Origin of the sequence: Motilimonas sp. E26, assembly GCF_021278025.1 — a bacterium.
Classification (GTDB): domain Bacteria; phylum Pseudomonadota; class Gammaproteobacteria; order Enterobacterales; family CBDFNC01; genus Motilimonas.
In genome coordinates, this window is record NZ_JAIBHJ010000002.1 from 190,714 (window position 1) to 306,056 (window position 115,343).

At 44.2% G+C, this 115,343-nt stretch carries 111 protein-coding genes (2 of these 111 only partly in view); 33 read left to right on the top strand and 78 right to left on the bottom strand.

Annotated features, from left to right (window positions below; genetic code table 11):
- From K1M91_RS02190 to zapE, 6 genes are all read right to left on the bottom strand, one after another.
- A protein-coding gene (locus K1M91_RS02190) for a cytochrome c1 (protein ID WP_232799918.1) crosses the window boundary here: on the bottom strand, positions 1-490 show its 5' portion. Its footprint begins 248 nt before the window's first position; 490 of the gene's 738 nt are visible here — the first part of the coding sequence; its start codon is at positions 488-490; its stop codon lies beyond the left edge, outside the window.
- Positions 490-1,767, bottom strand: coding sequence for a cytochrome bc complex cytochrome b subunit (locus K1M91_RS02195; RefSeq protein WP_232799919.1), 1,278 nt, complete (start codon positions 1,765-1,767; stop codon positions 490-492). The genes K1M91_RS02190 and K1M91_RS02195 overlap by 1 nt, the downstream gene beginning before the upstream one ends.
- Positions 1,767-2,357 carry a ubiquinol-cytochrome c reductase iron-sulfur subunit gene (gene petA, locus K1M91_RS02200; protein ID WP_232799920.1) on the bottom strand — a complete coding sequence of 197 codons (591 nt, stop codon included), beginning with the start codon at positions 2,355-2,357 and terminating at the stop codon, positions 1,767-1,769. The genes K1M91_RS02195 and petA overlap by 1 nt, the downstream gene beginning before the upstream one ends.
- 302 nt (positions 2,358-2,659) lie before the next feature.
- On the bottom strand, positions 2,660-3,049 hold the full coding sequence (gene rpsI / locus K1M91_RS02205; RefSeq protein WP_232799921.1) for a 30S ribosomal protein S9: 390 nt from the start codon (positions 3,047-3,049) through the stop codon (positions 2,660-2,662).
- Between the two features lie 16 nt (positions 3,050-3,065).
- Entirely contained in the window at positions 3,066-3,494 is a 429-nt protein-coding gene (gene rplM, locus K1M91_RS02210; RefSeq protein WP_232799922.1) for a 50S ribosomal protein L13, read from the bottom strand.
- Positions 3,495-3,702: 208 nt separating this feature from the next.
- On the bottom strand, positions 3,703-4,809 hold the full coding sequence (gene zapE, locus K1M91_RS02215; RefSeq protein ID WP_232799923.1) for a cell division protein ZapE: 1,107 nt from the start codon (positions 4,807-4,809) through the stop codon (positions 3,703-3,705).
- Between the two features lie 195 nt (positions 4,810-5,004).
- On the opposite strand from zapE, the gene K1M91_RS02220 reads away from it, so the two are divergent.
- The 3 genes from K1M91_RS02220 (at position 5,005) to degS (ending at position 8,300) form a co-directional block, all read left to right on the top strand.
- Complete coding sequence (locus K1M91_RS02220) at positions 5,005-5,571, top strand: DUF1043 family protein (protein ID WP_232799924.1); 567 nt, start codon at positions 5,005-5,007, stop codon at positions 5,569-5,571.
- A 120-nt stretch (positions 5,572-5,691) separates the two neighbouring features.
- Entirely contained in the window at positions 5,692-7,053 is a 1,362-nt protein-coding gene (locus K1M91_RS02225; protein WP_232799925.1) for a Do family serine endopeptidase, read from the top strand.
- Between the two features lie 167 nt (positions 7,054-7,220).
- A complete protein-coding gene (gene degS / locus K1M91_RS02230) occupies positions 7,221-8,300 on the top strand; it encodes an outer membrane-stress sensor serine endopeptidase DegS (RefSeq protein WP_232799926.1) in 1,080 nt (359 codons plus the stop codon).
- A 78-nt stretch (positions 8,301-8,378) separates the two neighbouring features.
- Here degS and murA read toward each other — a convergent pair whose 3' ends face one another.
- The 7 genes from murA to K1M91_RS02265 form a co-directional block, all read right to left on the bottom strand.
- Complete coding sequence (gene murA, locus K1M91_RS02235; RefSeq protein WP_232799927.1) at positions 8,379-9,632, bottom strand: UDP-N-acetylglucosamine 1-carboxyvinyltransferase; 1,254 nt, start codon at positions 9,630-9,632, stop codon at positions 8,379-8,381.
- Between the two features lie 12 nt (positions 9,633-9,644).
- The gene (locus K1M91_RS02240) at positions 9,645-9,902 is read right to left on the bottom strand and encodes a BolA family protein (RefSeq protein WP_232799928.1); all 258 of its coding nucleotides are present in this window, start codon (positions 9,900-9,902) and stop codon (positions 9,645-9,647) included.
- Positions 9,903-10,075: 173 nt separating this feature from the next.
- Positions 10,076-10,336: a hypothetical protein gene (locus K1M91_RS02245; protein WP_232799929.1), complete on the bottom strand. Its 261-nt coding sequence runs from the start codon at positions 10,334-10,336 to the stop codon at positions 10,076-10,078.
- Positions 10,337-10,957, bottom strand: a complete 621-nt coding sequence (locus K1M91_RS02250; RefSeq protein ID WP_232799930.1) for an ABC transporter substrate-binding protein — start codon at positions 10,955-10,957, stop codon at positions 10,337-10,339.
- 3 nt (positions 10,958-10,960) lie between these two features.
- Positions 10,961-11,437 (bottom strand): outer membrane lipid asymmetry maintenance protein MlaD, encoded by a 477-nt coding sequence (mlaD, locus tag K1M91_RS02255; protein ID WP_232799931.1) that lies wholly within the window; start codon positions 11,435-11,437, stop codon positions 10,961-10,963.
- Between the two features lie 15 nt (positions 11,438-11,452).
- Entirely contained in the window at positions 11,453-12,226 is a 774-nt protein-coding gene (gene mlaE / locus K1M91_RS02260) for a lipid asymmetry maintenance ABC transporter permease subunit MlaE (RefSeq protein WP_232799932.1), read from the bottom strand.
- Positions 12,223-13,017, bottom strand: a complete 795-nt coding sequence (locus tag K1M91_RS02265) for an ATP-binding cassette domain-containing protein (protein ID WP_232799933.1) — start codon at positions 13,015-13,017, stop codon at positions 12,223-12,225. The genes mlaE and K1M91_RS02265 overlap by 4 nt, the downstream gene beginning before the upstream one ends.
- A 125-nt stretch (positions 13,018-13,142) precedes the next feature.
- On the opposite strand from K1M91_RS02265, the gene K1M91_RS02270 reads away from it, so the two are divergent.
- Genes K1M91_RS02270 through mgtE form a run of 11 tightly spaced genes read left to right on the top strand, consistent with a single transcriptional unit; the run spans position 13,143 to position 21,325 of the window.
- Positions 13,143-14,120: a calcium/sodium antiporter gene (locus K1M91_RS02270; RefSeq protein WP_232799934.1), complete on the top strand. Its 978-nt coding sequence runs from the start codon at positions 13,143-13,145 to the stop codon at positions 14,118-14,120.
- Between the two features lie 32 nt (positions 14,121-14,152).
- Positions 14,153-14,701 (top strand): 3-deoxy-manno-octulosonate-8-phosphatase KdsC, encoded by a 549-nt coding sequence (gene kdsC, locus K1M91_RS02275; RefSeq protein WP_232799935.1) that lies wholly within the window; start codon positions 14,153-14,155, stop codon positions 14,699-14,701.
- Positions 14,698-15,252, top strand: coding sequence for an LPS export ABC transporter periplasmic protein LptC (gene lptC, locus K1M91_RS02280; protein WP_232799936.1), 555 nt, complete (start codon positions 14,698-14,700; stop codon positions 15,250-15,252). The genes kdsC and lptC overlap by 4 nt, the downstream gene beginning before the upstream one ends.
- Positions 15,239-15,784, top strand: coding sequence for a lipopolysaccharide transport periplasmic protein LptA (gene lptA / locus K1M91_RS02285; protein WP_232799937.1), 546 nt, complete (start codon positions 15,239-15,241; stop codon positions 15,782-15,784). Before lptC ends, lptA begins: the two co-directional genes overlap by 14 nt.
- Positions 15,784-16,509 (top strand): LPS export ABC transporter ATP-binding protein, encoded by a 726-nt coding sequence (gene lptB / locus K1M91_RS02290; RefSeq protein ID WP_232799938.1) that lies wholly within the window; start codon positions 15,784-15,786, stop codon positions 16,507-16,509. The genes lptA and lptB overlap by 1 nt, the downstream gene beginning before the upstream one ends.
- A 51-nt stretch (positions 16,510-16,560) precedes the next feature.
- Positions 16,561-18,012, top strand: coding sequence for an RNA polymerase factor sigma-54 (locus tag K1M91_RS02295; protein ID WP_232799939.1), 1,452 nt, complete (start codon positions 16,561-16,563; stop codon positions 18,010-18,012).
- A 20-nt stretch (positions 18,013-18,032) separates the two neighbouring features.
- A complete protein-coding gene (hpf, locus tag K1M91_RS02300) occupies positions 18,033-18,320 on the top strand; it encodes a ribosome hibernation promoting factor (RefSeq protein WP_232799940.1) in 288 nt (95 codons plus the stop codon).
- An 8-nt stretch (positions 18,321-18,328) separates the two neighbouring features.
- Positions 18,329-18,775 (top strand): PTS IIA-like nitrogen regulatory protein PtsN, encoded by a 447-nt coding sequence (gene ptsN, locus K1M91_RS02305; protein ID WP_232799941.1) that lies wholly within the window; start codon positions 18,329-18,331, stop codon positions 18,773-18,775.
- 10 nt (positions 18,776-18,785) lie between these two features.
- Positions 18,786-19,631 (top strand): RNase adapter RapZ, encoded by an 846-nt coding sequence (gene rapZ, locus K1M91_RS02310; RefSeq protein WP_232799942.1) that lies wholly within the window; start codon positions 18,786-18,788, stop codon positions 19,629-19,631.
- Positions 19,632-19,907 (top strand): HPr family phosphocarrier protein, encoded by a 276-nt coding sequence (locus tag K1M91_RS02315; protein WP_232799943.1) that lies wholly within the window; start codon positions 19,632-19,634, stop codon positions 19,905-19,907.
- 56 nt (positions 19,908-19,963) lie between these two features.
- Positions 19,964-21,325, top strand: a complete 1,362-nt coding sequence (gene mgtE, locus K1M91_RS02320; protein WP_232799944.1) for a magnesium transporter — start codon at positions 19,964-19,966, stop codon at positions 21,323-21,325.
- A 128-nt stretch (positions 21,326-21,453) separates the two neighbouring features.
- Here the strand turns inward: mgtE and pmbA are convergent, their stop codons facing one another.
- A complete protein-coding gene (gene pmbA, locus K1M91_RS02325; RefSeq protein WP_232799945.1) occupies positions 21,454-22,797 on the bottom strand; it encodes a metalloprotease PmbA in 1,344 nt (447 codons plus the stop codon).
- 108 nt (positions 22,798-22,905) lie between these two features.
- Here pmbA and yjgA point away from each other — a divergent pair, with 108 nt between their 5' ends.
- Positions 22,906-23,415, top strand: coding sequence for a ribosome biogenesis factor YjgA (gene yjgA, locus K1M91_RS02330; RefSeq protein ID WP_232799946.1), 510 nt, complete (start codon positions 22,906-22,908; stop codon positions 23,413-23,415).
- Between the two features lie 135 nt (positions 23,416-23,550).
- On the opposite strand, the gene tldD is transcribed toward yjgA, so the two are convergent.
- The 26 genes from tldD to K1M91_RS02460 all read right to left on the bottom strand — a co-directional run bounded on the left by tldD (position 23,551) and on the right by K1M91_RS02460 (position 55,492).
- Entirely contained in the window at positions 23,551-24,996 is a 1,446-nt protein-coding gene (tldD, locus tag K1M91_RS02335; RefSeq protein WP_232799947.1) for a metalloprotease TldD, read from the bottom strand.
- A 2-nt stretch (positions 24,997-24,998) separates the two neighbouring features.
- Complete coding sequence (locus K1M91_RS02340; protein ID WP_232799948.1) at positions 24,999-25,832, bottom strand: carbon-nitrogen hydrolase family protein; 834 nt, start codon at positions 25,830-25,832, stop codon at positions 24,999-25,001.
- Positions 25,783-29,703, bottom strand: coding sequence for a YhdP family protein (locus K1M91_RS02345; RefSeq protein WP_232799949.1), 3,921 nt, complete (start codon positions 29,701-29,703; stop codon positions 25,783-25,785). The genes K1M91_RS02340 and K1M91_RS02345 overlap by 50 nt, the downstream gene beginning before the upstream one ends.
- An 8-nt stretch (positions 29,704-29,711) precedes the next feature.
- Positions 29,712-31,181: a ribonuclease G gene (gene rng, locus K1M91_RS02350; protein WP_232799950.1), complete on the bottom strand. Its 1,470-nt coding sequence runs from the start codon at positions 31,179-31,181 to the stop codon at positions 29,712-29,714.
- 244 nt (positions 31,182-31,425) lie between these two features.
- Complete coding sequence (locus tag K1M91_RS02355; RefSeq protein ID WP_232799951.1) at positions 31,426-31,989, bottom strand: Maf family protein; 564 nt, start codon at positions 31,987-31,989, stop codon at positions 31,426-31,428.
- Positions 31,989-32,471, bottom strand: coding sequence for a rod shape-determining protein MreD (gene mreD / locus K1M91_RS02360; protein WP_232799952.1), 483 nt, complete (start codon positions 32,469-32,471; stop codon positions 31,989-31,991). The genes K1M91_RS02355 and mreD overlap by 1 nt, the downstream gene beginning before the upstream one ends.
- The gene (mreC, locus tag K1M91_RS02365) at positions 32,464-33,369 is read right to left on the bottom strand and encodes a rod shape-determining protein MreC (protein WP_232799953.1); all 906 of its coding nucleotides are present in this window, start codon (positions 33,367-33,369) and stop codon (positions 32,464-32,466) included. The genes mreD and mreC overlap by 8 nt, the downstream gene beginning before the upstream one ends.
- Positions 33,370-33,620: 251 nt before the next feature.
- Complete coding sequence (locus K1M91_RS02370) at positions 33,621-34,667, bottom strand: rod shape-determining protein (RefSeq protein ID WP_232799954.1); 1,047 nt, start codon at positions 34,665-34,667, stop codon at positions 33,621-33,623.
- 214 nt (positions 34,668-34,881) lie between these two features.
- Positions 34,882-39,534, bottom strand: coding sequence for an H-type lectin domain-containing protein (locus K1M91_RS02375; protein ID WP_232799955.1), 4,653 nt, complete (start codon positions 39,532-39,534; stop codon positions 34,882-34,884).
- Complete coding sequence (locus K1M91_RS02380) at positions 39,535-39,987, bottom strand: PilX N-terminal domain-containing pilus assembly protein (RefSeq protein WP_232799956.1); 453 nt, start codon at positions 39,985-39,987, stop codon at positions 39,535-39,537.
- On the bottom strand, positions 39,959-40,795 hold the full coding sequence (locus K1M91_RS02385; RefSeq protein WP_232799957.1) for a type II secretion system protein: 837 nt from the start codon (positions 40,793-40,795) through the stop codon (positions 39,959-39,961). The genes K1M91_RS02380 and K1M91_RS02385 overlap by 29 nt, the downstream gene beginning before the upstream one ends.
- Entirely contained in the window at positions 40,795-41,442 is a 648-nt protein-coding gene (locus tag K1M91_RS02390) for a prepilin-type N-terminal cleavage/methylation domain-containing protein (protein ID WP_232799958.1), read from the bottom strand. The genes K1M91_RS02385 and K1M91_RS02390 overlap by 1 nt, the downstream gene beginning before the upstream one ends.
- Positions 41,432-41,983: a prepilin-type N-terminal cleavage/methylation domain-containing protein gene (locus tag K1M91_RS21325; RefSeq protein WP_282561064.1), complete on the bottom strand. Its 552-nt coding sequence runs from the start codon at positions 41,981-41,983 to the stop codon at positions 41,432-41,434. The genes K1M91_RS02390 and K1M91_RS21325 overlap by 11 nt, the downstream gene beginning before the upstream one ends.
- Positions 41,984-41,994: 11 nt before the next feature.
- Entirely contained in the window at positions 41,995-42,471 is a 477-nt protein-coding gene (locus tag K1M91_RS21330) for a prepilin-type N-terminal cleavage/methylation domain-containing protein (protein ID WP_282561065.1), read from the bottom strand.
- A 28-nt stretch (positions 42,472-42,499) separates the two neighbouring features.
- Positions 42,500-43,117, bottom strand: a complete 618-nt coding sequence (locus K1M91_RS02405; RefSeq protein ID WP_232799959.1) for a prepilin-type N-terminal cleavage/methylation domain-containing protein — start codon at positions 43,115-43,117, stop codon at positions 42,500-42,502.
- A 50-nt stretch (positions 43,118-43,167) separates the two neighbouring features.
- Positions 43,168-43,659 carry a hypothetical protein gene (locus K1M91_RS02410; protein WP_232799960.1) on the bottom strand — a complete coding sequence of 164 codons (492 nt, stop codon included), beginning with the start codon at positions 43,657-43,659 and terminating at the stop codon, positions 43,168-43,170.
- Positions 43,660-43,724: 65 nt separating this feature from the next.
- Positions 43,725-44,942: a type II secretion system F family protein gene (locus K1M91_RS02415; protein WP_232799961.1), complete on the bottom strand. Its 1,218-nt coding sequence runs from the start codon at positions 44,940-44,942 to the stop codon at positions 43,725-43,727.
- A gap of 19 nt (positions 44,943-44,961) precedes the next feature.
- Complete coding sequence (locus tag K1M91_RS02420) at positions 44,962-46,692, bottom strand: GspE/PulE family protein (protein WP_232799962.1); 1,731 nt, start codon at positions 46,690-46,692, stop codon at positions 44,962-44,964.
- A gap of 34 nt (positions 46,693-46,726) precedes the next feature.
- Complete coding sequence (locus K1M91_RS02425) at positions 46,727-48,259, bottom strand: tetratricopeptide repeat protein (RefSeq protein ID WP_232799963.1); 1,533 nt, start codon at positions 48,257-48,259, stop codon at positions 46,727-46,729.
- Positions 48,256-49,161: an AAA family ATPase gene (locus K1M91_RS02430; RefSeq protein ID WP_232799964.1), complete on the bottom strand. Its 906-nt coding sequence runs from the start codon at positions 49,159-49,161 to the stop codon at positions 48,256-48,258. The genes K1M91_RS02425 and K1M91_RS02430 overlap by 4 nt, the downstream gene beginning before the upstream one ends.
- Before the next feature lies 1 nt (position 49,162).
- Entirely contained in the window at positions 49,163-50,848 is a 1,686-nt protein-coding gene (gene mshL / locus K1M91_RS02435; protein ID WP_232799965.1) for a pilus (MSHA type) biogenesis protein MshL, read from the bottom strand.
- Between the two features lie 30 nt (positions 50,849-50,878).
- Positions 50,879-51,199: an MSHA biogenesis protein MshK gene (locus K1M91_RS02440; RefSeq protein ID WP_232799966.1), complete on the bottom strand. Its 321-nt coding sequence runs from the start codon at positions 51,197-51,199 to the stop codon at positions 50,879-50,881.
- Complete coding sequence (locus K1M91_RS02445; RefSeq protein WP_232799967.1) at positions 51,192-51,851, bottom strand: MSHA biogenesis protein MshJ; 660 nt, start codon at positions 51,849-51,851, stop codon at positions 51,192-51,194. Before K1M91_RS02445 ends, K1M91_RS02440 begins: the two co-directional genes overlap by 8 nt.
- On the bottom strand, positions 51,848-52,450 hold the full coding sequence (locus tag K1M91_RS02450) for a PilN domain-containing protein (protein WP_232799968.1): 603 nt from the start codon (positions 52,448-52,450) through the stop codon (positions 51,848-51,850). The genes K1M91_RS02445 and K1M91_RS02450 overlap by 4 nt, the downstream gene beginning before the upstream one ends.
- Positions 52,447-53,352, bottom strand: coding sequence for a hypothetical protein (locus K1M91_RS02455; protein WP_232799969.1), 906 nt, complete (start codon positions 53,350-53,352; stop codon positions 52,447-52,449). Before K1M91_RS02455 ends, K1M91_RS02450 begins: the two co-directional genes overlap by 4 nt.
- A gap of 232 nt (positions 53,353-53,584) precedes the next feature.
- Positions 53,585-55,492 (bottom strand): EAL domain-containing protein, encoded by a 1,908-nt coding sequence (locus K1M91_RS02460; protein ID WP_232799970.1) that lies wholly within the window; start codon positions 55,490-55,492, stop codon positions 53,585-53,587.
- A gap of 857 nt (positions 55,493-56,349) precedes the next feature.
- Between K1M91_RS02460 and K1M91_RS02465 the strand changes: the two genes are divergently transcribed.
- Both K1M91_RS02465 and K1M91_RS02470 read left to right on the top strand, forming a co-directional pair.
- Positions 56,350-56,538, top strand: a complete 189-nt coding sequence (locus tag K1M91_RS02465; RefSeq protein ID WP_232799971.1) for a hypothetical protein — start codon at positions 56,350-56,352, stop codon at positions 56,536-56,538.
- 67 nt (positions 56,539-56,605) lie between these two features.
- Positions 56,606-56,923 carry a hypothetical protein gene (locus tag K1M91_RS02470; protein ID WP_232799972.1) on the top strand — a complete coding sequence of 106 codons (318 nt, stop codon included), beginning with the start codon at positions 56,606-56,608 and terminating at the stop codon, positions 56,921-56,923.
- Here the strand turns inward: K1M91_RS02470 and K1M91_RS02475 are convergent.
- The 4 genes from K1M91_RS02475 to K1M91_RS02490 all read right to left on the bottom strand — a co-directional run bounded on the left by K1M91_RS02475 (position 56,915) and on the right by K1M91_RS02490 (position 61,493).
- Positions 56,915-58,987: a S9 family peptidase gene (locus K1M91_RS02475; protein ID WP_348983257.1), complete on the bottom strand. Its 2,073-nt coding sequence runs from the start codon at positions 58,985-58,987 to the stop codon at positions 56,915-56,917. The genes K1M91_RS02470 and K1M91_RS02475 overlap by 9 nt on opposite strands.
- An 88-nt stretch (positions 58,988-59,075) precedes the next feature.
- Positions 59,076-59,390, bottom strand: a complete 315-nt coding sequence (locus K1M91_RS02480; RefSeq protein ID WP_232799973.1) for a YdbL family protein — start codon at positions 59,388-59,390, stop codon at positions 59,076-59,078.
- A gap of 10 nt (positions 59,391-59,400) precedes the next feature.
- Entirely contained in the window at positions 59,401-59,586 is a 186-nt protein-coding gene (locus tag K1M91_RS02485; RefSeq protein WP_232799974.1) for a YnbE family lipoprotein, read from the bottom strand.
- Positions 59,583-61,493, bottom strand: a complete 1,911-nt coding sequence (locus tag K1M91_RS02490) for a YdbH domain-containing protein (RefSeq protein WP_232799975.1) — start codon at positions 61,491-61,493, stop codon at positions 59,583-59,585. Before K1M91_RS02490 ends, K1M91_RS02485 begins: the two co-directional genes overlap by 4 nt.
- Before the next feature lie 168 nt (positions 61,494-61,661).
- On the opposite strand from K1M91_RS02490, the gene K1M91_RS02495 reads away from it, so the two are divergent.
- From K1M91_RS02495 to K1M91_RS02510, 4 genes are all read left to right on the top strand, one after another.
- Positions 61,662-62,255: a hypothetical protein gene (locus K1M91_RS02495; RefSeq protein WP_232799976.1), complete on the top strand. Its 594-nt coding sequence runs from the start codon at positions 61,662-61,664 to the stop codon at positions 62,253-62,255.
- An 11-nt stretch (positions 62,256-62,266) separates the two neighbouring features.
- Positions 62,267-63,355 carry a rhomboid family intramembrane serine protease gene (locus K1M91_RS02500; RefSeq protein ID WP_232799977.1) on the top strand — a complete coding sequence of 363 codons (1,089 nt, stop codon included), beginning with the start codon at positions 62,267-62,269 and terminating at the stop codon, positions 63,353-63,355.
- Between the two features lie 165 nt (positions 63,356-63,520).
- Entirely contained in the window at positions 63,521-65,356 is a 1,836-nt protein-coding gene (locus K1M91_RS02505) for a methyl-accepting chemotaxis protein (protein ID WP_232799978.1), read from the top strand.
- A gap of 106 nt (positions 65,357-65,462) precedes the next feature.
- A complete protein-coding gene (locus tag K1M91_RS02510) occupies positions 65,463-67,298 on the top strand; it encodes a methyl-accepting chemotaxis protein (protein ID WP_232799979.1) in 1,836 nt (611 codons plus the stop codon).
- A 4-nt stretch (positions 67,299-67,302) separates the two neighbouring features.
- On the opposite strand, the gene K1M91_RS02515 is transcribed toward K1M91_RS02510, so the two are convergent.
- The 6 genes from K1M91_RS02515 to K1M91_RS02540 all read right to left on the bottom strand — a co-directional run bounded on the left by K1M91_RS02515 (position 67,303) and on the right by K1M91_RS02540 (position 73,846).
- Positions 67,303-68,265, bottom strand: coding sequence for a KpsF/GutQ family sugar-phosphate isomerase (locus tag K1M91_RS02515; protein ID WP_232799980.1), 963 nt, complete (start codon positions 68,263-68,265; stop codon positions 67,303-67,305).
- A 75-nt stretch (positions 68,266-68,340) separates the two neighbouring features.
- The gene (locus tag K1M91_RS02520) at positions 68,341-70,320 is read right to left on the bottom strand and encodes a DUF3488 and transglutaminase-like domain-containing protein (RefSeq protein WP_232799981.1); all 1,980 of its coding nucleotides are present in this window, start codon (positions 70,318-70,320) and stop codon (positions 68,341-68,343) included.
- A complete protein-coding gene (locus K1M91_RS02525; protein WP_232799982.1) occupies positions 70,320-71,285 on the bottom strand; it encodes a DUF58 domain-containing protein in 966 nt (321 codons plus the stop codon). Before K1M91_RS02525 ends, K1M91_RS02520 begins: the two co-directional genes overlap by 1 nt.
- Before the next feature lie 10 nt (positions 71,286-71,295).
- Entirely contained in the window at positions 71,296-72,201 is a 906-nt protein-coding gene (locus K1M91_RS02530) for a MoxR family ATPase (RefSeq protein ID WP_232799983.1), read from the bottom strand.
- Between the two features lie 89 nt (positions 72,202-72,290).
- Positions 72,291-72,914: a homoserine/homoserine lactone efflux protein gene (gene rhtB, locus K1M91_RS02535; RefSeq protein WP_232799984.1), complete on the bottom strand. Its 624-nt coding sequence runs from the start codon at positions 72,912-72,914 to the stop codon at positions 72,291-72,293.
- 47 nt (positions 72,915-72,961) lie between these two features.
- Complete coding sequence (locus K1M91_RS02540) at positions 72,962-73,846, bottom strand: DMT family transporter (protein WP_232799985.1); 885 nt, start codon at positions 73,844-73,846, stop codon at positions 72,962-72,964.
- A 93-nt stretch (positions 73,847-73,939) separates the two neighbouring features.
- Here K1M91_RS02540 and K1M91_RS02545 point away from each other — a divergent pair, with 93 nt between their 5' ends.
- From K1M91_RS02545 to K1M91_RS02555, 3 genes are all read left to right on the top strand, one after another.
- Positions 73,940-74,944, top strand: a complete 1,005-nt coding sequence (locus K1M91_RS02545) for an alpha/beta fold hydrolase (RefSeq protein WP_232799986.1) — start codon at positions 73,940-73,942, stop codon at positions 74,942-74,944.
- Between the two features lie 193 nt (positions 74,945-75,137).
- On the top strand, positions 75,138-76,670 hold the full coding sequence (locus K1M91_RS02550) for a hypothetical protein (RefSeq protein ID WP_232799987.1): 1,533 nt from the start codon (positions 75,138-75,140) through the stop codon (positions 76,668-76,670).
- A 113-nt stretch (positions 76,671-76,783) separates the two neighbouring features.
- Positions 76,784-77,473: a flagellin gene (locus tag K1M91_RS02555; RefSeq protein ID WP_232799988.1), complete on the top strand. Its 690-nt coding sequence runs from the start codon at positions 76,784-76,786 to the stop codon at positions 77,471-77,473.
- A 100-nt stretch (positions 77,474-77,573) separates the two neighbouring features.
- On the opposite strand, the gene K1M91_RS02560 is transcribed toward K1M91_RS02555, so the two are convergent.
- From K1M91_RS02560 to K1M91_RS02570, 3 genes are all read right to left on the bottom strand, one after another.
- The gene (locus tag K1M91_RS02560) at positions 77,574-77,810 is read right to left on the bottom strand and encodes a (2Fe-2S)-binding protein (protein ID WP_232799989.1); all 237 of its coding nucleotides are present in this window, start codon (positions 77,808-77,810) and stop codon (positions 77,574-77,576) included.
- A 318-nt stretch (positions 77,811-78,128) separates the two neighbouring features.
- The gene (locus tag K1M91_RS02565) at positions 78,129-79,043 is read right to left on the bottom strand and encodes a response regulator (RefSeq protein WP_232799990.1); all 915 of its coding nucleotides are present in this window, start codon (positions 79,041-79,043) and stop codon (positions 78,129-78,131) included.
- The gene (locus K1M91_RS02570; protein WP_232799991.1) at positions 79,040-79,516 is read right to left on the bottom strand and encodes a chemotaxis protein CheX; all 477 of its coding nucleotides are present in this window, start codon (positions 79,514-79,516) and stop codon (positions 79,040-79,042) included. The genes K1M91_RS02565 and K1M91_RS02570 overlap by 4 nt, the downstream gene beginning before the upstream one ends.
- Positions 79,517-79,601: 85 nt before the next feature.
- On the opposite strand from K1M91_RS02570, the gene K1M91_RS02575 reads away from it, so the two are divergent.
- Positions 79,602-80,501 (top strand): hypothetical protein, encoded by a 900-nt coding sequence (locus K1M91_RS02575; protein WP_232799992.1) that lies wholly within the window; start codon positions 79,602-79,604, stop codon positions 80,499-80,501.
- A 104-nt stretch (positions 80,502-80,605) separates the two neighbouring features.
- Here K1M91_RS02575 and K1M91_RS02580 read toward each other — a convergent pair whose 3' ends face one another.
- The 6 genes from K1M91_RS02580 to K1M91_RS02605 all read right to left on the bottom strand — a co-directional run bounded on the left by K1M91_RS02580 (position 80,606) and on the right by K1M91_RS02605 (position 85,362).
- On the bottom strand, positions 80,606-81,163 hold the full coding sequence (locus K1M91_RS02580; protein WP_232799993.1) for a DUF1439 domain-containing protein: 558 nt from the start codon (positions 81,161-81,163) through the stop codon (positions 80,606-80,608).
- Positions 81,164-81,169: 6 nt separating this feature from the next.
- Positions 81,170-81,742: a sugar O-acetyltransferase gene (locus K1M91_RS02585; protein WP_232799994.1), complete on the bottom strand. Its 573-nt coding sequence runs from the start codon at positions 81,740-81,742 to the stop codon at positions 81,170-81,172.
- A gap of 46 nt (positions 81,743-81,788) precedes the next feature.
- Positions 81,789-83,249: an HDOD domain-containing protein gene (locus tag K1M91_RS02590; protein ID WP_232799995.1), complete on the bottom strand. Its 1,461-nt coding sequence runs from the start codon at positions 83,247-83,249 to the stop codon at positions 81,789-81,791.
- A gap of 193 nt (positions 83,250-83,442) precedes the next feature.
- Positions 83,443-84,480: an NADP-dependent oxidoreductase gene (locus K1M91_RS02595; protein WP_232799996.1), complete on the bottom strand. Its 1,038-nt coding sequence runs from the start codon at positions 84,478-84,480 to the stop codon at positions 83,443-83,445.
- A gap of 108 nt (positions 84,481-84,588) precedes the next feature.
- Entirely contained in the window at positions 84,589-84,948 is a 360-nt protein-coding gene (locus K1M91_RS02600) for a VOC family protein (RefSeq protein WP_232800044.1), read from the bottom strand.
- A gap of 63 nt (positions 84,949-85,011) precedes the next feature.
- The gene (locus tag K1M91_RS02605; RefSeq protein ID WP_232799997.1) at positions 85,012-85,362 is read right to left on the bottom strand and encodes a DUF4870 domain-containing protein; all 351 of its coding nucleotides are present in this window, start codon (positions 85,360-85,362) and stop codon (positions 85,012-85,014) included.
- A 214-nt stretch (positions 85,363-85,576) separates the two neighbouring features.
- Between K1M91_RS02605 and K1M91_RS02610 the strand changes: the two genes are divergently transcribed.
- From K1M91_RS02610 to K1M91_RS02620, 3 genes are all read left to right on the top strand, one after another.
- The gene (locus tag K1M91_RS02610; RefSeq protein ID WP_232799998.1) at positions 85,577-85,990 is read left to right on the top strand and encodes a CBS domain-containing protein; all 414 of its coding nucleotides are present in this window, start codon (positions 85,577-85,579) and stop codon (positions 85,988-85,990) included.
- A 174-nt stretch (positions 85,991-86,164) separates the two neighbouring features.
- Positions 86,165-87,109, top strand: coding sequence for a 6-phosphofructokinase II (gene pfkB / locus K1M91_RS02615; RefSeq protein WP_232799999.1), 945 nt, complete (start codon positions 86,165-86,167; stop codon positions 87,107-87,109).
- 102 nt (positions 87,110-87,211) lie between these two features.
- Positions 87,212-88,132 carry a manganese-dependent inorganic pyrophosphatase gene (locus K1M91_RS02620; RefSeq protein WP_232800000.1) on the top strand — a complete coding sequence of 307 codons (921 nt, stop codon included), beginning with the start codon at positions 87,212-87,214 and terminating at the stop codon, positions 88,130-88,132.
- Positions 88,133-88,362: 230 nt separating this feature from the next.
- Here the strand turns inward: K1M91_RS02620 and K1M91_RS02625 are convergent, their stop codons facing one another.
- Positions 88,363-89,013 (bottom strand): NINE protein, encoded by a 651-nt coding sequence (locus tag K1M91_RS02625; protein WP_232800001.1) that lies wholly within the window; start codon positions 89,011-89,013, stop codon positions 88,363-88,365.
- 271 nt (positions 89,014-89,284) lie between these two features.
- Entirely contained in the window at positions 89,285-90,961 is a 1,677-nt protein-coding gene (locus K1M91_RS02630) for a SulP family inorganic anion transporter (RefSeq protein ID WP_232800045.1), read from the bottom strand.
- A 221-nt stretch (positions 90,962-91,182) separates the two neighbouring features.
- Between K1M91_RS02630 and K1M91_RS02635 the strand changes: the two genes are divergently transcribed.
- Together K1M91_RS02635 and K1M91_RS02640 are read left to right on the top strand one after the other, a co-directional pair.
- The gene (locus K1M91_RS02635) at positions 91,183-93,942 is read left to right on the top strand and encodes a M16 family metallopeptidase (protein WP_232800002.1); all 2,760 of its coding nucleotides are present in this window, start codon (positions 91,183-91,185) and stop codon (positions 93,940-93,942) included.
- A 180-nt stretch (positions 93,943-94,122) separates the two neighbouring features.
- Positions 94,123-94,782 (top strand): START domain-containing protein, encoded by a 660-nt coding sequence (locus tag K1M91_RS02640; protein ID WP_232800003.1) that lies wholly within the window; start codon positions 94,123-94,125, stop codon positions 94,780-94,782.
- Positions 94,783-94,904: 122 nt separating this feature from the next.
- On the opposite strand, the gene K1M91_RS02645 is transcribed toward K1M91_RS02640, so the two are convergent.
- Positions 94,905-95,915 carry a hypothetical protein gene (locus tag K1M91_RS02645; protein ID WP_232800004.1) on the bottom strand — a complete coding sequence of 337 codons (1,011 nt, stop codon included), beginning with the start codon at positions 95,913-95,915 and terminating at the stop codon, positions 94,905-94,907.
- 406 nt (positions 95,916-96,321) lie between these two features.
- Here K1M91_RS02645 and K1M91_RS02650 point away from each other — a divergent pair, with 406 nt between their 5' ends.
- Positions 96,322-97,092: an ABC transporter substrate-binding protein gene (locus K1M91_RS02650; RefSeq protein ID WP_232800005.1), complete on the top strand. Its 771-nt coding sequence runs from the start codon at positions 96,322-96,324 to the stop codon at positions 97,090-97,092.
- Positions 97,093-97,202: 110 nt separating this feature from the next.
- Here the strand turns inward: K1M91_RS02650 and K1M91_RS02655 are convergent, their stop codons facing one another.
- The 9 genes from K1M91_RS02655 to fdxA form a co-directional block, all read right to left on the bottom strand.
- A complete protein-coding gene (locus tag K1M91_RS02655; protein ID WP_232800006.1) occupies positions 97,203-98,111 on the bottom strand; it encodes a hypothetical protein in 909 nt (302 codons plus the stop codon).
- A gap of 52 nt (positions 98,112-98,163) precedes the next feature.
- Positions 98,164-98,703 carry a hypothetical protein gene (locus K1M91_RS02660; protein ID WP_232800007.1) on the bottom strand — a complete coding sequence of 180 codons (540 nt, stop codon included), beginning with the start codon at positions 98,701-98,703 and terminating at the stop codon, positions 98,164-98,166.
- Positions 98,664-99,515: a hypothetical protein gene (locus tag K1M91_RS02665; protein WP_232800008.1), complete on the bottom strand. Its 852-nt coding sequence runs from the start codon at positions 99,513-99,515 to the stop codon at positions 98,664-98,666. Before K1M91_RS02665 ends, K1M91_RS02660 begins: the two co-directional genes overlap by 40 nt.
- 226 nt (positions 99,516-99,741) lie before the next feature.
- The gene (locus tag K1M91_RS02670) at positions 99,742-101,157 is read right to left on the bottom strand and encodes a hypothetical protein (RefSeq protein WP_232800009.1); all 1,416 of its coding nucleotides are present in this window, start codon (positions 101,155-101,157) and stop codon (positions 99,742-99,744) included.
- A 266-nt stretch (positions 101,158-101,423) separates the two neighbouring features.
- Positions 101,424-102,911, bottom strand: a complete 1,488-nt coding sequence (locus K1M91_RS02675) for a hypothetical protein (protein WP_232800010.1) — start codon at positions 102,909-102,911, stop codon at positions 101,424-101,426.
- Positions 102,908-104,002, bottom strand: a complete 1,095-nt coding sequence (locus K1M91_RS02680; protein WP_232800011.1) for a hypothetical protein — start codon at positions 104,000-104,002, stop codon at positions 102,908-102,910. Before K1M91_RS02680 ends, K1M91_RS02675 begins: the two co-directional genes overlap by 4 nt.
- Positions 103,992-104,204 (bottom strand): hypothetical protein, encoded by a 213-nt coding sequence (locus K1M91_RS02685; RefSeq protein ID WP_232800012.1) that lies wholly within the window; start codon positions 104,202-104,204, stop codon positions 103,992-103,994. The genes K1M91_RS02680 and K1M91_RS02685 overlap by 11 nt, the downstream gene beginning before the upstream one ends.
- Before the next feature lie 3 nt (positions 104,205-104,207).
- Positions 104,208-104,780 carry a DUF4124 domain-containing protein gene (locus K1M91_RS02690; protein ID WP_232800013.1) on the bottom strand — a complete coding sequence of 191 codons (573 nt, stop codon included), beginning with the start codon at positions 104,778-104,780 and terminating at the stop codon, positions 104,208-104,210.
- Positions 104,781-105,032: 252 nt separating this feature from the next.
- Positions 105,033-105,356: a ferredoxin FdxA gene (gene fdxA / locus K1M91_RS02695; RefSeq protein ID WP_232800014.1), complete on the bottom strand. Its 324-nt coding sequence runs from the start codon at positions 105,354-105,356 to the stop codon at positions 105,033-105,035.
- A 184-nt stretch (positions 105,357-105,540) separates the two neighbouring features.
- Between fdxA and K1M91_RS02700 the strand changes: the two genes are divergently transcribed.
- A complete protein-coding gene (locus tag K1M91_RS02700) occupies positions 105,541-107,148 on the top strand; it encodes an NAD(P)/FAD-dependent oxidoreductase (protein WP_232800015.1) in 1,608 nt (535 codons plus the stop codon).
- Positions 107,149-107,306: 158 nt separating this feature from the next.
- On the top strand, positions 107,307-107,729 hold the full coding sequence (locus K1M91_RS02705) for a hypothetical protein (RefSeq protein ID WP_232800016.1): 423 nt from the start codon (positions 107,307-107,309) through the stop codon (positions 107,727-107,729).
- Positions 107,730-107,796: 67 nt separating this feature from the next.
- On the opposite strand, the gene K1M91_RS02710 is transcribed toward K1M91_RS02705, so the two are convergent.
- The 7 genes from K1M91_RS02710 to K1M91_RS02740 form a co-directional block, all read right to left on the bottom strand.
- Positions 107,797-108,309 carry a GDYXXLXY domain-containing protein gene (locus K1M91_RS02710; protein WP_232800017.1) on the bottom strand — a complete coding sequence of 171 codons (513 nt, stop codon included), beginning with the start codon at positions 108,307-108,309 and terminating at the stop codon, positions 107,797-107,799.
- Entirely contained in the window at positions 108,306-109,403 is a 1,098-nt protein-coding gene (locus K1M91_RS02715; protein ID WP_232800018.1) for a DUF4401 domain-containing protein, read from the bottom strand. The genes K1M91_RS02710 and K1M91_RS02715 overlap by 4 nt, the downstream gene beginning before the upstream one ends.
- Positions 109,400-110,425 carry a DUF2157 domain-containing protein gene (locus K1M91_RS02720; RefSeq protein WP_232800019.1) on the bottom strand — a complete coding sequence of 342 codons (1,026 nt, stop codon included), beginning with the start codon at positions 110,423-110,425 and terminating at the stop codon, positions 109,400-109,402. The genes K1M91_RS02715 and K1M91_RS02720 overlap by 4 nt, the downstream gene beginning before the upstream one ends.
- A 142-nt stretch (positions 110,426-110,567) precedes the next feature.
- Positions 110,568-110,960, bottom strand: a complete 393-nt coding sequence (locus K1M91_RS02725; RefSeq protein WP_232800020.1) for a type II toxin-antitoxin system death-on-curing family toxin — start codon at positions 110,958-110,960, stop codon at positions 110,568-110,570.
- Positions 110,960-111,130: an acetyltransferase gene (locus tag K1M91_RS02730; protein WP_232800021.1), complete on the bottom strand. Its 171-nt coding sequence runs from the start codon at positions 111,128-111,130 to the stop codon at positions 110,960-110,962. Before K1M91_RS02730 ends, K1M91_RS02725 begins: the two co-directional genes overlap by 1 nt.
- 159 nt (positions 111,131-111,289) lie before the next feature.
- Positions 111,290-114,694, bottom strand: coding sequence for an ImpA family metalloprotease (locus K1M91_RS02735; protein ID WP_232800022.1), 3,405 nt, complete (start codon positions 114,692-114,694; stop codon positions 111,290-111,292).
- Between the two features lie 167 nt (positions 114,695-114,861).
- Positions 114,862-115,343, bottom strand: the 3' portion of a protein-coding gene (locus tag K1M91_RS02740) for a DNA-binding domain-containing protein (protein ID WP_232800023.1). Its footprint extends 304 nt past the window's final position; the window shows 482 of its 786 coding nt (coding positions 305-786); its start codon lies off the right edge, out of view — the gene reads right to left on this strand; it ends in the stop codon at positions 114,862-114,864.

Below are 115,343 nucleotides of genomic sequence, written 5' to 3' on the forward strand. Positions count from 1 at the left end.
CGAAAACTGCATTCGGCACACCTTGTAATTCTTCTAGCACATGGGGCATCCCCACATCTGGAAAAACCGTGTTATTCACGCCAAATGGACGGCTTGGATCAGCATAAAACGAACGTAAGTAAGTATACAACCAATCAGCACCGCGCACACGAGCCACTAAGGTTAAATCCGGTGGCGCAGCACCAAACCATTTAGCGGCTTCTTTTTTATGCATTGAGTTAGTCATTAGGTCACCAATTTTTTGATCGGTAAACACTAAGTTATCTAACATCAGGTCATTAGGGATATCTAAGTCATTCGCAACTCGCTCATAACGTTGATAACCCATGGTATGACAACCTAGACAGTAGTTGATGAACAACTTAGCACCGTTTTGCAGCGATGCTTTATTGGTTAAATCATAATTTGCCTTATCCAAAGGGATACTTGGACCTGCAGCAAACACTAAGCTAGGCAGCAGGGCAAATAAAGTAATCAGTAACTTTTTCATTATTTAGTGATCCTCTCTGGCACTGGCTTACATTTCTCGTTTTTACTGTAAATAAACAGCAAGGCAAAGAAGGCGAAATAACCAAATGAACATATTTGAGAGATCACTGTGTATAACGGTGTTGCTGGCAATGCACCAAGAATACCTAATACGATGAAACAAATAATAAACTGTGTAATATTCAGCTTATGTAGCGTACTACGGTAGCGAATAGAGCGAACCTTACAACGGTCGAACCAAGGTAAGAAACACAGAATAAGTACCGAACTACCAAATACAATAACACCTATTAATTTGTCTGGGATCGCACGCAAAATCGCATAAAACGGTGTGTAGTACCAAACTGGCGCAATGTGTTCAGGCGTTTTCAGGCCATTTGCTGGCTCAAAGTTAGGTGGCTCAAGGAAATAACCGCCGCCTTCTGGCCAGTAAAATATAACCGCAGCAAACAAGAACAAGAACACCGCTACGCCCACTACATCTTTCACCACAAAATAAGGAAAGAAAGGTGCCGCATCTACAATGTCTTTTTTATCAGAGAATTGCTTATGGTATTTAAATGGACTTAATTCACTTTCAGGAACTGAGCCCTTCTTCTTCTTGATCTCGATACCTTCAGGGTTATTCGAGCCCACTTCATGCAGTGCCACAATATGCAAGAACACCAATACCACGAGTACTAGCGGTAAAGCGACCACATGCAAAGCGAAGAAACGCGTTAGGGTTGCCCCAGATATAACAAAGTCACCACGGATCCACTGTGTTAGGTCATCACCAATAATTGGAATGGCACCGAATAGCGAGATAATTACCTGAGCTCCCCAGAATGACATTTGGCCCCATGGCAGTAAGTAGCCCATGAATGCTTCGGCCATCAACACTAGGAAGATAAGCATACCGAAAACCCAAATTAGCTCGCGCGGCTTTTGGTAAGAACCATAAATCAAGCCGCGGAACATATGCAGGTAAACAACGATAAAGAAGAATGACGCGCCCGTTGAGTGCATGTAACGCAGCAACCAGCCGTATTCCACATCACGCATAATATATTCAATAGAAGCAAACGCACCTTCAGCAGAAGGATTGTAGTTCATTGTCAACCAGATACCTGTAAGAATCTGATTAACCAGCACTAGCATGGCTAAAGAGCCAAAGAAGTACCAGAAATTAAAATTAATTGGCGTTGGATATTGGGCTAAATGTTTATTCCAAGTGTCTGTCATGGGGATGCGTGCATCTACCCAATCAATCACACCTGTCACTAGTCCTTTAATCATTATGCATCTCCCTCTGATACGCCCACAAGCACGGTATTATCATCTTTGAAATGATAAGGAGGTATCACTAAGTTCAACGGCGCAGGTACGTTTTGGAACACTCTTCCCGCCATATCAAACTTAGAGCCGTGACATGGACAGAAAAAACCGCTCTTAACGCCTTCAACCAACTCTCCAAAACCATCTGGTAAATAAGTTGGCGAACACCCTAAGTGGGTACAAATACCTACAGCAACAAATATTTCAGGTCTGATTGAACGTGCGGGGTTAGCCGCATAATCAGGCTGTTGAGGCTCCTCAGAATTAGGATCTCGTAATTTGTCATCATGAGCTGCAAGATCTTTCATTGCAGCATCAGTACGGGACACAACCCATACCGGTTTACCTTGCCATTCAACACGAATTAATTGGCCAGGCTCTATTTTACTTACATCCACTTCCACCGGGGCACCAGCTGCTTTAGCCTTAGCACTCGGGTTCCATGATTTGATAAATGGCACGGCGACTCCCGCAGCTCCTACAGCTCCGACAACAGCTGTTGTCGCAGTAAGAAACATACGTCGGCCAGTATTCACAGGCGCATTGCTCATCCAAAAACTCTCCCTACGGACTCCGCGATTATTATTATTTCCCTTGCGGTAAATCAATTCTAGCGTTTAAGCAGATTTCTGCATTACGGGGTCGGTACAATTGTCACAGAAAAATCGTGTGAATTCTAAAGAAATAGGCGCAATTTGACAAGCTGATAATGTCTTTAACATTTTTTCAGCATCCAATTCTGAGAGTTGCCACGTTTGTTTACAACTTAACGAAATAGCAATCAGAAAGTTCAATTAGCCTAAAACAAAAAAACCCGACATAAGCCGGGTTTTGCATACTCGATAAACGAAAATTAACGTTTTGAGAATTGTGGACGCTTACGCGCTTTGTGTAGACCCACTTTCTTACGTTCAACTTTACGTGCATCACGAGTTACGAAGCCAGCTGCACGCAATTCAGCGCGTAGTGTCTCGTCGTATTCCATAAGTGCACGAGTGATACCGTGACGGATTGCACCCGCTTGACCAGTAGTACCACCACCTTTAACTGTAACTTTGATATCAAACTTATCAGTTAGTTGAACTAGCTCAAGAGGTTGATTAACAACCATGCGAGACGTTTCACGACCGAAGAACTCTTCAAGAGTACGATCGTTGATAGTTAGGTTACCGCTACCCGCTTTTAGGAAAACGCGAGCAGTAGAGCTTTTGCGACGACCAGTGCCGTAGTATTGATTTGCCATTTGCCTGAATTCCGTATTAGATGTCTAAAACTTGTGGTTGTTGAGCCGAATGTTGATGCTCAGAACCCGCGTAAACTTTCAATTTACGGAACATTGCACGGCCTAGAGGGCCTTTTGGCAACATACCTTTAACAGCTGATTGAATAACACGCTCTGGCGCTTTTTCGATTAGCTTTTCGAAAGAGATAGATTTCAAACCACCTGGGTAACCAGTGTGAGAGTGATAAATCTTACCTGCAGCTTTATTACCAGTTACGGCAATTTTCTCACAGTTTACAACGATGATGTAATCACCAGTGTCAACGTGTGGAGTGTATTCTGCTTTATGCTTACCGCGTAAACGAGAAGCGATTTCAGTAGCTAAACGACCTAAAGTTTTACCTTCAGCATCTACCACATACCAGTCGCGTTGAACGCTCTCTGGTTTTGCAACAAAAGTTTTCATTAAACTCTTACCCAAAAATTAAAAAATGTTACGAAATGACTACTTAATTCAAAGTAGCGATTAAATACCACCTTCGTACCCCTTCGAATACGAACACTTGGTGCCAACAAATCCACCAAAGTTGGTGATTGTAACTGGGGGTCGCAAGATTATACGGAAAAGCTTTTTAGAAATCATCCTTTTTTGCTGCTATTTTACCCACAGATAATTAAGCCAGATGTTCACGAGCCAAATATTCTGTACTTTGCATTTCTTGTAAGCGAGAAAGGCAACGTTGAAACTCAAAACTCAAGCGACCACCTTGGTAAAGTTTATCCATGGCCACTTCCGCGGAAATGATCAAAGTGACATGACGCTCATAAAATTCATCGACCATGGCTATAAAGCGCCGCGCGGCATCATCACTGTCTCCGCCCATTACGGTCACATTAGCCAACAGTATAGTGTGGTAAATTTTAGACAGCTCAATATAGTCAACTTGACTGCGTGCACTGACGCATAAAGCCGAAAACTCAATAAACAACACGCTATCGGCCTCTGCCCTTACCGGAATCTGACGATTAAGAATTTCAATATAGTGTTCATATTGCCTTGGTTCGAAAGAGAGCTGCTGGAAATAGCGATTGAGGTTTTCTTCCGCCAGTTGATCAAGAGGGAAGTGATAAATTTCAGCTTGCTCTAAGGTTCGCATACGGTAATCAATGCCGCTATCAACGTTGACGATTTCACAGTTTTCATTAATCAGTTTAATCGCAGGTAAAAAACGAGCGCGCTGCAAGCCGTTACGATACAGATCATCAGGAATAATATTTGAAGTGGCCACTAACACCACGCCACGTTCAAACAAAGCTTCGAACAAGGTGCCTAACAACATAGCATCAGTGATATCAGAAACAAAAAACTCGTCAAAGCAAATCACTCTTGCTTCAGCAGATAACTTATCAGCAATAATAAGCAAAGGATCTTCTTGGTTTTTTAACAAACCTAGCTCTTGATGCACTCGGTGCATAAAGCGGTGAAAATGCACTCGCATTTTTTGCGAAAACGGCAAGCAATCAAAAAATGTATCGACCAAATAAGTTTTTCCGCGGCCAACTCCCCCCCAAAAATACAACCCCTTAATGGTTTCAACAGGCTCAGGGGGCTGAAACTTTTGCTTAATCTTATCTAACCAGCTTGTTGATTTTACACTTGGCGCAGGCTTAACTAAATCTTGATAAAGGCGCTCAAGAGCAAACACGGCTTGCTCTTGCGCCGCATCATAGAAAAAATCATCTTGTTTTAGGTCGCTTTGGTACTTGAGTAATGGCGTCACAGGCTTTATTAATATCCATACAGGTTTATCAGGTATAAACTTGCACTTTGCATCCTAATGGGTTGCAAGCACTATATAACAATATTGCAACAGTTTAGGTTGCTTTGTATATACCCAAGTCATGCTAAAATCCCATGCCGTGCGTTTTGTGGTATATCAATGGTGTACCCTTATTTTCAGTGAGTTGGAGTAGATATGACAGAAATTACATTAATCAGTACTTTTATTTTTGCCCTTATTATTGGCTTTATGATTGGCCGTCGCTTCCCGAGTAATAAACAAGCCGCCCAATTTGAGAAACAGGTTACTTCACAGCAACAAAAAATGAATGACTACCAACATCAGTTGGATAAATGCCAAGCGCAAATAAAACAACAAACAAACGATCAAAGCAAATATCAGCAACAAGTATCGACCCACTTTGCGAAAACAGCCGATTTAATGGATAGCATCGCAAATCAATATCAAACCTTGTATCAGTACATGGCACAGCAATCAGAACAACTGTTACCTGAAGCAGAAGCCAACCGTAACATTTCAATTTTTAGACGTAACAAACGCGTCGATGACACAACTTCAACCGACTCCCAAGAGCTTGAGACAAAAGCCACTGAACTAAACACACAGCAAGATGACGCATCTACTCAACATTCAGATAACGCTGATATCAAAAATCCCCTCGCGGTGAACCTTGAAAACCCCCAAACCGACCCTAGTCTAGTTGAGAAAGTAACACCGAAGTCGCCTGAAAAAGTGTCGTAGAAGTGCCTTACAGTGAAGCAATGTCAACTTGGGTAAAGTACTGTAAAGAGCTGAACAGATTGTTAATTTTAGACTCTATTAAAGGTATAAATTGAGTAACTTTGACTCTAGGAGAGCAAGATGAAAAAACCGATTTCTATTTTTACTGCTGTTGCCCTTTCAACTGCCTTAGCCTTAGGTAGTTTACCAGCACAAGCCGCTCACCCAGTGGCGATACAAGGGCAAGAATTGCCCAGCCTGGCACCATTACTTGAAGAAGTCAGCCCTGCGGTGGTTAATATTTCTGTTGCTGGTACCAAAGTTTCGCGGCAAAACATCCCTGAGCCTTTCCGTCATTTTTTCGGACCTGACGCCTTAGCTGAAGGAGCTAAACAACCGTTTAGGGGGTTAGGATCTGGCGTTATTATCGATGCCAAAAAAGGATACGTGATCACTAACTATCATGTGATCCACCAAGCTGATGAAATTAAGGTTACGTTAAACAACGGCAAAGAGTACACCGCAAAGAAAATTGGTGAAGATCAGCAAACCGATATTGCATTGTTACAAATTGATGCCAAAAACCTGACCGCCATTAAGCTGGCCAACTCAGATGAACTGCGCGTGGGTGACTTTACCATAGCTATTGGTAACCCTTTTGGCTTAGGTCAAACCGTCACCTCTGGCATCGTTAGCGCACTGGGTCGCAGTGGCTTAAATATCGAAAACTATGAGAACTTCATCCAAACCGACGCTGCAATTAATAGCGGTAACTCCGGCGGTGCACTGCTCAACCTACGCGGTGAGTTAATTGGTATTAATACCGCCATCTTAGGCCCTAATGGCGGTAACATCGGCATCGGTTTTGCCATCCCAGTGAACATGGTGAAAAACCTGTCGGCACAAATTTTAGAGTTTGGTGAGGTTCGCCGAGGCCTATTAGGCATTACAGGTGGCGAGCTGACCCCCGAGCTTGCCGAAGCCTTTGGTTATGACACCCAACACGGTGCTTTTGTTAACCAAGTCATGGCCGATTCAGCTGCCGAGGAGGCAGGGCTACAAGCCGGTGACATCATCATTAAACTTAACCAACAAAAAATACGTTCATTTAATGAGCTTCGCGCAAAAGTAGCCACCTTGGGTGCAGGTAAAGAAATCAACCTTACCGTTGTTCGTGACGGCAAAGAAAAAGATTTCAAAGTCATACTGCAAGAAGCTAAAGAATCCAATATCGCCGCTAATTCATTACATCCGGCCCTTGAAGGTGCCACGTTAAGCAGCACCGCACCCGGCGAGAAAGTACAAGGGGTATTAATCAGTAAGATAGTGCCTAACTCTCCTGCCGCGTTAGCAGGTTTAGAAGAAGGAGATATCATTTTGGGTATTAACCGCTTACGCACTAAAGATATGGCAGACTTACGTAAAATAATTGAAGATAAACCTTCGGTTCTCGCCCTCAATATCAAACGTGGCAACGCCTCTTTGTACCGCGTGATCCGTTAATTCATTGAAGTGAGGAGGTAAGCTCTTAATATAAAACGCGGCAATTTCCTTTCGTTATCGCGAAATCCGCTAAATATAGCTACCTCTGTCAAACGCCCGCAACGCGGGCGTTTTTTTTTGCTACATTTTTGTTATTCTGCTCCTTTATCTTAATGTAAATATTTAACATGCCTTCTGCTCTCAGCTATTTAATAAAATCTATCAGTATTGGTGTTCTCATTGCCGTATTTTTACTGATTTTCTTCCCTCCCCTGCGCAATAATCACGAACTGCCATTTGCGGAACAAATTGAAACTTACAGCAGCCAAGTCGAAAGCTACAGTAGTGCAGTGCGAAGAGCGGCACCTGCTGTCGTTAACATCTATTCTCAGGATTATCAGCGCTCCAATATAAATAGTCAGCCAGAACTTAGACCGACCGGCCTTGGCTCCGGTATTATCATGAGTGACAAAGGCTATATTTTAACCAATATGCACGTGGTCGAAAAAGCAGATCAGGTACTCGTCGCTTTGCAAGATGGCCGCCTACTTACCGCTCAGATGATCGGTAGTGACGCCGTTACTGATTTAGCCGTATTACAAATAAAAGCAGAAAACCTCCCTGTGATCCCACAAAACTCCGCCTATTTACCTAAAGTGGGCGATGTCGTTCTCGCCATCGGTAATCCATACAACATAGGTCAAACGGTAACTCAAGGGATTATAAGCGCCACTGGCCGAACAGGCATAAGCTCCACAGGACGGCAAGACTTTTTACAGACCGATGCCGCCATCAATAGAGGCAACTCGGGCGGAGCCCTAATTAATAGTCGTGGTGAGATGGTAGGTATTAACACATCAGCATTTCATGTCACGCAAAGCTTAGACAGTTATGGTATTAGCTTTGCCGTGCCTTATTTATTAGCCGAAAGGATCATGGCTAACTTAATCCGTGATGGTCGAGTAATACGAGGCTCAATTGGTGTCGTCGGTGGGCCAGTAAACCCTGTTATGGCACGATTATGGGGAATTGAGGCACAAAAAGGCATAATGATCACGAGTGTGATGGATGGTGGTCCGGCAAGTTTAGCAGGGGTAAAACCCTCTGACGTAATGCTAGCTATTAATCAAATACCAGTCACCGGTGTTACAGACGTATTAGACCGCGTAGCAGAAGTGCGTCCAGGCGAAGAAATACAAGTTAAGCTTTTAAGAGAGGGGAAAGAGATTAAGCTAACCATCGAAGTGGCTGATTACGACGAGCTCTAATAACCTGAGTTGAACGTTAACATGAAACATTAAAACGGCCACAATAAAGCGGCCATTTTAATGTTTCAAGAGCAATAATTAAACAATACGCTCCATCGTTGCACCTAGAGGAATGAGTTTATTTTCAATGCACTCATAACCACGATCAATGTGATAAATACGATCAACTATGGTATCCCCCTTGGCTACTAAACCAGCAATCACTAAACTAGCAGAAGCACGTAAATCCGTTGCCATCACTTGAGCGCCAGATAATTGCTTCGTGTAAGCGCAAATTGCCGTATTACCTTCAAGTTCGACGTCTGCGCCCATGCGTTGTAATTCAGGCACATGCATAAAACGGTTTTCAAAAATAGTTTCCGTTACACGTCCAGCACCTTCAGCCACGACGTTAAGCACAGTAAACTGCGCTTGCATGTCAGTAGGAAAACCAGGGTAAGGCACTGTTTTAACATTCACTGACTTCAGTGTCCTGCCACGCATATCACATGAAATCCAGTCATCGCCAGACTCCACTAAGGCACCCGCTTCTTCTAACTTAGCCAATACTGCTTCAAGTAAACGTGGGCTAGTCTTATGACAAGTGATCTTGCCACCTGTTACTGCTGCAGCAACAAGAAAAGTACCGGTTTCAATACGGTCCGGCTGCACTTCATATTGGCCACCCGTTAAGGCTTCAACACCTTCAATAGTAATGGTATCGGTACCCGCACCTGACACTTTACCACCCAGAGCGTTAATAAAGTTGGCAAGGTCAACAACTTCAGGCTCACGCGCAGCGTTATCGATTACCGTGGTTCCATCCGCGAGAGCCGCAGCCATCATAAGGTTCTCAGTACCCGTTACGCTAACCATGTCCATGACAATATGCGCACCTTTCAAGCGACCATCAACGCGTGCTTTGATATAACCATCTTCAACAACAATATTGGCACCCATTAGCTCTAAGCCGTGAATGTGTAGATTCACCGGACGCGCACCAATAGCACAACCTCCCGGCAAAGATACATCGGCCTTGCCGTACTTAGCAACGAGCGGGCCTAGCGCAAGAATTGACGCTCGCATAGTTTTAACCAGATCATATGGCGCTTTTTGATGATGCACGCCACCCGCGTTGATCACCACGTTTTCGTTTTGCTCTGCCGTTGCCCCTAACTCACGTAACAAAGCCAATGTGGTTTTAATATCACGTAGCTTAGGCACGTTTGAAATCACCACTTCATGGTTTGATAATAAGGTGGCAAATAAAATTGGTAACGCAGCGTTTTTAGCGCCAGAGATGGTCACATCACCGTTTAAGGTGCAACCACCTTTGATTAAAAACTTATCCATTCATACCTCGATTCAGGACGGCTGATTAAATATTTTTTCTTTTTGCCATTGCTGCGGCGTAAAAGCTTTAATGCTTAAAGCATGGATCGTGTTGGCAGCAATTTCTTCCATCAAGGGAGCATAGATGGCTTGCTGTTTTTTTACGCGACTCATGTCTGCAAACATGTCAGAAACAGCGATCACTTGAAAGTGACTGCCTTCACCTTTGACATAACATGCCTCTAGTGGCAATGCGGCTAATAACTTCGCCTCTATTTCTTTTGGATCCATAGTAAAATCCTACTTTTATTCAGAAAAAATACGTGAAACTTTGGCTCGCTGACGGGAGATATCAGTCTGACAGGCCATAAAAGTCAGCTGTTTTATCACCAATTGCGTCTAAGTTAAACCGCTAAGGCGTGATTATTCTGGTTTTTGTTAACAATCACGCTTTTATCGATAGCTTACGCTGGCTCAAATAAGGGGGTTAATCCATATAAATCAGCAAGCTTACGTAAGCTTGAAGGTAAATTGATAAATTCACAGCCTAGGGGAGCATAAAACGTGACTAACCAAGCTAAGCCCGCTGAGTCAAAGTCACAGACACCTGATAAATCAATCTTTTCAAAATCGGCTGTGACACTAGGGGCAAGCCCAGCCACTTGTTCAGTGACTAAGGCGCCTGTAATAGAAAGGGTTTGCTGGTTTAATGTAAAATCTAACATTTACTTGTTTTCATTATTTTTAGCAATAAGTTGTGCGGTCACACTGTCGATGCCATCTTTACGAATTAAGCTGCCTAACTCAGACTGCTTGGTTGATAACAAGCTTACACCTTCCGCAACGACATCAAACACCCGCCATGATTGAGTCTTCTTATCTAAACGCAGCTTAAATGACACATTGATGTCTGGAGAGCCCGCTTGCACAAAGCGCACTGGCACGGTGACAATTTTTTTACCAGCAAAGCTTTCTCGCTTATCAAACTGTAACACTTGCTGATCATATTTAAACAACACGGTTGAGTAAGTTTTCACCATGTGTTCTTTAAATGCCGCGACAAAATTTTCTCTTTGTGCTGGCGTGGTATTTTTTAGCTCCGGCCCAACGACCTTATATGCCGAGTACTTTGAATCAACATAAAATAGTAACTCTTCACGAACAATATCCTCAGCATGGGCGGGATCTTTTTCCATTAAAGCTTTTTCATTTTTAACCCGATCAAATGCTTTACCCGCTACCTCTTCAATGAGTTGATAAGGGTCTTGGTATTCTTTCAGAGTGGCAGCAACCGCCATATTGCTAGAAAGCAGTAAACATAATGGCAACAAAAAGCGCAATAGCATGTTTTATTCCTTACTGTTGTCTTGAATTGAAAATAAAAATTGTCCGATTAAATCTTCGAGCACCAGTGCAGATTTGGTGTCATCAATAAAATCACCTTCACCGAGTAACTCTATGTCATCATCCATAAAACCAGGACGCAAGCCAATAAATTGCTCTCCCAACAACCCTGCCGTCAAAATCGCAAGGGAGCTCGTCTCTGGATAAAATCCATATTGCTGGTCCATTCTTAATGTCACAACAGGCGTATAACTTTTGGCATCAAGGGAGATAGCCTCAACACGCCCAACCACAACCCCGCCTAACTTAACTGGTGAGCGAACCTTTAAGCCACCAATATTGTCAAACTTCGCCTTCAAGGTATAAGAGCCTTGGTCTTGAGTAAAGGAAAAACCAGCCACTTGTACCACGAGTAAAACCAAAGCAAAGCAGCCCGCTAAGACAAAACTGCCAACCGCTAAATGTAATTTTTTTTCTGTCATTTTTGTTCCCTAACCTTAACCATACATCAAGATGGTTAATATAAAATCCAGCGCCAACACCAATAAAGATGCATTAACCACGGTTCGCGTTGTCGCCTCACTGATGCCTGCTGACGAAGGCTTAGCATAGTAGCCGTTGTATAAAGCCACCCATACAATTACAAAAGCAAATACGGTACTTTTAATAAAGCCGTAAAAAATATCTTGATGAACATCAACACTGGCTTGCATTACCGACCAAAAGCCACCGCTATCGATGCCTTTCCAATCAACGCCGACAAAACTACCGCCCCAAATGGCAATCAAAGAAAACATAAAAGCCAGTACGGGCATTGATAACACTCCGGCCCAAAAACGTGGCGCAATAATGCGTTTAAACGGGTCCACCGCCATCATTTCCATACTCGATATTTGCTCAGTGGCCTTCATTAGGCCAACCTCGGCGGTTAATGCCGAGCCCGCTCGGCCAGCAAACAATAATGCCGTCACTACAGGGCCGAGCTCGCGCAGTAAAGATAATGCGACCATAGTACCGAGGCTTTGTTCTGCCCCATAACTCACCAGCACATTATAGCCTTGCAGGCCTAACACCATACCGATAAACAACCCTGCCACCAGAATAATAGGTAACGAAAGTACGCCCAAGTTGTGAACTTGCCGACCGACTAAACGTAAAAATTTCCAATTTGGTTTGCTAAATAATGCACTCATCAGCATTAAACCGGCGACCCCAAGCTGGGTAACAAAGTTGACACTTCGCTCCCCTATTCGTTGAATTTGATTAATCACTGCGTGGCTAAATCCTTTAAAAAATCGCTAGCGGGATAATGGAAGGGCACCGGCCCATTAGGCAATCCATTAATAAATTGAACCAGCCTCGGGTCTTGATTAGACTTAATTTCATCAGCTGTTCCTTGGGCAATAATAGTTTTATCGGCTAGCACATAAACATAATCGGCAATCTCCAGTACTTCTGTCACGTCGTGACTGACCACAATAGAAGTTAGCCCTAAGCTTTGGTTTAAATCACGGATCAGTTTTAACAACACGCCCATAGAAATCGGGTCTTGCCCTGCAAACGGCTCATCATACATCATTAGCTCAGGATCAAGCGCTGTTGCCCTTGCTAACGCAACTCGCCGCCCCATACCACCAGAGAGTTCCGTGGCCATTAACTGCTCTGCACCACGTAAACCAACTGATTCCAACTTCATTCTAACTAACGTTTGTAACACAGGCTCTGTCAGCTGTGTGTGTTCACGAAGCGGAAATGCCACATTCTCAAACACCGTTAACTCAGGGAACAAGGCGCCACTTTGAAATAATAACCCCATTTTACGCCGCATTTGATATAGCTGAGCGCGCTTAGCACGACAGACACTTTCACCGGAAAATAAAATATCCCCCGAAGATGGCGTTAATTGCCCACCGATTAATTTTAGCAACGTGGTTTTACCTATACCACTGGGACCTAAAATGGCCGTAATTTTACCTTGTGCGATATCCAAATTGAGGTTATCGAACAATATCCGCTGCTCTCGAGCAAAACTCATATCACGGATCTGAACTAGCTGTCCCATTATATATTTCACCTTAAAATACAGCTCACTATTTTATGCTTAATAATAAACATACTCAAACGCTTCACATTTGAGACCAGAAACGGGAAAATACCTTTTTCGGATCACACTTTTAGAAAGGAACTATGGAAGCGAATATCCTTTGGCTTAATGTCTTAATACTCGTTGTTAGCCTAGCAGCATTAGTATGGAGCGCCGACAAATTTGTCTTTGGTGCCGCCGCCATCGCACGAAACTTAGGCATATCTCCTCTTATCATAGGCTTAACCATAGTCGCAATGGGATCATCTGCGCCAGAAATGATGGTGGCTGCGAGTGCTAGTTTAAATGGCGCTCCTAACACAGCCATTGGCAATGCCATTGGCTCCAACATTACCAATATTACCTTAGTATTAGGCTTAACCGCACTATTGCGGCCAATGCTAGTCGCATCTTCCACCATGCGTCGTGAGTTGCCTATGGTCATGGTGACTAGCCTATTGGCGGCGTGGTTATTATGGGATCTAGAGTTAACGCGCGGTGAAGGAACGGTGTTAATTATTGGCTTTTTTGCGACGATTGGCGGCTTAACTTGGATGGCGTTAAAAAATCCAAACACCAATGATCCACTTGTTGAAGAGCTAGAAGATGAGATTCCCTCTGATATACCGTTTTGGAAAGCGGCATTTTGGTTGGTGTTTGGCTTAGGCTTATTAATATACAGCTCTAATGAACTCGTGGGTTCAGCGGTCGTTATCGCGAAACATTTTGGCATATCAGATTTGGTCATCGGCTTAACTATTATTGCCATTGGTACCAGCTTGCCAGAGCTAGCCGCTTGTATTGCCAGCGTATTGAAGAAAGAAGGCGATCTTGCATTAGGAAACATTGTCGGTTCAAATATTTTTAATATCTTAGCTGTGTTAGCTATCCCAGGTATTTTAGCACCAGGAACCATAGACGCTAGCGCAGCGGGGCGTGATATGTATTACATGTTAGGCGTCACCGTTTTATTATTAATAGTGGCAGGTAACGGTAAAATAAAAGAAATTACCCGCGTTGAAGGCGGATTATTATTAGCCTGCTTTATCGCGTACCAAGTTTTATTGTTTTACACTATGTAATTTTATTCAAACTTATGTAATTAGGGCTTTTTATGCTAAACACCCCATATGGCACCATTACCGCACAGCAACATCAGCAGCTGGTTCATACTAAGCTGCTTATTTGCGATATTGATGGGGTGTTCTCTGATGGCCGAATTTACATGGGCAACAACGGCGAGGAGCTCAAAGCATTTCACACCCGAGATGGCTTCGGTATCAAGGCCGTGCTTCATGCTGGTATAGAAGTAGCGGTGATCACCGGACGAAAGTCCACCATTGTTAACAACCGAATGAACGCTCTGGGCGTTTCTCATATTTTTCAAGGCCAAGATAATAAGCTTATTGCTTTCCAGCAATTACTCACGCAGTTAAACCTTAATCCGGATGAAGTCGCTTATATCGGTGATGACGTGATTGATTTACCCGTGATGAACCAGGTTGGCTTAGCAGTAGCCGTAGCGGATGCACACCCAATAGTGCAGCAACAAGCTGACTATGTTACAACAATAAAAGGCGGCTTTGGTGCTGTGCGCGAGCTTTGCGATCTACTATTGCACGCTCGTGGAGAGTTGGCTCATGCACAAGGTACCAGTGTATGAAAAAGCTCAACATCTGGTTATCCGTACTATTTATGGTTTCTCTTGGCGCTTGGCAGTTTTTTAAACACACTGAAGCGCCTATTGCTGAGCGCGATCCTTCTGAAGCTTACTTTATCGCTAATGAAGTCAAAGGAGCTGTCTTTACCCAAGCAGGAAAAATTGACTACCGGCTTTTTGCCACCCAAATGCATTATTACCAACAAGACTTAAAGACTGTATTTGCGAAACCTGTTTTATTACTTTTTCGCAATGAAGATCAAACTCAGTGGCAAATTACCGGAGACGACGGCATTCTGTTCGACCAGCACACCTTTGAACTAAATAACAACGTTACCATCACTAATTTGACCCATGACCAACACATAAATCTGATCACCACCGACAAGCTCACCCTAGATTTAATAAAGAATGAAATCCATTCAGATGACTTAGTCACCCTATATGGAGAGCAAATGCAACAAACAGGCACGGGATTATTTGGTCAACTATCAGGTAAAACCATCAGTTTATTAAACCAAGTAACGGCGACTTATTTAAATGAAAAACCTTAAATTATTACTAGCATCACTGGTATTACTAAGTGCTCCTACTTACGCGCTTAAGTCTGACTCAGAGCAAGAAATTGTTATCCGAGCCAATTCCAATACAGCCGACCTAGACAGTAACACCACCACTTTTTTAGGTAACGTCGTGGTGACACAAGGAACAATTAAGCTCACCGCCAATAAATTGGTTGGCATCCGCCATAAGCCCGGCGAAGAAGAAATGATTGCGACTGGCAATCCAGCGACTTTTTATCAAATGATGGATGATGGTAAACCAGTAGAAGCAAAGGCAAAAAAAATTCGTTACCTCAAAAAAAATAACCAGATAATCTTGAGCCAAAATGCCTCTTTGAAGCAGTTAGACAGTAACTACACCGCTGAAACTATCACCTACAACATTGAGACACGCCAGATTGAAGGTAAAAAAGGCGAGACTCAAACCCGAACCGTATTTTTACCCGCTCAAGTCGATAGCAAGAAAAACTCAAAGTCATCAGATAAATCAATAGATAAATCAACAGATAAAGCGGCGCAATAATGGCATTACTCCAAGCAAAAGACTTAGCGAAAAGTTATAAGAATCGTCGTGTAGTGAATGGCGTTAGTTTACAAGTGAACACGGGGCAAATTGTTGGTTTACTCGGCCCCAATGGTGCAGGTAAAACGACAACATTTTACATGGTAGTCGGTTTAGTAAAGCGCGATGAAGGCCAGATATTTATTGATGATGAAGAAATTTCTAGCCAACCAATGCACGTGCGCGCGCAGAAGGGAATTGGCTACTTGCCACAAGAAGCTTCTATTTTTCGTCGCCTTACGGTCGCGCAAAATATCATGGCAATCCTAGAAGTTCGAGATGAGCTATCCACGGAACAAAAACAAGATAGACTGAACGAGTTACTTGAAGAATTTCATATTACCCATATAAAAAATAGTAAAGGGATGTCCCTTTCTGGCGGCGAAAGACGCCGCGTTGAAATCGCCAGAGCACTCGCAGCAGATCCTCAATTCATCTTACTTGATGAGCCATTTGCTGGGGTTGATCCTATCTCTGTAATAGATATAAAAAAAATCATAGAACACTTACGAGACAGAGGCTTAGGCGTATTAATCACTGACCATAATGTGAGGGAAACACTAGATGTATGTGAATATTCCTATATAGTGAGTCATGGAGAAATGATTGCCGCTGGCAAGCCAGAAGACATTTTACAAAACGAACAAGTAAAACGAGTCTACCTAGGCGATCAATTCAAGCTATAGTTTTTATAGGTAACAACCGTTATCTAAAGATTTATATCTAACAGGAATTTAATGAAGCCAACCCTACAGTTGCGTTTAGGTCAGCAGTTAACCATGACCCCTCAGCTACAACAAGCTATTCGCTTGTTGCAGCTTTCTACATTAGATTTACAGCAAGAAATTCAAGAAGCCCTTGAGTCAAATCCGCTGTTAGAAGTAGAAGAAAACGACCACGGTAACGAAGAGCAAAGCTACGATAACGACACATCTAGCCAACTCGAAACGTCGGAGGCCATGGCGCAGAATGACATTCCTGATGATCTTCCCACAGACTCAACATGGGATGACACCTTTACCACGGGCACAGGTTCAAGCACTTCAGGTGTCGGCTCAGGTGGCGATGATGCCGATTTTATTTATCAAGGTGAAACCTCAGCTAACCTACATGATCACCTCATCTGGCAAATGGAGTTAACCCCCTTTAGTGAAACTGATCGCGCTATCGCCTTTGCCATTATCGATGCCATTGACGAATCTGGTTATTTGACTGTCTCTAGCGAAGATATATTAGATAGTGTCTCCTCTGACTTTCTTGATGTTGAGCTCGACGAAGTTGAAGCCGTACTTAAACGATTGCAGCATTTTGATCCTCTCGGCGTTGGTGCTCGTTCCGCGCAAGAATGCATGTTAATCCAGCTGAATCAAATCGAAAAAGGCACTCTCTGGTTAGAAGAAGCCATAATGGTGATCAACGAGCATATGGATTTACTCGCTAACCGTGACTTTCGTACTCTAAGCCGTAAAACTAAGCTAAAAGAAGACGATCTACGCGAAGTCATGCGCCTGATCCATACCTTAGAGCCAAGACCAGGCAATGCGATTGTTGAAATGGACGCTCAATATATAGTTCCAGATGTCTCTGTACAGAAAAAATCCGGTCGCTGGATCGTCGAACTAAACCCAGATTGCATGCCCAAAATTCGCGTTAATGATCAATACGCTTCTTTTGCCAAACAAACTAAAAACACCGATGACAGTCAGTTTATTCGTTCACATTTACAAGAAGCCAAATGGTTTATTAAAAGCTTAGAAAGCCGTAATGACACCTTATTAAAAGTGGCCAACTGTATCGTACAGCATCAAGTTGCTTTTTTTGAATACGGCGATGAAGCAATGAAACCCATGGTATTAAACGATGTCGCGGAAGCCGTGGAAATGCACGAGTCCACTATTTCGCGTGTCACCACGCAAAAGTTCATGCACACGCCGCGTGGCATCTTTGAGTTGAAGTATTTCTTCTCTAGCCATGTTGCAACAGAAAGTGGTGGCGAATGTTCATCCACCGCCATTAGGGCCTTAATTAAAAAATTAGTGGCAGCAGAAACCCCTGCTAAGCCCCTAAGTGACAGTAAAATTACTCAACTGCTTGCTGACCAAGGCATAAAGGTTGCGCGAAGAACCATCGCTAAATATCGCGAGTCTTTGAACATCCCGCCTTCCAACCAACGTAAGAGCCTACTTTAGGCTGCAACAGGAGAATGTTTATGCAAATTAATCTATCTGGCCACCATATCGACATCACCGATTCAATGCGCAGTTACGTTGAAACTAAGTTCTCTAAATTAGAGCGTCATTTTGATAGCATTAACTCAGCACAAGTGATATTAAACGTCGAAAAGTTGAATCAAATAGCTGAAGCCAAGTTACACCTGTCAGGCGGAGAAGTATTTGCTAACTCCCAAGACACAGATATGTATGCCGCGATTGATTCGTTAGTTGACAAACTTGATCGCCAAGTGATCAAACACAAGGAAAAGCTGAAACAGTCTTAAATTTAAATATGGATATAAAAGAATTATTAGCCCCAGACTGCACCTTGAGTGCAGTCTCTTGTTCAAGCAAGAAAAAAGCACTGGAAATCATCAGTGAGTTAGCAGGACAAAAACTCAATATTGACCCTAAAGTAGTGTTTGAAAACCTACTAACACGTGAGCGCCTTGGCACCACAGGTGTTGGAGCAGGTATTGCGATCCCCCACGCTCGTATCAGTGATGATTACCCTGTTACCGGCGTTTTCATCCAATGTGAGACCGCGATAGACTTTAGTGCCATCGACAATCAACCCGTTGATTTATTGTTCGCCGTTCTCGTCCCAGAAAGCCAGTGTAGCCAACATTTAAAAACCTTGTCACTTATCGCTGGTAAACTTTCTGATAAACAAATTTGTCGCCAACTTCGCGCGGCTAAAACAGATGCGGAGTTATTCGAACTCATTTGCGTGTCATAACGGGAGCAATATGAAACTCACCATCGTCAGTGGCCGCTCCGGATCAGGCAAAACCGTTGCCTTAAGAGTATTGGAAGACCTAGGCTATTACTGCGTCGATAACCTGCCATTACCCTTACTACCCGATTTAATTACTAGTCTTAAAGATAATTACGATGCCGTGGCGGTTAGCATCGATGTGCGCAACCTGCCCCTTGACCAAAATGAATTACACCACGTCATTAAGGATCTCAAAGCATCGGTTGATCTCACCACCTTATTTCTTGATGCCAGTAGCAGTATTTTGGTACGTCGCTACAGTGAAACCAGGCGTTTACATCCACTAGCAAAAATGCAGCTATCGCTATCTCAAGCGATAGATCAAGAAACCACCTTGCTCGAGCCTATCTCTGAGTCGGCCGATTTACGTATTGATACCAGTGATATGTCAATCCATGAGCTGAGTGAGTTGGTAAAACAACGAGTACTCGGCCAAAAAAGTCATGAATTGGTATTAGTCATTGAATCATTTGGTTTTAAAAATGGCTTACCAAAAGATGCAGACTATGTGTTTGATGCGCGCTTTCTACCTAATCCTCATTGGATCCCCGAGCTTAAACCACAAACCGGACTCGATGCCGAAGTTCAACACTACTTAACAGAGCAGCCATTAGTGATGAAGTTTATCTGGCAAATAGAGAATTTGATTGGCACTTGGCTGCCTCATCTTGAACGCAATAACCGCAGCTATGTCACTATCGCTATCGGTTGCACGGGCGGCCAACACAGATCGGTATTTATCGCCGAGAAAATCGCCGAATTTTTTCGCCACGAACAACAAGTGCAAGTTCGTCATCGCACCTTGGAAAAACGCTAAATGTTACAGCTAGAGCAACATATCACCATAAAGAACAAATTGGGCTTACATGCACGAGCGGCTGTAAAACTGGCAGAGTTAGCGCTAAAATTTGACGCGACAGTTACCTTAGTCCACGGCGATAAATCCGCCTCTGCAGCCAGTGTGATGGGCTTACTCATGCTAGAAACCTGTCAAGGCCAACAAATCGTCATTCAAGCCGAAGGGGCCGATGCCAAATGCGCATTAGAAGCAGTAAGACAACTGATAGAAGATAAATTTGAAGAAGAAGAATAATAAATAAAATTAATTAGTTATCGCCTATTGATAACGGCAAACAAGGGGAAAAGCGGATGCTAGATAATCTAGTCAACTTGAGCACACATGAGCGCCTAGTCGAAGTTAACAAAGCGTTAAGCAGTGGTATGTTTGTTCATGTTCGCCGCATGTTACAGCAACTCCCCCCTGAAGATATTGCCTTACTACTTGAATCCTGCCCCCACGCTGAGCGTAAAAATATTTGGCAACTCACCGACTCAGAGCAGCAAGGTGAGATCCTAGAAGAGCTAAACGAAGATGCTCGAGACAGTATCCTCGCCCTAATGGATACGGAAAACCTGGTTGCCGCAACCGAAGGCATGGACACCGACGATCTTGCCTACGTTCTTAGTGGTCTAAATGACTCGGCCTATCAAGACGTACTATCGCAAATGGATGCGCAAGACCGACATCGTCTAGAACAAGCCTTAGGCTATCCTGAAGATACAGCAGGTAGCGTGATGAACACCGACACCATCACACTCAGACCTGATGTCACTATCGATGTGGTGTTACGCTATTTACGTTTGAAAGGTGAGCTACCAGAGGCCACCGATGCCCTCTATGTGGTCAATAAACACGATAAGCTCATTGGTGAAGTTGCATTAGCCACCTTGCTCACGGTGGATCCCGCATCCACCGTAATGGACGTGATGGATAACAGTCGTAAAAGCATCCCCGTTGCCATGGCAGAAATCGAAGTGGCCAAAATATTTGAACGCCGAGATTTAATCAGTGCGCCCGTGGTCGATCAAGATGATCGCCTACTTGGACGTATCACTATCGATGACGTGGTCGATATTATCCGTGAAGACGCCGACCACAAAATGATGGGGATGGCGGGGATGGATGATGATGAGGATACCTTTGCGCCTATTTTAAAAAGTACCAAGCGCCGCACCATTTGGTTAACCGTTAATTTAGGCGCGGCATTACTGGCCTCGTCTGTGTCTAATATGTTTGAAGCCACCTTATCTGAAATCGCCACCCTAGCCGTGTTAATGACCATCGTCCCCAGCATGGGCGGTATCGCCGGCAATCAAACCTTGGCACTGGTTATTCGCGGCATGGCGGTTGGCCACATCGGTGACTCGAACGCCCGCACTTTGATTATGAAAGAAGCCGCCATCGGTTTATTAAATGGCTTAATTTGGGCGCTACTTGTGGCTGTGGCGGTAGTTATTTGGAAAGGCGATGTGAATATTGGTTACGTGATCGCAGGAGCCATGTTCATCAACTTATCGGTAGCAGGCTTGGCCGGCGTTTGTATTCCACTGATCATGAACAAACTTAAAATAGACCCTGCCCTTGCGGGCGGTATGGCGCTCACTACGGTAACCGATGTCGTCGGACTGTTTTCATTTTTAGGCATGGCGACGATCTTTTTACGAGCCTAGAATTCAACCTCTCCTGTAAATAAAAAGGCCGTCACGAGTAACGCCACGGCCTTTTAATCTCAACCCAGTATAAATCTGAGGATGTTGTTCAGTTTTATTTACGCTTCATTCAAGGCGAGCGATAACAATTAACTGCCCGCGATCTTCATATTATCAATCAACACCGAGCCTGTTTGTAGGCTGCTGCGCGTATCGATATCACTGCCAACGGCCTGAATCCCCATAAACATGTCTTTCAAGTTACCTGCAATAGTGATTTCATGAACCGGGAAAGCCAGTTCACCGTTTTCAACCCAAAAGCCCGCTGCGCCACGAGAGTAATCACCCGATACAGCGTTAACCCCTTGCCCCATTAGCTCAGTCACATACAAACCCGTGCCTAACTGGCGCAACATGTCTTTAAAGTCACCTTGGTTACTTTGTACAAACCAGTTATGAATACCACCGGCATGGCCAGTCGTCGTCATGCCAAGTTTACGAGCGGAATAACTGGTTAGCAGGTAAGTATTTAAATCGCCATCAGAGATAATCTCACGATCTTGAGTTTTTACCCCTTCAGCATCAAACGGTGAGCTAGCAAGGCCTGATTTAATATGAGGACGCTCGCTGATATTAAACCAACTTGGAAATACCTGCGTGCCTAAGCTATCTAATAAAAACGACGATTGGCGATAAAGGCTACCACCACTAATGGCATTAACTAAATGGCCAAACAAGCTTACAGCACTATCGGCAGAAAATAGCACCGGACAGTTACAGGTGTCGATTTTCCGTGCTCCTAAGCGCGCCACTGTACGTTCAACGGCTTCTTGTGCGACCCGTTCTGGACGCCACATATCAGCAATATTACGGGTCATGGTGTAACTATAATCTCGTTGCATTTCATCGCCTTGTTGCGCGATTAACATACAACTTAAACTATGACGGCTAGACAAATAGCTTTGTACGTAGTCATGACTATTACCATAGACTTTAATGCCTAAATGGCTGCTAAAACTGGCGCCATCAGAATTAACAATGCGGCTATCTGCCGCCAGCGCGAATTCTTCACACTGCTTAGCAAGGGCTAAGCCTGATTCGGGATCGAGTGAAGCAGGATGAAACAAGTCTAAATCTTGCGGTTGACGTTCAAGTAAATCGGCATCAGCCAACCCTGAAAAGGGGTCTTGGCTGGTATGTTTAGCAATGTCAATTGCCGCCTCAACGGCACGCGCTATTGATTCCTTGCTGATATCTGAAGTGGATGAATTACCTTTACGACCATCGACATAAACACTAATGCCCAGTGCGCCATCATGGTTAAATTCAATGTTTTCCACTTCTGCCATTCGGGTATTGACCGATATTCCCGTTTGACGACTAACTGCGACCTCTGCTTGGTCTGCCCCGAGTTTTTTTGCCATCAAGACCGCGTCAGCAACTGCTTGTTCTAACTGGTCTTGTTCTTGTGCAATCAGACTTGTTGGCTCCATGTTATTTCTTCTACTCCGATACATTTCTGCCAAGCATATCATGACATGAGGAGCTTGCGACAATTTGCTGGTAAGATAGTCATATCAAACCTACAAGAATGAACCAATATGCATCCAGAAGACGAAAACGACATCATCAGTAAAACGCAACTTAAGCAAGAAAGTGAAGCACTGCAAAAGCTCGGGGCCCGCTTGGTTAGCTTGAGCCCGAGTCAACTCAAAAACATTCCATTGTCTGATAATCTATCTGACGCTATCAAGCTGGCACATAAAATCAGTAATAAACACGAAGCATTGCGCCGCCAATTACAATACATTGGTAAGTTAATGCGCTCAGAAGATCCGGAGCCTATCGAAGCAGCGCTAGACGTATTAACCAATAAACACCAAGCTGCAACTCACGCTTTTCATCAACTTGAATTGCTGCGCGATGAATTAATCAGTGAAGGTGATGAGGCTATCTCGCGTTTAATGGAGCAGCAACCTAGCTTTGAGCGTCAAAAGTTACGCCAGCTAGTGCGCCAAGCCAACAAAGAAGCGGCGGGTAATAAACCACCAAAATCCTCACGTGAATTATTTAAATACTTGCGTGAAATTATGGTCGATAAGCAGGGCTAAATCGTTTAATGGCAACATAGACACTGGTTAAATGGTTTAAAGAAAGCGCTACACAACAAAAAGCAGTAATGCTTTTTGTTGTGTTACTTTAATTTTCTCAGTTAGTAACTACCTAATTAAAAATAGCTTTCTCTGCTAGTTAGTGCCACCAATGGTTAATTCATCTAATTTCAATGACGGCTGCCCAACCCCCACAGGCACACTTTGGCCATCTTTGCCGCACACGCCAACACCGGGATCTAACGCTAAGTTATTCCCTACCATCGACACTTTCGACATCGCTTCTGGGCCATTACCAATCAAGGTTGCCCCTTTGATCGGTGTAGTCACTTTACCATTCTCGATTAAGTAAGCTTCAGATGCGGTGAATACAAACTTACCTGAGGTGATATCTACCTGACCACCACCAAAATTAGGCGCGTAAATACCTTTTTTCACACTGGCAATCAATTCATCGTGCTCATACTTGCCTGGCAGCATATAAGTATTAGTCATGCGTGGCATTGGTAGGTGCGCATAAGACTCACGGCGACCATTGCCGGTTGGCGCAACCCCCATTAAGCGCGCATTGAGCTTGTCTTGCATATAACCTTTTAAAATACCGTTTTCGATTAATACTGTGTATTGCCCCTCGGTACCTTCATCGTCAACACTTAACGAGCCTCGACGATTAGCAAGGGTAGCATCATCAACGATAGTACAATGTTCAGAAGCAACCTTTTCACCAATGCGACCAGAGAAAGCCGATGCACCTTTACGGTTAAAGTCACCTTCTAATCCATGGCCAACGGCCTCATGAAGTAACACGCCGGGCCAACCTGAGCCCAATACCACAGGCATCGCGCCGGCGGGAGCATCAACCGCTTCTAAATTGACCAAGGCTTGACGTACCGCTTCTTTAGCATAACCAAACGCGCGCGCTTGGCCTTCAACTTGCTCGGTAAAGTACACCATGCTGTAGCGACCGCCGCCGCCAGCACTGCCGCGCTCACGGCGGCCATTTTTTTCGGCTAATACTGAGCAATTAAAACGGATTAAAGGTCGTACATCCGAGGCAAAAGTACCATCGCTAGCCGCCACTAACATTTCTTCATACACCGCAGCCATACTCACAATCACTTGCGTGACGGCAGGATCTAAACTACGTGCATAAGCATCTACCGATTTCAGCAAGTTGATTTTGGCTTCTTTTTCAAGACAAGCAAGGGGATCTAATTCTGGATAAATAATCTTGCCGTGAGTGGGGGTTAAAATTTTAACTTTACCCGATTGGCCCGCGCCGGCAATGCCTCGTGCGGCATTAGCTGCTTGTTGCAAAGCGGCAAAACTCAGTTGATCTGAATAAGCGAAACCGGTTTTTTCACCACTAACAGCACGCACGCCCACGCCCTTTTCAATGTTAAAACTACCTTCTTTGACAATACCGTCTTCAAGCACCCAACTTTCATGGCGACTTGATTGAAAGAACAAATCAGCGTAATCCAAATCGTGCTGATACATACTCGCCAATACTGCTTCTAATTTGTCGCTATTTAATTCGGTTGGCCCTAACAAATGCTGGCAAACGGTTTCAAAGCTCATTCTTAATCCTTTTCGTTGAGTCTTTGCCCAACTATACGTTGATGTTCCATAACAGGCATACGACGGCGAATATCATCCAGTTTAGTCAGGTCAACAGCGGCGCTTAGCACCCCTTCACCTAGCTCTAATTGATCAACTATTTCACCCCAGGGGTCAATAATACAGGAATGACCCCAAGTTTGTCGCTCCTTGCTATGATCGCCACCTTGGTTGGCAGCAACAATATAACACTGAGTTTCTATCGCCCGAGCCTGTAACAGAGGCAACCAATGCGCTTTACCCGTAACATAAGTGAACGCCGCTGGGACAAATATCACTTGTGCTCCCGCCTGCCTTAGCTGCTGAAACAAAGCTGGAAAACGTAAATCGTAACAGATAGTCAGGCCAAGGGTTAGGCCGTTTTCATTAAGGTAAGCCAGCTTGTTACCAGGTTTGAAAGTAGCAGATTCTTGATAACTGCCTTTGCCATCAGCCACTTGAGCATCAAACAAATGCAATTTATGGTAATGCTTAATGAGCAGCCCTTGCGGCGAAAAAACTAAACTTGAGGTGTAAACTCGATCCGCTTCCTCACTCTCTATCGGAAAGCTGCCGCAAACTAAATAAATATTAAAACGCTGAGCAAGCTTTGCTAAAGCACCTTGTAACGGCCCATCGCCTAACTTTTCTCTGGCAGCTAAATAGTCTTGTTTAACACCGAAAATAATCGCATTTTCGGGGAGTAACACCCATTGTTTCGGTTTAGGCGCTAATTGATATAAGAGTTGTTCAATCCGAGCGAGGTTATCAGCGGATTTGCTGCAGCTTATCAACTGAATCAGTGATACGTTGTTCATAAGACTCCTTAATTTCTTTCGGTAACTCTACCACCCCTTTTTCACGACCAATCTCGCTAATTTCAGGATTAGAAATGTCTCCTTTAAGGCTAAAATTGACCTCTGCGATAACATCGACCACAGGTTCAAAAATTTTCGATAGCAGCAATACATACAATCCTGTTACCGGCGTTAATGTGAAAGCCGCGAGCACCGGTAAGCTTGAGGTTACGTCAGGGTAAAATGACATCCGATAATCCATTTGCCAACGATTAAGATCAAGCTGACCTTTTCCTTGTAATCGCCCAGCCGCAGCATCTAAGGTAAAATCATCACTGTTCACTAAGCCATTGGTGATATTTGCGGTGGTTTTAATCGAGTCAAAATATAAACCATCAACAAATACGTCACGAAAATCCAAGTTCAACTTTCGACGAATGGAATCTAGGCTCAACAAGCTAAATAGCCGTGCACCTTTGTCACTCACATCAGCAATATAGCCCGTGTTAGTTGCAAGCTTAACCTTGCCATTTAAGCTCTCAGTATTAAACATATTTGGACTGCCTAGCCAACTCAACTCAAAGTCAGCTACGCCAGAAGTCTCTTTCATTGGGCTATCATAGCCCTGCGTTTGTGCAAAGCGAGCAATATTCTGACTCTGTATGGCAATATTTAATTGCGTTTTCTGCTGGGATTCCCCCGACCAGTCGCCAGTCATGTGTACATCTGAATGACCATATAACAAGCTCAAGTTATCGAGCTTAATGCCCTTGCTATGACGGGTAAACTGCCCTTGCACCTGACCTAAGTTAATATTGCCTATTTGACACTTTTGGCAACTCAGTTGCGTGTTTTTCAGGTGTTGCCAAGACCAAGGTGATGGCGGATCATTTTTTCCCGCGCTAGGCACCACCAAATCAGGTAAATAAAGACGCTGTAAATCTACCAAAAGTAAATTGGGCGTATCGACTATTTTGCCCTTGCCTTTATCGGATGCCAGAGTTAACGACCACTGCTGTTGATCACGACGCGCACTTAGCGACAAACCATGTATAGCTTGTTGCCAAAACTGCATCTCATTGATGTTCACTTTAATAAAATCAGGTATCCAATCGCTCTGCGATGTGCCCGATTGAGGCCAATTTTGTTGCTGTGCCCAAGCTAACCAAGGATCTAAATCAAGTTGATTCAATGCCACACTCACAGCTTTAGCACGCTCAGGCATTTGGCTCGGTAGCGTTTGGCCTAGGTGTAACCACCAGCGACTTTCTGTTGCATTTTTTGCATTCACCGAGGCGCGGATAAAGAGCTTACTATCTAACTCAGCGTCTAACTCTGTACCTTTCTCACTACCTGCTAGGTTAATCGACAAAGGCCAGCCTCGGAGGCTGTTTTTATTCATTGGTGCAGGTAATCCAATCCCTAAACCTAGGGTGTCCGAAGACAACTGTAAATCGTAGCGATAACCACCTTGCGTAAAGCTTTGATAATTGAGGTTAGCTTGCCAGCTCAACTTGCCACTTAAATCCAGTTGCTGTAACGCAGGCCATTGCTTATCCAGCTTATTAGCAGGCCAGTCGGCAAGTACATTAACCTTTGCGAGATAAGTATCGGCTTGCTCTTCACCGCTAAAACGCACTGTTACTGGTTGCTGTTGCCAATTTGCCTTAAAAGAGCCGTTATTCAAGTTCCCTTGATCAAATTCAAATTGTCCGGTCACTTGGCTAAGTGACAAAACGGTTTCGGCGTCGGCACTTAATGGAATATTTACCTTATTGTCATTTAATGCTATCGCGCCAGCTACCTTAGCGGGGTCTCCATTAAGAGGGATTTCAAGCTTGAGTTCGCCAGTAATCGGCCCTGCAACAACTACTTTCTTTAATGCAGCGCCCACTGAATCAGCTAAGGGAGACGCTTGTAGGTATTCACTAATATCACGACTAAACCCTTGTACTTTTGCGTTAATGGTTAAATTGGCATCCGGTGCAAAGCGCGTTATGGCACCAGTGATCTGATTAGAGCGCGCCTTCATTAACGTTGCATCAGAGCTTTCAAGAAATAGGCCCGCGTTTTGAAAGAGTAAATTAATCTTCATTTCACTTAAGGGTGGCCAGCCAGGGTAAAAGTGAAACTCCGTATTGGTTAATGGCACCCAGGCTTGAAACACTCCTTCACCTTTCTCATAAGGATATTGATCGAGCCGACCATGCCAAAGTATTTTAGCGGTTTCTACCTCACCAGCAGCAATCGTGGGTTGTAAATAGTCATACACATTTTCCCCCATCAGTTGGATCGGAAAGTATTTATCAGCCTCACTGGCTCGCTTGAGATTGGCCTCACTGTATAAAGATAAATAGGGTGAGCCGCCATCAGACCAGTCCAGCTTGAACCGTCCCTGCCAAGCTAGGTCTTGGTTACTGAATAGCGCACTATCACTGCTTAATATTGGGCCGTTAACACCATACGTCCAACGCAACGGCACGCTTATGCGGCCAACTTGGATTGGTGCTTGAAATTGCTGCGCAAAATCGAGTTGGGTATCGGCCAGTGACAATGAAAGACGGCCACCTAACTCTGACCCCAACAGTTGCACTGTCGCGTCTTGTAAGCTGGGCAAGCCAGCATTCGCTTTTAGGTTAATATCAGAAATAAGACTATGGGCGAGATACTGATTGGATTTCATTTGGTATAAGACTTGAGAGCTTGTCGCTTTCGCCATCGGCTGAGCATTAACCCACCAATTATCCCGAGTGGATATAGAATCAGCAAATAGCGAGCCCAAGGTTAAAAACGGGGCAAACTCAATCTCACCTAATGACCCAACTAAAAAGTCATCATGTTGATAAAGCTGAAAATTGAACCTGGAATTAAGTAAACTTGATGTATCTTTTAGCGGCGTAGCGCTTATTTCGCTTTCGGTAGCGTTGTCGCGCGGCGCAGCCATGGATGAGACACTAAACTCACTGCCGTCTATTTGCCAGCCAGCTGCTGTTGGCCACCATTTGATGACACCAGAGTTAACCGTTAGCTGGTGCGCTTGTTGCTGACTTTGCCACAATAATTGCGAAGGTTGGATATGTAATTGAGCGCTGTTTATGCCTTTAAATGAAAAATCAGCCCAGCCTTTAAAGTTAACATTAGCAGCAAGCAACTCACTATGCTCTGCCACCCTACCCGCTAACAGCGGCACTAAATTCAGCTGTTCGCCTTCCACAAACAGCTGCCCCAACCAATCACTAAACAAAGGAGACGACGTCTCTTTTATGTCGAGAATAAAATTAAACGAACTATTTTCTCCAGCCTCACCTATTCGCCCTTTTCCCACTCCTTGATGGCGCTCCCCGAGATTAAGCCAACTCAGCTGCGCGATGTTAAAAACGGTGCTGGGGGAAAGCTCAGAGTGTAAGACGACTTGGCTATCCAAAATAACAAAGTCTTGAATTTTCTCTAACAGAACAGATTGCCAAACTTGGCTATTTAAAGGGGCAGGTGAAGAGTCAGTTGCACCTAGGCGATCAAGGTATAAGTTTAGTTTTACGCCAGAAAGAGCAATTCTGCTAAAAACCCATTGCTTTTGTTGCACACTTTTCAGCAAATCCACTCGAATGCGAGTTTGTGCGATAGTGACATCAAAAGGCTCATCAGATGTCGGTAACCAAGTGGTATCCAGCACCACTAAAGCGGGGCCATAATTGTCCCAAGTGGCATCAAGGCTATCGAGTTGGATATTAAGTTGGTGCTCAGTCAGAAGCCAAGCACTCAAATCGTCTTTGTAGCTGTTGAGCATGGGCAACATGGCCCGAAATAAACTGATGGCAATGGTAAAGAGCACAAGAACAATGGCAAACCCCAGCCAAAAGCGGCGCAACCAACGTAAGCTAAACTGCCTCACTCCTGCACCTACATCATCACTACGTCAAACTGCTCTTGAGCATAAAGTAGCTCAGGACGAACTTTAACCTGCTTGCCAATAAAGACCTCTAGCTCTGCTAAGCTATGAGACTCATCACCGAGTAAACTTTCGGCAACCGCACTTGAGGCATACACCAAAAACCGATCTGAATCATAAGCCCGATTAACCCGCATGATCTCGCGTAAAATTTCATAGCTAACGGTTTCTACTGTTTTCACCCTGCCTCGGCCGTTACATTCAGGGCACTCTGAACACAAAATATGCTCTAAGCTCTCACGTGTGCGTTTACGCGTCATTTCAACTAAACCAAGCTGAGAGAAGCCACTAATATTGGTTTTAGCGCGATCTTTTGCTAGCGCTTGCTCTAAGCTATGTAATACACGACGCTGATGCTCTTCTGACTGCATGTCGATAAAATCAATAATGATAATACCGCCTAAATTACGCAACCTAAGCTGACGGGCGATGGCCTGAGTCGCTTCGGTATTGGTATTAAAAATAGTTTCTTCTAGGTTTCGATGGCCAACAAAAGCACCAGTATTAATATCTATGGTGGTCATCGCCTCTGTTTGATCAATAATCAAATAGCCACCAGATTTAAGCTCGACTTTGCGATCGAGGGCGCGTTGCGTTTCATTTTCAACATCGAAAATATCAAAGATTGGCCGATCGCCGGGATAGTACTCTAGTCGCGTGGTGAGTTCTGGGACAAATTCACGGGTGAATAAGGTTAACTCATCAAAGGTTTGTTTTGAATCGATGCGAATACGCTCGATTGCCGTGCCGACAAAATCGCGTAATACACGAAATGCCAAGCCTAAATCTTCATATAAAATGCTGCAGGCTTTATGACTGCTTTTACGGCTTAAAATTTTACGCCACAAACGTTGTAAAAACTCGGCATCTTGTCTTAACTCTTCTGCGCCCGCCCCCTCAGCGGCGGTGCGGATGATAAAACCGCCGAGTTCGTTAACATGACTGGATGTAAGCTCTTTTAAGCGCTCACGCTCCGTTTCACTTTCAATGCGCTGTGACACACCAACATGCGCACTGCCGGGCATAAATACTAAATAACGAGAAGGAAGAGTGATATCTGTGGTTAACCTAGCGCCTTTAGTGCCAAGGGGATCTTTTACCACTTGCACCATAATGTCTTGGCCTTGACGCACTAACTCAGCAATATTGCCAGCTTGGAAGTGTTCCTTTTCTACCTTAGCGACACACTCAGTATGAGGGACTATATCAGAAGCATGTAAAAAAGCCGCTTTATCTAAGCCAATATCGACAAAAGCAGCCTGCATACCGGGCAAGACGCGACTCACTTTGCCTTTATAGATATTACCAACGATGCCTAACTTAGCTTGGCGCTCAATATGCATTTCTTGCAAGATGCCACTTTCAACAATGGCGACGCGGGTTTCACTTGGGGTCACATTGATTAATAATTCAACATTCATAAGGCATTCCATGGTCTGGTCATCACAGTCAATGTCACCCCAGCTCGGTTAAAAAAATTAAAATCGGCTCAAAATCTAATACCAATCAAGGTCAATATTCTATTCATCATACTGGTTGCCAGCCTGTTTATATTGTCATCAACATGGCGATTACTGGCACAATCGCAACCATCGCAATTAAAACCTAGCGGGCGATATTTTGCCTGCATAACAAGCTAAATTGTCATTTTTAGATTGGTTTAAGCTATTGAATAAACTGTTTAATTAAAGCCTTTGTTTGGTGCAAAGGCAAGCCAACAACGGCACTGTAACTGCCATTAATGGCCACCACAAATTGGCCACCTAGCCCTTGAATGCCATAAGCACCGGCTTTGTCTTGGGGCTCTCCAGAATGCCAATATTGCTGCATATCTGATTCCGATAAGTGCGCAAATTCTACTTCAGTTATCACGCAAACAACTTGTTCAAGATCACCGTGAACTAAAGCAACAGCTGTCATAACCTGATGTTTTTGACCAGACAACTGACGCCAGATTCGACATGCATCATTAAAATCGAGGGGTTTTTCTAGTACATTTCCCCCCATCACGACTATGGTATCTGAGCCTAATACGGGCTTATCACCGGCCGTTAATGCCTCGCCAGCGCGAGCCTTAGCCAATGCTAAGCGTCTAACATACTGCTCAGGATCTTCACTGCCTAAGCGCTGCTCAGGAATGTTAGGCAATACTAATTCATAGCTCACTCCAAGTTGAGTCAACAACTCGGCGCGACGTGGCGATGCCGAAGCAAGATAAACCTGTGCCATTAACTCACCCCAAAGTGGCGTCGTGTACGCCGTAAAATCAAAAATACCCAAGGCCAAATTAACATGGTTGAAATAATCGACCAAAAGTATTGTGGTACCAGAATAATGTCTGATACTAAATGCTCTGCCCAAAAGATCAACAACTTACAACTCACCGTCAATACGCCAATCACCACAGCTTGTTGCCAAACAGAAAAGTTACGGATCAATTGATAATTCATGGCGCAAACATAAGTGATCACCGCCAAGCCTAATGCGCGCACGCCCAAGGTTGAACCTAATAAAATATCTAAGATAAGCCCCGCCACCCAAGCAGTGCCAACATTAACCCGATGGGGTAATGCCAGTACCCAATACAGAATAACCAAGGTTAACCAATCCGGTCTAAACGCATCAAGCTGGGCTGGTAGTGGTAAAATCGCTAGCATCATGGCAACAATGATTGATAAATAAATCATGCCGCGGCTGTTTGCTCTATCCATTGGTAGCCTCCGATTTAGCTGGCGCATTATCTGGCTCAGGCGATACAGCGGGTTCAGGGGTTACAACTGGATCTGGCGACTCACTGGGCCACAGCAGCAGCAAATAGCGAATTCGGTCAAGGGATACGACTGGTTTGGCATCCACACGCGCATAAGGCATGCCTTCATCGTACTCAAAGCGGTCAATCACAGCGATAGGGTAACCTTCAGGAAAACGCCCACCTAAGCCTGACGTCACCAACATGTCGCCTTCCTTAATATCAGTACTATGTGGGATAAATGGAATATCTAAACGTTCTAAGTCACCGGTGCCGTTGGCTAAAGCGCGAATATCATTACGCTGGAAGCGAACCGGAATACCGTGACTGTTATCGGTAATCAGCAGTACTCGACTAGTGGTACTGCCCACCCGTAATACTTGACCAACCACCCCTTGATCATTAACCACAGGCTGGCCTTCAAACACGCCGTTTAACGAACCTTTATCGATCACCACTTGATGGGTAAAAGGGTCTGAATCCACTTCCATGATTTCAGCCACCATTTTGCGCGCATCTTGACGCACGGGAGAGCCTAATAATTGACGCAAGCGATTGTTTTCTTCTTTCAAGTTTTCCATCTGCAGCAAATCACTGCGGATCAAAAACACTTGCTGCTCTAATTCTTGGTTTTTTGCTTGCAGTTGCTCACGACTGATCACCTTTCCAGCCACAGTATCAAATAGCTGACTTGGCGCGTTGGCCATGTACTGCAGTGGACTAACCAAAGAATTGAGAAAAACTCGATAGGGGGAGAATAGATCTAATTTACTGTCCAGAAAGATCAACGAAACGGATGCTACTACCGCGAGTAGCAACCTAAGTTGTAGAGATGGCCCTCGGCCAAACATAGGTTTCATGAATTATCGCTAAAAAACAAGGTCGCTCCAAAATACACGAAGAGATCGCGACACGAAAAAAAAGGGTAAATCATCATCGCAGCATTGAAGACAAAAAAGATAGCCGCGCACTAATGCATTACCTAACTTGTTTTGATTTAAGGCGTTCCAATCACCTGCACCATTTTGTCAAACTAAGTTGACACATTAACGAGGAACGTCCTGTTCCTCGGATTTACAGCAATGTTAATGGTGAATCACAGCTTTATAGTTTATTCGTAATTGAATAAATCGCCACCGTGCATATCAATCATTTCAAGAGCTTTACCACCACCACGCGCCACACAAGTTAGCGGATCGTCTGCTACCACTACAGGAATACCGGTTTCTTCCATTAATAAACGGTCAAGATCTTGTAGCAAAGCACCACCGCCAGTTAGCACCATACCACGTTCAGAAATATCCGACGCTAATTCAGGCGGAGATTGCTCTAAAGCCACCATGACAGCACTAACAATACCCGTCAATGGCTCTTGCAGTGCCTCTAAAATCTCATTACTGTTCAGAGTGAAACTTCTTGGCACCCCTTCCGCTAAATTACGGCCGCGCACTTCGATTTCTTTAACTTCATCGCCCGGATAAGCACTGCCGATCGAGTGTTTAATACGCTCTGCCGTTGCTTCACCAATTAAGCTGCCATAGTTACGACGGACGTAGTTAATGATAGCGTCATCAAATTTGTCACCACCAATACGCACAGATGAAGAATAAACCACGCCGTTTAACGAGATAATGGCCACTTCTGTGGTACCACCACCAATATCAACAACCATCGAGCCTGTTGCTTCAGAAACCGGTAACCCCGCACCAATCGCAGCCGCCATTGGCTCATCGATTAAGTACACTTCGCGCGCACCCGCCCCTTGAGCTGATTCACGAATAGCACGGCGCTCTACTTGCGTTGAACCACAAGGTACACATACCAGTACACGAGGGCTAGGGCGCAGAAAGTTATTATTATGAACTTGCTTGATGAAGTGTTGCAGCATTTTTTCGGTCACATAAAAGTCGGCAATAACCCCGTCTTTCATCGGACGAATCGCTTTAATATTACCCGGCGTACGACCTAACATTTGCTTGGCATCACTACCCACAGCAGCAACACTCTTAGGACCACTGCCATTTCTTTCTTGACGAATAGCAACAACGGAAGGCTCGTTCAGTACGATGCCCTGATCTTTGACATAAATTAATGTATTAGCCGTTCCCAAATCGATAGACAAATCGTTGGAGAAAAGGCCTCTAAGTTTCTTAAACATGGAGATCCTGCAAAAAAATGGCGGAATTGCGCTAACTTTACCAACCCATTAATTATTCAGCAAGCGCCGTATCGTCTATCTTTGGTGATAGTGTGAGTAATTACCCATTAAGTTGATTTTGAATTAATAAAACCCCTATTAAGGCCGTGTAAAAGATAGAAAATATGACTTTTTAATGCTTTTTGTTAATTATTCTTCATAAAGCTTCAAAAGGTTAATTATTCACTTCTAAGCGATAAATAATGCGATCGTTCCCACGATACAAACCAAAGGTCACTTCACCCCTTGCACAATCATTAGATCGCGCAGAGGTAACACCACTGATCATCTCGTCAGAACAGCTATTGCTATTCCCAATGCCACAGCTATTGGTTATTTCACCTGAGCCACTCCAATCGAATCTCAGCCAGCACAAAGAATTGCCAGACGCAGGGTTAAGATCTATGGCATAAGAGAATTGTCCACGCGCCAACGGCGCGCCAAATAACATATTCATCTCGCCATTGACTCCTTGGGCATTTAGCATCTTTATTGCGCTGCTTTTGCTAGCGATGGGGATCGGTGTTTCATTGCCGCCCTGATTTAATGAACCATCATCATTACTATCAACCGCCCAATTGAACTCAGCCACCGGAATGGAAGCGGCTGGCTGATAAGTTAACGCAGTACAACTGTCTAGGGTATTAGGCTCAAATTGACTACCGTTGTACCGTTCAAGCACCAAAGGCACCCGTAAATCTGCCAATTCACTGCCATGGCGCGACTGGGCCGCAAGACGGCCATAATAAATACTACCTAAATTGCCTAATTCGCACACGCCTGCTGCGCCGCCATTATTGCAAAGGGTATTAGCATCTTGTTGCAGCTGCTCACCGTCTTTACCCATCACCGCCAACTGCAACGCCGCTTGCGAAAAAGGCGCTTCGCTAACAAACGGCCCGTCAACGCCATGAGGATTCAGCTTAGCCAAGCCAATCGGCTCAGCGGATAGTCTGAACTGACCGGACAGCCACTCAAACGGATGTGAGTTGATCATTAAACGTGAGCTTGAATCAGCTTGAACCAGCATACCTGCGTTATTGGCAACCGACCAATCCCAGTTTTGATTGGTATCGCTCGCAGTCGGATAACCTTTAGCCGTGTCATAATTACTGACCACATTCGGGCTTACACCTTGGTTATAAGCACTTAAAGTGAGGCTAAGGGCGATGGCTTGTTGATCAAGGTAGCTAAACCCACCAGCTTGGCAAGCCGGCAGCGCCAACATGCTATCCGCCAGTAAAAAAGCAGGATAAAAGCGCCCAATTTGCTGTGTTGCAGCTGTAATTGGGGTAGCTAATTGCGCTAAAGAATCGTTTAAATATACTTTTGCATCTACCTGCAATGACAAGTTCCCCACCTCACTCCATGCCAAGTGCTGAATATGCGCCGAGCCTCGCTCTGCAGGCTGCATAGAATAACGCTCAGTACTGATATTACGCCCACTGAGTGTCACCTCGCCAAGCAATGGCGAGGTCGGGGAAATGACGTCATGAGAGAGTTGTAAGTCATGATAAAAACTGCGTGCAATCGGCTGAGTAGCACAATGATTATTTGGATCATCACTGCAATCAATTAACGCATCCACTTTCAGTTCAAAAGTGTCATAACTACGTTGCGTGGTAAAATCGATTCCGTCTGGTGGCAAAGCCGCGCGAATAAAGCCATCATCCGTTGCTACACCATTGGCCACGCTGGTTTCACCGCTACCATCACGTAAATAACCAATGACCGAGTCAGTTTTAACCCTAAGCTGCCTTGGGCTAAAGGTGAACAGCTGACCGCCTTGAATAATTTCATCATCAACACCAATGGTCGGCGCGCCCAATCCCACATCATCTCGTGCCGACAGTAATATTCGCCCAGCATCAGGATAATTGACCGTAATAGGTGCACTCACTCCTGAGCTAAAATTAATGGTTTGTTCAACCGCAGTTTGCGCATCTTTGGCGATAGCTTGTTGGTTAATTTCAACACTGGTGCCAGCCACTTGGGCAGGCGCATCGTAACTAGACCAAAGCTTAACCTGCTGGTCGCCAGTGTACTCTGCAATTACCCCACAACTGCCAGTATTAGGGTCTTTCCCCACGGCAGTTAAGGTCACTTGAAAAGGTTTATTACTGTAATGATATTGGCCCGCACCGGGCCCAGAGCTGTCAACAGCATCAATTTGATAGCCATAAGGCCTAAAGTCAACATTAGCACTGGCTAGGGTGCCATTACTGATATTCTCAGCAGTGACTGTAATGCTGCCACCTTGTTGATGGAAAAGACTTAATTCCACCTCGCCACTATCCCCCGTGACAAACTGATAACTGGCTAAGCCGTTATCTAAGGTAGGATTGGGTAACAAAGTCCCCGCCCCACTGACCAACTGCCAGCGGCCTAAACCACTGCTGGTGCTTAACTGCACCCCCCCCGTATACAAAGTATCTAAACGGCCATCTTTTAACGCGCGAATTTTTATACTATGCGCTTCACAAGTTAACCCGTCCACCTCGGTAATCATTTCTAAGGTCTCATTCTCAACTGGCGTCGTATTAGTGATCGCAAAGTAGGAAAATGTTTCTTGATAGTGAATGCGCTCAACATCGCGATATTGATCCTCATCCACGACTATAGCAAACTGATTGCGGCTAATATCACAGCGTCTTGCCCAGCCCCCATCACCGTTATTACGAGTACGCTTGTTCGCCACAAACAACGGAGGGGTAATATAATCTTGCTTTAAATCGTTAAAGTTACGACATTGCTGCGTTAAGTTAATACCTCCAGAGCCGGAATTATGGTTAACACCAAAACCAAATTCATAGCGGATCTCCTCGCCGCCTTGCATAAAACTGCCCATCCCAGTACCTGCCAGCCAATGAATATCTTCTAACTGTAAATTCGCGATGTTATTACCACCGGGAACACATGTGCTCGCCCCGCCAGGGTTATAAACTTCTGACACCTCAAGGGCAACCTCAAATGACGATAATTGATTTGAACTCGGCACTTGTCCTGTGGCAGTTAGCCAACAATTATTATTAAAACTATGGCGCTGCAATAACACCGATGGGTTTTCAGTAAAACCAGCACTGCTTAAATCTAAGACATGCCAATTGCCCCCGCGCTGGCCACGCTGTGAAGCATTAGTGGACACAGTGCCAGCGTAGATTTTATTGCCGTCAGGCAAGGTTGTTACACCAGGCAACACTGCAACAAAATCGACTTTTTCCATTGGCCGTATCACACCACCATAATTATTCGGTGGTGCAATTTGTGTGACGGTGAACCCTGTTGCGGTCACATTCGTCACTTGCACTGAAGAGGGTCCATCAGCATCAGGGTCGCTCGGGTCTAAATTTGGCATCGCAAAAACCAACGGCACAGCACTAAACGGGGTATCAAAAGTCACCGCTCCCAGCGCCACTTGCCCATACTGAATTTCTTGCTGAACTGCTGGTGGCGCATTGCGACACATACCATTAAAGTCGGTGTTAGCAATCGCATCAGGGCGATAGTTCACCGTGCCGTTATTACTTATTTGGCCAGCAGCGGCAATGGCACCGTTAACTACCGCGCCCGGTGCAATACTGATGGTCCCTTCCGCAAATATAAAACCATTTACCGTGGTACCGGCACCAATCTCAACGTTAGCCTTAGTCGCTATTAATAGATTTTCTGTCAAGTTGCTATTGTTTAAAACGATGGTGCCATTGGAGGCAAAAGTGGAGAAATTACTATTAAACAACATCCGCGTAGTCGCACTGTTATTCGCTAGTTGATAACTATCGTTTACAAATTGAACAAAGCCATCAATGTAGAAATAATCTCGAGCGGCCAACGTTTCATCAGCAGCCCCCGTTAAGCGCTGAAATTGACCGTCTGAACCATTATTTGGAGGTATATATAACAGATCTGAACTGGTGGCATTAACGGCGCCATTAAACACATCTTCACATAAAGGTAAGGTGGAAATTCGGCTAGTAAAATCGATGACAATGTCATCCCAAGAAATATCAAATCCATTAAGCGCATTGATACGCAACACATATTGGCCGGAAGCAAAATCTAAACTACTTAATACTGGATTGGTTGCCACCACATCACCATTACCAGAGATATAACCAATTTGGTGAGAAGTGCCATTTGGCTCAATCAACAGCAGTTCTGCTTGCGTATTATCAGGGTTACGTAAATTGTATAAGGTGATACTGGTGAAGTTAGACACTGTGGTTAATGCAAAGCTAACATCCAATGGATTAGCTGAGCCAGCATTAGGAAATAAGGAGTTACCGGTATAGCCATCGTTATTATTGGTCGAGCCAATATGCTGACGCTGAATTAACGCAACGTCATCTGACAACGCCCCGACAAGCTCAATATTGCGGTAAGACAGCTCATCCCAATCGTTACAATTCCTACTGAATTCGCTACCTTGCCCCTGCAAGCATTGGCCCCAAGCAAACAGCTGATAATCTCCCGGCGCTAAAGTTAAGCCAGAAATATTAAATGTGTGATGGCCTAAGTTAGCGATACCTCGATACAGCTGGTTACCCGATGCATCCCATATCACCAATACCGCCGGGTCAATGGTTGCACTGGCATTTAATAACTTCACTTGGGAAATAGGCGAGGCAGCAGTTATTTTAAAGTGAATGGGATTATTGGCCTGATAAGTAGGCGAAATACCGCCATTGCTCTGGGACACCGCCACATTTGGAGCGATGGCACCGTTGCCATCACCAACTGTCACGCCGCCATAAAGGGTAGTATCGGCCCAAACCTGAGACTGCATCAGCAAAAAAGAAAAATAAACCAAGTACCTGAGCCACCACCGCATCTAAATCTCCTTCGCTTGCGCTTGGATTTTACGTCGAGTGACAAACTCACCGGCATCACATTCGGCCACGCTGTCAATTTGATATAGCTTACGCGAGCTATCTGCTAATGTTTGGCACTCATAAGTCACTACACAACCATGAAAAGCAGTTTGGCTGGATAAATCCAGTGAAGTAATAACGGGAGGATCATCAGGATCCGCACAAAAGCTGCCCACCCCGCCGCCTAACGGAAATAAACGAATAAACGCTTGCTCTATCCCAGCGTTAGCCGCTAAATAGGCACGGGTGCCATACACTTCATAGCCAATACCTTGTTGTGAATCTTGCAACATGCGGGTTAAGGCGGCGGCTAATAACGACATCACCACAATAATAAACACCGCGATCACTATCGCGCTGCCTTGCTGGCGTGATGCTTGCGCACTAAGGTACATTTTGGATATGAATAGCATGATGAAACACCAAAGACTCTGCGCCATTGTCGCGGCTAAAATTCAAAAACAACTTAACCACACTATTACGGCTTAAGGTGGCCTCGGTAACAGCAAACGGCGGCTGATAATCCGCAGCAGTAGCCGGTAATAACCTTATGCCCTGCGCCATTAAACTGGAGTTGATGATTTGCTCGGGCGGCGTTTCACTGGCCCAGCGCATTTCTTCACGCTGTAAATCACCATTACTGAGCACACAATAACGCACTGGACGCGACACAATATAAATGCGCTGTGAAGGTGACGGTAAAGGCCAAAGTGAGGCCGCAGCAAGTGCTAACTCATCTACATCACTGCCCGATACAGCGCGAGCATAACCCGTCATGGGCAATACCGTGCTTGAGCTTGCGCTGTAGATATCATCACTACTTAAGGCATAAACAGCAGCCTTGTGCTCAGCACTAAAAGAATATTGGTCAAATGCAAACACCTTGGCCACCGCCGCTGGCGCATCAGGGCTGACAGGCAGCTCAAGATAACTGCTGCTGGCCACGACCGGAACAAAACGTAAGCAGTTGCCATTGTTGCTAATTTGCTGACTGTTAGGTAAAGAGCCTCGGATCTCTCGGTTTAATCGCTCCATAGCAAATCGAGCGCTATTAAGGATTTTCTCTCGCTCTGCGACATCGCGATACAGCTCAGTGCCAAAGCCAAGGTAATTAGTGACCGCAATACCCAAGGCGGCAAGAATGATCATAACAATCACCAACTCAACCAAGGTAAAACCACGCTGAGTGCCATAAAGGGCTCGTTGCCATTGACTCCTCATTAGTAATTCCCCCGATAAGCACTAAATAACTGTTCGTTGCCACTGGGGGTCAAAATGGTTAAATCAATCCGCTTTGCTGTATCGGGCCCCCCACCAAAGCTGGGAGCGAGCACTACGTCGATTTTCAGCTGGAAGTTTTGGTATACGCCATTGAGTGGCTGACCTAAAGTATCGCCAAAACTGACAGCATCTACATAAGGGGTAATGTAATCATCCACGTCATTAAAGGTGTTTTCACCGCCGCCCCGCACTTCACCAGTTTCAGGCCCTAAACTTGTTGAACATAATACGATTTGTGCATTTGGATCTGCGTCCCACGCCACCCAACCTTGATTCGCTTGATCAAACCAGCTGCTGCCACTGACATTGGCATCACCTTGCCACCAAATTTCACCGCAACGATATAAGCCACCGTTATGATCTGAATACTGGTCATACGAGCGCGACACGATTTCATTTAAAATACTTTGCCCTAACTCCGCCGCGCGCATTTGATGCAAGGGATCGATACTGTCTCTCGATTGCGTTACCAATAGAGTAGTAATAATTGTGAAAGCCACCGCCATCACCACAATGCCAACCACCAGCTCGACCAAGGTAAAGCCCAGTTGAGTGATTGATCGAATTAATGCTGGCTTAGGGCACATGAATATATCCCTGCTGTTCAATGCGAATGCTTAAGTGATTACCTGAGTTAATGCTGATATCACAAGGAAAACTATTGCCACAACCCACCTGCTCAATGCCGTGATAATCGAATAGGTAATTGGCTGGGCTAATAGTCACCGTGCTAGAAAAGCCCACCAAATCGTAAGGATCGCCTTGATGCTCAGGCGCACTAGCATCACATGAAATACTTGCAGCAGGGGCTGTACAACTCGCACCGCTACGTGCCGTTTCGAGGGAATAAATACAGCGCTCCGCAGCAGACACTTGCACCACGGTCCAGTAACAGGCATTAACCGCCGCGTTAAGACTGGGATCGGCATTCATATTTTGTAATTGGGAAATACGTAAACGAGAGACAAGTTGGTCGCGCACGGTATAATCTTCAAAACTGCCAGAGGACAGCAGTTTAGGTAAAGCAAAGGCCGCCAAAGCGCCAATTAAAATAATCACTATCACCAGCTCTACCAAAGTAAAGCCAGTGGTTTTAGAGGTTAAAATAAATCGCCCTTGGCTGGCCATGGCATGGCTAATTAGCAGCCTGAGCCATTAACAGTAATAGTTGGACGCTGACCTTCAGTATCTGTCTGCTCATAAGTCACTTGGCAATCAGTTGAAACTCCACCGCTGGCAAAAATCCCAATAGATGCAGGAGTACCACTAGGTGAAGTAAAAGCCCAATCCCCTTCACTTAATTCAATCACTTTTTTCAAGTTAGCTTCATCTGCAACTGGGTAACCAAAAATTGCTTGAACTGTATCAGTTGTACTAATGGCAACTGATACTGCTGCTGATGACTTTTCTAGCCCTGCAATCGCTGCTTTGCTATAGGTTAATGTTGCACCACCTTCTAGCGCTGCTTTCACACCACTTAGCGCAGAACGCTTAGCATCCGACTGCAAATCAATAAACTTAGGTGCAGCGGTTGCTGCCAAAATACCTAATACAATAATCACAATCACTAATTCAATCAGTGTAAAACCAGACTGCTTGGTTAAGTTCTTTTTCATAGTAACCCCTTATTTCAAAAATATGTTCTTAATTAATGTTGGCCGCTACCTGACCCGTTGCCGGTTTATAGGTAAAGTTCTTAAATTTTCCGGTATCCGAGCCGGGATCCGTATATAGGCCATCCGAGCCTTTATCCAAGCTATTTACTAAATAGAATAAACAGCTGGTATCCGTACCACCATTGGTTGTAGTGACATAGAATTTGTAAAAATCACCTTGCCCGCTAACATCGCTAAAGCTACTGGCGATACGTGGCGGGTTTTGTAAAATAGAATTCCAAATCGATTCACATTTAGCAGGTGTGAGTGAAGCAGGTGTCACATCTTCATTTTGATTGGTCATCGGATAACCTGGTGAAACCGTACCTGCGGTAACTTCGGCATTGGTCGGCGTGGTTAAATAGAGCTTAGTACCATCATAAATAACGACATTCTTCGCAGCTTCTTTCGAACGACCGATGGCTTCCCACTGGGCACGCGTTAAAGACACGCCTGTAGCAAACCCACCAGCAACCCCTTCAACACTGGCGTTTTTCGCTTCTTCAGTCACATCTAAAAAACGCGGTAAAGCAGTAACGGCTAAAATACCTAGCACAACCACCACAATCACCAACTCAATAAGGGAAAAACCCGAATGTTTAGTCATTTAAACCCCAAAGTTAGAAATAAAAACATTTTAGAACAAAAATAACGTTATTACAGTGTTTTATCTATTAACCTTTGCTTAATCAACCCTGTTTTAGCCCAATACTCAAAACCACTTTGCTCTGGTAAATAATACAAGCAGCCACTATCACGGCCATTAATATCACCTAATACTTTTACCTGTATCGGCTCGTTATTAATCAGCATATCTGTATCTAATAGCCCTTGCCATAATAATGCACAGTTTAAGCCATTTTTGTTAGCTGCGATTGATTCTGGCCAACCATGGGAGTTAACAAATACCGTTTTACTTCGCCAATTCAGTTGTTTGGGTTTACCCTCTCGGAGCCATTGCAAGTGAACTTCTGCACTCGTTTGCGCAAACAAATTAGCACTAAGGGCAAAACTGGTTTCATTAATAGCGCTTTGCTGTTGTTGAGAAAAGTATATAAAACAACTAACTAATAGCAGCATGATAGCAATCATCAACTCTTTAAAACCAAAGCCTCGTAATAATTGCTCTAAAACCTCTTTATTCTTCATGCCTCGCCCCTTAAAGGTTAACGATCCTATTAACCAAGCCCAAATATTAAGCAACTCGACAGATCTTACCCTCCTTTAAATGCGCGCATCATGTCCCACATAGGAGTAAAGATACCGAGAGCTAGAATTAAAACCATACCCGCAACTATCGCAATTAATATTGGCTCAATTTTGGCGGTTAGGCTTTTTAAGTCATAATCCACTTCACGCTCATAAAACTCTGCAGCTTCTTGTAACAGCTCATCCACTTGGCCTGTTTCTTCACCAACAGCAATCATTTGCAGCACCAATGGCGTAAACAACCCACTGGCGTTTGAGGTGCGCAGCAGACTTTCACCGCGCTCAATACCTGCCCGCATGCCCAGCACCTGCTGTTCCATATAAGCATTATCGGTTGCCTTCGCCACATAACTGAGCGCGGAATTTAGGGGGACGCCAGCTGTCAGCATCATCGAGAAGCTACGTGCGTAACGTGCCAATAGGGTTCGGTTAATAATGTCGCCAACAATCGGCAAACGTAGCTTATAGCGGTCCCACACTAAGCGTCCTTTAGTAGTGTTATACCAAGCTTTAATGGCAAAATACGTGGCGATAATCGCCATTAGCATATAAGGCCAATAGTTAACGAAAAATGCCGATGTCCCCATTAAGACTCGCGTAGACCAAGGCAACTCCACACCAAATTTACCGAACATACCGGCAAAAGTCGGGATCACAAATATATTCAAAATAACCATGGCTGCAGCCAGTGCCATCAGCACAAAACTGGGATAACGCATTGCCGCTTTAACGCGTTTTTGCGTTTCTTGTTCCAATTCCATGTATTGCGATAATTGTAAAAAAGCCTTATCTAATTGGCCTGTGTTCTCGCCCACATTGACAATAGAGAGAAACAACGAGTTAAACACCTTGGGATGGGCTTGCATGGCCACCGACATCGGCCGACCATTACGCATTTGTTCAGACACATCCTGCAACGTGCGCCGCAACAGTTTACTGTGGGTAGAGTCCGCCAAACCATTAATAGCACGAATAATTGGAATGCCAGCCTTGGTTAGCGAGTACATTTGCCGGGTAAAAATCACCATTTGATCCATCGGGATCGAACGCTCTAGCCATAAGCTTAAATCAAAGTCTGACTCTGCTTTTGCCGCCTTTATGGTTAGCGGCATCACACCACGGCGCAATAAAATATCAGCAGCGGTGGTTTCATCGTTGGCTTCAAGTCGCCCAGTGATCGGGCTGCCTTGGGCATCACGTCCTTTATATTCAAAAGTGGCCATGGCTATTTACCCATTTTCATCATTCACCGTCCTGCCAGAGATCCACTTGCTCCACTAAACGCAGCACCTCATCTAACGACGTAATACCTTGAATAGCATAATCTAATGCCGAAAAAGCCAAGGGACGATAATGCGCACTTTGTTTAGCGGCTTGAGAAAACGCTTCCGGATCATCACGCCTTAATGCTTCCATCATCGGCTCATCTAGTTCGAGCATTTCGAACACCCCTAAACGCCCTTTGTAACCCGTGTAGTTACAGTTCTGGCAACCTGTTCCTTGGTATAACTGCACTTCTGCTAGCGACTGCTGGGAAAGGTTTTCTAACCAAACCCGCTCACGGGTTTCTGTGTCATGAGGCTTTTTACAGTTGAGGCACAATTTTCTAATCAATCGCTGCGCGACAATGGCGCGCAGAGAGCTTGCCACCAAATAGCCCGGTGCTCCCATATCAATTAAACGTAGCGCACTGGTAATGGCATCATTGGTATGTAAAGTAGATAACACTAAGTGACCAGTTAATGCGCCCCGCAACCCTATTTCCACCGTTTCATGGTCGCGCATCTCCCCCACCAACAGAATGTCAGGATCTTGTCGTAAGGTAGTGCGCAACACGTTGGAAAAGTCTAAACCAATCTTAGAGTTAACTTGAACTTGGTTGATCCGTGGTAAACGATATTCCACTGGATCTTCGACCGTGATGATCTTTTTACCCGGCTCATTAAGCTCAGACAAAGCGCCATATAAAGTCGTCGTTTTACCGCTCCCCGTTGGCCCGGTAACTAAAATCATGCCATGAGGACGTTGTAATTGACGACGAAACCGAGGCAATAATTCAGCCGGCATCCCGGTTTCCTCGAGGGATAAGATACCTGCACTTTGGTCCAGTAAACGCATCACCACCGATTCACCAAACTGCACTGGCATGGTGGATACCCGCACATCGATGCTGTGGCCGCGAATCGACATATTAAAGCGACCATCTTGCGGTAAACGCTTTTCGGAGATATCCATGCCCGCCATCAGTTTTAGCCGCAGCACTAACGCACTAACAATACTGACTTCATTTAATACGCTTTCTTGTAGCACGCCGTCTACCCGCTGACGAATACGCAGCAACTTTTCTTCAGGCTCAATATGCACATCCGACGCGCCAACTTGTACCGCATCTTCAAACAAAGACTGCAGCAGTTTAACCACGGTGGCTTCAGAGCCATCTCCGTCTAACCCTGACAAACCAATATCGAGTTCAAGCTTATCTTCGCCATGCTCTTCTTGCAGTTTTTCGGCAAAGGAGGCGATCTCTTTGGTGCGGCGATATAAACGGTCGAATGACTCTATTAATTGCGATTCACGAGCAACAGCTAGCTTGACATCACGGTTAGCAAGTAAGCCCATAATCGTGTCTAGGGCGCGTAAATCTGCTGGGTCAGACATCGCTACCGTGACACTTTTACCATCATCATGTACCACTAAAGCACGTAAACGGCGCGCATGCACTTCAGGTAATAAAGCCACCACCTGACTGTCGATTCGCAGTTGGTTTATATCAATCAGCGGAATCCCCAGTTGGCGCGATAAAAACTCCAACATATCGTCTTCGCTGATAGAGCCGAGGCTTTGTAAGGTTGCGCCTAATTTACGGCCACTTTTACGTTGCTCAGCTAAAGCTTGCATCAGTTGCTCTTCGGTAATGATGCCATCTTCAACTAATAAATCACCTAAACGCTTTTTTAACTTGGGTTGTGCCATATTTGATGCAACTCCTTGACTCGACTATGCCCGATTACTGTAAAAACTCGATACGAGTTCGCACATAATCCATGGAGGCCAAAGATAGCCCACCGATTAACTCTGCCTGCTGATAACTGCGCAAGGCGTCTGTAGAATAGCCTAGTTTTTCCTGACTGATACCCAAACCAAGCCACCATTTAGCTTGTTTTGGCTGCTGCTTTGCTAAAGCAAGATACGCCGTCAACGCTTTTTCATCTTGATTTAATTGCTGCGCTAATGCCGCCTTGGTGGCATAAAAATCTTGATTACTTTTCACATCCGGCTTAATTCCATCTAATGCCTGAAAAGCTTGCTGGCGCTGTTGTGACGCTAAATAGATTCGTGCTTGCATCAGGCGAAAGTCTGCATTATTTGGCGATATTTTCACGCCCTGATTAAGCAATGCCATGGCTTTTTCACTATTACCACGGCCATAGATAATAGACACAAGATCTTTGCGCACCTGTTGATTTGCAGGGGCGATAGCCAGCGCTTTTTCCAGCCTGACTTGCGCTCCAGCCAAATCACCTTTACTTTTTGCAGTGCTTGCTTGTTTTCGGTACAGCGAAATTAATTCTTCATCGCTGAGCTGAGATTGAGTGATAGTTAATGAGCTAGGTCCCGCCGGAGTAGGTTTGACCACTTCTTTAGCAATCGACCTCTCCATAGGCTCCGCAGCCGCCTTATCCGGTTGCGGTTTCACCACTGGTGCGACATTGATAATTTCTATCGCTTGGTTTTCTGTTGCTTTCGCAGCGAGCTCATTATTATTCGATGGGACAAGCGCTGGCGATACGACTGGCTGTTGCTCCTTAGTCACTGCAAGTTCACTGGAAGGTGTAGTTTGCCCAGCAAGCATTGGCTTTGCGGCAGAAGAAGGAGCTGGTGTTATAAAAACTGTTTCTACCGGAAAGGTTTCCACCTGACTTGCCTCGGTTTGAGCAGTCTCGGACCCATTAGATATAACTTGAACTTTCTCTTCTAACGAATCAACAAGCGCTTGTTGCTGCTCACTTTGTACCGCTATGGCCGGCTTATTCTTACCACTAGGCTCTGCACTCACCAAAGCATCTTCAGAGAGCGCTAATTCAGATAAAAATACCACTTGGGTATCGAGCACCTTGATTCTGGCATCATTACTTTTGACCGAAATGGCTTGGACAAGCGGTTTTGTTTCACTGTTTTCAACCGAGGCAAGTTTTTCAACATCTGCGCGGGACTCATTACCCACTCTTTGATCGTCGTTTTTTGCTGTCGCAGCCACTGTTGGTTGCAGAGGTTGCGAAACGGGCGATGCGACAACTGCTACTTCATGCTGAACTAACGCCGCCTCAGTAGCCTGAGAAGTTACACGAGGCGAGGAAAACCAGGCAAACGCGGCGGTAATGGTAAGACCAAATAACACCACAAGCCCCAGCCCTTTTAGTGTGCTGTGACGACTAAACCAAGGGGCTGACGTTAACACTGGACTCACGTTATTATGCTCAGAATGCTCGCCACTCTGACGCTTGGCCAAGTCCCGTTTCATTTGGTTTATCACGCTCATACCGCGCCCCTCAACCAACTAAAAATCACATAACATTCAAAGAGCACTAGAGGGATCAAGAAATACAGCCACTTTGGCCAAACGGGATACTGACTGACATTATCCGTGTCTGCGATGGCACTTTGTACGCTAGCTATCGAGATCAAGGGATCACCTTTACCATAACTAACAATCAAGGCTTTATGACATAATATATTGAGCAGACGGGGAATACCGCGACTAGCCCGCCAGATTAACTTAACCGTTTTAGCATTAAAAAGCGGCTCACCTTGATAACCAGACATCTTCAAACGGTGTTGAATATACAATTTAGCTTCAGCGAAGGTTAATGGCCGCAGCTGATAACTGAATACCACGCGCTGTTGTAACTGTCTTAACTTACTTTGCCTAAGACGCATATCCAGCTCAGGCTGACCAAACAGCACGACTTGAATAAGCTTATCTTTTTCCGTTTCTATATTGGTAAATAAACGAATCGCTTCTAGCGTTTCATCAGGCAGGGCTTGAGCTTCATCAATAAACACCACCAACTTTTTCCCCTGCTCATTCAATCTCATTAAACTACGCTCAATGGCTTGAGTTAAGCTTGCTTGATTAACTTCGCTGTCTATTTTGATTTTTAAGCATGTGGCAATGGCGTGACGGATTTCATGAGCACTGACATAAGGGTTTGGCAAAAACAAACCGACATACTGTGGTGCTAGCTGATTCATCATCTTACGACATAATAAGGTTTTACCTGTGCCAACTTCACCTATTACCTTGATGATGCCTTCACCACCATCTAATGCCGCGACAAGAACCTCTAACGCCTCGGCGTGCGGCGTCAGCTCATAAAAATAATGAGTATCAGGGGTTAGCGTAAAAGGCAGCGCTGCTAAGCCGTAATGCTCCAAATACATATTATTCTACTGGGTACCATTTCTCTAACAAGGTAGAAGAGCGCTCTAACTCTTGCTGCCAAGTGCCATCCACCACAACCGTTGGCTTCAGTAAGATCACCAGCTCGGTTTTAAACGTTTGTTTGCTGCGATTAGTAAATAACTCTCCAACCCAAGGAATATCACCTAATAGTGGTGTTTTTGAAACCAAATCTTTGGTTAAGGTTTTCATTAAACCGCCAATCACGATGACGTCATTTGATTGCGCTTTAACGATGGTATCCGATTCTCGCACTTCGCTTTTTGCCACAGGAATAACTAAGCCATCCTCTGAACCAATGGTGGCATCACCAGCACTGGTGGAACGAAAGCTAATTTTCTTTTGTTGCTCTTCAATATCGATAATCGATGGATGCACATGCAATAACACCCCACCTTGTTCGTCAATTTGTGGCGTGACGTCCAATGAGATCCCAGAAAAAAACGGGGTTAACTCAACATTTGGTGTCGAGGTAGTCGCATTACCTGTCACTGTCGTGGTTGAAACATCCGTAACAAAGTACTCATCATTACCGACTTTAATAACGGCTTTTTGATTATTAATCGCGGTGATTCGTGGTTTAGACAACACATTCACATCGCCTTGGGTATCAAGCAAAGATACCACTGCACTAAAATCCCCGTTGCTAATAGTAAGAGCTCCGCCACCGCCAATGGTATTTCGAATCACGTTTTCAGCCACCTTAGAAACACTATCAAAGGCGAGATCCGTCGTGTTAGCATTGTTGGCAAAATCCCAAGTGATACCTTGTTGATAATTATCATCAAGCACAACTTCAATAATTTGCGTTTCTAAAATCACTTGACGATGCAAACGGCTTTCCGCTTTTTTAATAAAGTCCCCCACCATTTTAAGCTCATCAGGGTAAGCTCTTACGGTGACTAAGCCAGCCATCGGGTTTGTTACCACTTTTCGCCCTTCGCCACTACCAATTAAGCCAACTAAAGCCTCTTCCAAAGATTGCCAATAAGTGGTGTTCGTTCGAGTAATAATTTGTGTGCCATTGGTATTACCACTATTAGAACCACTTGAACTATTGGAGCCACCTAAGCTATCCGTTGAGCTGCTACCTGAGTCAAAATTATTTGAATCGTTATTACTGTTTTGATCCGCTAAGTGCCCAGTCGCAACAGTTGTCTTTGTCGCGCCGTCTCGATCCATCAGCAAATAGTTCATGGAAAAGGTTTCAACCCGCATCCCCGATGGGTAGATATGGTAAATGCGCCCTTTGCGCTGAATATCATAGCCGTACATATCTTTTGTTACCGATAGCACTTCATCCAAGGTCACATCTTTTAGATTCAAAGAGATATAACCTTCCACACCGGGGTGGATTGCCATACTAAAGGGGGTATCCTGCACTAATGAGCCAAAAAACTGGTTAGCTTCCACGTTATTAGCCGCCACCTGAAAGCGTTTTTCATACACCCGCTGTTGGCTAGCATTAAGGTCGGTTTCCGGAAGTAGCTCATTTAATACCGTATCGGGGATCGCTATCGGTTGCGGCGCTTTAGCTGCCACTTGTTGTTGCTGATTATTGTCAATGGATTGGTTAATGGCTTCCTTTTGATCTTTCGCGTCTAAAGTTGCGGTTGTTTTACAACCGGCTAAGGCCAATATACAGATCATTAATACGGCATTTTTCATTCTTCTTTCCCTGCAATAGCGCATCGTTTGCTATTTGATAAAGTCAGCATTGAACAGTGATAACTTGATGGTTTTACCATTACGCTTTAATAAGACGTGACTGGCTTGAATACTCAAGACCCGGTAGCCTGATACCATTTCACCAACCCGATAAGCCTGATTGTTAATGACCGCAGACTGATGATCTTGTTGATATAAAATACTTTGTAATTGAGGTAACACTTGCTCTGTTTGCAATGACGGCGCGACGACCAACTCCCCTTGCTTGGGCGCCGTTGGATCGACTAAATCTTCACCCCAAGCAAAACCTGACAAGCTAGCGATAAAGAACAAATATTTACCATTAACCACGTATAAAATCCTTATTGGTACTTAAGGTATAAATTTTCAATACAACTTGTGCATTGGGGTGCTGCTCCACTTGGTAATGAATGGATTGCCAATAGAACTTATCCGGCAACTGCTCCAATGCCGCTAAAAAATCTTTAATCGCAAAAAAGCTACCATTGAAAGTTAAGGTTAAGCCATGGCGAAACAAATTGATTTCTTGATTAAATTCACCATCCATAGGCAACAGAGGAACAGGGGCGATGGATTCAGCTCTCTCTAACGTTAACTTTTGGCTGTTACTTAATAATTGCTCTAACAACTGCGCCATTTTTTGCGCAGAAATAAGATCTAATGTGCCCGCTGCGAGCTGCTTATCCAATTCCGCCACTGCTTGCTTTAATATCTGCAGTTCTTTTTTTGCTGGGCCATCAGGATCTCGCGCTAACAAGATGTTGGCAATGTCAACTTCACCACGTAGCAGATCTATTTGTTGCTGATTTTGCTGATGCAGTTTTTCATTAGACAAACTAGATTGATAAATAGGAGCTAGCCAATAGGTGTAACAAGGGAAAACTAAAATAATAATCCCTGCGCTAAACATCATCAGCCGCTCGCGCATCGACAAGCTAATGACTTTCTCTTTTACTTGCGTCCATTGCGCCCCTAAACTCATGGTGACACCTCAGATTTTTTCGCCGCAGCAACTAACTCAAAAACCATCTCTTGTTGCTCATTGCGAACAACTTTTAACTCAGCGAATTCTTGCCCAGCTAAGGTTTGTGTACCCTTAAAACGACCAATCCAACGCGGCACCGCACTATTGCTGTAACTGATCCCCCCTAAGCTTATTTGTCCGTCTGCCACTTTAATTTCAGTAACACGAATATCGGGATCGTTAACTCGCGCCAAATCAGTTAACACACCTGCAAAACCAGCATTTTTAAAGGTTTCATTGCGCCCCACTGCGGCCAATAATTTTTGCTTAACACTGAGCTCAGCTTGCTGCTGTTGTAATAATTTTTGCAGTCTAGGTGATGACTTATGCTGCGCTAGCTTAGCTTGTAAAGCACTTAACTGAGTTTGCTGCAGGGTGAGATCCGCAGTGCTTTGCCGTGCTAGCGCTTGCATCTCTTGTAGACGATAGTTTAGCCATGTAGAGCTCAATAAGATAAGGAGTAAAATAAGCGCCCAGACTGACACCATTTGCGGCAAGGATAACCATACTCGTTGTGGTACAAATTCTTGTGTATAAAGATTAATCCTGGTCTTCATTCCGCCACCTCAACTGAGGTTAAATTCAGCTTTTCGACAAAAGGCAACGCCGCCATCGCAGGTAGCGCATCGCTTTGTTCAGGCGTATCAGGCATCTGTATCGCTATTACTTTTCGGCCTAAGGCTTCACCAATTTGTTCAGCAATTTCATTGGCATGGGGACTAGGCAAGGATAGTTTAATACGACTGACATCAGCTATTTTTAACTGCGCCACGACATAATCCAGCGAACGCTGTATTTCAAGACCTAAACCTTCCAGTAAAAAGGTATCCATCTGTTTGGTTTGTTGACAGAGGGACTGGAATCCCCGCAAATGCCGAGAAAAATATAACGCATTATCACGCACCACAGAAACCAGTACATCGTCGGCGCTATGTTGATAGATTAGCATTTGTGTTTCTGCTTTCGAGGTTAACAGATTCGCCAACGCCAACTCTACAATACCGATATGCTCTAAAGTCAGCCCCGCCATTGCAACGCTTTTTACTACTCGCTTGATCACCGACTTCTGGCTATAAATCACATTTAAGCGTTCAGCCATCATCGGCACTGAGGGCACTTGATAGTAGTCCAACACTAACTCATGGACAGGCTCAGATACTAATTCTTTTATGGCAAAGGGCAGTGACTGGTTTAATTCGTCATCAGCGACATTAGGGCGTTCTATTTGCAGTTGTTGATAGAAATGCTGAGATAGCACTGCATAAACTCGGCCTTTTTTGAGCTGATGTTTCGAGACTATTTCAGACAATGCTTGAGGCCAAAGCTCAGAAGAAGTGACAGGCTGGGTATGAAGCTGCTGCAAGCCTGACTTATTCATCACTACCACGGCGACCATATCAGGTCGAAAATATATCCCGATAGAATGACTTGTTTTAGTTTGCCACAGCTTTGTAAACATTTATAACTAACTACCTGTAATAAAGGTTATCTATATGCTAGATGAAAGCCCAATTAATGAAATTAAAAAGTCATTGATATACTTAAAAAATGTGATATCAATTCCATTCAGGCTAATCCTTTAACCTAGGGATAATTATCTTGTGACACACAAGGTGGCGTATTTAATGGCAACTGGTCTTATCTAAACAGCTAAAAACGATGGCCTACCAAAAGATACTGAACTGTCTATACTAAATCACTTGCTTAGGTGGTGCAAAATAGTAACCCTGCCCAGCATTAACGCCAATACGTTTTAAAAAATCCCATTCTGCAGCATTTTCCACTCCAACAGCAATCACTTCAACCTGACTGTCAGCGCAACCACCAATAAGACTCCTGATGGCGACCTGATTCATCGGACGAATATGGATATCTCGCACTAAACTTGGGTGTAACTTGAGAATATCTATGTCACAGTCCTTGATGTATTGCATGCTGATTACATCCTGCCCTGCATGATCGACCGCCAGTCGGCAACCCAGCCCTTTTAATGCACGTAGAGACGGCATTAAACGCGCTTGGTGCTTGGCAATATCCTCTTCGGGCAATTCGATGATTAGCTTATTTAAAAGCTGCTTCGGCAGTTGCATTAATTCATAACGTAACCACTGCTGAAAACTTGCTTCCGCCACAGTATTAGCACATAAGTTCAAACTCAAAGGTGAGCTAAGTTCACCACGCTGGCGCAATAAACCTAAGGTTTTTTCAGTCATCGCTCGGTCTATCTCGATGGTCATGCCAACTTTAGCCGCCATGGGTAAAAACTCACCCGCATTGACAATTTTACCTTTTTCATCACGCAACCTAGCCATCACTTCATGGCCTGATTCTCGACCATCCACAGCGCTATAAATAGGTTGTAAAAACAATAACATGCTGCGATTATCTAAAGTGTTTCGCAAAATAGAGCGCCAGCGAATACTGCCTTTAGCCATATCGGGAGCCGCTTGCGAGGGTTCAAACATATACCAACCACTGGCACCTTCTAACCGCGCCGCTCGAACGGCTTTATCAACGTCGTCCATCACTAAGGTTGATTTATTACCAATGAAATAGTTACTCACCCCTACATAATAAAAATCATTTGCTTCAATGATGCTGGGCAAATGAACTTTATTAAGCATTTTACAGAGCTGATTGGCAATATCTTGTGTTTCTTTCAAAGAGACCTGGGGAAACAATAAGGCAAATTGCGCCCCCGCATAACGGGCATAAAATGCACCATTAAAGCGTAAGCCAAATGTCTTTATCACGCCGGCCACTTCTATTAAGATATCATCACCTTGCAGCGCGCCTATGGTGTGGTTAATTTCCCCCAAGCCCGCTAACTCAACCAACATCACCGCCCCTGCCGCGAAACTATCATCACGCAGCGCGGCATCTAAACGGTTTTCAAACGCTAAACGATTGGCTAAGCCCGTTTTATCATCAACAAAAGCATTGGCACGAATATAAGTATCAAAGCGACTGCGCTCTTGCTTGGCATCATTTAGCTGCACTAATAAACTATCAATCACTTTAGCAGCACTACTTGGCCACTCTTCTAAATCTCGATGCGCATTTTTTTTGACTTGACCGAGAGCAATGAGACGCGCTCTTTTTTCCAATTTTTCTGCGCCAGAAAACTGCTGTTTAAGCCAACGAATACATACGATTATAGCGATAAATACAGTAATAAAAGCGATTAACAAACCTAAATAAGATTTATAGCCATAATCTAATAAACGAAATGGCTGCTGCACCCAAATGGCAACATAGAAGCGTGGATGCGCTTGCAGGTAATACTTATAAAACACGAATTCATCTTGCGACAACTTACTCACACTTTTAAATCGATAAACAATACCATCATCATTAGCGACCTCGACCTTAGAAATACCGTGGGCACGGAGTAGATTAGGTAACCAAGAGGCAAATTCAGGACTACCTTGACGCGATGCCAGCTGCTTGTCTATCACTTCGATCACTGCACCAATTTGGATTTCTTGCTGCTTATAAACCAGTTGCCGGAAACTAAAGGCTCCTCCAACTACAACACTGGCAGCTGAAGCGATAATGCACAAACAAATAAAGATGATATATCGATTGGTAAACTTCATACATCCCTGAATATCGCGCCCATCAAAGCGCGTTAATTAGCTATTTTTCCCACAGCTAATGTAACATGCAGCAGAGTTCGGACTATTCAGTTTTATATAAAAATGCGACACCGTAAGTCATTTCATTTATCCACAACGACGTAACACAATAATTTGATGGTTGACGATGAAAAAATCCGTAACGCAGACAAAGAAAAAGGGGCGATGCTGTCACATCACCCCCTTGTCTAATGGGTCACAGCATATCATCCGTGATAAAAACCCGCTCCATGCAATTCCTTGACCCTTACCCTTATCCCTAAGGTAATTGGTGTTAATTATTCCAAGTATCCAATCAAAAGCAGTATTTCACCACAAGCCATTAGACCCGCTATTCGCATTAACCATTCCGATAGCGTGAAACCCGAAATATCATTATAACGACTTAACTATACACCGGAACAAACATCAAAAAAATATAACAATTGCAATTAAACCACACCCCTTAACTTACATCTCACTTACATTTACGAAGGATCCTACTGATACTAAAGAGTTACCCGTTAAAATATGTAAAGAATCAATAATAAAGGAGCTTTACCTACAAAAATAACAGCCAATATCTCACAAACAAAACAAACAATATCCTCACCCTAGGTTATTAATTAATGACTTCATTGCTCAACTATAAAAGCTGCTTAACCAGTTGCATTTATTATTTTGCCCACACAATGCACATGTTATTTCGAGAGTTTATAGCACTAGTTTGCTAACTATCAGCTACCTTAGTCAGCTCGTTTTAACATCAAACGTCATTAAGCTGTCATCTCAGCGGCTCATAATCTTACCGCCTAAAGGTATTTATCACAGAGGAAACTATGGGATATCAACAGAATTCGAAATCATTAGAAGGCCAAAGACCACTATTAAACGCAATGCTTACCGGCCACTGTCACGCCAATATAATTTCTAATTTAGAGCCTAATGAGCGGGCCGCTAATTACTTTGATATTCACGCACATCAATTGCTCGATCCCATGGAAGTCATCATCTACTCAGACCATTAAGTGCACTTTCATCTTCAGTAAAAAATCGTTACTCTGATTAACTTGAATGATTAAGTTAAGGGTTTGCATGAAGTTTACTGTGTTAGATGTTGCCATGTTGGAATTCAAACTGAGTAATCAAGCTTTACGCCAGCAACTGCTGCAAGATTACTTATGCCATGCAAGCGGTGATTTAGAAGCTCTTGCGAGCGCTTATCAAAGCCAAAATAGTGCTGATATAAAGCAGCAATTAACTATCCTGCAAGGCACGGCTAGCTTAGTTTGCGCGAAACCATTAGAGCGCGCCCTCAGCGCATTCAAACAGCAACAAAATACACAAACTTGGTCTAATGTTGAGTCATTACAAGTTCGTCTCAACGAAGAAATTAGCGCTTACTTAGCTTAGGGGCTGTTGCTCAGCCAACCAAAGCAAAAAAGCATATTCCCTAGCGGTATCATAGTATTGCTTAAAGCGCCCCGACTTCCCGCCATGTCCCGCGTCTAAATCCGTATGCAGCAGTAGCAAGGTATCGCCTTGTTTATACTCTCTAAGTTTAGCCACCCACTTAGCAGGCTCCCAGTATTGCACTTGTGAGTCATGTAAACCTGTCACTACCAATAAATGTGGATAAACTTGAGCCTTTACTTGATCATATGGGCTATAAGATTTAATACGCTGATAATCTTGATACAAGTTTGGATTTCCCCATTCCTCATACTCCCCCGTCGTTAAAGGTAGGGACTCATCAAGCATTGTTGTCAGCACATCGACAAACGGCACTTGTGCAACCACACCATGGTAAAGCGTCGGGGCTAGATTAATCACTCCTCCCATCAGTAAACCACCCGCACTGCCACCCATAGCGTAAACTCGCTTTGGATCACCGAACCCTTGTTTAATTAACGCCTCAGTTACATCAATAAAGTCATAAAAACTATTATGCTTGTTGCCTAGCTTGCCGGATTCATACCATTGCCTGCCAAGCTCTTCACCACCACGCACATGGGCAATGGCATACACAAATCCCCGGTCGAGTAGTGACAACAGATCACTGCTAAACATAGCATCCTCTGATAAACCATAGGCGCCATAGCCATATACCAATAGCGGGTTATTGCCATGACGCTTAAATAAATGTCGCTTATAAACAAGTGAAACGGGTACCTTTACACCATCACGCGCAACTGCCCAGACACGCTCACTTTGGTAGTCCTGTGCGTTAAAATCGCCCATCACTTGCTGCTGCTTTAAGGTTTTTTGCTGACCACTAGTCAAGTCAACCTCTAGGGTGCTGGCTGGCGTGGTTAGGCTTGAATAACAAAACCTTAATAAGGAAGTATTGGGCTCAGGGTTAATAGCTAACCAAGCGGTGTAGGTAGGATCATTAAATTCAATACACTGATACTGTTGATGCTGCCAATGGCGATAGCGTAATTTCACCAAGCCATTGCAACGCTCTTCAATCACAATAAAATCATTAAATAATTCATAACCTTGCAATAACACATCAGACTTGTGCTCAACAATGACCGGCCACTGAGTAAAAGGTAATGAGATTACATGGTTAGACTGTTCCGGGGCTGCTATTAACGCAAAATTTTTGCCCAAAGCATTGGTTTTAACAAAGAACTGTCCAGCGAAGTGCTCTAACTCATATTCAATATTTTTCTCACGAGCGTTAAATAATTGCGGTTGGGCATCAATGTTATTGGCATCTAAGTAAAGCGCTTCACTGGTTGTACTGGCATAAGCACCAATAACGATCATCTGCTCAGAGCGTGTTTTATGTAAGCTAATATAGAAGCTGTCGTCAGCTTCTTCATAAACTAATTGGTCTAGTGAACTTGGCACACCAAGCTGATGACGATAAACCTGATAGGGTACTAAAGTAACAGGGTGCTTTTTTACGTAATAAAAATATCGGCTGTCATTACCCCAAACCACCTCGCCTGAAGTATCATCAACGCAATGTTCAGCTATCTGGCCAGTGGCTAAATCCTTGATCTTTATCTGGTACAAGCGGCGTCCCAAACAATCTTCAGAAAAAGCTAGCTGCTGCTGGTTAGGGCTCACCTTTGCCTCTGCTAAATCATAGTATTCAAACCCTTCAGCCTGTTCATTTAAATCAAGTAAGCACTCTTCTGGCGCACTCAAATGCTGTTTATTTCGCACTAACATTGGAAATTCACAATCAGGCTCAAAGCGTTGTTGATACCAATAGCCATTTTTAAAATAGGGCACGCTTTGATCGCTAGGCTTTAGCCTCGCGGTCATTTCTTGGTAAAGGGTTTGCTGCAACGCTGCTGTGGGGGCGAGTTGATGTTCGCAATACTGATTCTCAGCAGTTAAGTATTCAAGTACTTCTGGATCACTGCGCTGCTCGTCACGTAGCCAATAAAAATCATCACGACGCAGATCTTGATGATGCTTAATAGAAAATGGCTTCTTCATTGCTTTAGGTGGCCGCACAGATTTAATCCTTCATTAGTAAAAAACCGACTAGGTTACCCGAGTCGGTTTTATGGCTGTAAAATGGTTGAACGTCAAAAAAGAATGGTTATTTTTTCACCCACTGACCAGAGCCATTTAAAATATATTGTCCTGAAGGCGTTTTTTGCAGGGCTTTTTCACCCGCCAGTATTGCCACCTGATCGGTAGTCATACCATTTTTAGCAGCAATTTTTTTATAGGCATCAACGCGTTGGGCGTTAATGCTCGCCACTATCTTATTCACTTCTGGGGATGCTTGTACTGCACCAATCATGCCATCAGGGCGCTCGCCAATTAAACCTTGCTCTTTAGCTTGTTGCAAATCTAACGCCATCACATTAAAGCTTAGCGCGGTAAACAAAAGTAGTATCCACTTTTTCATCATTAACTCCTTAGAACAGCCCGCTATCATCACTGAAGATTTGCTCTAGATCTTTGTCCACCTTGACTCGGATTTCGTGATCTATTTTAACATTTAAATTCACCGTGATCGGCTTATCTGGTACAGCCACTTCCACTCGTGGAGTGCACGCTAATAAAATCACACTGAAGCACAAAGGTGCCAGTATCCTTATCATAAATATTTATCCTCAATTTTTCTTTCCAACTCATTGGAAAAGCGCAAACTGCGCAACAATTGTATCAGGTTTTCTTGGTGCGAATAATTAAACTCAATTGGCCGCGTTTTACTCACCTGAGGGCTAAGCCCTTTAATCAACACTTCAATGCCCATTTCGCCATCGGGTTTATAGTTAAGCTTACCCGCTAAATCAGAATAACGTAAATCCTGTAAAACCTTAAATATAAACTCAACACCTATGTTGGTTGCCGCGAGATTTTGTACCACATCAGAATCCGGTATCATGATTTGTCCACCAGGTGCACGAGCAAACACTTCCCCATTGTAAATATGAAAACCATCGGCTTCCTTATACAGCGGAATGTTGGCATCAATTAACCCCGTTGCACTGGCACCAGGTAATTGCCCGTAAGCGAGTAACCCTGATAACTGCACCCCTTTTACCTTCACATCAGTGCGGCCTATTGCGAGCGGCTTAAAGCGCTGTACCCTTAATTCACCGCCTAAGACAAACCCTTTAAAATCAATTATTTCAGGTTGATTGATATCAGCTTTAAAAGCTAAATCAATGGCGCTTAGTGGAACACCTATATCCAACAAATCGATACTTAAGTGGTTATTATCTTTGACCGATAAAAGTTTATTTCGTTCAATTTTATAGCCTTGCTCAACCTTGAGGATGGCATTTTCCAATATATAATCTTGCACTAAGCCCGATACATTGACCGCATTCAAAGAAAGGCCAAGTTGACCTGCTTGCTTACCAAAATGGTAATTTCCTGCCCCATTAAGCTCTATCGTGCCTGAGGTAAGCTGCGTTTTATCTAAAAACTTTAACCCTTGCCCAGCTTTATTAGCCTCAGCTAAGGTTAATTTACTCGGTAAAATTTGCCAATTTACCCGCTGCTTATCCAAACTAACTTGCGCACTAATAATTTGCTGCAAAGTTGAAAAATCAAACTTGGCCGATAGGTGATGAGTAAGGGGAATATAATTCAGCTCACTGGCCAACCTAAAATCAGGTAATTTGTGCTTGCGCCAGCGCGCTTTTTTGGCCGCCATTTCAAAGGTTAATTCTGCTTTTTTAAGAGACAGCTTGGCGGGTTTAGTTAATACCCATTCAACGTCACCAGCATTAAAATCACCTTGTTTGATTGCCCCCTTCACCTTAAACGCTGAAATAGATAACTGCTGGCGTGCTAGATCTAAATGGGCCTTAGCGACCACTAAGCCTTTTGATAGCTGCGGCTTAACGGTAACAAGAGAACTAAGCTCCATTGACAACTGGGTAAAACTATCCAGCTTGCCGCGTAAACTAAACTTAGGAGAGAGAGCAACATGAGTGGGTAAATTAAGTAAAGAAGCTTGCACCCCACCTGGCGATAACTCGCCATTAATAACAAATGCTTGGTTTTGCCTATTGATATTAAGCGCGAGCTGATCTTGCTTATTAACTAGTTTAACAGTGACCCCCGCCTCCGTTACTTGCCCTGTCAATCGCCAAGGGGACGCCAAAGGTTTGCCACCTTGGTACAGCGTAAGGGATTGTATCTCGACAGAGAGCAAAGGTAACTGCGCAACCCACTCAACCATATTCAATTGAGCTAAGGTTTGATTGAGTGTCGCTAGCACCTGTTCAGGTGTTTGTTTTTTGCTGGAATTAGGCTGGCTAGGACAATCTAGGTCCCAGCGGAGTAACTCAACTTTTAGTATTACTTCTCCTTCATCATTGCGTTCGAGCTCAACCCCTTGCAAAACATTTTTTGGGCACGCCTTATCAAGGCTGACCCGTGCTAACTCAACACTAGAATAGGATAACCAATTTAGATCTATGCTCCAGCCAAGAGATGGCTGCATAACCCAAGTACAACATGTCAGTAGCAATGACTTAATTATTCTATTCATCGTCTCAAGAAGCATGATAGGGAAAACAAACTAGATCAAAGCACATTATTTCAATGAATATCAAATAAATAAAAATCCTTAACCATAGGAGTAAGATTAACACTGACAAAAAACTAATTATTTTGTAAAATCGCCGACCATAGGAGCCTGCAGCTATGGAGTTAAAATATGCCTAAAACACTGCCAATTAAAACGGCGGTCAAAAAGCTCGATAACTCCGACTTAATAAAAACGGGTTTCTGGGTAGGCCAAGTGTTTATGCTGATAGCCACCATGCTGGGGGTTTATTTAGCCTCCCAAGAAGGGATGTCGCAGGCCATGACTTTCAATGACATTAATACCCTACAAGATAACTATCATTTGCGCCGCTCTCTGAGAGATGAGTTTAGCGATAACATAGATAAGCTAGATGAAACCATTGCTTTTTTACGTCAAGGGCACACTTATTTTGCCGAAAAGGATCAACCTAAATTTGACACTTACGTATGGCAGGCAATGCGCTTCTCTCCTCGCACCATGGAAACCCCTGCACCGATCCTGACGGGCGTAAGGCGTTTTCACAGCGAAGTAGATGACTTACTGATGCGTTTAGATAAAAAATTCCTCGATAGGTCCTTAATTACAGAGCGGCTCGAAGCCGTATCAAAACAAGCAAGAGAAGAAACCCTTGCTTACTTAGAAGCAGACTTAATAAATATCAAGCAAGTACTACTTAGCTACAACGTAGATGTTAATCAAGTACTTTCTTACCAAGCCAAATAACAAGGTTCACTATGCCTAATTCAACTTTTTATAAGCAGTGTCCTTGCTGCAAAAACCAGCCATTAAAGCAAACACAATACCAACATCAAGAAGTCGACGTGTGCACTGACTGTGGCGGGCTATGGTTTGAGGGTGGTGAGCTAGAAGCCTCTTATGCCGACCAGCAACAACAGCATAGCTTGAAAGGTAATATCGGGGATTATGTGGGTTGCAGTGACCGCTCATGCCCTGACTGTCAACACCCTTTGGAGACTTTCAAAATCATTGACAATTTTGATGTCGAGATCGATTTATGTACCCAATGCAACGGAGTTTGGATTGATAAAGATGAGCTCAAAGAGGTAGAGCGCACACCTCACCTAAGAAGTGCGATGATTGAATTAAATAAAACCAACAATTTTGCCAGTTACATTTTTCAATTTATTACCCAAATGCCTGTAGAGTACAATATCAAGCCACGTAACTTTCCTATTGTCACCGTGTCTCTTATTGTACTGAATTTATGCATTTTTTTCGTCACCCTCTCTGGCGTGATTGACGAAGAAACCCTTTCCAAATCCTTAGTCATGGATCCAATATACTTTGCCGATGCACCTTGGACGCTGATCAGCTATCAATTTCTTCATGGCAGCTGGCTGCATATTCTCGGCAACATGTACTTTCTCTATGTCATCGGTGACAACTTAGAAGACGCGCTGGGTAAAACCACTTACTTACTGCTGTATTTGTTCTTCGGCATAGTCGGGGGCCTCGCTTTTTATGCTATCCATTTAGGAGAAATGGCGCCTATGGTCGGTGCTAGTGGCGCGATTGCCGGCCTGTTCGGTGTTTATCTAATGTTATTTAAAAAAGCCAAATTAAGCTTTATGTTTATCGTATACCAAGCTAGGTTACCGGCTTGGGCTTATTTTTTAATTTGGCTTGGCATTAATGTTTATGGCTTTGTCGCCAGCTCAGAAGGCGTCGCTTGGTCTGCCCATATTGGCGGCTTCATCGCAGGTTTAATTGCTGGCAAAATATATTACTCAAAAGTAATGAAAAACAATCCAGTTATAGCCTTTATAAATGACAATGAAATCAATTTAGCAAGTAATAAATAACCCATCAATAAACAGCGCGCTCAACGAAGCAGCGCGAGTTAACAAGTTTAATCAAAAAACCACCAGCAGCCTGTTTTTTAGCAGGCTGTTCTAATATATTCATGCACTTAGTTTGCTCTAACCACGAGAGCAAAGAAATCTCATGTTGTTAGAAGGTTTCGGCTTATGAATATCAAACAAAAAATGCTCACCAATACACTCATCACCGGGTTAGGGTTATTAGCGTTATTGCTTTTACTGCTACAAGAATCAGCAATTTTAAAAGATTTAAGCATTCGCGTTAGTCAAGCCGAACAATTAACCAGCCATATATTAAGTTTACGCAAATATGAAAAAGATTTTTTAGCGCGAAAAGATTTAACGTATAAGGATAAGTTTGATCAAGAAGCACTGCAAACAATCAACACCTTAGAGCAACTACAAGCCTTCTATCAAAGCATCAACCAAAACAGCGCACAATTAGACCAGCTCAGCGAACAAGTAAAGCTATACCAGCAAGACTTTGATCAGCTTGTTATGCTCAACCAAACCCTAGGGCTTGACCATAAAAGCGGCCTTCATGGCAAATTACGAGACTCCGCTCATGAGCTAGAAAAGCACATTATCGAGCTTAATAATGATAAGCTACTAGCGGCATATTTAATGGTACGCCGCAGCGAGAAAGACTTTATCCAGCGTCATGATATGAAATATGCTGACACCCTAAATAAACAAGTTCAAGCGCTCCATTCCCAACTCCTCCCCGACGATGCTGCGGTATTATCGCGCTTTCAATCGCAATTTAATCAATACGTGACCACCTTGAATCAGTTTGGCTTAGATCACAGCCAAGGATTATTAGGGCAGATGCGCCAAACGATTAAGCAAACCGAAGATGTGCTGGTGGCGGTAGAGCTCAACCTGCATCAAATATTGGCACAACGCGTTGATGAAATAACACAGCAAGCGTTGTTCTTGTTCATTGCAATTATGATACTGGTAATTGGTATTGGGGCTTATATTAGTCGCTCAGTGCTTAACCCAATTAATAGCTTGGTTAATGTTATTCAAAACATACAACAAAGTAATAACTTAAGCCTAAGAGTGGAGCAGTCTGGTAAAGATGAATTAAGCCAACTAGGCAGAAGCTTTAACCTGATGCTGAGTAACTTTCAAAGTATCATTAAAGGCGTCAATACCGCAGTAAGCGAGCTATCAGAATCGTCGGAACAATTATCGGTTAATGCTAATAACAATAAAGCTCAAATCAGTAAGCAGCTTGAAGAAACCGATCAAGTCGCTACAGCCGTTACCGAAATGGGCTCAACCATAGAAGAGATTGCCAAGAATACCGAAATGGCCGCCCAAGTAGCGGAGCAAACCAATCGCAATGCCTTACTCGGTAAGCAAAGCGTTGAAGATACGATAAATAAGATTGAGCAATTATCCGCGGCACTTAATAGCTCTTCACAAGCTGTTTCTGTGCTTGCAGAAGAAAGCCAAACGATCGATCAAGTGCTAGACGTCATTAAAAGCATTGCAGAGCAAACGAATCTACTTGCCCTTAACGCTGCGATTGAAGCAGCAAGAGCAGGAGAGCAAGGCCGCGGCTTTGCTGTTGTCGCAGACGAAGTGCGTAATTTAGCCATGCGAACCCAAGATTCGACCCTTGAAATAAGCCAGATTATTGATTCATTGCAACAACGCACTCAAGGTATTGTTAATCTGATTAGCTCTTGTCACCAGCAAGGTAAAGATAGTTCCGATCAAGCCCAGCAAGCAGGCGAACTTCTGACTCAAATTACCAAAGATGTTAGCCACATATCAGATATGAGTACCCAAGTGGCCGCCGCGATTGAAGAGCAAAGCTTAGTATCAGCAGAAGTTAATCGGAATATCATCAATATTAAAGACAGTGCCGAGCACAATAGCGCCTCAGCTCTCAGCAGCGTTCACGCCAGTGATAAAGTGCTGGAGCAAGCAACAGTTTTGCATAACGCAGTGAAACAATTCAATTTGTAACTGAATTATTAAAATCAAAGTCAAGTCAATTTTATTGTCTTGACTCTTTCCCTCTCCAAAAACACAACTACAATTGAAGCAAGCCTGACAACGCAATAGGACTTGCATGTTAATTAAACACAAATTCATCGCCAATAGCTTAGTCATTACAGTAGGTTTATTTTTACTATTTTCACTGTTGATTATTAAAATTAGCGAGTTAGAAAAACTTTCTAAAACGGCTTTAGTAGCTGAGTCACTCAAAACCGACATGTTAATGTTACGTCGCCATGAGAAGGATTTCTTGGCGCGTAAAGATCTTAAATACCAACAAAAATTTAATGATAGTTTTGCAAATACCAGCGAACATCTGGCAGCAATACGCCAATTTTATCAAGAGACCAACTTACCCAGTACCGAAATAGACATAACCATTAAAGCCATGGAACAATATCAGGTGATGTTTAATCAGCTTGTTGAGTTACAAATTAGTGCGGGCTTAGACCATGAATCCGGCTTAAATGGTGCGCTGCGCGACAGTGCTCATGCTGCTGAACAGCTTTACAAAAATGTTAGTGACTTTGAGTCCTTGAGCAACTATCTGATGCTAAGACGCTTTGAAAAAGATTTCATGTTACGCCTCGATCTTAAGTACTTAGATCGATTTAATAAGCTGATCACTACCATGATTGAAGGTAATCAGGGTGAAGTAAAGCAAAGCCTGATCGATTATCACGCAAGGTTTAATAAATACGTTAAGCAAGAGCAGGCCATTGGCCTTAATTCTAACGAAGGGCTGTTAAGTAAATTAAGATCGACCATACATCAAACTGAAGATGCCCTCGATACCGTAGAACAGCAGATAAAAAGCATCATCACAGAATCGATTGATAATACCAAAAACCAAGCTATGTTAATTTTTGGTATTATCATCCTTGCAATTATTGCGTTTAGTATCGCTCTCTCTCGCAGTATTCTAGCCCCCCTAACCCGACTGTCCGATACCATGAGTGACATCAACCACAATAAGGACTTGAGCAAAAGAGCAAATATCACAGGCAGTGATGAAATTGCTAGTGTTGGGCAGAATTTTGATGAAATGCTCGCCACTTTTCAGGACCTAATTCAAGATGTTAACCACGCTGTGGATACTTTATCCAGTGCCGCTGAAGAGCTTTCCCTCAATGCATCAGAAACTCGCCAAGGCATAGCCAACCAACTACATGAAACAGACATGGTTGCAACAGCTGTCACCGAGATGGGTAGCACCATTGACGATATAGCAAGGAATACAGAAGCCGCAGCTCATCGCGCCGGCGATACGAATAATAATGCTATTAAGGGCCGCCAAAGTGTCGACCAAACCATAGATAAAATAAACAACTTGGCAAACAGCCTCACTCTTTCATCAAAAGCAGTAGAGGAGCTAGAACAAGAGAGTCAAACTATCGGCCAAGTATTAGAAGTAATACGCGGTATTGCCGAACAAACCAACCTGCTAGCATTGAATGCAGCGATTGAGGCCGCTCGCGCCGGCGAACAAGGGCGTGGTTTTGCCGTAGTCGCTGATGAAGTGCGCAGCTTAGCGCAACGTACGCAAAATTCGACTCAAGAAATCAGTAATATCATTTCTTCATTGCAAGGCAAAACAAGCAGCATTGTCGACCTGATTAAAAACTGTCATGGTCAAGGCCAAGAAAGTACCGAACAAGCAGAATTAGCGGGTGAGTTACTCGAGCAAATTACGCGCGACGTGACCAATATTTCTGAAACTAGCACACAAATTGCCGCTGCAATCGAGGAGCAAAGTACCGTTGCTGCTGAGGTCAACCGCAATATTGTCAATATTCGTGATATTGCAGAAACCTCGAATCAAGCTGCATCGCACACCTCACAAGCCAGTGAGGAAATACTTAATCAAGCGAACGTACTCACTCAGTCAGTTCGCCGATTTAAACTTTAAGCGCTTACTGACTCCACTCCAAAATGCCCGACACACGTTGTTGGGCATTGGTGACCACCAACCATTTAATGTGTTTTTCGCGCATTAACTCTTCCGCCTCTGCCAACATACATGTCTCATCAACTGTTCTTGGCGAGCGCGTCATCATATCTTGAGCAACACCCGATGTTACTTGATGCCCGGCCAATAAGTAACGACGCACATCACCATCTGTAATCACCCCTAATAGGGCATCATCTTGCATCACTAAAGCCAAACCGGTACGTGTTTGCGTCATCACCATTAACGCATCAGTGATCGGCGTATCTGCGCTAACCGTTGGCAACTGTTCGCTGCGCATCACATCTTTTACTCGGGTCAATAAACGTCGGCCCAAACTACCGCCGGGGTGATACTTAGCAAAATCCATCGGGCTAAATTGGGTTTCTAGCGCTAAGGTTGCGGCTAATGCATCACCAATTGCTAATGCGACCGTCGTTGACGTAGTAGGGGCTAAATTATTCGGGCAGGCTTCTTTCTCAATACTGGCATCTAAAACTAAATCGGCATTTTTAGCTAAGCTAGATTCTAAACCACCAGTAATAGCAATGATCTTATTACCGAAGTGTTTAAGTGAAGGGATTATTTTTAATACCTCATCAGTCTCACCGCTATATGATAGCAGCAGCAACACATCACCAGGCTGCACCATGCCTAAGTCACCATGAAAGGCTTCACCGGGATGCATAAAAAAAGCAGGCTGACCTAAAGAGGCAAAACTAGCCGCTATTTTTTTACCAATCAGGCCTGACTTGCCCATGCCACAAACAACAATTCGCCCTTGGCAATGCTTAAGCAAACGAATAGCATCAATATAACGCTGATCAGCGGTCTCAGCTAAGCGCTTTAATGCATCAGACTCCACTTGAAAAACTTCTCGAACGGCATGCATTAATGCATCATTTGACAAATATAACGGTTCAGACATCGGCTTAGCCTATAGTGACAAAATATGCTGCATTCTACTGAAAACAACAGATTTAGTAAAAAAATCCACGGCTCGCTATTTTGTTCGGCGACGGATCAACTTTAGCAGCAAAGACAATTTCAGATAATCTTTCTCATTCTGCATGCTCGTTTGGTCAGCATATTTAACGCGATTATATAGCCGCGAAAAGTTCATTACCTGATCCGCATTTTTTGGCGAAACCAGTGAAATTCGTAGGCAATAATCTGTTACCGTTTCGCCCGGTAAACGCTCCAACCCTTGCTTACTAAACACCCCATGCAGCGCCATAAACAGCTTATCCTCACGCGCTAAAGTTGGCCTTTGCCATGGCTTTAAACTCCACAAAACCATCAGTGTAATAATGGCGATAAAAACACCAATAAACAGCCAAATCTGGGCAAAAAAATCAATATCGCCAAACCAACGCTTGATCAAGTCAAATTGCTTTTGATTATCGTAGTTCAATACCCAAACCGCCCACACGTAATCAAATTTCGCCATGGTTAGGTAAAGCTGGTTAACCAACGCATTGCTTCTAAACTTAATTAAGCTTAAATCGCCTGCCAAAAACTCATTCGGTAATGCCGACTCAAGACCCGACTCAACCCGATCTGGCGCAACAAAAGCAGTAGGATCAAAACGTTGCCAACGACCATCAACATAAACCTCCGCCCAAGCATGAGCATCATATTGGCGAACGGTCAAAAAGCCCCCTTCACCATCCCACTCGCCGCCTTGGTAACCCGTTACCATTCGTGCAGGTAACTCAAGTAAACGCATGATGTAAACAAAACTACTGGCATAGTGCACGCAAAATCCCGCTTGCGAGCCAAATAGAAAACCATCGATTTGCTCTTGCCCTAATGGCGGTGGCCGTAAGGTGTAACGGAAGTTTTCACCGGCATAACGCTGTAAAACTCGGCTTATTTGCTGTTGTGGCGAAAGATTCTCTTGTTTTAGCTGCGCAGCCCAAGCCCGCGTTTGCTCATTACCCGATTCTGGTAATAGCAAATTTTGCTGCCTCATGGTCCGGTCTAAATAACGTATTGGCGTATCGGGAAAATAGCTAAAACGCAGCATGCTGCGTTGCGTAATCGGAATGTCATTGCGTAAGGTATAATTAAATAGCAGGTTAGCGCGATTATTTTGGCCATTACTCACCGCTAGGCTAGGTAACCAAGTTTGAAAGCTAGGTTCAAGAATCAACTCATATGATTGCGCGGTCCCCGCAACTTCAACATTAAAGCGACTGCCTCTTTCTGCCAATCGCACCGCACTTTTTATCGACTCACTTTGCGACCATTGGCCCTGCACATACTGATCCATAGTCATCACCCGCCAATAACGCTCATTGGCAGGTGGTACCCCTTGCGCGAAGCTAGCACGAAAAGCAAGAGCACTAGAGCGACTTAACTCGGCAATATCGCCCGGGTTTACCGTTTCAGAAAGACCTGTAGTGGCTTGATTTTGTAATGGCAATTTCCACATCGGCGGTAAACGCGGCAGTAGCACAAACAGCATTAACGCCAAGGGGAAACTAATCAATACCAGCTTAGTTAAATAACGGGTCTGCGCTTTGGCCGAGAGGTGCTCAGCATACAAACTGAGTGCTAACCCTAAATGCAAAACAGCGAGCAACACACCCCATAGCGCCATCATTACAGAAGTTTCAAAAACAAAGAAAACCGCTATTAGCACCATGCCAGTACAAACAAAGACATTAATATCCCGCCGTGCGCTCAACTCCAAAAACTTCAAGGTGTAGCCCAACACAATCAAATGCATCATGGCACTAAACAAGCCTTGGCTGAACACCACGCTCATCAACACACCCGCACCAAGTAAGGCTGCAACGCGATTAACCATCACCGATGGCGCAGCTAAACGGCCAAAATAAATACCCACGCGCCAACCAATACAGGCCACCGCCAAGACAAAAATCAACCAGTGAATTTGGTTTGATAGGGATAAAGTCGTCGCCAAATAACAAAGTAAAATAAGCAGCAGATGATGTCGCTTAAAAAACAAATCCATTACATCACCGCCTTATTAAGACCATAAGTTGCTAATGCTGCGAGACAAGTAAGACGCTGCTGCGCCCCTTGCGCAGGAGCAATCTCATGAGTCCCCAAGCGCAAACCATATAAAGCGTTTTGTTCGTCTAAGGTTAAAACCTGAGCGGTAAGTTGGCCGAGTTTAGTTTCTAAATCGCGCCCTGTTTGCGCGTTAAGGTTTAGCCAAACCGCACTGCCTTGAGCTTGTTCAAAGGCTTTACTGTGCCAGCCTCGGCCTTGGGCTAACTGCTTCCAAGCAACCGACTTTAACGACTCCCCTATTTGATAAGTCTTTAAGCCGGCAAACTCATCAAAACCAGCTTGAGTACGACTGCGCCCTAAATCGGCCTGCTTATCCGCGCCATCACTGTCTAGCACGACCGCGCTTTCAATAGGCTTGGGATAAACCAATCCTTGCCAGTTCAGATCTACATGAGTCCAAACCCGAAACAGTCCGAGGGGAAACACACTGGAAATCGTCAATCGTCCTGGATTAAAGTAACCACGACGTAACGCCTGACGATAAATCAACACCTGCTGGTCTTTAATCAGTGCATCTAGTCCGTCACCATCTTGTTGAAAAGCGAAAATAAACTGCCCTTGCTCTGGGCGGTGTTCAATCTTTAATGGAAAGGCGATGTATTGCTCAGCAAACTGTGGCTCAGGGTTGGCAGCATAAAGAGTTAAACCAGACATATTCTTATGGCTGGCCAGTAAGCAGCTAACAAAAATACTCGATAGCAAAAATGACAAAAATAAAATCAAGTTATTCTGGTAATTTGTACCCAATAAAAACAACGTAAAACACGTCACTAAATACGCAGCACCAAACCAAGTCGGCAGAATAAATAGATTATTTCGGGTCAGAGTGATCTTACCGTTAGGCGGTATATTTTTTTTTAACCACTTATCAAAGCGCTGTTTAAACCACTTGCGAATTGTCAACAAAATCACCTTAAGCCAGTGGATCAACGGCATGTAATAAGGTTTCACTCAACGCCGCACCGCTACTTTGCGCGCCGCCAAGCACGCCTAAACGATGGTCAGTTACAGCAGGAAACACCGCTTGGACATCATCGGGTAACAGATAGTCACGCCCTGCCACCCAAGCCTTAGCTTTCGCAGCTTGCAACAAGGTTTTACTGCAACGTGGCGATAATGGATTAGGGTAAGTAGCGTTATAGCGACTCTCAGCCACTAAGCGTAACAAATAATTAAGTACTGACGCACTGGCAGAAACCTCTCGCACCTGTGCTTGCATCGATATGAGCTCTGCAGTATCAATTACCTGTGATACTTGATTAAACTGCTTTCCTTGCAGCATCGCTAACTCAGCTTCCATGTTAGGAAAGCCCAATTCAATACGCATCATAAAGCGATCTAGCTGCGACTCAGGTAAGGGAAAAGTTCCTGCTTGATCGAGCGGGTTTTGTGTCGCAATGACAAAAAATGGCTCAGGTAATGAGTAAGTCTCACTGTCGATACTGATTTGATGCTCTGCCATCGCTTCTAGTAAAGCACTTTGGGTTTTCGGGCTAGCGCGGTTAATTTCATCGGCAAGCAAAACTTGGTTAAAGATGGGGCCTTTATGAAAATGAAATGCCTGTTTTTGTGGATCAAAGATAGACACCCCCAAAATATCCGCCGGTAGCATGTCACTAGTGAACTGCACCCGGTGATAACTTAGCCCTAAGGTAGTGGCTAACCCTTGTGCTAAGGTCGTTTTTCCCATGCCGGGCAAGTCTTCTATTAATAGGTGCCCACCCGCAAGGAGACAAACCAGCGCCAATTCAACTTGCGCTTCTTTGCCTAAAATCACTTGGTTTAGTTGGCTTAGAATTGGGGAAACATTTTTTCTCATTGAATTTATTCCTAAAAATAGAACAGAAACGATAGCAACAAACACAAAAAAGGGAAGCCTTGGCTTCCCTCTTCAATTGATAAATAACACTATTTGTGACTTGCCACCGCTAAAAGCGAGCCCGCTCCAATAAACATGCCACCAAAAATCCGATTCTGTAAGCGCATATGTCGCTCACTACGAATGAAAAAGGCGAGACGTGTCGCTAACAAGGCATAGCCAATCATAACCACCATATCCACCAGCACCGAAGTGGTACCAAGAATCAAAAACTGTGGCGCTTGCGCTGCATTGGGATCAATAAACTGTGGCAGTAACGCCACCAAAAATACAATACTTTTCGGATTGGTCACATTAACCAACAAGGCATGACTAAATAATTTTGCTAACGGCATTGGCTTGGCGCTCACTTGCGCCACGTCCATCGCACCCTGCTCCCTAAATTTCATCACGCCTAAATATATTAAGTAACCAACCCCAACCCACTTAATAATATTAAACGCCAGCGCTGATTGCGCCACTAACGCCCCTAACCCAATTGCAACGAGTACGAACAAGAGAATCAGCCCCACCTGCAGGCCAATAATCGACACCAATGCACGCTTAAAACCATAATTCATGCCGTTCGACATGGTATTAACCGCACCGGCGCCGGGCGAAACACTCAAGATAATGCCTGCAATTAAGTAGGCCAACCACACTTCTAATGTCATTTACTGCTCACTTATAATGGAATCTCGCTAACGTCTTTGCCACTGCGCTAACGGCTCGGCTTGCTCTGCAAAGATAAAAGGATCCCAGAGCCAATCGCTAGCGCCCCTATTAATTGAAACCACGCCAGTTGTTCACCTATAAACAACACAGCAAGGGCGGTGCCAAATACCGGCATCAAGTGGATAAATTGCCCAGCGGTACTTGCGCCGATCAATTTTACGCCTTGATTCCAACAAAAGTAAGCCACTAATGATGCAAAAATAGCGGTATACCCTATTGCTGCGCCATTTTCCAAACTAAAATGCCAACTTGCTTCAGATGTTAGGTTAAACCAATATAAAGGACTAAGCACAAAACTGCCCACGGTAATACTAAAACCTAGAAAAGCGACCGCCGACAACTCTGCAGGTTTCACCTTTAAACCGATCGAGTAAATCGCCCACAGTAACGTTGCCAAAAGCACCCAAAGATCGCCTGTATTCACCCTTAGATTAAGTAAGCGACTAAGCTCGCCATGGCACACTAAAAAGATCACTCCCAGTAAAGAAATCAGCACGCCTAAACCTTGCTTGAGCTGAATCGTCACTCCCAATAATAACGAACATACAATGATTAAAATCGGGATCATGGAGTTGATTAGCAAGCCATTTGTCGCTGTCGTTGTTTGCAACCCCAAATAAACACAAGTATTAAACCCAGCAACCCCCACCGTCGACAGTAAAAACAACGGCCAAAAATGGGCTTTAATGATCGCGCGTTGCTGCCAAATCGGCTTAATAGCAAAAGGCAATATCAAACACATAGCCAAGGTCCAGCGCCAGTAAGCCAGAGCAATGGGAGGAATGTCACTGGAGACGTAACGCGCAAATACGAAATTGCCCGACCAAAACAGGGCTGACAATGCAGGTAAAAAGTAAGCTGACTGTGGCAAAATAACCCCTAACTTAGATTTTATGATCGGTAAAAAACCAAAACTGACGTAAACTTATCACCTATAAGTCATGATTACAGCTGAAGAATTACCTTGGCCTTTAACAATAAATACAACCTTACCCTAGAATCAGAGCTTCCTGACAAATATGCCAGCCATATTGGCCCATTTTGGCAAAAGTATAGTCATGCTAGTGAATTTATCGGCGTGGATGGCGTTATTATTCGTTATGTCCAAGTGATTAAACCTGAACACCAGCAAGCTATCATCATCTCGCCTGGTCGAATTGAAAGCTATTTAAAATATCAAGAGCTTAGCTATGATTTATCGCAACTTGGTTTTGACATTTATATCATTGATCACCGAGGACAAGGACTGTCGGGACGCATGACACCCAATAGCGAACAAGGCCATGTGCTGCAGTTTTCCGATTACGTCACCGACTTTGCCTATTGGGTTGACCAAGAGCTCGACTTAACACGCTATAGCAACACTTTTCTCATCGCACATTCAATGGGCTGCGCTATCAGTGCTTTGTATTTAATGGATCATAATCAACGCTTTGATAAGGCAGCTTTCTGTAGCCCAATGTTTGATATTAACTTAGGCCCTTTTAGTGCCAAAATGGCATTATCGATTACCAACGCCGCGATAAAATCCAATACTATGATGCGTCGGCCTGCCCAATATGCCCCTGGCCAAGGAGGTTACCACCCCATACCGTTCGAGGAAAACGACCTAACCCAAAGCCCTGCTCGCTATCATTACTTCAGACAAATATACCAAGCACACCCCGAGATACGTTTAGGTGGCGTAACCCATCAATGGCTTAATCAAGCTATTTTATCGACCAATTATATAATTGAAAATGCCGATAAAATAACGACTCCTTTACTCGTACTTCAAGCCTCAGATGACAACGTCGTCAACCCTCAAGGGCAAAACCAATTTTGCGCAAACTTGTTAAAAGCCGGCCGTCCCTGTATTGATGAAGAGCCAATCATTATCGGTCATGCACGACATGAGCTCTTAATAGAACGAGATAAATATCGCGTACCGTCAATTAACTGGATTTTGGATTTTTTCTTACTAGACTGAAGCTTGTAAAGCCGTAATTTGGCCTACATCAGTCAGTTAGCAAAAATTAATATCGCTAAATATACGCAGTAAAATTTTCAGTCTTTGCTCTAGCGCACAAAAATGACGCAAATTATGAAATTAGCCTGAGCATGACTTTGATACAATCTAAGCATTATTCTAACAACAGATGGATTGGCTAAAGGGACCCACCATGAAAGCTATCTCATTGATCAGTTTGATCTCTCTACCTATGCTTTGGTCATGTGCGCAGACACCAAAGTCAACACCTCCGGCTCCCGTCATCGTTGAAACGGCGATGCCTGAACGCGTCCCTTTCAGCCAAGTGTTGGAGACTAATTTCAGAGGCCAACTTGCATTAGGTGAAGGCGAAGCATGGTTTACCCCTTGTGGCTTTAAAGATTCTTTCCCGCTAACCTATGGCGAAGATCTAAGAATGATTTATAACAAGATCTCACCGAAAGCCTTTGAACCCACTTATATAGAGTTTGCCGGGGAAATCGTTCCATCCACAAACCAAACCGACGCTTCAATTAGGGTCGACCGTGTTCACCACATGGCGCTCAGTAAAACCTCCCCTCAATGCACTAAAGCCGTAACCGGATTTCACTTTAAAGCGCATGGCGATACGCCCTATTGGAATGCATTAGTTGCAGGACAAAACCTAACCTTCACCACTCAATCGAGTAGTCAAAAGTACGACATCAATCTCTCTAAGTTTGAAACCACGCAGCGCAATAACATTACAGCGGTAGGTAAAAATGGATTTTTATTGCAACTCAATATAAACCCTGGCCACTGCTACAGTAATAATGGTCGCGTGTATTGGGGTTATCAGGCAAAAGCCAATGCCGCCTGGGATAAATACCAAGGGTGTGCCGAACCAGCTTGGCCTGAAGTAGACGAGACCATCATCGGTAACTACATGGGTAATAAATTACACTACGGGCAAACTATTTTAGACTTAGCGCTAAATGATGATTATTCCGCGACCCTAATTACCCAAACTCAGCAAGGGAGAAAAACCGAGTCAGGCTTTTGGAAATCCAATAACCCAGCTGAAGTCTCTTTATTTTTGACCCAATCGTCAGGCAAACCTATTGCCAAGGAGATAATCTTTAGCCGCGATGGGTTAGCCCTAGTCGCAAGCCAAACCAATAACTCTGGCACCGTTACTAAGTATCAAAATAATGCTTTTCAACTGGACAAGATGTCTGGCGGACAAGTCTTAACCTTCATGCCACAAAAGCAACCAAAACAGCGTCAGTTTAATGCCGCTAACATCAACCCTACGGGGCTAGATCGAACGGTACAAAAGGCAGTAACAGAATACTTCCGTTATCATCGTACCAATCCGGGTAATACTAAGTTCAACTCTGTTAAGTATGACTTAAATGGTGATGGCATCGATGACGCCATCGTACAACTTAACTGGTGTAGTAAGCAGGGCTGTGTCCTATTAGTATTTCAAGGAACCGCTAAAGGCTATCAATTCCTGAGTCGAACCGAAAATGTTGCATCGCCCATCGTAGTTGGTCAAACAGCGCAATATGATTGGTTAACCCTATACAGCCAAGTATCAGGCAGCTGGCGCAGTTTATATTACAATGGTGTCAGCTATCCAGGTAATACCAAAGGGCTAACAAGTAGCAAAGTAGATAACAGCACAGGCGTGGTACTCTTTTCATCTGGAAAACCACGCACTTGGCATAGCATTCCTCGTTAGTCTTTGAATCAACTCACCTTCCTGCTACAACCGTAGCAGGAAGCAATTTTCTTCAGCAATCTCCGCTAAAAATGGCTATAATTTAAGCATAATAGTGTTTTCTTGGGGGCGATATGCAAATAGGTTCAACGTCATCATTTCAATCTTCTAATTTAATTTCACAACAAAAGAAAAAGGAAGAGGAAGAAAATGAAAAACTCGCCAGCGGTAAACGAATAAATTCAGCCGCAGATGATGCTGCCGGCTTTTCTATTAGTCAGCGGCTTACCTCGCAAATTAATCAGTCCGCCCAGCTCAATGCTAATGAAACTTACAACCAATCTCTCGCCAGTACCGAAAGCAGTGGCTTACAAAACTCATCTGCTTCTGTACAAAGGATCAACGAGCTGGTTGTTGCCAGTGGTAATGGTATTAACGGTGCAAATGAGCTAGGTGCCATTCAGTCTGAAATAAATGAACTTGTGAGTGGAATAGATAATGCGAGTAGCCTTGGCTTAGACACTATCAATGTCACTACACAAAGCGTTGATGCAAATTTAGCAACAGGGCAAGCTGCGCAAGAACAGTTGTTATCATCACAAAGTGACTTAGGCGCACAAATCAATGCATCTGATTCTTACCAACGACAACTCAGCAGTGCATTTGAGAATCAGAGTGCGGCACGTTCGCGTATAGAAGACGCTGATTACGCACAAGTAAGCTCAGATCAAAGTAAGGCTGAAACGCTACTAGAGGCGAGCGTGAGGGCACAGAAAGAAAAAGAAGAAAATGAGAAAAATGCAGTAACAAACCTACTTGGTTAGCGACTACTTACTTATAATTTAAACAAGTGTCGGTGCTGCCATAAACACTCACCCGACCTAATAGATAAGCAATAAAATGGGCTCTTCGTGAGTCCATTTTTTATGCTACCTGCTTAATCGCAATACTTTGATCGTGGGCCGCGCGAACATTAGCAGCATAAGCCTGACCTTGATATTGCAATTGCTCTTTTTTAATCAAAGAAATGGCATCCGCCACGCAAACGCCACATTGCGCAGATAAGCCTAGCTCGCGTTTGAGGGCGCTAAAGCTTTTTCCCGTGGCAACCGCCTCGCGAATGGTTTTATCGGTGATCCCTTTACAAATGCAGATATACACGATGAGAGCCCTACTTATCAAACTTGCTGAGAAATTAAACAAATTATAAATCAAAATAAGAATGATTAACAATAACAATGTATGTTATCACAATAAATTTGACCATACATAGAAGTAGAAAACGGTATAACTTATTAAAAGAAATGAACTTATAAAAAGACAAGTTGACTTTAAATTGACCTTAAAGATTTTCACCTGTCGCAATTTCTAAGGCGCCATGGCCAGAATACTCCTCCTTTTCATCAATGGCGGGATCGTTTTTGCAGTTAAGTAACCCGAGCTTTGGATAAGCAAAACTGAGGTTAAGTGTTACCACATCTAAGAACAAACCAAGGTTAAATAACCTTGCCCATAGCCAAGTACGGCTAGCTCCACATCCACCCGTTCCGAGTTGGGTTTATTGAACATTTTTTCCAATTTAGGCATAGATTTCGCGGCAAAATTAACACTTTGTAAGGTCAGGCAGCATCCTGTTTTTTGCTCTACCATACTCGCACCTAACACCTTAAAGACTTGGTTTACATTAGCCATCATGGCTTTAGGCACCGATTTTTTCTTTATAATTTCGTGGGTTTGAGCATCCTCTAAACCATCCATACCGGCACCAAGAACCACTAAACCCGCAAAGTCAATGACCGCTACGGCGCGCACCTTTTTTGCGCCATCAACAAACATAGCCAAAAAACAGGGTAACCAGCGCCCGTGAAAAGCACTGCCCGGCACCGCCTCTAATAACAACTCTTTCACCGAAAAAGCATTAAAAACAGTGTCGATAGCGTTCACTCTCGGTAATAGGATCCGATCTTGAATTTCTTGAGATAAACAAGCCGAAGCGCTAGCTTTAACCACCTCTGTATCGCCGTCATCATTTTCATCCAGCAGCGGTAACATGGCTTGATGCAAGGCTTCATCTTCAAACGGTTTGCTTAAAACAAACTCCGCACCAGCGGCAAGGGCCTGCTTTAATTTCACCTTAGCAGTTTCAGAAGTAACAAAGCCTATTTTGACCTTAATTCCCTGCTCTTTCACGGCCTGAAGCAGCTCAAGTCCCGTCATTTTTGGCATATACCAATCAGATAACACAATATCAGGCTGCCACTGTTTAATGATAGCTAAAGCTTCAACACCATCAGAAGCCAGTTGAGTATCGCAACCACCGTAACCGCAAGCTTTTAATGAACGCCTCACAATGGCTTGCATTGCCTTGCTGTCATCTACAATCAGTATTTTCATTCAACATCTCCTGCAGCTGAGCGAAGCGCTCCAGCGTCCTTTACTAGCATCACATAAACGGGCGCATGACTAATGAATAACAAACAGCCAAGCGAGTCCCTTTGCATAATCAGTTCAGCAACATTCACTGGTGGCCATATTTTATTTGGCAACGTCATTTCATCATTTAGCGCCAGTGCTGTTTTCAGATGCCCAGCGATAATATTAACCATCTCACCTAAAGCGTCATCAAGCTGAACTTGACTGGCTGGCTCACTGCCTAAATCAAACATTACATCCGCTAAAGACCGAGCGGCAGGCTGGCTGCTAGCCAACAGCACACTTTGCTGACTAGGCTCAAAGGTCACACTGACTAGCCTATCTAAACCACTCAAATACTTTTGATGCTTGGCGAAATCAAAACGAACCAATACGACCGGACAAAAATGCTGCCACTGAGCGCTTACTGTCTGATCAAAATCAGCTTGTTGCATATTGAAACGCCCCAAATCGGCTAAAGTTCGATTTTTGCATTATGCTAAGTAAGGTAAATATTTCTTATTATTCAAGAGTAGCACAATGTATGATGACCACTTTATGACCATTTTTGTTATCGAAATGGCGCTGTTTTTTCTCATTGTGTTAGGAGGGCTATTCTATTGGCAAAAACAAGGTAAAAAACGATTACAAGAGCAACTCGAGCAGGCCCAACTAACTATTGCCAAGCTTACTCAGGCGTTAAAAGCAAAAGGCAGTACGCCTGAGCCACAAGAATTACGGGATGCGTTGAAACAAAGCCAATTAAAAATCGACAAACTCAGTCAAGTTTATCAAGCACAAATAAAACTAATAAAACAAGTTGCTGATATTTCTGAATTGCCTGCTGAAACGAAAGGCACCCACCAAAATATCACGGAACATATCATCCGGTTAAAGCAGCAAGCCACCGAGTCAGGTGAAATAATTGATGAAATGACGGCGGCACTTAACGAGAGTTACTTAAAGTTTGATAACTTCAGTAAAGAAGCAAATGAACAAGAACAGAAACTAAAAAAACTATTAGATGAAGCGGTCAATAAATCCACTACCAGCGCCGAAGAGCAAGCGCAAATGGAAGCTCACGCCGAAGCAGTCGGCATTGAATGCCAGCAACTCACCGAAAAACTAAGCGCGGCCGAACAAGATATCACCCAATACAAAATGAGTGTCGACTCACTAGAGCAAGAGTTAGCGCGACTTCAGCAAAGTAGCCAAAAAGATGAAACAACAACCCTGAAAAAACAACTCGCCGAAGGGCAGGCAGAGCTAAGTCGCATCGTGCGAGAAAAAGATTTTATTGAAAAGCAGTTTTTAGAGCTACTTGATAGCGCGGAAGACTCCACCGATTTAGCCGCAGAGCTGACCCGAGCGAAAAATGAATACGCCCTGCTAGAGCAAAAATTTATCGAGGCTGAATCACAACGAAACGACCCTAATTAAACGTAGGTTAACACTCACTCCGAAAAGCCACTTTGAAATTCATACCAAAGTGGTACCTATCGAGTTCAAATCAATAAAGAAGAGCTAGTACAAATAAACTATAGCTACAGCCCCATCAAAAATTCAATTTTACCGGGCTTAATTACTATCTCTTTGCCCACTTTCTTAATCATGGCTTGATTCATGTCTTGTTCATCTAAAACATAAATAGGCTGCGTTTGTAAAAACATCTGCAACGCTTGAGAAACCTGAGGGACCAACTTCGCCACCTCACTGCCTAAATCAGCCGGGTCGGAGGAAACATTAGTTAAAGTAACATCCTTTAAATATACCGCCCCTTCTTTCTGGTTGTACCAAGGCTTAGCACTAAAGTCGACGGTAACAGAGCCTTTAAATGGGCGCAGCGGGTTTTGTAGCTCTAGGCTAGAAGTGCCAGACACTTGCAGTGCATCGGCCTGCTCTCTACCGAATTTAACGGCAACCTTGCCCAATTCAGCTTTAACATAAAGAATACCAGGAATTCCATCTTCATGCTTAAAGCTAACCTGGTCATTGATATAACTCGCCACTTCTTGCTCTGACAGCGAATAAGTTTGACTACATGCACTGGCTAATAGAGCTAGGCCTACAACCATGCCTTTTTTCATGTTTATCCAAGCCATTAATGTTTACTCTCCAATATTATTGTCATTGTTTGATTCAATACGCTTTATCAGCTTTGCAGGCACTCCTGCCACTAAAGAGTCAGGTGCAACATCTTTGGTGACTACCGCGCCGGCGGCAACAACTGAGCGCGCACCGATTGTAACTCCCTGGCAAATAACCACATTACCGCCAATCCAAACATCATCTTCAACCACTATCGGTAAATTACAACATTCCCATTGCCTACGTTTTTTAAAATCAAGGGGGTGAGATGCAGTATAGAGCTGGCTTGAAGGGCCGATTAATACATTATTACCTATGGTGATTGGCGCATTATCTAACATGGTCACGCCCATATTGATAAAACAACGGTCGCCGATGCTAATCGTCTTGCCAAACTCGCATAAAAAAGGCGGGGTAATAATAGTTTGAGAACCAACCTTGGCAAAAATTTTCTTAGCTAAGGCGCGCCCTTTCGGGGCAAAGGTGCGATTAAACTGCTGTATTAATGTAAACGTTTGATGGCGTAACACTTGAATCTCGTGGGCATCTGGATCGAATTCTACACCCAGCTGCATTTTTTCTAGTTCGGTCATTTCTCACCTTAGCACCACCAATAAGTTGGCAAATCATAACTGAAACTTATCCATTTGGGTGCATCATTTTGGTTAAGCATAAATTAGTTTGCTGAACAAAATGTTGAAAAGCCACAAACGAAGTTTCTTCTAATTCAATGTGACCCAGCTTTCTATCCGCATATACTAAGCCAATACTGCGTTTTTCCACCGCCAAAGGAGCAATGAAAAAACCGCTCTCGGGGGTTAGCTTAAGCAGCTTCGCGCTAATAAAACGCTGCCACTTATCATGATGTGAACGACACCAAATAGGCTCAAAAGACTGCAAGCTATGGGCAAATAAATTCTTTTCACGCCCAATTTCCACTTCAAAATCATCTTTAAGGTGCACTGAGTCTTTGCCTGATACAAAGCGAGGTTTTAGGCCGCGTCGATCGCGTGTCAGCATAAATATCAATACCGTATCCATACCGATACCGCGATAGATACCTTCAAGGGCTGAATGCATCACCATATTGATGTCAACCTTCTCAACGGCCATATTGGTTAACTCATGTAAAATCTTTAATTGCAATGCTTCATTGCTTACCGCAATCTCTGAATCAGCAGGCAACACCATATCTTTCACATTAAGGTATTTAACTAAACGCCCAGCACCATAAGCATTCATTAGTTCAATGGTGCCTTGCTGACAAGATTGAATTTCTTTTTCCACCGTTTGTGGCCCAACGCCCAGCAGCTGGCCGATTTTAGCTTCATATTGCTGCTTTTTTTTGCCGTTGGGGTGAATAGAGATTAATTCCGCACTCAAGCCATCGGCCAGCATTAATGCGCGCATTAAATAGTTTTTCTCTGGCTCGTCAGCAAGAGAGGCTTCTACTGTTGCACCGAGATGCCAACTTGTCGCTAACCCTTGGCTCATACGCTCAAAAGAAGTCCCTAATAAGTCTCGAACTAGGCCCTGTTGGTACTCTATCGATTTATGATGCTGCTCTACAAAACGTAATTGCTCATCGAGAAAAACAGCTACATCGCTGTTACTGCGCCAAAACGCCGCTTCGCCTAAACGTCGCATTAAGGCTGCTAAAAAATATTCTTCTTGGGTATCGGCATCATTTTTATGCAGTAATTTTTTTACTAGCATTCCAGCCAATAAAGAGCGAGCAATAAGCAAAACTAAACGTTGGTAAACGTTAGGGTCCATTCGATGATCAGCCAGTAAAGTGTCAAGCATTTGCGCGGTAATACAAATTTGTTTAATGGCTTTAAAACCTAGCATCACTACGGCTCGGCTCACCGTTGTAACCTGTTGTCGACCACGGTTATAGCAAGCACTATTGGCGATCCTCAAGATCCGAGCAGTTAACCCATGATCATGTAAAATAGCTTGCCCAAGCTGCGATAATGAAGCGGTGTCGTCCTTGGCAATTTGCTCTAATTTAGCCACTGTATCTCGTAATACTGGCATTTCATGTTCGCTGATATAGCGAACCCAAGCTTCCTGTCCGAATAATCCTTTACAACTCATGATTAAGTTTCAGCCCATGCTGGTGCTATTTAGTAATAAGTCAAAGTGTAGGAAAAGTTTGCGATGAATGGGGAATAAGGAAGATGAGCTGTGAAATAAAGCGAAAAAAAAGCCTCTTTTTTGAGGCTTATGTGACATTCATACAATTTCAACATCAGGCAAGTGATTAAATCTTGCCTGATAAGCGATAGGATTATACCGCCGAGTTTAACTGCACGACAACCTTACCAAAATTATCACCTTGCAGCATGCCAATAAAAGCAGGTACTACAGACTCTAATCCTTCATAAAGGTGCTCTTTATATTTCACCTGTCCTGACTTCAACCATTGATCCATCACAGGAACAAAACCATCGTAACAGTGACCGTAATCATCAAAAATAATAAAGCCTTTCACTGTTAATCGTTTAACTAAAATAGTGCCCATTAATTGTGATAGACGATCAGGCCCAGCAGGCAGCTCTGTGGCATTATATTGCGACACTAAACCACACACAGGCACGCGAGCGCCCGTATTAAGTAACGGCAACACGGCATCAAACACCTTACCGCCTACATTCTCAAAATAAATATCGATGCCTTTGTCACACGCTTTATTGAGTTGGTCTGCGAAATCTTCCGCACGGTGATCAATACACGCATCAAAGCCTAATTCATCTTTAGCGTGAGCACATTTTTCTGCGCCGCCTGCAATACCAACCACTTTACAGCCTTGCAACTTAGCAATTTGCCCAACGGTTGCACCTACAGGACCCGTTGCAGCCGCCACCACTAAGGTATCACCAGCTTTGGGTTTACCTATGTCCATCAAGCCCATATAAGCCGTAAAACCAGGCATACCTAAAATGCCCAGCGCATAAGATGGGTGAGCAGGATTTTTGCCCAAATTAAACAAACCTTCACCATTGGACACCGCATAGTCCTGCCAACCACTGTAAGATAACACCCAGTCGCCTAACTCGAATTTATCATTGTTGCTACGCACCACTTGCGACATGGTCGCCCCCACCATCACTTCTTTTAAGCCCACTGGCGGCGCATAAGATTCGGTGTCGTTCATGCGTCCACGCATATAAGGGTCAAGTGAAAGGTAAATAGTACGCAGTAGAATTTCACCGGCTTTCGGCTCAGGGATTTGCGTTTCATTAACAATAAAGTTGTCTGGCGTTGGCGCGCCAACAGGACGAGAGTTCAATAAAATCTGACGATTATAAGAATGTGCTTGGCTCATATGATTTTCCTTAATCAATAAAAACAACCTGCCATGGCAAGTGACACTGTGGAGATGCAATATCGCATGCTAGCAACGCGGTGTCTACGTTATGAAAATCTTAATCGATCAGTCTTGCGACTCAGACCAAACCGCAAATTCATTACCACTGGGCTCAATAAAGTGAAAGCGACAACCACCAGGAAACCCAAAAATAGGCCGGTTAACCACCCCGCCAGCCTGCTCTACTTTTGCTAATGTCTTATTAATATCATTACTGTAAAAAACCAATAACGCACCACCGCGGTCAGAGTGGCTAGCCAACTCAGCTTGGTAAAATCCACCGTCTAGCCCTTGACCAGAGAAAGCCGTATATTCAGGGCCAAAATCCGTAAATGTCCAACCAAAGACTTGACTAAAAAAAGCTTTTGTTAATGCTAAATCTTTGGCCGGAAATTCGACATAGTTTAACTTTTCATGCTTACTCATCATCGCACTCCCAATAAAAATGGCGCGAAACTCGCGCCATTAAGTCTGTTTGACTATCGTCTATTACTTTAAGAAACGTAACGTAAATGGCACTCGGAATTGCTCGCCTTTTGAGGCTGCAATCGCCCCCATAATACAAAAGATAAGGTTACAAATAGCAATCACAGGAATCAATAACGCACCAATAACAATAATACTTAAGATAAATGCCACCACATAAGCGATAGCTACCGTAATAGACCAGTTTAGCGCCTCTTTAGCTTGATCTTTAATGTAAGCATCATCGGTTTTAACTAAATACAAAATCAAGCAAGGAATAAAACCAAAAAAGATAGTTGCCACCCAACCAATCAACGCCATGTTCTTTGAATCTTGGCTTATTTCAGTCACACCTTGAGATATTTCGTTACTCATTAATTGTTCCTTAAACTATTGATAAAAATAAAGTAACAAAATCATACCCGAAACTCACCACAACTTCTGTGATGCTGGATTTAAAAGCAGCGCTTCAGATTAATAGTCAAAACCTATTAAACCAGTAGAAACAACCCAATTTACCTAATCAACGTAAAGCGTACACTCAAGTTAACTTAATCAATTCGATTAACAAGTTATATCAGGAGGCCTTATGCCTGCATTGTTAGTAAAAGATTTCATGAGCAAAAAAGTGGTTAGTTTCACCAACGAAACGTCAATTGCTGTGGCCGTACATAGCTTACTGCAGTCGCATCAAATTGGCGCCCCTGTCATCAATGAACATAAACAGGTAATCGGTTGGATCTCAGAACAAGACTGCTTAGACAAAATGCTCAAGTCCAGCTATCACTGTGACGAAACGGCACTGGTCGGAGACATTAAGAATGAGCAAGTTTTGAGCGTGTCTCCGCAAGATAACGTGTTAGATTTAGCCAATAAAATGCTCGGGCAAAAACCAAAAACCTACCCCGTGGTAGAAGATGGAAAACTGATCGGCATCATTGCGCGCCGTGATATTCTTAACGCCGTCGATCAACATCTAAGCAGTTGTTACACCCGCAAATAACTTAAATGCTTTATTTAGCGTTAAGGCCCCACTTTGCGCTAAATTATTTACTATACCCAATCAACTTGAAGATGCATGTTTCAAGCCTCTCCAGGTTGATTGGGTATATATTAATAGACACAAGGCTACTAACCATTACATGATTAAGGCTGTTTCAGTTTAGGAATCAGCCAAATGCAAAAAATAGTCACCATTACCGCTAACCCCGCGCTAGATTGCGCATCCACTACCCCGCGTATCATTGCCGAAGCGAAACTACGCTGTACTGACCCCGTGTTTGAGCCCGGTGGTGGTGGCATTAACGTGTCTCGCGCCATTAAAAAACTAGGTGGCGATTCAGTGGCTATTTATCCTGCCGGCGGCTCAACGGGCGAGCACTTAACCCAATTACTTGAGCAAGAAGGCATCACTTGCCAGCCATCAACCTGCGCGACTTGGACCAGACAAAACCTTAATGTAGTCACGCCCAACGATAACGCACAATACCGTTTTATTATGCCCGGCGCGTCGCTTTCAGCTGACGAGCAGCAACAACTGTTAGCACAACTAGCGCAACATCAAGATGCCGATTACTGCGTGATCAGCGGTAGCTTAGCCGAAGGCATGCCCGGTGACTTGGTTGCCGACATTGTTAACTATTGCCAAAGCCAGCAGATTAAAGTGATTTTTGATGCCTCAGGCCCTGCCCTTGAGAAAGCGGTCGCACAAGGTGGGTTATATCTCATCAAACCCAACGCCAACGAGCTCGCATTGCTAACTGGCTCAGAACTGATTGTGCCCGAAGAGCTAGAGCAAAAGGCGCGAGAAATTATCAACCAAGGTAAAGCCGAGGTGGTATTAGTGTCATTAGGGCCACAAGGCGCGCTCCTTGTCAGTAACGATATTTGTGAACAAATCGTGCCACCAAGGGTCAAAAAGAATAGTACCGTAGGTGCTGGCGACAGCATGGTTGGCGCCGTTAGCATGGCACTAGCACAAGGAAAAAACCTTCGCGAAGCGGCGCGTTTAGGCGTGGCTGCAGGCACTGCCGCCACTATGAACCATGGCACTCAGCTATGTAATGCTGATGATGTTGCTAACTTGTACCAGTGGATATTAAGCAAGCATCCCCTAGTATAAACGGTTAAGTCGTAACATTTTTGCTACTTTTTAAGCCGATAATGATTTCCGAACAGATGTAAACTTTGTTAAAATCGCCGAAAATTAAAGGAGAGTTACACCATGCCAGTTTATGTAGTGGGTCATAAAATCCCAGATTCAGATTCTATTTGTGGCGCTATCGCCCTTGCTTACCTAAAAAATCAAATTGGTGAAGCATCAGTGCCAGCACGTTTAGGTGAGCTATCACCTGAAACTGCATTTATCTTAGAAAAATTTGGTTTTGAAGCACCTGAATACAAAACCAGCTACGCCGGTGAAGAAGTTTACATTGTTGATCACTCAGAACTGACTCAAGCGCCAGATGATATCGACCAAGCCACTATCGTTGGCATTGTTGACCATCACAAACTAGGCGACCTCACCACATCAACCCCCCTTGAGTGTTGGATCCGCCCTGTCGGTTGTAGTAACACCATTATTAAAATGATGTACGACTTTCACAACGTTGAAATTCCAGCCAATATCGCGGGCATTATGATGTGTGCCATCTTAAGTGACACGGTTATCTTCAAATCTCCTACTTGTACCACGGCCGACATTAAATGTGTTGAAGCCCTTGCAGAAATCGCAGGTATTGCAGATTTTAAAGAACTCGGCATGGAAATGTTTAGAGTAAAATCAGCTGTTGACGGCACCCCAGCGCGCGACCTTGTGATGCGTGACTTCAAAGATTTCAACATGAATGGCAACCTAATCGGTATTGGCCAGTTAGAAGTGATTGACCTGTCTGTGTTTGATGAAATCAAAGCTGACCTAGAGGCTGACATCGCAGCATTAAAAGAAGAAGGCAAACGTCACAGCGTAATGCTACTGCTAACAGACATCATGAAAGAAGGCTCAGAGCTACTAGTAGTAAGTGATGATGTGAGCGTTGTTGAGCGTGCCTACGGTAAAGCGCCAGTAGATGGTCGTGTTTGGCTAGACGGCGTATTAAGCCGTAAAAAACAAGTGGTACCGCCACTACAAGATGCGCTTGCTTAATTAACCTCAGTTCTGTTTAAGCCTAACGCTGCCAGATAAAGTATGTTTTACGGCAAAATTTCGTTTTCAGGGATGAAAACGCAAAGCTTATAGGGACATATTCACAGAGTTTTTGCAGGAAAGCATACTATTTCGCTTATCCAAGATTCGGATTAATTAGCTGATTGGCAAAAAAACCGGCTTACATAGCCGGTTTTTTTATATCTCACGTTTGAAAAGCAGCAGCTAATTTAGCGACAAGGCGGCGGCAAGTACTTAACCGCAAGCGTTGAACCGGTGCAATCCCATTCAACTTGATCACCATTTAAGCTCGCCTGATAAATCAACGCACCTGTCAACTTAGATTCTGGAGTAAATTCCACTCTAATGCGCCCGTTATAGACATCAAGCAACGCTATCGCTTTGTTATCTGGGTAACGCACCACATCAATCGCTTCGTTATCGGCTGGCAATACTTGCTCTTGTGCAACATAAGCAGCTATTTTTGCTTGCACTAACTGCGCCTGCGCATGGCCCATGCCGACATTCGCTTTAATGGTGTAATCTTGATAAGCAGGGATCGAAATCGCCGCCAAGATACCGATCACGGGCACCGAGACAAAAGGCAATAACACCATCACCAAAATAAGCACAGTGCCACCTTCATTGCCCAGCTGGCGGCCCTGATTGTATTTATTATTCCATTGCTGCTGATCCGTGGCTAGAAACACGATGCCTTCAATTAAACCAACAATCGCAGGAATCAAAGTCCAGCTAAATAACAAGTAAAACACGCCCCACCATTGGCCGAGAAAAAACCGGTGCAAGCCCAACGAGCCACCAATAATCGCCAACAACGCCGACGCTACTCGGCTTTTATATTTCAGCTCTACTTGTTCCATTAATCATCCCTTATGATTTTTAATCAGGCTTAACTCTGCATCCAAGCCATCTTGCTCTTGTTTCACGAGACGCCGTAAATACATCCATGTAGGCTTAAATCAAGGCATCCCTGCCTTGGATACTCGTTCAATCAAAATCAAGATGACTTACCACTACTTAAGCGGCTCATTTTGACAAAAAATTTAGTTTTAGATACAAAAAAAGCCTAAAACCGCCAAGGTTTTAGGCTTAATGTGAACAAGCTAACAATCAGCTGTGAATCCCTGTTGGCTAAGCCATTTTATTAGACAGGCGTAAGCGCTCGCCTTGCACCACATCCAAAGCCGCTTCTAGCGCCGCTTGGCGTGAGTCTAAGAACTGCGATTTCGGCACCATCTCGGAGACAGAAAGGCGATCAAGCTGTGCTTGCGTATCCTTGTGGGGGCACAAAATAAAGACCTGACAACGCGCTTCTAATGCATCTTTAATTGCGTTTTCCAAGGCCAATGCCACTGTGACATCTATCATCGGCACATCGCTTAAATCTAAGATCATCGCCTGGTATTTATTGATACTGCTGTGCTGGCGAGTAATGGCTTTTGAGACACTAAAAATCATCGGACCAGACAGATAAAAGAACAACACCTTACCGTTGGTTTGGTCTAACAAATCACGCTCTTCCGGCGTTAATGGCACATCATCTTCAGCATCACTGATGGCTTTAACTTGTTTTGCTTGCTCGCGACTTAAACGCTCAATGATGATGATATTAGAAATAAATACCCCTAATCCCACCGCCACTATCAAATCAACAAAAACGGTCAGTAACATCACGCCATACATAATAACCGTACTTTGCATACTCACTTTATGAGCGCGTTGTAAAAAGCTCCAATCAAGGATATTAAAGCCAACGTAAACCGCAATACCGGCCAGTACCGACATCGGAATTGGCTCGGTTAAACCGCCAGCAACCAATACCACTAACGCCAATACTAAGGCACGAATAACCCCAGACAGCGGAGAGCGCGCACCCACTTGAATGTTAACAACCGTGCCCATAGTCGCGCCAGCGCCCGGCAAAGCACCAAACAAACCCGAAATCATATTGGCGATACCTTGGCCGCGCAGCTCCTTGTCAGAATCATGCTCTTTACGAGTGAGCGAGTCACCGATAACGGCCGTTAACAAGGTATCAATACAACCTAGCGTACCCAACACTAAAGCATCAATTACCATGGTGGTAAGCAACTCAGGGGTAAACGTAGGCAAAACAATACTGGGCAAGCCACTTGGAATTTCACCAATGCGACGAATGCTGTCCATATCAAACAACCACACTGACAGCAGCGTTACCGACACCAATGCCACCAGCTGAGCGGGCACATATTTACGATAAGCCTTCGGCATTAAAAATAGGATCGCGAGGGTTAAACCACCCAGAAACAATTCATTGAAATGCAAATTACTGATGGTTTCTGGCAGCGACATCAGCGTACCAGACACCCCGCCGGAAGGCGCGGCATGGCCCATTAACGGCGACAACTGCAAAATGATAAGAATGACGCCGATGCCCGACATAAAGCCGGATATCACGCTATAGGGCATTAAGGTAATGTATTTGCCCATTTTTAATGAGCCGAGAATAATTTGGAACAGACCCGCCATCATCACCACGGTAAAACTCATGGCGACCCCCGCTTCGGGGTATTTAGCCACCATCGCGGTTAACACCGCCGTCATGATCACTGTCATCGGCCCGGTTGGCTCGGAAATAAGGGAAGATGAACCACCAAATAAAGCAGCAAATAAGCCAACCAGAATGGCGCCCCACAAACCAGCTTCCGCGCCAGCCCCAGATGCCACACCAAACGCTAACGCGAGGGGCAGTGAAACGATTGCGGTAGTAACGCCACCAAACGCATCACCTTTTAAATTGAATTCTTTAAACCTCTGAAGAGACACAATAGCATTCCATGTTAGGTTAAATTTTCAGGATTCTACCATTTAAGTCACAGATGAATAGCATTTTTTGTGTTAAGCATCGTGCGCAACCCCGCTAAAATTAAGCACAAAAGATGTAATCGACATTAAAATCAAAAGAAAATAAAAAAACCTTTGACATAATATGTCTTGAGCAACTAATCTTTTCTTCATACTTTCCATCCCGCTACGCCTTGGAGCCAAGCATGAGACTTTGCCATTCACTGTGTTTTGCACTTATTGCACTGTTATACAGTTTGCCAACCCTTGCCACCCCCCTACAACCCGACCCCAATTGGCAAATTCATCAGCTCGATAACGGCTTTCAGTACCGCCTGTATTCGGTAGATGAAACCAGCGATCGCGTGCAAATTTACCTGTGGGTTAAATCGGGAGCAATTGATGAAACATATGAGCAAAAAGGCGGTGCTCACTTACTTGAACACATGGCGTTTAACGGCACCAAGCATTTTCCGGGGCATAAAATAAAAGCCCTATTTGAACAATCAGGGCTCGCTTTTGGTCAAGACTTAAATGCCTACACTTCTTTCAAAGACACCGTATACACTTTGAGTATTCCTGAAAATGACAACGAGTTAATGAACGAGGTGCTACTGTATTTATCCGATGTGGCACAAAACATCACCTTAGATGAAACCGAAGTGGCTAAAGAAATTGGCGTGGTAAAAGGCGAGTATTATGCGCGACTTGGCAATACTCAAGATCCTGACACTTACTATATGGAGAAAATGTCCAAGTTCAGTGGCTATAACTTTAAGCAACTTATCGGCACAGAGACGCAAATAGAAGAACTTAATGCTTCAGAGCTAAAAAAATATTACCGCACTTGGTATCGCCCCAATAACATGGAGTTATTAGTCGTAGGCAATTTCAATCAAGAGCAACTTAGCCAATCAATTCAAAAAAAATTCTCCCACTTAGAAGGTCAAGCTCCCGTCAAAAAGCGTCCTGCAGAGCCTGGATTTCAAAGCGCTGGTCTCACTTTTAGCAGCGAGAAAGTTAAACAAAGCCGACTGAGTTTTAATTACCTGCTTCCTGAAAGAGCGCTAGTCACAAAGCAAGATAAGTTTAACGAGCACTTGATCCAATTTACCAATGCCATGCTCAGCGACCGCCTAGGCCGTGCTAATGAGTTAGCTGACAGCGCCTTTTTATCAGCACAAAGCTATATCGGAATACCAACTTATGTTGGCAACAATGTTGTGTTTTCTCTCAATGTCGAGCATGGTGAAAAACAAATAAAATCGGCAACTCACTGGCTAACAAAAGAAGTTAAAAAAATACAGCTATATGGTTTTACTGAAGCGGAATTTAACCAACAAAAACAACTCTATCTAGCCCTACTGAGTCAGTTAAATCAGTTAAGCAAACAGGCCACATCTGAAGCCATCATAGAAAGCCACCTCACGTTACTGCAACAGCAGCACACGCCGATCAGCCAAGATGACGAGCAGCGGCTGCAACAACAGTTTATTGAGCAAATCACCCTAGCGCAGGTTAATCAGTTTGCCAAACAGGTGTTAGTCAACCCGCAAAAGTACCAAGTGACTCAGGTCAGCCATGCTGCCGCCGAGCCTTATGAACTTGAAATTTGGCAAAGTGAAGCGCAGCAGCAAGATGTTAAGGCGTACAGCGAAGAGCAATTTACCTCGAACTTTAATTTATCAGCCAAAATCCAAGGGCAAGGTGAAATCATAAACTCTGCGGCCTACCCACAATATGGTATTGAGACGCTCACCCTAGCCAATGGCTTGGAAATATTACTGCAACCCGATAACACCAATAAGGGCGAAATATACTTCCACTTTTCCGCGCTAGGTGGCGAGACCAGTTTAGCGCCAAAATACCGCGCCGCTGCCGCAATGCTCGCTGATGTCCAATTAGCCAGCGGCCTTGGTGAGTATTCGGCAAAGCAGACCGTGCAGCAGTTTATTGCACATTCCACCGACATCCTTCCTTTCATCAATAAGGGAGAGCATGGCCTAGCAGGAAGCACCACCAACGAGCACCTTGAATTTGCCCTTGCAGGCATCAGGCAAGCCGTCAGCTCAACCAAAATAGATGAACAAGTGCTGCAACACATCAAACAAAACTTCTATGACCATCAACGCATTGCAAGAATTGATACGCAAAACAAACTAATTAAAAAAGCCCTGTATGGCAATAATAAATATGAAGAGGATATCTCGCTTTACCGTATTAATAAGCTAACGAGTCAAGACCTGATTGACGTAAAAACGGCCCTATTTGGCTCAGCCAATGGCTTTAAGCTCACCTTGGTTGGCGATTTTGAACCCAGTGCAGCCAAACAATTGATTAACCAATACCTAGGCAGCCTACCCAGTGGAGATAAACATAGCGCACGCACTGCCCCCTTGTGGGTAAGCACGGAAAAAACAGAGCGACAGATAAACATGAACTTTGGTAATCGTGCCGATCTAAGAATGGAATTTGTTTACCAAGGCGTTACGCCCAGTGTAAAGCAAACCTATGGTGCAGACTTAATCAGTCGTATGTTAAGGGTTAAGCTCACTGACACAGTGCGCGAAGAATTGTCTCTCTCCTACTCGCCTTATGCCGTCTGCGACCCTATGGTAAGCCTCAACTACAGCCATTGCCGCATCCAAATTGTTACCGAAGCGAAAGATGTCATCAAAGCTAAACACGCTGTCGAGCAAATTCTCAGCAACTATTACAGCCAAGGTGTTGATGCAACGGAATTATCCCTGCGCAAAAGCAGTTTAGAAACCGCTATGTTAGATACCTTTAAAGACCCCAAAAGCCGCGCTGAGTTGATCCACCGTGATCTCGTTTATGGTTATCAAGTAGGAGAAATACTGGAAGTAAAAGCGAACGTTGCCAGCATCGACAAGCCATACATCGACGGCTTAATCAAGCAAATGTTGCAACAGGCAGGGCAAATAACCTTGGTGAACGAGCCTTAATAATCAAGCTATTAATTCAGTGCAAGTTAGCCCACTAGCTTGCACTGTCTGGCAAACCTTTATTCCTACAATAGAAATGAAACTAATCTGTGCATCACGCCGTATAATCGCAGGGCATAGCGAAAAAGACTCGCCACAACAAAACCAACTAATAGCCAAGTCATGACTAAGGAGCTTTGATTGCTTAAATATTGCGCTTTATTGGCCCTGTTGTTTTCGTGTATCACGCTAGCAACTCCCCAAGGGAGTTGGCAGCTAGTTAAATCAGAACAAGACATTACCTTATATTCACGCAAACATAGCGACGGCTTAGTTGAGATCCGCGCACAAATGTTTACCCCCACCAGCTACTCTGCCTTTCTCAACTTGCTGGAAGATACTCAACACGTGCCAAATTGGCTTGAAAGCGTCACACGTATTCGCGTGCTAGCGCAAATAAGCCCAACGGAAAACAAGGTGCACACCATATTTAAAGCCCCCTGGCCAGCGAAGGATCGCGACATGGTCACCTACTCACGTTACTTCTTTGACCAAGGAGCCTTTAAGTTGCAAATATCAGATGCGTCAAATACCCTGCCTAAGCAAGCAGGTTACATTCGCATCACTAAGGTCAGCGGGATGTGGACACTACAACGGCTCAACAACGGCACCACTCATATTGAATACCTTGCTTTTGCCGATCCCGGCGGCGCACTGCCAAAGTGGCTGGTAAATAAACTATCTATCGACAGTGTGTTTAACACATTTATCGGCTTACGCCGTGAGTTAGTGAAGTATCAAGATCAAGTTAACCCTAACGTAGTCAAACTAGCACGCGAACAAGGGCGGCTTATGCAGTAGTGATAACCAGCTACTGAAGAAGGTGGTTGAGGGTTGAGGGTTGAGGGTTGAGGGTTGAGGGCTGAAAACAACAAATGCCAGTCAGGAGCCTGACTGGCGCACCTAAAACTCAAGGCATCAATTTAATTGACTTGGGCGTCCAGCAATTGCTGATAAGTAAACTGATGATTTGCTGTTTCACCATTATTGTAGGTACTTAACGCTTCGATATAGTCAGGGTATAAGGTCAGCACCAACTGCGTGTTCTGATCGGCGGCGATACTCACTTTACCGCTAGCATACTGATGAGGTACGTAGCGATCGGATAATAAAATGGGGCTTAAGGTATTCACCTCTAAACTGCCACCAACGCCTTCAAACTCGCTATAAAGCTTAACGTTTTTATAGGTTAAGCTAAATTGGTCACCAGAGATCCCCATGTTGGTTTCAACCTTGTCGAACCTAACTTCGTTACGCTCACCGTAATTAATGTAAAGATCGGGGTACACTTCTGGCACTTGAATATTTTGTGGTGATTGCGCCGCCGGCACGGTTTTAACCACGCCATTAAAATTAGCAAGGTTACCATCGCGATCTTTCACCCATTGTGCCGTAAACCAAATAGCACCACTTAACTGCGCCTCACCAGGGTTATTCACATCTCCGGTAGCACGTGAGCAATGGTTAGCCGCAAACCAATAAGACAACACCGCCTGCTGTGAGTTATCTACCGTACCGTCCACTAAGCTATGTTTTTCTTGATGTACCGCATAAGTGGGTTGGTTTTGATAGGTATCGCCATTGATGCAGCTAGTGAGTGCTTGATCAACCGCATCAAACACAAAGTCCCCTTTAAACTGCGGTGACACATTCAATTCCTGAGTGCGCGCCAAATTGGGTAAGGTAATTTTAGGCGGGGTATAAGGTTGATTAAGCATATCCAGTGGCGTGCGAGCAAAGTTTTCCAACTCAAAAATCACCGACGCCACGGTCACCACGTTATCAGGGGTGATCGCCAGTTGTTTCTTCTCATAAACATGAACCGCATCTGGGCTCACCGATTGACCATCATTGTGGCTACTACCGCCACCACCGCCACAAGCGCTAAGCAACAACATGCTACCTAATGCGCCAACATACGTTAATTGTTTCATCCTGAAACCTCATTTAATTGTCCTGCGCGGATTATGCGCAGTGGGACTAAAAATGAAAAGACTTAACCTTATCTAGTACTTAAAGAACGAACAGCGGTAGAGTTTGGTAGAGGTCATGTCTTGTTGATAAGAGAGCAAAGCCAGCTCGGGCTTAAGGCTGGTTAATCGAACAAGATAAGCATTGCTGGAAGGTTTACTTGGTCAGGTTTCTTATACCTATTAAATTTGATATCCCTATTATTCAAACATTTGCTCCACAATACGATGCCAGTAACCTTGCTCAGTCTGCTGAAATAAACATCTTTAGTTGACTTAGGTCTATATACAACTGGTTGACTATAATGCTCAGATAAGACTTCTGTTATGATAGATTAGATAGTTAACAACACGTCAAGGACCTCGACGAGTGTATAAAATAGTCACTAAGCTAATCACTTCGCTATTGCTTCTATTTAGCTCCGTCAGTATGGCGAAGCAAGTCGTGTTAGTTGGCTTAGCTCATTTTCCTCCTTTTATTGAAGCGCGTGGCAGCCACCTTAGTGGCCTAGCCGTTGATATGATTGACTTAATGAATGCACAGCAAGATAAATACTTGTTCAAAGGAGTAAAAGTGATCCCTGCCACTCGGATCCAACTTTTTAAGCTAGGCCGTTATGATATGTCGATGTTTGACAGCCTGCATTGGGGCTGGCAAGACTTACCGGTAGATGCGTCCAATGTCTATTTACGGGGAGGCGAAGTCTATATTGCCGAGATGAAAGAGGGCCGAGACCAAAGTTACTTTAGTGACTTTAAAAATAAAACCATGGTTGGCGTTGAAGGTTACCATTACGCTTTTGCTGACTATAACGCCGATGCTGATTACTTAAAACAGACCTTTAATATGCAGCTAACCCGCAGCAACTTAGGCAGTATATTAATGATACTCTCGGGAAATCGCGGCGACATAGCCGTGGTTTCTAAGGCCTTTTTGGCGCAATACTTTGCTAACCACCCGCAACATCGTGAGCGCATATTAGTATCTGATAAAATGGACCAAGAATATAATCACACCATCATTCTTCGCCGTGGCATTAAGCCTGATATTGGTGAAATTAACCAACTTTTAAAAGAGTTAGCTGAGACTGGACAACTAGCACAATTATTTCAAAATATTCAATTGCCAAACAAACTTTAGCGATTTCCTCATATGAGCTAGCATTGCTGGAGCCTCACAACAAGATCAAACAACGGCTCGACAATAAGCAACTGTATTGATTAATATACAAATTTTTTCAAAGCTTACGGTCAAAACCGCTGCCATGGCTTTTCCACTTCCACTTCACCGGCTTTAACTTGCTGCCATAGTTGTTTAAATTCAGGCAAGAAGTCGCCCTGCTCAATTAGCTCGCGTAAGTAGCGCACGGCATTGGCGCGCGGGGTGTCGCCTTCTTGCTCTAAGTCAAAATGAGCAATGCGATAAAGGGCTTTGTGAAACTCCTCTAATACAGATGGATGCAAGATGTCTTTTGAAAATTCATTATCATATTTTAGGGTTGTCATGCACCAATCCAACACATCGGGGTATTGATATAAACAGTCGCGACAAAATATCGACGTAGAATCTTGTATCAGCCAAGCACCAAAAAAACCAAAATGTGTATAACCTAGCATACCAAAGATATCTTGCTCGGCTTTGGCTAGCTTGCGTTCCCTGACATCGGCGCGCCCCGATGTGATGACCTGCTGCAATCTATTTTTAACATACAAGGGGTCGGCAAACATAATGCGAAACAAGGTTACATTCTTGTTACCGAGATAAGGGAACTGGTATTCATGTAATGATTTGGTCGTACCGGTATGATCGATAAACTCACTAACAATAAACCTTAACCCTATCAATATATCCAGCTCATGGACTTGTTCAGATTCCATATAGGCTTTAAATAGGGGGGTTAACACCTCAGGATCATCGCTGGGATGCAGCCATAAAAACATCATTAAATCCAGCGGCCGCGGCGATTTATCACTGGCTTTTAATTTTTCCCAATTGGGCTGCTTGCCACGTAAATAATAGGCCTTAGCCATATTGGTATCGCCCTTGTTCCTGCACAGCGCGATGCCCGGCTCGATATCTTGCCACTTGGCTTTGCGCTCGGCTACCCAAGCCTTGTCTTTGGTGAGCCAGAAACTGGTGTCGAGTTGTGCTAATGTCATCTGTTTTTCATCCTTGATAACCCATTAAATTGCGTTGTCATCACTTAGGCTGCTAGCTCCAACGATTACCGCCTCTTTTCAACTTAAAAGTATAAAGCTGCTGTTCCGGTTGATACTCGGGTGCATCGCGCACTTTAAAGCAAGCTATAAAATAGCTGATCATTTCATCAATAATTACTCTTTGCTCGTCATTAAGCTCGAGTCCAGTTAAATTTAAAGTGAGCTTATTGCTAAAACGCCTATCTTCTCGTCGCTCTTGCTTCTCATGCCAAGCATCTAATATGGCCCAAAGGCGCTCAGTTAAATGGCGCAACGCGGTATCAAAGCGAGTCGGTAACGGGAATGAGAGTTGAATATCGTAACTGGACTTCAATAAATGATGATGGGTTTGCACCGCATTTTGCTCTTCTTCCGTTACTGTTAATTCCGTGCCATCCAGCTCACTTAATGCAAAACTTAATAGTCTGGCGCTAAACTCTGCATGAGTCCGCGCGCGACAATAAATTCGACCATTTAAGCAAGTCCAACTATGAGTAAAAGCAAGGGATTGATCTAGTAAGCGCGCCTTCCCCAGCGCTTTGCCACTGGGCACCTCATATAAATAAACCCAGCCATTGCAACCTTTTTCCAGCTCTTCAAAAACAAGGAGTTTAGTTGCATTGTCAAACAACAAATGTTGGTAACGATAAGATGAGGAATAGGCCGCGACATCAAATTCCACAAGCTCCAGCGTATCGATATTCCAGAGCCAATGATGCCCAGCCTCAGAAAAAGTGTGAATATAGTTTGAAAAAAATCAGGGCCTAATGTGTCCGTTAACTCAAGCCGAGTGACTTCCTTACCGGTATTCACGTCTAATGCTATCCAGCTTTTGTTGCGTTCAGTGATAATACAATTCGATTTTTCAGAAAAGGTCCTAAAGGTAAAACTGCCGACATCCGCTTGCCATAATACGGCGCCTGTTAACAGGTCAATTTTCATTAGCGATTTATCGTCATCACGCTCTGCAATACAAAACTGCTCATTGGCAAAAGAAAAAAATACATTACCGCATTTAATTTCAGCCACCTTCTCCCGAGAGGCGAGGTTGTAAATAAAAAAACGTTCCGTATCTTCTTGATAGGAAAAAATAATATACTTTGTTGACACAACAATTTGCCCGACCACGTTTTCTGGCAATTGAAATGAAGCAGACTTATTTTCAATGCGGTTAAACCAAGTCAAATAACGCTCATTATCGAGCTTGATATTGATTAAGTTTTTATCTACATTGCCCACCCTTTTGCCTTGTTCACTATTATATGAATCAATAAAATCAAACGTTGTGGCGTTGTACATAGCAAAAAAGTCAGAATAACGTTCGCTATTAATTTCGCCCATATAACAGGCTATCATTTTTTTCATCTTCAATATTCCTTTCAAAAGGCCTAGCGCTGACGCCAATATCGTACGGCACTGGCTTCAACGTTTCCCACTTGGCTTGCGCTCGACCACCCAAGCCTTGTCTTGAGTGCACCAAAGCTGGTATCTAGGGCTTCATGGCTGCCTTTATCAGGCCATCTAATGATGTTGTGATGAAAAAGGCCAATAAATACTGGCCTTTATCATTACCTATCGCCTTGTATCACGGTTAGTTTAACTTAGTAAACTGCACCGTTTTTGTGACAACGGCACCAGTGGCAACTTCATAGGTGTATAAGTTGTAGCTGTACACACCCGCTGGCCAATGTTTTGGCACGTAGAAGCTGGTTGGACCATAAATACCGTCTTTAAATAGGTCCACTTTTTTCGAGCCAGTTTTGTTATACACAAAGCCATTTGGCCAAGTGATGTTTTCACCATAACGAATAAAGAATGGTTCAACGGGCATAGAATAGGTTGGCGGCTCAATAAAATACACATCACGCATAAAGGTGATTTTGCCACCTTTGGCTGGCACGATTAAATTAGTGTCAGGTGTGTCCAACATCGTATTGATAAGCACCTTAGGCTCAGGGCCAGCATAAGCAGACTGATGGGTTAAGCTCACCACCTTTAAGCCACCCGCCATGGTGTGAATGCGCACATCAATGTCGGGAGTTTGCAGTGAGGGCAAACTTGTTGGCACGGATAAATCGCCTGTGGTGGTTGGATTTGGCATATAAACATCAAGTACAAAATATTGAATAACGGGCGCAGGATTACCAAACTTATCTTGCCCCAATAGCGGATAATGGTAAGCAAAATGATAACCCCTTAACTTTCCTTGGCCATCGGTATGAGCGCCAACTCTTAAAACATCACCCTCTAACTGTGGATCGACTGTGTAGGTATAGTCACCCACGGTTAGCGTTAATTCTGGCGTGCGATCTTCATAGTCTGCATCGGTTTCACCCGTGGACACCTTAGCCAAGTCCGTTTCCCATGAAAGCGTCCCCTTGGCCAGTTGATGCTCGGTAAAAGGCGATTGATTAGCAAATTCCACCACGGCTTCAAAGGCATAACTCACTTTGTCTACATCACCAACAGCATCACCACCAACTTGACTCAGTTCGGCGACATTATTTGGATTGCGCGATGGGAAATGAAGATCAGCCCAGTCGTTACCGGAGCTAAAACGATTAGGCCCAACTACAGGTTGTAAATTAATACTTGAAGGCAGCGACGAGCCAAACTGCGCGCCATCGGCATCAGAGATAATGATATCCATGGCTCCAATATTCTGGCCGTTAGCACTCATTAACGGGGCTTGTGATTGGATCACTAGGTCTCTGCGCCCATCGCCCATGCCATGATATAAATGCAACTGAAATGGCGTATACATCGAAGCATCAGCACGATAAGTTTGACCATCTAAAGTCACTTCAATAAAGCTACTGTTTGAAGTATCGACATATTGATGAGTGTATTGATCAGAGAAATTGAGTTGGGATTGGTCGTCGTATGACACCATGCCCTGCACTGGCTGGCCATCAGCAAAACTGCCACTAAATGGTACTTGAACTTGCTTGGCATAGACAGATGTTGCCAATAATGAAGCGGTGATCACACCTAAGGTTTTTAACATAACGGTTCCTTTGCTTGTCATAAATAAACACTACGGCTCGATTACGTCCCAATCGCCACTGCAGAAAATTATCTGACTGATCGAGTCGGCGTGGAGTTATAACGCACAGCTGCAGAAACGGGGTTAAATAATCACAAAAACATAAAAATCGCATTTCCTATAGCCATCACTATCGAATCAATTCAGTTTTACAGCAAACCGATTAGGGACATGGGCGAGGAGATAAATATGGGAAAAATGGAATCACTTGCCCCATATTAGATGAGCTAGTTGCGGCTCATAGACTTTTCAAACTGATTGCTAATTTGCTTATCGAGTGTTCTTAGACCAAAGGAAATAAGCAAATGGTTTGGAAACTCGGGGGAGATTTGTCGAAAAGTGTACCGAGTTGACGCTCTGCGCCACTTTGTGGCTGGCGTGTATTGACTCATCACCGCGATCACCACAGGCGGCTTGCCAGCCAATGGGCCATCAACAAATGTGAACGTCACCTTATCTTTATCAGCCTTGCTGGTTACATAACTTGGTAACGCGGCGCTTACTGGAAGTTTAGTTAAATCAACCGGCCAAAACGGCTCTTCTTCACCCACTTTCATATTTTTTGAAATATAAGTTAGGCGCGCCATTTGCAGGGCTTGATAGAGTTTACCGATGTAATGGCCTACGGCATTGGCTGATTCTGCGTCTTCATAACGCACGATGCCTTGGCCTAAATATTTATTCAAACTGGTTAGTACTTGGTCACCCACTTGATAACCACTGCGAAACGCCCAAAGCTTGTCAAACACTTGCTGCTTCCACTGCGCAATTTGCTTATCTGGCAGCGCAAATGAAGCTTGCTGAGTCGACTGGTGAGCTGCTAAATATTGTTGGTAGTTAATCCAGATAAAAAAGCGATCGACTTCTTCACCAATCGCCGAGATCATACTGGCTTGATAGTTAGGCCGCAGATCTTCATCAGCGATATAGCTCAGTCCCTCATCAATAAACTGATTCAGCTGCCGCCATTCTTGTTCATACAAAGTCAGGCTCAGATCTTGTTGCGTACTGGGGTATTCATTACGCCCATCTTGCAAATGGCGACTAATTTCAACGTACTCACTTTGATGTAAGTAATTACCTACTTGGCTATACAGCCCGACACCACCAAAGATAAAACAAAACAGGGCAAACAAGGTGGAAGATTGCAGCAGCTTTCGCTGTACTGGATTTTCACGACTGGGTAAGAACAAAGCTAATGCTAGACCAAGCAGTCCAGCAAAACCAAGCAAGGCTAAATAACCGCTATAACCTTTCAGTTTTACAAAATGATACAACCCCTTACACATCACTAACACGCTGGCGAGATAAGGTAAAATGCCAAAATCAAGGTTTTCCATCCCCGGTAAAAAAGCGCCTAATAAGGTGTTATCCACCACATAGCCGATAATTAATAAGGTGGTGGCAAGAGACAAAAAGCGCTGTGCTTTTAAGCCGTCTTGATTCGCTGGCTCGGGCGGTACATCTACTTGTTGCTGCGAGATGACTTGCGCCTTTAAACCTGTGTCAGTGAGTGTACGTTGTAATATTTGGGCATCTTGCTGCGACAAACCTTGACGATAAAACACTTGCCGTTGGCTAAGCCAAGCTTCGCATTCTGACTCACTGAGTTGCCATTGCTGGACTAAACTCGCCGCCACTTGTTCAGGTGTAAAACCAGCTAAACATTCACCGCTGGCAAGGACACAATATTGATCATTATTAAACAAACTCATGCGTTTTTACCTGCCATCAGTAATTGCAAAAACAGCACAATATTTAACTCGTTTTGGTTATGACAGCCAGCCTCTATCTTCACTGAGTCATCTTCGAGGGACCAACAACCTAGCTGATCACCATCCATATTTCGAGTCACCCAAGCAGCATTGCTATCAGTGTCTTGATTAATTCGCAAACCAAACCAGCCGAGCATTTTCTTGCCGATGCCCGCGAGGTGATCAAAATAGTCAAAATCCATTAAATCATCGCGCATTTCTGTGGCTAGATTTCCCGCCTTTTCTTCGGTGCCCCATTCATACTCACAGCGGTATAACTCCACCCCAGAGTCATCATAAAAGCACCAAATTTTAGCGCCGCGTAAATGACGTATTTGACCAAGCACATCGCCATGCTCGTCATAAACTTGATAAGCAAGTTGCAAAGGGGAATGAAAAAACAAACTACGACACCACAAACGTGCAGGCAACTTAGCGCTATAGACTTGGTTAGCACTGAGTAGCGCATTGATAAATAACATTAAGCCAAACAAACAAAAAATTCCCAAAGCGGTCGCTAAGCCATGAGGCAAGGTCGCCATAAACTGCGTTTTCAAGCCATGTTGCATTACAAAGTAGCCCGACACCATCGCCAACAGCGCACCAGCCGCTTCACTAAAGCCCGCTGTTTTACGATGAAATATTCGTTCGGTTGCGCTAGACAAGGTGACTGGGGATATTTGAAAACTGGCCGCGCGGTTAAAAATAAATCGTTTAAAACTAGCATGTTCAAAATTCAGCTCCGCCTGAAAAACCTTTTTCAGTACCGTATCTTCAAGGCTATTTTTATCGCGCATAAAAGGACTAAGTAAACCCCCATTAGGCGCGAAGGTCACTTCAGTGAGCAGACCGAGTTGACGTAATTTTTGTTGGCTAGCTTGTAGCTTTTCCAACTCAAGGGCGCGCTGCAATACAACTTTATTCCCTGACACTAGCTTATCGGCTTTGCTTTCACTGATTTTTAACTCATCAACTAACGCAAACTTTACTTCACCCCGCTCTAAACCTTTGGCTATTTCACCACGACACGTTAATAGATATTCATGGTGCATGCTTTTCAATCAACCTCTGACTGATGGTTAACAAACAAATGCCAATCAAAATAGATAATAAAGGCCATGCTGGTGCTCGCTCTATAGCGGTCATGTAAACCGAACTGATGCAGTTTAGTACACCTAACAACAATAATCCCCATGCCAGCCAGCGCAATACTCTACCTGATTTAAAGCTGGCTAAAAATGCCGATTCGGTCATATGTTAATACCCCGACATACCTGTTAATTGTCTGGCATACATACAAAAAACAAATTCTTCCGGATAGTTTAGATTGGCCAAACAATCAATATCGCGACTTTTACCAGACGTATAATGCTCAAGACAACTTGATTGTATACCCGGAGACGATACGGCTTTCATGGCTTTGCTATATTGCGCTTCAAACTCATGCTCTTTCATACCACGAGCAAGCTGTTTTTCTTTTGCTTCTTTTTTGATCGCTTTTAAACCTGCACCTAGGTTTTTAATGGCGCTGTAGCATTGAGTGGCAGGATCTTTGCCTCGTTCTTTTTTCGCACTCGAATCCGAGCTGTTACTTAGGCTGGTATAGGTTGGCTTTTTCGCCACTCCACGATAGTTTCCAGCTGGTAAATCTTCGGTAACCGAGACCTGATTAACATTGTGGGTGTCGCTCATGGCGGAGGCAGGCGTGTTATCGCTATAATGAGTAACTCCCTGCTCATCAACCCATTTATAGACTTTTTTTGCCATGCTAGGTTGACAAAATGCACATAGCAATAGAGGCAGGAGGATCTTATTCAAGCCACTTTTCATTGTCACTTCCTTGTTCCTCGCCAAAGCCGAACCAGCACGACTTTGACGAGACAATTTAACTAAATATACGCAATTAAAGTTGTCAGAAAGCGACTATTAACCGCTCATCAATTAAGTATATACATAACTGTATTATTGATAAAAAATAGATAAAAGTACAGTTAGCCTAATAAATTCGACTGAGTCATGTATATGAGGAGTATCAACCCTCGAGGTGGGAATAGGGGTTAACAGATCGTGCAAAAAAGCAGCTTAGGTTTCAAGATATTGCAGCTTGTCGGCAACACCATTCCACTCATCTGCATCGGCTGGCGCGTCTTTCACTTCGGTAATGTTGGGCCAAGTCAGCGCTAACTCTTCATTAAGGGCGAGGAAATCTTGCTGTTCGGGGGTTAAATCATCTTCCTGCACGATGGCGTTAGCTGGGCATTCCGGCTCACATAAACCACAATCAATACAGTCAATTGGGCTAATGGCTAAAAAATTTGGGCCTTCGTAAAACGCATCGGCAGGGCACACAGCAACACAGTCAGTGTATTTACATTTAATGCAGTTCTCGGTAACAACAAACGCCATGCTCATATCCTCTATCGCGTTTCAAGTACGCCCAAAAATTCGTGGCGGGATCATACTTAACTGGTGTTAAAAAACAAGCAACAAATGGCCTGACACCTCGCCCTGCTTAACGTAAAATACGCGCCATTGTGAGCCGCTGATGTAAGTCAAACGCTAAGACACCAACCAAAACCTGAGTATCCCTATGCTACGTTTAACCGAAATAAAACTGCCTCTTGATCATGATGAAGCGGCCTTACCTGCTGCTATCGTTACTAAACTGAATATTAGCGCTGATCAATTACATTCTTTTCATATGTTTAAACGTGGCTATGACGCGCGTAAAAAAACCAACATTTTTCTGGTTTACACCTTAGATATTGAAGTGGACAACGAAGCCGAGCTGCTGGCGCAATTTAAAAACGACCCCCACGTTAAAATGGCACCTGATACCAGCTACAAGTTTGTTGCCAAGGCACCATCCAACTTGACCGAACGCCCAGTGGTGATTGGCTTTGGCCCCAGTGGTTTATTTGCTGGCTTAGTATTAGCGCAAATGGGGTTTAACCCGATTATTTTAGAGCGTGGCAAAGAAGTGCGCGAACGCACCAAAGACACCTTTGGTTTTTGGCGCAAGCGCACACTGAACCCAGAATCAAACGTGCAATTTGGTGAAGGCGGCGCAGGCACTTTCTCCGATGGCAAGCTTTATAGCCAAGTGAAAGATCCTAATCACTATGGCCGCAAGGTACTTACCGAATTTGTTGCCGCTGGCGCGCCAGAAGAAATCATGTACGTTAGCAAACCGCATATCGGTACCTTTAAACTGGTGACCATGATTGAAAAAATGCGCGCTGAAATTATTGCCCTTGGCGGTGAAATTCGCTTTAGCGCCCGCGTGGATGACATTCATTTAGACGGCGAGCAAATTACCGGCATCACCCTCGCAGACGGTGAACGCATTGATAGCCGCCATGTGGTGTTAGCGGTCGGTCACAGTGCTCGCGATACTTTTTATATGCTGCACGACAAAGGTGTTTATATTGAGCCTAAACCCTTCTCAGTCGGCTTTCGCGTTGAACACAAGCAGTCAATGATTGATGAATGCCGCTTTGGCCCTAATGCTGGCAATCCAATTTTAGGCGCAGCAGATTACAAGCTAGTGCATCACTGTAAAAATGGTCGCACTGTGTACAGTTTTTGTATGTGTCCGGGCGGCACTGTGGTTGCGTCATCGTCAGAGCCGGGCCGCGTGGTCACCAACGGCATGAGTCAATATTCTCGTAATGAGCGCAACGCTAACAGTGCGATTGTAGTAGGCGTTGATCCAGAAAAAGACTTCCCCGGTCACCCATTAGCGGGGATTGAATTCCAGCGCGATTTAGAGCAAAAAGCGTATGTAGCGGGCGGCAGTAACTACAACGCCCCCGCACAGTTAGTCGGTGATTTACTGGCTGGTAAAGATTCTAGTGAATTAGGTGACATCACCCCTTCGTACACCCCCGGCATTACCCTAACCAGCTTTAAAGGCGTGTTACCCGATTACGTGATTGAAGCCGTGCGTGAAGCTATGCCCGCCTTTGATAAAAAGATTAAAGGTTTTGCCAATGCCGATGGCCTGTTAACCGGCGTGGAAACCCGCACCTCATCACCCATTTGCATTAAGCGCGGTAAAGATTATCAAAGCATCAACATCAAAGGCCTTTACCCCACCGGCGAAGGCGCAGGCTATGCTGGCGGTATTTTATCGTCAGGGATAGATGGCATTAAAGTGGCTGAAGCGCTGGCGCTGGATATATTGGCGAAACAGTAAACTCGATTTGCTAAAACGACAACGGGAGCTTAGGCTCCTGTTTTTGTGAACGCCTTTATAAAAATAGAAACAGACCACACCAAAAATAAAAAATAAATCAAAAAACAATCATTTGCATGCGATAATCCTTTCAATCTTTACACTAAAGGAAACAATCTATGTTGCTTGTTGGTCTTATTAAAGGGATGAGCATATTCCATTTTATTTTCGCTTTAGCGATATGTTTAATCCCAGCCTATATGGCAGAAAATCGTATGCGCAGTGGACCCGCTTGGTTTGCTCTTTCATTAATATTGAGTCCATTGATTTGCATAATCATTTTATTCTCATTAGACACTAATTCGCCAGATCCTGAAGCGGCTGAAAAATACGCTGAAGTAGGTCGGTTAAAAGCTGAATTTGTACAGCTCTACAATGCGCACGAAGCGATCTTATCAAGCCATGAGTATTTTCATGATACTTGGAAAGGGGCTACTGGGATAAGAGCCTTTAGCTATGAGCAATTAGATGCGGCACTACGCTCAGCCAAGGAAGTTATTGCTGCGAGTAAAAATGATGCACAACAAATAGAGCAACTTTAATAGAAACTAATTAGTAAAGCATGGCTGTATCAGACTAACAGCCATGGTTTACATTAACTCAAAATACCTACAATTTCTGCAAATCTTGATCAAGCAAGGCATCAAGCAACAACTCGCCCTGTTCATTCACTCTAAACTCGCCGTATTGCGCTGCCTCAAAACGCTCGCCTTGGCCTTCTTGAAAAAAGAACGCATTGGTTGCCAGTTTAACTTGGCCGCCGCGCAGTCGAACTTGCAGCAACAGTTCATTTTCAGGCAGCGTACTGGCATCAAGGTAATTGGCTTCAAAGGCAACAAACTGAGCGACTAAATCGGCATTGCGCTTCACTCGTACATAACCATTCAGGTTGTCGCCATCAGTTGCTGCGCGGATCCTTGCCATGATCTGATAATTTAACGTCATGTAATCCCCCTGCATTAACGAGCGGGGATCAACCGGCGCCAGTTCAAGGCGCACTATCTCCCCTTCAGCTAACCAAGCCTCACGTTTAACGATATCCCAGTTGATCATGGCTAATAGACCAAGGCTTAATAGCAGCACTGCGGCGATACTCAACTTTACTTGCTGTAATGATTTCATAACGCCTCCTGTGATGCGACTGAACTTGGCTGAGACAGGTAACGATTAAGCCCCCAACGAGCCAATAACAGCACCACCCCTAATGCGGTCAGCAATAGGGATTTTTCTAACAGACTCACACTAAGAGAGTAATAATAGGCGCTAATAAACAGTGGAATGCTGAAAATAGCTAACGCCGTAAATACCTTATCGCGCAGTTGTAAGCCCAATAATAAAAACAGTACCGCCGTGCTTAGCCCCGTTAATGGCACGGCTAGCGCGCCAATCACCACCACAGTGGCCATCGCTCCATAGCCTACAGTCGTCGATAACGAGATTTGCCTTTGCGCAAAAATATGGCGCACCAACAACAAACTCGCCAGTAAACTCAGCGACCAAGGCAACAACCAAGACCAAATAGATAACTCACCGATAGTCGCGCTGAAAAAATCAAAATCCGACGCGCCAAGACTTATCAAGCCTTGTGCCAACAAGGTCCAGCTCGCAAAGCCATAGGCCAAGGTGCATAAACGGCCATAATGCGACCCTAAGCGCTCTAAATTCAGACATAGCCCTATCGCCAACACCAGCATCACCAATGGCATCACGCTCATCAGCTGCCATTGATACAGTAAGCCAGTAATACAGCCAGCAATGCCAATGCTATTTAAAAACACACTCAAGCGATTATTAATAAATGCGCTGTGAACAATCAGCAATGCACCAAAGCTAAAAAACCAAGCTTGTTCACTGCGATAGCCCAGTATCTCTGACAGTCCCCAGCCAACGCCCAGTAAGCCGCTTAAACCAAACACCAACGCCAGCTGGGTAACAAATACCTGTTGTTGCAGCGACTTACGATCCAGTACCGCACCAAGCACCACAAAGATTGCACCGATGAACAAGATCCCCTCGTCAAGCACTTCACCTAATGACAACGCCAAAAAGCTGCCCATAAAGCCGAGTAAAAACAAAGCCGCCACCCAGCCAGCAAAGCCCTGTAGAATGCCTAAATACCAAGGTGGCATTAATGGCTGATCAGGTAGAGGCGACGCAGTATCAACGCAGCTCGCTTGTTGCAACGCTTGCCATAATTGCGCATTTTCAGTTTTCATTGGCTGGCCTTCCCATTGAGCTCGGCGGTGTTAAACAAGGCGCGCATTTTGGTTAACCAAACCGATATCCCTGCTGTCGCGCCCACGATATACATGGCTAAAAAGAAAAATACGCCCACCTCACTGCTGGTATCAAACATATTCCGCCCTAGCCAAACCGTGCTCACCGCAATGGCACTAAAGCACACCAAGGCCAGCGGTAATAACTGTTTAAAGACAAAGCGCGATAGCAAAAACACTGTCGCACTGTAGAGCAAATAAAAGCTAAAAGGGGAAGAATCGCCAATTTCAAGAGCTTGCCAGCAGCCGTACCAAGTCAGCGCGACCAGCGCCAATAAAATACTAAGAGACTGACAAATAGGCGCATTTAAGCGTGCAATATTAAGCTTTTGCGCGGCCAAGAAAACCAAATAAACCACGCCATTGAATAAACTTATCGCAACTAACACAAATACATAAGAATCAAAAAACCACCAAGCCTGCGGCCAAGTATGAAAATACAACACTAAAGTAAGGTTGATTAATGCCAATAGCTTAAGCCACAACAAATCAAAGCCCGCCAGCCAAACAAGGGGCAGTAAGCACAGCGACCAAATAGCAAACAACTGCCAAGGATCTGCGCCAGTTTGATAGGTTTGCCCCACCAATGCTAATAACGCGCCAATCATTAAGCTTAAACCCAGCAAACTGGCATTGGCCTTAGTCGCGCCTAAACCTCTAGGGTTGATATCACGCTCTTGCCAGCGCAACCCGCCATAAGCCAAGGCGCAAATCAGCAACAAGCCTTGCACGAGTGCAAACTTGCCAAATTTACCTAGGTCTTGCCAGTTAAAGGCGAAAAAGATGATCACGCCCGCACCAACAAACAGCACACCCAGCCAAAGCAATAATTGCCCTATCACCTCGCGCCACGCCACTTCTGGCTGCGCCTTGCCAGCCAGCGTCAACGCTTTGGGCATCTGTTCAGCCTTGATTTCACCTTGTTGATACCAAGCCCATACTTGATCACGCAGATTTCTCATTTATCTTCCCCTATCTGGCTAATATTGCCAGTTAACTGAAGATAATATTAACGCTTATTGTTAAGGGATGTAATAGCAGGACAGAGCGGCGGGCTAAAATAAGGTTGTACTCTGGGGATAACTAAAAGAATGTGGATTTAAACTACTTTTCATTTTTAAGGTATTGCGCATACAGCACATCGGCAAAGTCAGTTTCATTGATTTCATTAATCACTAAATCTCGAACAGCATTAGCCAACAAATCGTTGTCTTCAGTAATTTCATAATCATTCAACGAGAGATATTCAAGCGCTACAGCAAGACCTGTTCGTTTATTCGCATCAGGGCAGGCATGAGAAACCGCAATACTTGCTGTGTACTTAGCTGCAATTTCAAAAATATCATCTAGCCCTTGATAAACAATAGCATTATCTATTCGACTAAGAGCACCTTGCAGTTTTGGAATATCTACAACACCCTTCATTCCCGGCTCTGTTGACAAAATTAACGCATTAATTTCAATAACACGTTCAAATGGAAAGCAGATGATATTCACTACATATCAGCCAATTTTTGAAATGTTTTTGGGTGTGTTCGCAGCGCTAGTTTGGTTTCAGACTTAACAATCTGCTGGCCAAAAGTGCCTGATAAATCGAGCTGTTTTGTTGCCTTTATCTTTGGTCGCTCTACGGCTTTTACGCCATATGCCTCTAATTTCTTGTTCATGATTCAACACCTCAACCTCAACTATAAATATTATAGCTTTATGTAGATCAGAAAACATCACCCTTAAGGGTCAGACGGAATCGATTACAAGAAGTAAGCTGATATCCGTATAACACCATGCCAACTAAACATGGCGTAATTCATTACACAACAAGCAGCCTACAACCCACAATCCGCAGGCGAGCTGTTATCTCTGGGCCAGCGCGCCGTCGGATTAGCTAAATCCAGCGCAATAAAGTCTAAGCCTTCACTCATATTCACTGGCGGCAGGTCGGTTTCTAACACATACATTCCCGGCGTCACACTACCCTTGGTTGCGTTAGCTACCGCTTGGCTTGCAGCTAAGTCAGAGTAACGTAATCCAAACATGTCAAAATACGGCTGCCAGTTTTTTGCGGTCAAATAACTCAAGGCCACCAGCATAAAATCGTTACCCGGTATGCTCGACACATTACGACCACCATAAGTGGCATCGCCAGAGTAGGTAAATTGGGCAAAACCTAAGCTGGCTTTTTGCGCATCCCAACTAGCTTGATCGCGCGCGGCATCGGCAAAAATGCGGCTGTATTGATACATCAAAGTAAACAAGTGAAAACCGTTCTCTAACTGGCTGCCATCACTCAGTACCGCTTTATGGTTTTGCAACGCTAATTGAATATAAAACGCCATGCGATAGCCATTGTGAGTGGCGTAAGCATTACTGGCCCATGGCCCTTCAAAACGATCGCCTGAGTCTAACGCGCTACAGCGACTACCGAGTACCACGCGATCGCCTTGGCTATTTTTCAGTGCCAATGCGTCAGACATAAACACATAAAACAAGTCTTTATGATTCATGTGACCATCAGTGATAATACTGGTTTGCAAATCACGTTGGTAATGGGCGCGCCATTTAACAAAGTAAGGGAAAATATTGTTGGAGTTCTCCCCCGCACGTGAGCCGTATTGCCCCCAATCATTGCGATCCGCTGCGGCTGCGTATTGCACATTCAACTTGTTGGTTTGCAGGTTATGACCCAGTTCGTGGTTATCACCCCAACCTGTTGGCGAAATATTCCAAGATGCATCCCAAGGATTGCCACTACAGCCTGCGCCACAATGGGCGTTTTGGTCATAGTTAGCATGTTGGATCAGCTGTCGTGTATGGAGTGAAGCATCGACACAAGCATCACGGCCAAATAAGCCGGTACAACTGGCTAACACATTGGTAGATAATGACTCGGCCAAGGTTTTACCTTGCACCTTAAAGCCAGCTAAGGTGTAAACCGCACCGATGTGATCTTCTTGTACCGATTTTAACAGCGTGGTCACCGCGTCCGCATCCACGCTGCTAGCACCTAAGAATTTATCGCGACGCATGTGCTGCTCAGCGCCTTCGGTGCGCAAGTCAACATGGGGTATTTCTGTGTTCAACATCAGCTGCGTAAAGCGTGCCACTTGTGCGTCATCACTAGGGTCTAAAATCGCCGGGTGAAAGCTAATGCCTTGGGCTTTCACATTCACCCTATACGGCGCTTCTCCGCCATTAATATACAAATAAATAGGGCCACCATAGGGGCTACTAAAGGTGGTGGTTTCACCTGCCGCCAACGATAAACGAGACTGCTCTAGCTCTAATGGCGAGTAATAATTAGCGCCGCTAAAAACGCGGTTAGTGTTTGCTCTATGGTAGTTAAGTTTGATCTTTACATTGGCACTATTGCTATCAAGGCGCGTTAAGCTAATGGTTTGCCCGGGCAGCGCATACCACCCCGTGGTGGTCCATTGACCTTGATAAGGCACTTCAACCCATAGGGTTTGCTCTGCAGTCGCGGGATAAGCATAGTGACTATTGCTACCTTGTTGAACTTGGCTTTTGTCCACCACAAATTGGCCTAAATCAGGCTGGGCAGCATTTTTAGCACGGGCATAGCTTACCAGCCAATCAGCAAGTAGCGCCTCAGAAAAGGCTTTTGGCTGCGCCAAGGTAATCGGATAATCAATTTGCTGGCGGTATTTATCTGCTAATAGCAGGGCGGTTTTCAGTACACGATAGCTCGACGCGGAAGTGCCGTTAAAAACATCTAAACCCCAATCGTCAACAGCGATAGCGCCTGAGCGCAGCCAGTCTGCCGCGTTTTTAAACTCGGCACTGAACGTTGCATCACCACAATTGATATAGTTAGTGTTACAACCAGTTACGCTGTCACTGGCAACCTGTCCTTGGCCGTATTTAGTGAATAATGTCGCGACCTTGGTAAGGTCGGCATCTGCTGCCATCTGCTCACTTGGCAATGCATTCACCACTTGATGCTTAGACCAATAGTTACCACTGGTGTGCAGTGCCATATATCGGTACAAGTCTGCACTCATGGCACTGGCTTGGCGGCGATAATTAGCCACCAGCAATGGGATTTTATTACGTTTTGCTAATTCAATGGCTGGCTCAAGGGCGGTGTTACCGCGTTCTTCGCGGTCAATGTCACTAAGAATAATTAAATCGGGCTGCAGCTGATTAATACAATCCAACAAGGCTTCATAGTCACAAGTATTAGCAGCATTAATCTGATAGCGATCGGCAAAGTGAGTATCTAACCAACTGCGGATCCGCTCATTATGAGGGAAATACCAGCTGTCAGCGTTAGACGGCACATGGCTGGTAATCACCTTTAACTGACCACTAGAAAGATCGCGCGCGGTTAGCCAAGTAAGCAAGTTTTTTAATAACTGGTCGGTTTCGGCATTGGTATTAACCGCAAATAAATTAGCCGCCATAGCACTATATCGATGACCATTTTGCTCTCCCGCAACAATCAATCCCGCTTGTGAAGGGTCGCCACCGCCGTTTTGATTGGCGCGCAATACAATGGTGCTTTGGCTGGGATCAACCACATTAAAAGTGATGCTGTCATGGCTTGGGTTCCAAGTTAGCGGAGCGGTAATTGCCTGAGCAATTTGAGTATCATTAACCGCTGCAACCTCCTGACTATTTCTTGCTGTAGGCACAATGGCGCCTTGATAAATCTGAGCTAAAAGACTCTGTTGCACTTGTCTAAGCTCAGTAATTTGCTGCTGAGCAAAGCTAATTAGCTCTGTTTCAGAGGCCAAACGATGATCGCCCCGCTGCAATGCGAGCTCTGGGTTGGAGATAAATTCGGCTTGGATCTGACAATTTTGCACTGCGTTAAACTGATACTGCATCGCAGATAATTGACCACCACAGCCTTGGATATTCAATAGTTGATAGCCCGAGCTTGCTTGAACGCTAACACTAACACTTTCACCCTGTGATACTTGCAGTTGGGCTGGTGTAATTTGCCCGCCAGTGCTGACGCGAGTGGTAATAGCCACTTGTAGCGTAGGCTCTGTACTCGGAGCGGCACTCGGAATGATATTTGGTGAAGGGCTCGGCGAAGAGCTTGGAGCGATACTCGGCACGGAACTTGGAATGATACTGGGTTGCCCCCCAGCTCCGCCATCACTACTGTTGCCCGTATCACTGCCACCCGATCCGCCACCGCATGCTGTTAACCCCAACAGTGCGCCAGTAAGTGCCAATATTTTACCGGTATAATTTAGAGCCAAGCCTGCCACCTAATACTTTTGCATGAAAGCCGCGACTATAATCTATTAACAGCTTTTTTGTCAGTAAGGATATTTAAAGCTGCAATATAAATCACAGATAGATTTTAATATTGTTATGATTTGCAAAATTAGCGTAACAAGTCATCATTCTGCTGCAGATTAAGCCATTACGTACAAAGGCTTATAATCAGCCCCATTTCAAACCAAGCTTGCAACGCACTTAGCACTTGCTGCGGGGCTTGTTCTGCGTCGAAAAACTGCATCATCAATTCACATTGCTCAGCGAAATTACGACCTTGGATAAAACCCATTAGTAATTCATGTTGAAAAGGTGCGAGGGAGATAAATTCGGTCAACCGAGTATCGCCACGCCATAACAGCCAGTGTCGAGTAGCACTATAATCAGGCTCTGCGGGCGCGTGCCCAGCTTTAATACTTTGCCAAGCTTCCACCGCATTACTTTGGCAACTGTAAATCTGTACGCTAGGATGAAACCGCAACTGACAACGGGGCCAATCTGGCACAGGCAGCTGCTGTAAATCACTAAAGCCAAGACGTTGTGCATCGGGCGCATCAAAAGCATTAAGCAAGCGGCGCTCAAAGGCAGCAATGTCGGCTAAAATGGGATGCTCAGAAAAAGGCATTTTCT

What these genes read in the sequence shown, in the direction of transcription:
- K1M91_RS02420 (WP_232799962.1), bottom strand. Translation starts at nt 46,692, where the DNA reads ATGGCACAACCCAAGTTAAAAAAGCGTTTAGGTGATTTATTAGTTGAA.
- K1M91_RS02670 (WP_232800009.1), bottom strand. Translation starts at nt 101,157, where the DNA reads ATGTTAAAAACCTTAGGTGTGATCACCGCTTCATTATTGGCAACATCT.
- K1M91_RS02510 (WP_232799979.1), top strand. Translation starts at nt 65,463, where the DNA reads ATGTTAATTAAACACAAATTCATCGCCAATAGCTTAGTCATTACAGTA.
- K1M91_RS02245 (WP_232799929.1), bottom strand. Translation starts at nt 10,336, where the DNA reads ATGTTAGATTTTACATTAAACCAGCAAACCCTTTCTATTACAGGCGCC.
- mgtE (WP_232799944.1), top strand. Translation starts at nt 19,964, where the DNA reads ATGCTAGATAATCTAGTCAACTTGAGCACACATGAGCGCCTAGTCGAA.
- tldD (WP_232799947.1), bottom strand. Translation starts at nt 24,996, where the DNA reads ATGAGCTTTGAAACCGTTTGCCAGCATTTGTTAGGGCCAACCGAATTA.
- K1M91_RS02430 (WP_232799964.1), bottom strand. Translation starts at nt 49,161, where the DNA reads ATGTATTTGGAGCATTACGGCTTAGCAGCGCTGCCTTTTACGCTAACC.
- K1M91_RS02500 (WP_232799977.1), top strand. Translation starts at nt 62,267, where the DNA reads ATGCCTAATTCAACTTTTTATAAGCAGTGTCCTTGCTGCAAAAACCAG.
- K1M91_RS02465 (WP_232799971.1), top strand. Translation starts at nt 56,350, where the DNA reads ATGGGATATCAACAGAATTCGAAATCATTAGAAGGCCAAAGACCACTA.
- lptB (WP_232799938.1), top strand. Translation starts at nt 15,784, where the DNA reads ATGGCATTACTCCAAGCAAAAGACTTAGCGAAAAGTTATAAGAATCGT.
- K1M91_RS02655 (WP_232800006.1), bottom strand. Translation starts at nt 98,111, where the DNA reads ATGACATTAGCACAACTCGACACCAGTTTCTGGCTCACCAAAGACAAG.
- pmbA (WP_232799945.1), bottom strand. Translation starts at nt 22,797, where the DNA reads ATGGAGCCAACAAGTCTGATTGCACAAGAACAAGACCAGTTAGAACAA.
- K1M91_RS02505 (WP_232799978.1), top strand. Translation starts at nt 63,521, where the DNA reads ATGAATATCAAACAAAAAATGCTCACCAATACACTCATCACCGGGTTA.
- K1M91_RS02405 (WP_232799959.1), bottom strand. Translation starts at nt 43,117, where the DNA reads ATGACTAAACATTCGGGTTTTTCCCTTATTGAGTTGGTGATTGTGGTG.
- mreC (WP_232799953.1), bottom strand. Translation starts at nt 33,369, where the DNA reads ATGAAACCTATGTTTGGCCGAGGGCCATCTCTACAACTTAGGTTGCTA.
- K1M91_RS02635 (WP_232800002.1), top strand. Translation starts at nt 91,183, where the DNA reads ATGAGACTTTGCCATTCACTGTGTTTTGCACTTATTGCACTGTTATAC.
- rhtB (WP_232799984.1), bottom strand. Translation starts at nt 72,914, where the DNA reads ATGACATTAGAAGTGTGGTTGGCCTACTTAATTGCAGGCATTATCTTG.
- K1M91_RS02645 (WP_232800004.1), bottom strand. Translation starts at nt 95,915, where the DNA reads ATGAAACAATTAACGTATGTTGGCGCATTAGGTAGCATGTTGTTGCTT.
- K1M91_RS02480 (WP_232799973.1), bottom strand. Translation starts at nt 59,390, where the DNA reads ATGAAAAAGTGGATACTACTTTTGTTTACCGCGCTAAGCTTTAATGTG.
- K1M91_RS02730 (WP_232800021.1), bottom strand. Translation starts at nt 111,130, where the DNA reads ATGAACAAGAAATTAGAGGCATATGGCGTAAAAGCCGTAGAGCGACCA.
- K1M91_RS02625 (WP_232800001.1), bottom strand. Translation starts at nt 89,013, where the DNA reads ATGGAACAAGTAGAGCTGAAATATAAAAGCCGAGTAGCGTCGGCGTTG.
- K1M91_RS02585 (WP_232799994.1), bottom strand. Translation starts at nt 81,742, where the DNA reads ATGACCGAACTAGAAAAAATGCAGCTGGGTGTAGAATTCGATCCAGAT.
- murA (WP_232799927.1), bottom strand. Translation starts at nt 9,632, where the DNA reads ATGGATAAGTTTTTAATCAAAGGTGGTTGCACCTTAAACGGTGATGTG.
- rng (WP_232799950.1), bottom strand. Translation starts at nt 31,181, where the DNA reads ATGAATGTTGAATTATTAATCAATGTGACCCCAAGTGAAACCCGCGTC.
- K1M91_RS02455 (WP_232799969.1), bottom strand. Translation starts at nt 53,352, where the DNA reads ATGTTTACAAAGCTGTGGCAAACTAAAACAAGTCATTCTATCGGGATA.
- rpsI (WP_232799921.1), bottom strand. Translation starts at nt 3,049, where the DNA reads ATGGCAAATCAATACTACGGCACTGGTCGTCGCAAAAGCTCTACTGCT.
- rapZ (WP_232799942.1), top strand. Translation starts at nt 18,786, where the DNA reads ATGAAACTCACCATCGTCAGTGGCCGCTCCGGATCAGGCAAAACCGTT.
- K1M91_RS02530 (WP_232799983.1), bottom strand. Translation starts at nt 72,201, where the DNA reads ATGAGAAAAAATGTTTCCCCAATTCTAAGCCAACTAAACCAAGTGATT.
- K1M91_RS02710 (WP_232800017.1), bottom strand. Translation starts at nt 108,309, where the DNA reads ATGAAATCATTACAGCAAGTAAAGTTGAGTATCGCCGCAGTGCTGCTA.
- mshL (WP_232799965.1), bottom strand. Translation starts at nt 50,848, where the DNA reads ATGAAAAATGCCGTATTAATGATCTGTATATTGGCCTTAGCCGGTTGT.
- mreD (WP_232799952.1), bottom strand. Translation starts at nt 32,471, where the DNA reads ATGGATAGAGCAAACAGCCGCGGCATGATTTATTTATCAATCATTGTT.
- pfkB (WP_232799999.1), top strand. Translation starts at nt 86,165, where the DNA reads ATGCAAAAAATAGTCACCATTACCGCTAACCCCGCGCTAGATTGCGCA.
- lptC (WP_232799936.1), top strand. Translation starts at nt 14,698, where the DNA reads ATGAAAAAGCTCAACATCTGGTTATCCGTACTATTTATGGTTTCTCTT.
- K1M91_RS02705 (WP_232800016.1), top strand. Translation starts at nt 107,307, where the DNA reads ATGTTGCTTGTTGGTCTTATTAAAGGGATGAGCATATTCCATTTTATT.
- K1M91_RS02410 (WP_232799960.1), bottom strand. Translation starts at nt 43,659, where the DNA reads ATGAAGAATAAAGAGGTTTTAGAGCAATTATTACGAGGCTTTGGTTTT.
- K1M91_RS02685 (WP_232800012.1), bottom strand. Translation starts at nt 104,204, where the DNA reads ATGACCGAATCGGCATTTTTAGCCAGCTTTAAATCAGGTAGAGTATTG.
- K1M91_RS02355 (WP_232799951.1), bottom strand. Translation starts at nt 31,989, where the DNA reads ATGGCACAGGTTTATCTTGCTTCGGCATCGCCACGTCGCGCCGAGTTG.
- K1M91_RS02715 (WP_232800018.1), bottom strand. Translation starts at nt 109,403, where the DNA reads ATGAAAACTGAAAATGCGCAATTATGGCAAGCGTTGCAACAAGCGAGC.
- K1M91_RS02620 (WP_232800000.1), top strand. Translation starts at nt 87,212, where the DNA reads ATGCCAGTTTATGTAGTGGGTCATAAAATCCCAGATTCAGATTCTATT.
- K1M91_RS02460 (WP_232799970.1), bottom strand. Translation starts at nt 55,492, where the DNA reads ATGAAGTTTACCAATCGATATATCATCTTTATTTGTTTGTGCATTATC.
- lptA (WP_232799937.1), top strand. Translation starts at nt 15,239, where the DNA reads ATGAAAAACCTTAAATTATTACTAGCATCACTGGTATTACTAAGTGCT.
- K1M91_RS02550 (WP_232799987.1), top strand. Translation starts at nt 75,138, where the DNA reads ATGAAAGCTATCTCATTGATCAGTTTGATCTCTCTACCTATGCTTTGG.
- degS (WP_232799926.1), top strand. Translation starts at nt 7,221, where the DNA reads ATGCCTTCTGCTCTCAGCTATTTAATAAAATCTATCAGTATTGGTGTT.
- K1M91_RS02600 (WP_232800044.1), bottom strand. Translation starts at nt 84,948, where the DNA reads ATGAGTAAGCATGAAAAGTTAAACTATGTCGAATTTCCGGCCAAAGAT.
- K1M91_RS02315 (WP_232799943.1), top strand. Translation starts at nt 19,632, where the DNA reads ATGTTACAGCTAGAGCAACATATCACCATAAAGAACAAATTGGGCTTA.
- K1M91_RS02665 (WP_232800008.1), bottom strand. Translation starts at nt 99,515, where the DNA reads ATGAAAAAAATGATAGCCTGTTATATGGGCGAAATTAATAGCGAACGT.
- K1M91_RS02220 (WP_232799924.1), top strand. Translation starts at nt 5,005, where the DNA reads ATGACAGAAATTACATTAATCAGTACTTTTATTTTTGCCCTTATTATT.
- hpf (WP_232799940.1), top strand. Translation starts at nt 18,033, where the DNA reads ATGCAAATTAATCTATCTGGCCACCATATCGACATCACCGATTCAATG.
- ptsN (WP_232799941.1), top strand. Translation starts at nt 18,329, where the DNA reads ATGGATATAAAAGAATTATTAGCCCCAGACTGCACCTTGAGTGCAGTC.
- K1M91_RS02375 (WP_232799955.1), bottom strand. Translation starts at nt 39,534, where the DNA reads ATGCGGTGGTGGCTCAGGTACTTGGTTTATTTTTCTTTTTTGCTGATG.
- fdxA (WP_232800014.1), bottom strand. Translation starts at nt 105,356, where the DNA reads ATGGCGTTTGTTGTTACCGAGAACTGCATTAAATGTAAATACACTGAC.
- K1M91_RS02270 (WP_232799934.1), top strand. Translation starts at nt 13,143, where the DNA reads ATGGAAGCGAATATCCTTTGGCTTAATGTCTTAATACTCGTTGTTAGC.
- K1M91_RS02700 (WP_232800015.1), top strand. Translation starts at nt 105,541, where the DNA reads ATGCTACGTTTAACCGAAATAAAACTGCCTCTTGATCATGATGAAGCG.
- K1M91_RS02470 (WP_232799972.1), top strand. Translation starts at nt 56,606, where the DNA reads ATGAAGTTTACTGTGTTAGATGTTGCCATGTTGGAATTCAAACTGAGT.
- K1M91_RS21325 (WP_282561064.1), bottom strand. Translation starts at nt 41,983, where the DNA reads ATGGCCAGCCAAGGGCGATTTATTTTAACCTCTAAAACCACTGGCTTT.
- K1M91_RS02610 (WP_232799998.1), top strand. Translation starts at nt 85,577, where the DNA reads ATGCCTGCATTGTTAGTAAAAGATTTCATGAGCAAAAAAGTGGTTAGT.
- K1M91_RS02680 (WP_232800011.1), bottom strand. Translation starts at nt 104,002, where the DNA reads ATGCACCATGAATATCTATTAACGTGTCGTGGTGAAATAGCCAAAGGT.
- K1M91_RS02570 (WP_232799991.1), bottom strand. Translation starts at nt 79,516, where the DNA reads ATGCAACAAGCTGATTTTGATCAGACAGTAAGCGCTCAGTGGCAGCAT.
- K1M91_RS02295 (WP_232799939.1), top strand. Translation starts at nt 16,561, where the DNA reads ATGAAGCCAACCCTACAGTTGCGTTTAGGTCAGCAGTTAACCATGACC.
- rplM (WP_232799922.1), bottom strand. Translation starts at nt 3,494, where the DNA reads ATGAAAACTTTTGTTGCAAAACCAGAGAGCGTTCAACGCGACTGGTAT.
- K1M91_RS02555 (WP_232799988.1), top strand. Translation starts at nt 76,784, where the DNA reads ATGCAAATAGGTTCAACGTCATCATTTCAATCTTCTAATTTAATTTCA.
- K1M91_RS02595 (WP_232799996.1), bottom strand. Translation starts at nt 84,480, where the DNA reads ATGAGCCAAGCACATTCTTATAATCGTCAGATTTTATTGAACTCTCGT.
- K1M91_RS02250 (WP_232799930.1), bottom strand. Translation starts at nt 10,957, where the DNA reads ATGCTATTGCGCTTTTTGTTGCCATTATGTTTACTGCTTTCTAGCAAT.
- K1M91_RS02575 (WP_232799992.1), top strand. Translation starts at nt 79,602, where the DNA reads ATGTATGATGACCACTTTATGACCATTTTTGTTATCGAAATGGCGCTG.
- K1M91_RS02340 (WP_232799948.1), bottom strand. Translation starts at nt 25,832, where the DNA reads ATGAACAACGTATCACTGATTCAGTTGATAAGCTGCAGCAAATCCGCT.
- K1M91_RS02195 (WP_232799919.1), bottom strand. Translation starts at nt 1,767, where the DNA reads ATGATTAAAGGACTAGTGACAGGTGTGATTGATTGGGTAGATGCACGC.
- K1M91_RS02590 (WP_232799995.1), bottom strand. Translation starts at nt 83,249, where the DNA reads ATGAGTTGTAAAGGATTATTCGGACAGGAAGCTTGGGTTCGCTATATC.
- K1M91_RS02445 (WP_232799967.1), bottom strand. Translation starts at nt 51,851, where the DNA reads ATGAGTTTAGGGGCGCAATGGACGCAAGTAAAAGAGAAAGTCATTAGC.
- K1M91_RS02425 (WP_232799963.1), bottom strand. Translation starts at nt 48,259, where the DNA reads ATGAGCGTGATAAACCAAATGAAACGGGACTTGGCCAAGCGTCAGAGT.
- mlaD (WP_232799931.1), bottom strand. Translation starts at nt 11,437, where the DNA reads ATGACAGAAAAAAAATTACATTTAGCGGTTGGCAGTTTTGTCTTAGCG.
- K1M91_RS02580 (WP_232799993.1), bottom strand. Translation starts at nt 81,163, where the DNA reads ATGGCTTGGATAAACATGAAAAAAGGCATGGTTGTAGGCCTAGCTCTA.
- K1M91_RS02565 (WP_232799990.1), bottom strand. Translation starts at nt 79,043, where the DNA reads ATGAAAATACTGATTGTAGATGACAGCAAGGCAATGCAAGCCATTGTG.
- K1M91_RS02515 (WP_232799980.1), bottom strand. Translation starts at nt 68,265, where the DNA reads ATGTCTGAACCGTTATATTTGTCAAATGATGCATTAATGCATGCCGTT.
- K1M91_RS02415 (WP_232799961.1), bottom strand. Translation starts at nt 44,942, where the DNA reads ATGGCCACTTTTGAATATAAAGGACGTGATGCCCAAGGCAGCCCGATC.
- K1M91_RS02450 (WP_232799968.1), bottom strand. Translation starts at nt 52,450, where the DNA reads ATGAAGACCAGGATTAATCTTTATACACAAGAATTTGTACCACAACGA.
- K1M91_RS02370 (WP_232799954.1), bottom strand. Translation starts at nt 34,667, where the DNA reads ATGTTTAAGAAACTTAGAGGCCTTTTCTCCAACGATTTGTCTATCGAT.
- K1M91_RS02605 (WP_232799997.1), bottom strand. Translation starts at nt 85,362, where the DNA reads ATGAGTAACGAAATATCTCAAGGTGTGACTGAAATAAGCCAAGATTCA.
- K1M91_RS21330 (WP_282561065.1), bottom strand. Translation starts at nt 42,471, where the DNA reads ATGAAAAAGAACTTAACCAAGCAGTCTGGTTTTACACTGATTGAATTA.
- K1M91_RS02675 (WP_232800010.1), bottom strand. Translation starts at nt 102,911, where the DNA reads ATGAGTTTGTTTAATAATGATCAATATTGTGTCCTTGCCAGCGGTGAA.
- K1M91_RS02225 (WP_232799925.1), top strand. Translation starts at nt 5,692, where the DNA reads ATGAAAAAACCGATTTCTATTTTTACTGCTGTTGCCCTTTCAACTGCC.
- K1M91_RS02485 (WP_232799974.1), bottom strand. Translation starts at nt 59,586, where the DNA reads ATGATAAGGATACTGGCACCTTTGTGCTTCAGTGTGATTTTATTAGCG.
- K1M91_RS02520 (WP_232799981.1), bottom strand. Translation starts at nt 70,320, where the DNA reads ATGGATTTGTTTTTTAAGCGACATCATCTGCTGCTTATTTTACTTTGT.
- K1M91_RS02265 (WP_232799933.1), bottom strand. Translation starts at nt 13,017, where the DNA reads ATGGGACAGCTAGTTCAGATCCGTGATATGAGTTTTGCTCGAGAGCAG.
- K1M91_RS02690 (WP_232800013.1), bottom strand. Translation starts at nt 104,780, where the DNA reads ATGAAAAGTGGCTTGAATAAGATCCTCCTGCCTCTATTGCTATGTGCA.
- K1M91_RS02385 (WP_232799957.1), bottom strand. Translation starts at nt 40,795, where the DNA reads ATGAGGAGTCAATGGCAACGAGCCCTTTATGGCACTCAGCGTGGTTTT.
- K1M91_RS02240 (WP_232799928.1), bottom strand. Translation starts at nt 9,902, where the DNA reads ATGGATCCAAAAGAAATAGAGGCGAAGTTATTAGCCGCATTGCCACTA.
- yjgA (WP_232799946.1), top strand. Translation starts at nt 22,906, where the DNA reads ATGCATCCAGAAGACGAAAACGACATCATCAGTAAAACGCAACTTAAG.
- petA (WP_232799920.1), bottom strand. Translation starts at nt 2,357, where the DNA reads ATGAGCAATGCGCCTGTGAATACTGGCCGACGTATGTTTCTTACTGCG.
- kdsC (WP_232799935.1), top strand. Translation starts at nt 14,153, where the DNA reads ATGCTAAACACCCCATATGGCACCATTACCGCACAGCAACATCAGCAG.
- K1M91_RS02720 (WP_232800019.1), bottom strand. Translation starts at nt 110,425, where the DNA reads ATGAGAAATCTGCGTGATCAAGTATGGGCTTGGTATCAACAAGGTGAA.
- K1M91_RS02380 (WP_232799956.1), bottom strand. Translation starts at nt 39,987, where the DNA reads ATGCTATTCATATCCAAAATGTACCTTAGTGCGCAAGCATCACGCCAG.
- K1M91_RS02490 (WP_232799975.1), bottom strand. Translation starts at nt 61,493, where the DNA reads ATGAATAGAATAATTAAGTCATTGCTACTGACATGTTGTACTTGGGTT.
- K1M91_RS02495 (WP_232799976.1), top strand. Translation starts at nt 61,662, where the DNA reads ATGCCTAAAACACTGCCAATTAAAACGGCGGTCAAAAAGCTCGATAAC.
- K1M91_RS02390 (WP_232799958.1), bottom strand. Translation starts at nt 41,442, where the DNA reads ATGTGCCCTAAGCCAGCATTAATTCGATCAATCACTCAACTGGGCTTT.